This is a genomic window from Sinorhizobium sp. CCBAU 05631, from assembly GCF_002288505.1.
Taxonomy (GTDB): domain Bacteria; phylum Pseudomonadota; class Alphaproteobacteria; order Rhizobiales; family Rhizobiaceae; genus Sinorhizobium; species Sinorhizobium fredii_C.
The window spans coordinates 227442-342039 of the sequence record NZ_CP023065.1; the positions used below are offsets into that span (position 1 = coordinate 227442).

Annotated in this window: 100 protein-coding genes and 14 pseudogenes (2 of these 114 only partly in view); 69 read left to right on the forward strand and 45 right to left on the reverse strand. The window is 59.7% G+C overall.

The window, feature by feature from the left end; genetic code table 11:
- Positions 1–1465: the 3' portion of a nitric oxide reductase activation protein NorD gene (locus SS05631_RS27680; RefSeq protein WP_037425250.1), read on the forward strand. 428 nt of this gene lie to the left of the window's left edge; 1465 of the gene's 1893 nt are visible here — the last part of the coding sequence; the start codon falls outside the window, past its left edge; its stop codon occupies positions 1463–1465.
- Between the two features lie 84 nt (positions 1466–1549).
- Here SS05631_RS27680 and hemN read toward each other — a convergent pair whose 3' ends face one another.
- Positions 1550–2902 (reverse strand): oxygen-independent coproporphyrinogen III oxidase, encoded by a 1353-nt coding sequence (gene hemN / locus SS05631_RS27685; RefSeq protein ID WP_037425253.1) that lies wholly within the window; start codon positions 2900–2902, stop codon positions 1550–1552.
- Positions 2903–3135: 233 nt separating this feature from the next.
- Between hemN and SS05631_RS27690 the strand changes: the two genes are divergently transcribed.
- The 4 genes from SS05631_RS27690 to SS05631_RS27705 are packed head-to-tail and all read left to right on the forward strand — an operon-like array spanning position 3136 to position 5648.
- Positions 3136–3411, forward strand: coding sequence for a DUF2249 domain-containing protein (locus tag SS05631_RS27690; protein WP_050988366.1), 276 nt, complete (start codon positions 3136–3138; stop codon positions 3409–3411).
- Between the two features lie 46 nt (positions 3412–3457).
- Positions 3458–4816 (forward strand): hypothetical protein, encoded by a 1359-nt coding sequence (locus SS05631_RS27695; protein WP_095678119.1) that lies wholly within the window; start codon positions 3458–3460, stop codon positions 4814–4816.
- A gap of 3 nt (positions 4817–4819) precedes the next feature.
- The gene (locus SS05631_RS27700) at positions 4820–5350 is read left to right on the forward strand and encodes a DUF2249 domain-containing protein (RefSeq protein WP_095678120.1); all 531 of its coding nucleotides are present in this window, start codon (positions 4820–4822) and stop codon (positions 5348–5350) included.
- A 4-nt stretch (positions 5351–5354) separates the two neighbouring features.
- Positions 5355–5648, forward strand: a complete 294-nt coding sequence (locus SS05631_RS27705) for a metal-sulfur cluster assembly factor (RefSeq protein WP_037425283.1) — start codon at positions 5355–5357, stop codon at positions 5646–5648.
- Positions 5649–5751: 103 nt separating this feature from the next.
- Here the strand turns inward: SS05631_RS27705 and SS05631_RS27710 are convergent.
- Together SS05631_RS27710 and SS05631_RS27715 are read right to left on the reverse strand one after the other, a co-directional pair.
- Positions 5752–6584, reverse strand: a pseudogene (locus SS05631_RS27710) (alpha/beta hydrolase).
- A 334-nt stretch (positions 6585–6918) separates the two neighbouring features.
- Positions 6919–8130 carry an NnrS family protein gene (locus SS05631_RS27715; protein ID WP_037425285.1) on the reverse strand — a complete coding sequence of 404 codons (1212 nt, stop codon included), beginning with the start codon at positions 8128–8130 and terminating at the stop codon, positions 6919–6921.
- A gap of 248 nt (positions 8131–8378) precedes the next feature.
- Between SS05631_RS27715 and nirK the strand changes: the two genes are divergently transcribed.
- From nirK to SS05631_RS27765, 10 genes are all read left to right on the forward strand, one after another.
- On the forward strand, positions 8379–9509 hold the full coding sequence (gene nirK / locus SS05631_RS27720; RefSeq protein ID WP_037425287.1) for a copper-containing nitrite reductase: 1131 nt from the start codon (positions 8379–8381) through the stop codon (positions 9507–9509).
- A 103-nt stretch (positions 9510–9612) separates the two neighbouring features.
- Complete coding sequence (locus SS05631_RS27725; protein ID WP_037425290.1) at positions 9613–10521, forward strand: formylglycine-generating enzyme family protein; 909 nt, start codon at positions 9613–9615, stop codon at positions 10519–10521.
- A 488-nt stretch (positions 10522–11009) separates the two neighbouring features.
- Positions 11010–11705, forward strand: a complete 696-nt coding sequence (locus tag SS05631_RS27730) for a Crp/Fnr family transcriptional regulator (RefSeq protein ID WP_037425293.1) — start codon at positions 11010–11012, stop codon at positions 11703–11705.
- Between the two features lie 102 nt (positions 11706–11807).
- Positions 11808–12251: a pseudoazurin gene (locus SS05631_RS27735; RefSeq protein ID WP_037425296.1), complete on the forward strand. Its 444-nt coding sequence runs from the start codon at positions 11808–11810 to the stop codon at positions 12249–12251.
- 255 nt (positions 12252–12506) lie between these two features.
- Positions 12507–12692, forward strand: a complete 186-nt coding sequence (gene napE / locus SS05631_RS27740; RefSeq protein ID WP_037425299.1) for a periplasmic nitrate reductase, NapE protein — start codon at positions 12507–12509, stop codon at positions 12690–12692.
- 7 nt (positions 12693–12699) lie between these two features.
- Complete coding sequence (locus SS05631_RS27745) at positions 12700–13200, forward strand: ferredoxin-type protein NapF (protein ID WP_083854290.1); 501 nt, start codon at positions 12700–12702, stop codon at positions 13198–13200.
- Positions 13193–13480 carry a chaperone NapD gene (locus tag SS05631_RS27750; RefSeq protein ID WP_037425304.1) on the forward strand — a complete coding sequence of 96 codons (288 nt, stop codon included), beginning with the start codon at positions 13193–13195 and terminating at the stop codon, positions 13478–13480. The genes SS05631_RS27745 and SS05631_RS27750 overlap by 8 nt, the downstream gene beginning before the upstream one ends.
- Entirely contained in the window at positions 13455–15959 is a 2505-nt protein-coding gene (gene napA / locus SS05631_RS27755) for a periplasmic nitrate reductase subunit alpha (RefSeq protein WP_037425306.1), read from the forward strand. Before SS05631_RS27750 ends, napA begins: the two co-directional genes overlap by 26 nt.
- Before the next feature lie 17 nt (positions 15960–15976).
- Positions 15977–16432, forward strand: coding sequence for a nitrate reductase cytochrome c-type subunit (locus tag SS05631_RS27760; protein WP_037425308.1), 456 nt, complete (start codon positions 15977–15979; stop codon positions 16430–16432).
- A 3-nt stretch (positions 16433–16435) separates the two neighbouring features.
- A complete protein-coding gene (locus tag SS05631_RS27765) occupies positions 16436–17137 on the forward strand; it encodes a cytochrome c3 family protein (protein ID WP_037425310.1) in 702 nt (233 codons plus the stop codon).
- 66 nt (positions 17138–17203) lie between these two features.
- On the opposite strand, the pseudogene SS05631_RS27770 reads toward SS05631_RS27765, so the two are convergent.
- A pseudogene (locus tag SS05631_RS27770) lies at positions 17204–18027 on the reverse strand (universal stress protein).
- Between the two features lie 231 nt (positions 18028–18258).
- On the opposite strand from SS05631_RS27770, the gene fixL reads away from it, so the two are divergent.
- The 19 genes and pseudogenes from fixL to SS05631_RS27870 all read left to right on the forward strand — a co-directional run bounded on the left by fixL (position 18259) and on the right by SS05631_RS27870 (position 37386).
- Positions 18259–19776, forward strand: coding sequence for a PAS domain-containing sensor histidine kinase (gene fixL, locus SS05631_RS27775; RefSeq protein ID WP_037425312.1), 1518 nt, complete (start codon positions 18259–18261; stop codon positions 19774–19776).
- Positions 19769–20383: a response regulator FixJ gene (fixJ, locus tag SS05631_RS27780; protein ID WP_037425314.1), complete on the forward strand. Its 615-nt coding sequence runs from the start codon at positions 19769–19771 to the stop codon at positions 20381–20383. Before fixL ends, fixJ begins: the two co-directional genes overlap by 8 nt.
- Before the next feature lie 100 nt (positions 20384–20483).
- Positions 20484–20828: a transcriptional regulator gene (locus SS05631_RS27785; protein WP_280106979.1), complete on the forward strand. Its 345-nt coding sequence runs from the start codon at positions 20484–20486 to the stop codon at positions 20826–20828.
- Positions 20829–20907: 79 nt separating this feature from the next.
- On the forward strand, positions 20908–21546 hold the full coding sequence (locus SS05631_RS27790; protein WP_037425320.1) for a helix-turn-helix domain-containing protein: 639 nt from the start codon (positions 20908–20910) through the stop codon (positions 21544–21546).
- Positions 21547–21632: 86 nt separating this feature from the next.
- Positions 21633–22088, forward strand: coding sequence for a pyridoxamine 5'-phosphate oxidase family protein (locus tag SS05631_RS27795; protein WP_037425323.1), 456 nt, complete (start codon positions 21633–21635; stop codon positions 22086–22088).
- A 362-nt stretch (positions 22089–22450) separates the two neighbouring features.
- Positions 22451–24070 carry a cytochrome-c oxidase, cbb3-type subunit I gene (gene ccoN, locus SS05631_RS27800; protein ID WP_037425326.1) on the forward strand — a complete coding sequence of 540 codons (1620 nt, stop codon included), beginning with the start codon at positions 22451–22453 and terminating at the stop codon, positions 24068–24070.
- Positions 24071–24081: 11 nt separating this feature from the next.
- The gene (gene ccoO / locus SS05631_RS27805) at positions 24082–24813 is read left to right on the forward strand and encodes a cytochrome-c oxidase, cbb3-type subunit II (protein ID WP_037425329.1); all 732 of its coding nucleotides are present in this window, start codon (positions 24082–24084) and stop codon (positions 24811–24813) included.
- Positions 24814–24824: 11 nt separating this feature from the next.
- Positions 24825–24977: a CcoQ/FixQ family Cbb3-type cytochrome c oxidase assembly chaperone gene (locus SS05631_RS27810; protein ID WP_026617471.1), complete on the forward strand. Its 153-nt coding sequence runs from the start codon at positions 24825–24827 to the stop codon at positions 24975–24977.
- Between the two features lie 3 nt (positions 24978–24980).
- Positions 24981–25850 carry a cytochrome-c oxidase, cbb3-type subunit III gene (ccoP, locus tag SS05631_RS27815; RefSeq protein WP_037425336.1) on the forward strand — a complete coding sequence of 290 codons (870 nt, stop codon included), beginning with the start codon at positions 24981–24983 and terminating at the stop codon, positions 25848–25850.
- Positions 25851–26084: 234 nt separating this feature from the next.
- On the forward strand, positions 26085–27659 hold the full coding sequence (gene ccoG / locus SS05631_RS27820) for a cytochrome c oxidase accessory protein CcoG (RefSeq protein ID WP_095678121.1): 1575 nt from the start codon (positions 26085–26087) through the stop codon (positions 27657–27659).
- A 6-nt stretch (positions 27660–27665) separates the two neighbouring features.
- On the forward strand, positions 27666–28157 hold the full coding sequence (locus SS05631_RS27825) for a FixH family protein (protein ID WP_037425342.1): 492 nt from the start codon (positions 27666–27668) through the stop codon (positions 28155–28157).
- Positions 28154–30439, forward strand: coding sequence for a cation-translocating P-type ATPase (locus tag SS05631_RS27830; protein ID WP_037425345.1), 2286 nt, complete (start codon positions 28154–28156; stop codon positions 30437–30439). Before SS05631_RS27825 ends, SS05631_RS27830 begins: the two co-directional genes overlap by 4 nt.
- Entirely contained in the window at positions 30436–30591 is a 156-nt protein-coding gene (gene ccoS, locus SS05631_RS27835; protein WP_037425348.1) for a cbb3-type cytochrome oxidase assembly protein CcoS, read from the forward strand. The genes SS05631_RS27830 and ccoS overlap by 4 nt, the downstream gene beginning before the upstream one ends.
- Positions 30592–30677: 86 nt before the next feature.
- Complete coding sequence (locus SS05631_RS27840; RefSeq protein ID WP_037425351.1) at positions 30678–31358, forward strand: Crp/Fnr family transcriptional regulator; 681 nt, start codon at positions 30678–30680, stop codon at positions 31356–31358.
- A gap of 231 nt (positions 31359–31589) precedes the next feature.
- Positions 31590–32036 (forward strand): threonine transporter, encoded by a 447-nt coding sequence (locus SS05631_RS27845; protein ID WP_244412352.1) that lies wholly within the window; start codon positions 31590–31592, stop codon positions 32034–32036.
- 1042 nt (positions 32037–33078) lie between these two features.
- Positions 33079–33607: pseudogene (locus SS05631_RS27855) on the forward strand (YcnI family protein).
- A gap of 62 nt (positions 33608–33669) precedes the next feature.
- Positions 33670–35298, forward strand: a complete 1629-nt coding sequence (locus tag SS05631_RS27860; protein ID WP_037425356.1) for a copper resistance CopC/CopD family protein — start codon at positions 33670–33672, stop codon at positions 35296–35298.
- A 222-nt stretch (positions 35299–35520) separates the two neighbouring features.
- Positions 35521–36194: pseudogene (ric, locus tag SS05631_RS27865) on the forward strand (iron-sulfur cluster repair di-iron protein).
- Positions 36195–36208: 14 nt separating this feature from the next.
- Positions 36209–37386: pseudogene (locus tag SS05631_RS27870) on the forward strand (NnrS family protein).
- 143 nt (positions 37387–37529) lie between these two features.
- Here SS05631_RS27870 and betI read toward each other — a convergent pair.
- On the reverse strand, positions 37530–38138 hold the full coding sequence (betI, locus tag SS05631_RS27875; protein WP_037425419.1) for a transcriptional regulator BetI: 609 nt from the start codon (positions 38136–38138) through the stop codon (positions 37530–37532).
- A 101-nt stretch (positions 38139–38239) separates the two neighbouring features.
- Here betI and SS05631_RS27880 point away from each other — a divergent pair, with 101 nt between their 5' ends.
- The 6 genes and pseudogenes from SS05631_RS27880 (at position 38240) to SS05631_RS32250 (ending at position 44530) form a co-directional block, all read left to right on the forward strand.
- Positions 38240–39178, forward strand: a complete 939-nt coding sequence (locus SS05631_RS27880) for a choline ABC transporter substrate-binding protein (protein WP_037425359.1) — start codon at positions 38240–38242, stop codon at positions 39176–39178.
- Positions 39178–39996: an alpha/beta hydrolase gene (locus tag SS05631_RS27885; RefSeq protein ID WP_037425362.1), complete on the forward strand. Its 819-nt coding sequence runs from the start codon at positions 39178–39180 to the stop codon at positions 39994–39996. Before SS05631_RS27880 ends, SS05631_RS27885 begins: the two co-directional genes overlap by 1 nt.
- Positions 39997–40309: 313 nt before the next feature.
- A pseudogene (locus SS05631_RS27890) lies at positions 40310–40843 on the forward strand (SDR family oxidoreductase).
- Positions 40844–41499: 656 nt separating this feature from the next.
- Complete coding sequence (locus SS05631_RS27895) at positions 41500–43293, forward strand: PAS domain-containing methyl-accepting chemotaxis protein (protein ID WP_037425368.1); 1794 nt, start codon at positions 41500–41502, stop codon at positions 43291–43293.
- A 540-nt stretch (positions 43294–43833) separates the two neighbouring features.
- A pseudogene (locus SS05631_RS32245) lies at positions 43834–44082 on the forward strand (PAS domain-containing protein); the annotation flags it as partial.
- Between the two features lie 70 nt (positions 44083–44152).
- Entirely contained in the window at positions 44153–44530 is a 378-nt protein-coding gene (locus tag SS05631_RS32250; RefSeq protein ID WP_245369188.1) for a PAS domain S-box protein, read from the forward strand.
- Positions 44531–44744: 214 nt separating this feature from the next.
- Here the strand turns inward: SS05631_RS32250 and SS05631_RS27905 are convergent, their stop codons facing one another.
- Genes SS05631_RS27905 through SS05631_RS27965 form a run of 13 tightly spaced genes read right to left on the reverse strand, consistent with a single transcriptional unit; the run spans position 44745 to position 57685 of the window.
- Complete coding sequence (locus SS05631_RS27905; protein WP_037425374.1) at positions 44745–46844, reverse strand: type IV secretory system conjugative DNA transfer family protein; 2100 nt, start codon at positions 46842–46844, stop codon at positions 44745–44747.
- Positions 46841–47869: a P-type DNA transfer ATPase VirB11 gene (gene virB11, locus SS05631_RS27910; protein ID WP_037425377.1), complete on the reverse strand. Its 1029-nt coding sequence runs from the start codon at positions 47867–47869 to the stop codon at positions 46841–46843. The genes SS05631_RS27905 and virB11 overlap by 4 nt, the downstream gene beginning before the upstream one ends.
- Positions 47850–49061 carry a type IV secretion system protein VirB10 gene (virB10, locus tag SS05631_RS27915; RefSeq protein WP_037425380.1) on the reverse strand — a complete coding sequence of 404 codons (1212 nt, stop codon included), beginning with the start codon at positions 49059–49061 and terminating at the stop codon, positions 47850–47852. The genes virB11 and virB10 overlap by 20 nt, the downstream gene beginning before the upstream one ends.
- Positions 49061–49870 carry a TrbG/VirB9 family P-type conjugative transfer protein gene (locus SS05631_RS27920; protein WP_037425383.1) on the reverse strand — a complete coding sequence of 270 codons (810 nt, stop codon included), beginning with the start codon at positions 49868–49870 and terminating at the stop codon, positions 49061–49063. Before SS05631_RS27920 ends, virB10 begins: the two co-directional genes overlap by 1 nt.
- Positions 49867–50562 (reverse strand): type IV secretion system protein, encoded by a 696-nt coding sequence (locus SS05631_RS27925; protein ID WP_037425386.1) that lies wholly within the window; start codon positions 50560–50562, stop codon positions 49867–49869. The genes SS05631_RS27920 and SS05631_RS27925 overlap by 4 nt, the downstream gene beginning before the upstream one ends.
- A 37-nt stretch (positions 50563–50599) precedes the next feature.
- Entirely contained in the window at positions 50600–51628 is a 1029-nt protein-coding gene (locus SS05631_RS27930) for a type IV secretion system protein (protein ID WP_037425388.1), read from the reverse strand.
- Positions 51629–51643: 15 nt separating this feature from the next.
- The gene (locus SS05631_RS27935; RefSeq protein WP_037425391.1) at positions 51644–51871 is read right to left on the reverse strand and encodes a hypothetical protein; all 228 of its coding nucleotides are present in this window, start codon (positions 51869–51871) and stop codon (positions 51644–51646) included.
- Complete coding sequence (locus tag SS05631_RS27940; RefSeq protein WP_037425394.1) at positions 51861–52562, reverse strand: type IV secretion system protein; 702 nt, start codon at positions 52560–52562, stop codon at positions 51861–51863. Before SS05631_RS27940 ends, SS05631_RS27935 begins: the two co-directional genes overlap by 11 nt.
- An 11-nt stretch (positions 52563–52573) precedes the next feature.
- Positions 52574–53662, reverse strand: a complete 1089-nt coding sequence (locus tag SS05631_RS27945; RefSeq protein WP_037425396.1) for a lytic transglycosylase domain-containing protein — start codon at positions 53660–53662, stop codon at positions 52574–52576.
- Positions 53659–56118, reverse strand: a complete 2460-nt coding sequence (locus SS05631_RS27950) for a VirB4 family type IV secretion/conjugal transfer ATPase (protein ID WP_037425398.1) — start codon at positions 56116–56118, stop codon at positions 53659–53661. Before SS05631_RS27950 ends, SS05631_RS27945 begins: the two co-directional genes overlap by 4 nt.
- Positions 56119–56120: 2 nt before the next feature.
- A complete protein-coding gene (locus SS05631_RS27955; RefSeq protein WP_080582725.1) occupies positions 56121–56420 on the reverse strand; it encodes a VirB3 family type IV secretion system protein in 300 nt (99 codons plus the stop codon).
- Positions 56421–56423: 3 nt separating this feature from the next.
- Positions 56424–56762 (reverse strand): TrbC/VirB2 family protein, encoded by a 339-nt coding sequence (locus SS05631_RS27960; protein ID WP_011971086.1) that lies wholly within the window; start codon positions 56760–56762, stop codon positions 56424–56426.
- A gap of 11 nt (positions 56763–56773) precedes the next feature.
- The gene (locus SS05631_RS27965; RefSeq protein WP_037425404.1) at positions 56774–57685 is read right to left on the reverse strand and encodes a lytic transglycosylase domain-containing protein; all 912 of its coding nucleotides are present in this window, start codon (positions 57683–57685) and stop codon (positions 56774–56776) included.
- A gap of 222 nt (positions 57686–57907) precedes the next feature.
- Between SS05631_RS27965 and SS05631_RS27970 the strand changes: the two genes are divergently transcribed.
- Genes SS05631_RS27970 through SS05631_RS27990 form a run of 5 tightly spaced genes read left to right on the forward strand, consistent with a single transcriptional unit; the run spans position 57908 to position 60738 of the window.
- Positions 57908–58516: a hypothetical protein gene (locus tag SS05631_RS27970; RefSeq protein WP_037425405.1), complete on the forward strand. Its 609-nt coding sequence runs from the start codon at positions 57908–57910 to the stop codon at positions 58514–58516.
- Positions 58513–59049: a succinoglycan biosynthesis protein exoi gene (locus SS05631_RS27975; RefSeq protein WP_037425406.1), complete on the forward strand. Its 537-nt coding sequence runs from the start codon at positions 58513–58515 to the stop codon at positions 59047–59049. The genes SS05631_RS27970 and SS05631_RS27975 overlap by 4 nt, the downstream gene beginning before the upstream one ends.
- A complete protein-coding gene (locus SS05631_RS27980; RefSeq protein WP_037425407.1) occupies positions 59046–59747 on the forward strand; it encodes a thermonuclease family protein in 702 nt (233 codons plus the stop codon). The genes SS05631_RS27975 and SS05631_RS27980 overlap by 4 nt, the downstream gene beginning before the upstream one ends.
- A gap of 57 nt (positions 59748–59804) precedes the next feature.
- The gene (locus SS05631_RS27985; protein WP_244412358.1) at positions 59805–60143 is read left to right on the forward strand and encodes a hypothetical protein; all 339 of its coding nucleotides are present in this window, start codon (positions 59805–59807) and stop codon (positions 60141–60143) included.
- A gap of 1 nt (position 60144) precedes the next feature.
- Positions 60145–60738, forward strand: a complete 594-nt coding sequence (locus tag SS05631_RS27990) for a hypothetical protein (RefSeq protein ID WP_095678122.1) — start codon at positions 60145–60147, stop codon at positions 60736–60738.
- 499 nt (positions 60739–61237) lie between these two features.
- Here the strand turns inward: SS05631_RS27990 and SS05631_RS28000 are convergent, their stop codons facing one another.
- From SS05631_RS28000 to SS05631_RS28010, 3 genes are all read right to left on the reverse strand, one after another.
- Positions 61238–61519: a hypothetical protein gene (locus tag SS05631_RS28000; protein WP_348225563.1), complete on the reverse strand. Its 282-nt coding sequence runs from the start codon at positions 61517–61519 to the stop codon at positions 61238–61240.
- A 500-nt stretch (positions 61520–62019) separates the two neighbouring features.
- Positions 62020–63045, reverse strand: coding sequence for a dienelactone hydrolase-related enzyme (locus SS05631_RS28005; RefSeq protein ID WP_037425441.1), 1026 nt, complete (start codon positions 63043–63045; stop codon positions 62020–62022).
- A complete protein-coding gene (locus SS05631_RS28010; protein WP_037425444.1) occupies positions 63035–64645 on the reverse strand; it encodes a hypothetical protein in 1611 nt (536 codons plus the stop codon). The genes SS05631_RS28005 and SS05631_RS28010 overlap by 11 nt, the downstream gene beginning before the upstream one ends.
- A gap of 263 nt (positions 64646–64908) precedes the next feature.
- On the opposite strand from SS05631_RS28010, the gene SS05631_RS28015 reads away from it, so the two are divergent.
- Complete coding sequence (locus SS05631_RS28015) at positions 64909–65211, forward strand: hypothetical protein (protein ID WP_037425447.1); 303 nt, start codon at positions 64909–64911, stop codon at positions 65209–65211.
- A gap of 332 nt (positions 65212–65543) precedes the next feature.
- On the opposite strand, the gene SS05631_RS28020 is transcribed toward SS05631_RS28015, so the two are convergent.
- The 4 genes and pseudogenes from SS05631_RS28020 to istA form a co-directional block, all read right to left on the reverse strand.
- Positions 65544–66914, reverse strand: coding sequence for an ISNCY family transposase (locus tag SS05631_RS28020; RefSeq protein WP_095678123.1), 1371 nt, complete (start codon positions 66912–66914; stop codon positions 65544–65546).
- A gap of 214 nt (positions 66915–67128) precedes the next feature.
- Positions 67129–67350, reverse strand: a pseudogene (locus SS05631_RS32255) (GNAT family N-acetyltransferase); the annotation flags it as partial.
- A 160-nt stretch (positions 67351–67510) separates the two neighbouring features.
- A complete protein-coding gene (istB, locus tag SS05631_RS28030; protein ID WP_037427675.1) occupies positions 67511–68272 on the reverse strand; it encodes an IS21-like element helper ATPase IstB in 762 nt (253 codons plus the stop codon).
- 15 nt (positions 68273–68287) lie between these two features.
- Complete coding sequence (gene istA, locus SS05631_RS28035) at positions 68288–69829, reverse strand: IS21 family transposase (RefSeq protein WP_037437027.1); 1542 nt, start codon at positions 69827–69829, stop codon at positions 68288–68290.
- Between the two features lie 202 nt (positions 69830–70031).
- On the opposite strand from istA, the gene SS05631_RS31195 reads away from it, so the two are divergent.
- From SS05631_RS31195 to SS05631_RS28070, 7 genes and pseudogenes are all read left to right on the forward strand, one after another.
- Positions 70032–70424 (forward strand): transposase, encoded by a 393-nt coding sequence (locus SS05631_RS31195; RefSeq protein WP_014330939.1) that lies wholly within the window; start codon positions 70032–70034, stop codon positions 70422–70424.
- Complete coding sequence (gene tnpB / locus SS05631_RS28045; RefSeq protein WP_014330938.1) at positions 70421–70768, forward strand: IS66 family insertion sequence element accessory protein TnpB; 348 nt, start codon at positions 70421–70423, stop codon at positions 70766–70768. Before SS05631_RS31195 ends, tnpB begins: the two co-directional genes overlap by 4 nt.
- A gap of 96 nt (positions 70769–70864) precedes the next feature.
- Positions 70865–72313, forward strand: a pseudogene (locus SS05631_RS28050) (IS66 family transposase); the annotation flags it as partial.
- A gap of 147 nt (positions 72314–72460) precedes the next feature.
- A complete protein-coding gene (locus tag SS05631_RS28055) occupies positions 72461–73342 on the forward strand; it encodes a tyrosine-type recombinase/integrase (RefSeq protein ID WP_095678125.1) in 882 nt (293 codons plus the stop codon).
- A gap of 7 nt (positions 73343–73349) precedes the next feature.
- Positions 73350–74546 carry an IS91 family transposase gene (locus SS05631_RS28060; protein ID WP_037427670.1) on the forward strand — a complete coding sequence of 399 codons (1197 nt, stop codon included), beginning with the start codon at positions 73350–73352 and terminating at the stop codon, positions 74544–74546.
- Positions 74547–75020: 474 nt separating this feature from the next.
- A complete protein-coding gene (locus SS05631_RS28065) occupies positions 75021–75902 on the forward strand; it encodes a tyrosine-type recombinase/integrase (protein WP_095678125.1) in 882 nt (293 codons plus the stop codon).
- Between the two features lie 7 nt (positions 75903–75909).
- Positions 75910–77106 (forward strand): IS91 family transposase, encoded by a 1197-nt coding sequence (locus tag SS05631_RS28070; RefSeq protein ID WP_037427670.1) that lies wholly within the window; start codon positions 75910–75912, stop codon positions 77104–77106.
- Between the two features lie 467 nt (positions 77107–77573).
- Here SS05631_RS28070 and SS05631_RS28075 read toward each other — a convergent pair whose 3' ends face one another.
- The 3 genes from SS05631_RS28075 to SS05631_RS28085 are packed head-to-tail and all read right to left on the reverse strand — an operon-like array spanning position 77574 to position 80733.
- Complete coding sequence (locus SS05631_RS28075) at positions 77574–78575, reverse strand: tyrosine-type recombinase/integrase (RefSeq protein ID WP_095678126.1); 1002 nt, start codon at positions 78573–78575, stop codon at positions 77574–77576.
- Positions 78572–79495 carry a tyrosine-type recombinase/integrase gene (locus tag SS05631_RS28080; RefSeq protein ID WP_095678127.1) on the reverse strand — a complete coding sequence of 308 codons (924 nt, stop codon included), beginning with the start codon at positions 79493–79495 and terminating at the stop codon, positions 78572–78574. The genes SS05631_RS28075 and SS05631_RS28080 overlap by 4 nt, the downstream gene beginning before the upstream one ends.
- Positions 79492–80733: a site-specific integrase gene (locus tag SS05631_RS28085; protein ID WP_037427235.1), complete on the reverse strand. Its 1242-nt coding sequence runs from the start codon at positions 80731–80733 to the stop codon at positions 79492–79494. The genes SS05631_RS28080 and SS05631_RS28085 overlap by 4 nt, the downstream gene beginning before the upstream one ends.
- Before the next feature lie 124 nt (positions 80734–80857).
- Here SS05631_RS28085 and SS05631_RS28090 point away from each other — a divergent pair.
- The 4 genes and pseudogenes from SS05631_RS28090 to SS05631_RS28105 all read left to right on the forward strand — a co-directional run.
- Positions 80858–81001, forward strand: a pseudogene (locus tag SS05631_RS28090) (transposase domain-containing protein); the annotation flags it as partial.
- Positions 80998–81609 carry a plasmid pRiA4b ORF-3 family protein gene (locus SS05631_RS28095; RefSeq protein ID WP_014857805.1) on the forward strand — a complete coding sequence of 204 codons (612 nt, stop codon included), beginning with the start codon at positions 80998–81000 and terminating at the stop codon, positions 81607–81609. The pseudogene SS05631_RS28090 and the gene SS05631_RS28095, both read left to right, overlap by 4 nt.
- Before the next feature lie 29 nt (positions 81610–81638).
- Entirely contained in the window at positions 81639–81929 is a 291-nt protein-coding gene (locus tag SS05631_RS28100; RefSeq protein ID WP_014330935.1) for a hypothetical protein, read from the forward strand.
- Positions 81930–81933: 4 nt separating this feature from the next.
- A pseudogene (locus SS05631_RS28105) lies at positions 81934–82428 on the forward strand (IS66 family transposase zinc-finger binding domain-containing protein); the annotation flags it as partial.
- 528 nt (positions 82429–82956) lie between these two features.
- Here the strand turns inward: SS05631_RS28105 and SS05631_RS28115 are convergent.
- The 6 genes from SS05631_RS28115 to SS05631_RS28155 form a co-directional block, all read right to left on the reverse strand.
- A complete protein-coding gene (locus tag SS05631_RS28115; protein WP_010875074.1) occupies positions 82957–83388 on the reverse strand; it encodes a MucR family transcriptional regulator in 432 nt (143 codons plus the stop codon).
- Positions 83389–83911: 523 nt separating this feature from the next.
- Positions 83912–84481: a hypothetical protein gene (locus SS05631_RS28125; protein WP_064240030.1), complete on the reverse strand. Its 570-nt coding sequence runs from the start codon at positions 84479–84481 to the stop codon at positions 83912–83914.
- Positions 84482–84659: 178 nt separating this feature from the next.
- Positions 84660–85106: a transposase gene (locus SS05631_RS28130; protein ID WP_014857606.1), complete on the reverse strand. Its 447-nt coding sequence runs from the start codon at positions 85104–85106 to the stop codon at positions 84660–84662.
- A gap of 145 nt (positions 85107–85251) precedes the next feature.
- Positions 85252–85683 (reverse strand): helix-turn-helix transcriptional regulator, encoded by a 432-nt coding sequence (locus SS05631_RS28135; RefSeq protein ID WP_015633385.1) that lies wholly within the window; start codon positions 85681–85683, stop codon positions 85252–85254.
- 599 nt (positions 85684–86282) lie between these two features.
- On the reverse strand, positions 86283–87248 hold the full coding sequence (nodD1, locus tag SS05631_RS28140; protein WP_014857603.1) for a transcriptional regulator NodD1: 966 nt from the start codon (positions 87246–87248) through the stop codon (positions 86283–86285).
- A 728-nt stretch (positions 87249–87976) separates the two neighbouring features.
- Entirely contained in the window at positions 87977–89431 is a 1455-nt protein-coding gene (locus SS05631_RS28155; protein ID WP_050988434.1) for a mannose-1-phosphate guanylyltransferase/mannose-6-phosphate isomerase, read from the reverse strand.
- A gap of 146 nt (positions 89432–89577) precedes the next feature.
- On the opposite strand from SS05631_RS28155, the gene SS05631_RS28160 reads away from it, so the two are divergent.
- The 4 genes from SS05631_RS28160 to SS05631_RS28175 all read left to right on the forward strand — a co-directional run bounded on the left by SS05631_RS28160 (position 89578) and on the right by SS05631_RS28175 (position 94529).
- Positions 89578–90993 carry a phosphomannomutase gene (locus SS05631_RS28160; protein WP_034859288.1) on the forward strand — a complete coding sequence of 472 codons (1416 nt, stop codon included), beginning with the start codon at positions 89578–89580 and terminating at the stop codon, positions 90991–90993.
- Between the two features lie 314 nt (positions 90994–91307).
- The gene (gene nodZ, locus SS05631_RS28165; protein WP_037427231.1) at positions 91308–92276 is read left to right on the forward strand and encodes a nodulation protein NodZ; all 969 of its coding nucleotides are present in this window, start codon (positions 91308–91310) and stop codon (positions 92274–92276) included.
- A gap of 244 nt (positions 92277–92520) precedes the next feature.
- Positions 92521–93576, forward strand: a complete 1056-nt coding sequence (gene gmd, locus SS05631_RS28170) for a GDP-mannose 4,6-dehydratase (protein WP_014857595.1) — start codon at positions 92521–92523, stop codon at positions 93574–93576.
- Positions 93577–93590: 14 nt separating this feature from the next.
- A complete protein-coding gene (locus tag SS05631_RS28175) occupies positions 93591–94529 on the forward strand; it encodes a GDP-L-fucose synthase (protein WP_034859283.1) in 939 nt (312 codons plus the stop codon).
- A gap of 566 nt (positions 94530–95095) precedes the next feature.
- On the opposite strand, the gene SS05631_RS28185 is transcribed toward SS05631_RS28175, so the two are convergent.
- Positions 95096–96183 (reverse strand): IS3 family transposase gene (locus SS05631_RS28185; RefSeq protein ID WP_095678167.1). Its coding sequence is split into 2 segments (ribosomal slippage): positions 95096–95922 and positions 95922–96183, totalling 1089 coding nucleotides; the frame shifts between segments, so codons are not numbered across the junction.
- Positions 96184–96913: 730 nt separating this feature from the next.
- On the opposite strand from SS05631_RS28185, the gene SS05631_RS28190 reads away from it, so the two are divergent.
- From SS05631_RS28190 to shc, 5 genes are read left to right on the forward strand one after another with little or no spacing between them, the layout of a single operon-like run.
- Positions 96914–97438, forward strand: coding sequence for a nuclear transport factor 2 family protein (locus tag SS05631_RS28190; RefSeq protein WP_066001778.1), 525 nt, complete (start codon positions 96914–96916; stop codon positions 97436–97438).
- Positions 97435–98313 (forward strand): squalene synthase HpnC, encoded by an 879-nt coding sequence (hpnC, locus tag SS05631_RS28195; RefSeq protein WP_037427452.1) that lies wholly within the window; start codon positions 97435–97437, stop codon positions 98311–98313. The genes SS05631_RS28190 and hpnC overlap by 4 nt, the downstream gene beginning before the upstream one ends.
- Positions 98310–99146, forward strand: a complete 837-nt coding sequence (gene hpnD, locus SS05631_RS28200) for a presqualene diphosphate synthase HpnD (RefSeq protein ID WP_037427455.1) — start codon at positions 98310–98312, stop codon at positions 99144–99146. The genes hpnC and hpnD overlap by 4 nt, the downstream gene beginning before the upstream one ends.
- Positions 99146–100453 carry a hydroxysqualene dehydroxylase HpnE gene (hpnE, locus tag SS05631_RS28205; protein WP_014857589.1) on the forward strand — a complete coding sequence of 436 codons (1308 nt, stop codon included), beginning with the start codon at positions 99146–99148 and terminating at the stop codon, positions 100451–100453. Before hpnD ends, hpnE begins: the two co-directional genes overlap by 1 nt.
- A 43-nt stretch (positions 100454–100496) precedes the next feature.
- The gene (gene shc / locus SS05631_RS28210) at positions 100497–102389 is read left to right on the forward strand and encodes a squalene--hopene cyclase (protein WP_050988448.1); all 1893 of its coding nucleotides are present in this window, start codon (positions 100497–100499) and stop codon (positions 102387–102389) included.
- A gap of 266 nt (positions 102390–102655) precedes the next feature.
- On the opposite strand, the pseudogene SS05631_RS28215 reads toward shc, so the two are convergent.
- From SS05631_RS28215 to SS05631_RS28240, 4 genes and pseudogenes are all read right to left on the reverse strand, one after another.
- A pseudogene (locus tag SS05631_RS28215) lies at positions 102656–102827 on the reverse strand (aminocyclopropane-1-carboxylate deaminase/D-cysteine desulfhydrase family protein); the annotation flags it as partial.
- A 6-nt stretch (positions 102828–102833) separates the two neighbouring features.
- A complete protein-coding gene (locus SS05631_RS28220) occupies positions 102834–103082 on the reverse strand; it encodes a helix-turn-helix domain-containing protein (protein WP_078070602.1) in 249 nt (82 codons plus the stop codon).
- 308 nt (positions 103083–103390) lie between these two features.
- Entirely contained in the window at positions 103391–104410 is a 1020-nt protein-coding gene (locus tag SS05631_RS28230) for a LysR family transcriptional regulator (RefSeq protein WP_037427458.1), read from the reverse strand.
- A gap of 966 nt (positions 104411–105376) precedes the next feature.
- A protein-coding gene (locus SS05631_RS28240; protein ID WP_234894259.1) for an IS5 family transposase occupies positions 105377–106131 on the reverse strand; the annotation gives its coding sequence in 2 pieces (ribosomal slippage) (positions 105377–105795 and positions 105795–106131; 756 coding nt in all).
- 155 nt (positions 106132–106286) lie between these two features.
- Between SS05631_RS28240 and SS05631_RS28245 the strand changes: the two genes are divergently transcribed.
- Both SS05631_RS28245 and SS05631_RS28250 read left to right on the forward strand, forming a co-directional pair.
- A complete protein-coding gene (locus SS05631_RS28245) occupies positions 106287–107120 on the forward strand; it encodes an IS5 family transposase (RefSeq protein ID WP_095678047.1) in 834 nt (277 codons plus the stop codon).
- Positions 107121–107139: 19 nt separating this feature from the next.
- Positions 107140–107277, forward strand: a pseudogene (locus tag SS05631_RS28250) (IS630 family transposase); the annotation flags it as partial.
- 294 nt (positions 107278–107571) lie between these two features.
- Here the strand turns inward: SS05631_RS28250 and SS05631_RS28255 are convergent.
- The 3 genes and pseudogenes from SS05631_RS28255 to SS05631_RS28265 all read right to left on the reverse strand — a co-directional run.
- Positions 107572–108349: pseudogene (locus tag SS05631_RS28255) on the reverse strand (IS110 family transposase); the annotation flags it as partial.
- Positions 108350–108357: 8 nt separating this feature from the next.
- Positions 108358–109227, reverse strand: coding sequence for an IS3 family transposase (locus tag SS05631_RS28260; RefSeq protein WP_015633379.1), 870 nt, complete (start codon positions 109225–109227; stop codon positions 108358–108360).
- Positions 109224–109646, reverse strand: coding sequence for a helix-turn-helix domain-containing protein (locus SS05631_RS28265; protein ID WP_037426177.1), 423 nt, complete (start codon positions 109644–109646; stop codon positions 109224–109226). Before SS05631_RS28265 ends, SS05631_RS28260 begins: the two co-directional genes overlap by 4 nt.
- A 478-nt stretch (positions 109647–110124) precedes the next feature.
- Between SS05631_RS28265 and SS05631_RS31545 the strand changes: the two genes are divergently transcribed.
- Entirely contained in the window at positions 110125–110526 is a 402-nt protein-coding gene (locus SS05631_RS31545) for a hypothetical protein (protein ID WP_041415760.1), read from the forward strand.
- An 874-nt stretch (positions 110527–111400) separates the two neighbouring features.
- Here the strand turns inward: SS05631_RS31545 and SS05631_RS28280 are convergent.
- The 3 genes from SS05631_RS28280 to SS05631_RS28290 all read right to left on the reverse strand — a co-directional run.
- Positions 111401–111949 (reverse strand): tetratricopeptide repeat protein, encoded by a 549-nt coding sequence (locus SS05631_RS28280; RefSeq protein WP_015633401.1) that lies wholly within the window; start codon positions 111947–111949, stop codon positions 111401–111403.
- A 16-nt stretch (positions 111950–111965) separates the two neighbouring features.
- Positions 111966–114059, reverse strand: coding sequence for a type III secretion system export apparatus subunit SctV (sctV, locus tag SS05631_RS28285; protein WP_014857573.1), 2094 nt, complete (start codon positions 114057–114059; stop codon positions 111966–111968).
- 188 nt (positions 114060–114247) lie between these two features.
- Positions 114248–114598 carry the final stretch of a hypothetical protein gene (locus SS05631_RS28290; RefSeq protein ID WP_037426169.1) on the reverse strand. 540 nt of this gene lie beyond the right edge of the window, so 351 of the gene's 891 nt are visible here — the last part of the coding sequence; the start codon falls outside the window, past its right edge; the stop codon is at positions 114248–114250.

Sequence of the window (114598 nt, forward strand, 5' to 3'; positions counted from 1 at the left end):
TGAGACGGTACACTCCGTTCTGGCAACCTATCCCGCGATGCGCCCCCGCTACCGCCGCCTGTGCAGGGCGGTGCTCAACGTTCGGCAGCGACGCCCGCTTCCTTCCGTCGAGCAGCACGTCGAAAAGCGAATCCTGTACACGCTGAGAAACGGCGCGGGGCTGAGCGACGACGTCCTGCCAAGTGTCCTTCCGCAGAAGGCGCCGCCGGGCTATCTCCCCATGCTTCCGGTCCCGCTGTGGCCTGACGTGCTGCTCCGCCAGGAGATGGAGGGCCGCCGCGAGGACGAGCCCGCCCGCGGCGGTGGCAGAACGGAAGGAGCCGAGACGACACGCCACGTCGCAACGCGGGAAGCGCAGCGGCAATCGGAGCGCAGTCCCTTCATCCTCAACCGCTTCGAGAAGATCCTTGCAATGGCCGAGATGGTCAATGTCGACCGTCCGGCGGACGACAGCAACGATCATGATGCCCAGGCGGCCGAGGAGCTCGACGACATGACTCTCGGCGAGCGCCAGGGACGGCCGGCCGCCCGCTTCCGTTTCGACCTTGATCTGCCGCCCGAAGCGCTCGACCGGACGCCGCTGACGGCCGAACTCACCTATCCCGAATGGGACTATCGCAGCGGCAGCTACCTGAAGGACCACTGCCGCGTGCTCGCGTCGCCCGCATCCGCAGAAGGCGCCGCAGGCGAGGCGGATCCGGCGACGAAGAGCCTGATCCGCCGTGTCCGCCGCCAGTTCGAGGTGCTGAGGCCGCGCCAGAAGATGCTGCGGGCGCAGATCGACGGCGCCGATCTCGACCTCGATGCGGTCGTGCGGGCTCGCACCGACCTCGAGGCCGGGGGGCAGGGCAGCGACCGAATCCATATGATGAGCCGTCCGCAGGCGCACGACCTTGCGGTAACGATCCTTGTCGACGTGTCGCTTTCGACGGACGCCTGGTTCGACGATCTCAGGGTCCTTGACGTCGAGAAGCAGGCGCTCCTGGTTCTGGCGCACGGGCTCTCGGCCTGTGGCGACAGCCACGAGATCCTCACCTTCACCTCGCGGCGGCGCGACTGGGTGAGGATAGAGACGGTGAAGGCCTTCGACGAGGCGATGAGCACGACGGTCGAGGCGCGCATCGCCGCGCTGAAACCCGGTTACTACACGCGCATCGGCACGGCGGTCCGGCACGCCGCAGCAGGTCTTGTCGAACGACCGAACCGCCGCAAGCTGCTTATCGTGCTCACCGACGGCAAGCCAAACGACGTCGACCACTATGAAGGACGTTTTGCGCTCGAGGACAGCCGCCGCGCCGTCTGTGAAGCGCGCCGCTCCGGCGTCAACGTGTTCGGCGTAACGGTCGATCGCGAGGCGAAATCCTATGTCCCGGTGATCTTCGGCCAGAACGGCTACGCGGTCGTCAGCAATATCGGCAGGCTGTCTGCAGCCCTGCCGGCGATCTATCGCGGCCTAGTTAGGTAGACGGGGGCAGGTCGCGAGACGGAAGGCCCGGCATGCGCGTACGTGCCGGGCCTCTCTGTTTCTTCGGCTTTGAAGAGCGGACCTTCACGCGGCCTTGCTGTGCGTCCGCCCCGATTGCTCTATATAGGCGTCGAACGCGGCAGCGGCGGCACGGATGAGGAAGCGTCCTGACTCGCGAAGCCGTATGACGCCGTCGGCATTTTCGAGGATGCCGTCGCTTTCGAGCATTGCGAGCTTTGCATTGTCGCGGAGCAATATCTGCGGATCGAAACCGTGTGCATAGGCGAGGGCGGGAACATCGACACCGAAGTCGCACATCAGCCGCTCGATGATGCTTGCCCGCAGCCGATCCTCGGCTGTCATCCGATAGCCTTTCACCGTTGCAAGCCGACCCGAGGCTATGCGCTGAGCGTAGAGCCCCGGCGGCACTTCGTTCTGCACATAACCGTTCTGCATCCGTCCGATCGCCGAAGCGCCGAGCCCGATGAGGGTCTCGCATGTATCCGTCGTGTAGCCCTGGAAATTCCGGTGCAGTTGGCCGCTTGCCTGCGCGATCGTCAGGCTGTCCTCCGGGCGCGCGAAATGATCGAGCCCGATACGACGATAGCCGGCGGCGACGAGTGTTGCGGCAATGGCTTCGGCCTGGGCGACGCGGCCTTCCGCATCGGCAAGCGCCTTCTCGTCGATCAGCTTCTGATGCTTCTTGAACGAGGGGATATGGGCGTAGCCGAAAACGGCGAAGCGCTCGGGCCTCATCCGGATCGCCGCCTCAGCGGTGGCGATGCAGGATTCAACCGTCTGGTGCGGCAGTCCGTAGATGAGATCGAAATTGATGCTGTCGACGCCGGCCTTTCGCAGCCGGGTGACCGCCTCCATCGTCTGCTCCTCGCTCTGGATCCGGTTGATTGCCCTCTGCACGACCGGATCGAAGCTCTGGACGCCGAGGCTCGCCCTGCGAACACCGGCTTCGCCGAGAGTCGTCGCCATTTCCGGCTCGAGGGTTCTCGGGTCGATTTCCACCGCAATTTCAGCGGCGCCCGCGAACTCGAAGTGCTCACGCAGCAGCCCCATCAGGGACAGGAACTCCTCCGGCTGCATGATAGTCGGGGTGCCGCCGCCGAAATGCACGTGATCGATGCTGAGCGGCGCTCGCGTCTTTGCCGAGACGAGGCGGACCTCCTCGCGAAGCATGTCGAGATAGTCGAGGATCGGCTGGTCGCGTTGGGTGATCGTCGTATGACAGCCGCAGTACCAGCACATCGATCGACAGAACGGGATGTGCAGGTAGAGCGACGCCGGCTTCTCCGGCGCGATGGCAGCAAGCCATTCTCCATAGATCCCGGCGTCGATAGCGGCAGAGAAGCGGGGCGCCGTTGGATAGCTCGTGTAACGCGGCAGGCGCGTCTCGCCATATTTCGCGACTAGGGACGGTTGCATGCGAAGTTCCTTCCAGGGGGGAGAGCGAAATTGACCGCCATCCTAGAGGTGCACCGGGCCTTGCTCTTTGACCGACATCAAGTAACGGGACGAAGGCGTTTGCCGCGATTTGTTTGCTCGCCGTCAAAGTAGCAGGGTGGGATGAAGGCTAGGGTCGATCGAATTCCGGTATTGTCGAGCCGCCGCGTACCGGAACGAACGAGGGGCGGCCAACAAAGAGAATTGCCACGACAATGACGGACACAAATCCATCCATCGACGTTCGCACTGTTCCTCCGCGCGAGCGTCACCTCCGAATATTCGGCATGCTCGGCGCACTCCTGCCCGGCGGTTCGATGCAGATCACCAGCGATCACGATCCGCGGCCGCTTCATTACCAGTTGGAGACGAATTTCCCCGGCGAGTTCGGCTGGGATTACCTGGAAGAAGGGCCGGAGGTCTGGCGCGTCGAAATCGCCCGGCTGGAAGAGGGATCCGGCTGCGAATGCTGCTGCGGGTCGGATCATTGATCCAACCCTAGCGAAGGTGATCCGGTCGCGAACATGGTGATTTAAAATGCCAGGAGCCACGCTTTCTCCATGGACGATGTCCTATTTCGCCGCCGCTTGCCTCTTTCTAGTGACCGGACAGGGCGTGATGGTAGCCGGCTATGGTTATCCATTCGCCGCTGTCGGGGCCCCGGCCACCTTGGCGCTGGTGCACGTCATCGCTATTGGCTGGCTGGGCCTCCTGATGACGGGGGCGCTCATGCAGTTCGTGCCGGTGCTGGTTGCGGCGCCGCTTCGCGGGGGGCGGCTCGCACTCCCGGCACTAGTGCTACTCATTCCGGGACTTCTTCTGCTCGTCGGCGGCTTCGCTTCACTTGGTGGCGCGGAAGGAGTATCGCCCGCCATGTTGCCGGCCGGCGCGCTGCTACTGGTAACCGGCTTCGGTCTCGTCATCTTCATGCTCGCGGCGACGCTCTTTACGGTGCGTCCGATGCCGCTTCCCGCGCGCTTCGTCGCTGTGGGTCTCGGGGCGCTTATCGCCGCGATCCTTGTCGGCGGCGCCTTCACGCTCGTCCTATCCGGCACGGTCACGAATCCCGCGGCGATCGCGCTTCTCCTCGAGGGAGTGCCGCTGCACGCGACGCTTGGCCTCGCCGGCTGGCTGACCTTTACCGCGATCGGCGTCAGCTACCGGCTGCTGCCGATGTTCATGCTCGCGCCAGAGGAGGCGCGCGCCGCTAGCAGGGCCGTCTGGTGGACGGGCGCCGCAGCCCTGGCGCTCGTCGCGGCTGGCGTCGCCTCTATTGCAGCGGACAGCAGGGCGGTGAGGTGGCTCGTGAGCGTCGCGGCATTTCTCGCCGTCTTCGCCACTGTTCTCTATTCAGCCGACGTTTTGCGTCTTTTTCGCGAGCGTCGCCGCAAGATCGTGGAGCTCAACATCCGCGCCAGCTACGCGGCCTTCGCTGCGCTTTTTGCCTCCGTGGTGATGTTCGCCCTGCCAGCCACGAGAGCGGCGGCCGGCGAAGGCGCCGCAGCTCTCGTCTACCTCTTCGTCTTTGGCTGGTTGACCGGCCTTGGCCTCGCGCAGCTCTACAAGATTGTTCCGTTCCTGACCTGGCTCCAATGTTATGGCCCCGTTCTCGGGCGGACCGCAGTGCCGCGTGTTCAGGACTTGGTCGAGGAGAGGCGCGCAAGCCTGTGGTTTTACATCTACTACTTCGCCGTGGGTTCGGCGACGCTTTCGCTCTTTGCCGAAAGTCCCGCGGCGTTCCGCATCGCCACGCTCGCGCAACTCTGCGCGACGGTCGGCCTGATTGTGGAACTCGTCCGCGCCCGTTTGCTTTCCTCCGTCGCAGCGCCCCTGCGCCTTCCCGCCGGCGCGCCGAGTCCGCATCTGTTTCTGCCGATCTCTCGACCACAGGAGTAATCGATGACTATCGAGACCAAGAGCCCAGCACCAGGAGAAATCGACGTCCGACCAATATTGAGAAACGGCGGCGAGCCGTTCCAGGCGATCATGGAGGCGGTGAACGGGCTGAGACCGGGCCAAGCGTTGCGTCTGCTTGCTCCCTTTTGCCCGCAGCCGTTGTTCAACGTGATGGAAGGCCGCGGCTTCAGCCACGAGGCACAGGAGATAGAAGGCGGCGACTGGGAAGTGATGTTCACGCCGAAGGCAGCGGGCGCCCTCGTAGAGGTCTCCGCCGATGCCGAGAATCCGGACACGTGGCCGGACCCGGTCGAGCACCTTGACCTCACAGAGCTCGATCCGCCGGAGCCGATGGTCCGCATCCTCGCGGCCGCCGAACGGCTGCAGCCGGGCGAGGTGCTGTTCGCGCTTCTTTCCCGCGAACCAATCTTCCTCTTCCCGGAGCTTTCAAAGCGGGGGCACCAGTGGGCGGGCAATTTCGACGAAACACGGACCACCTTCCGCATCTTCGTTCGCGTTGGAGATAAGGGCTGAGGCCATGAGCGAAACGACGAATGCGACCGTCTGCGATGCGATCCGCGACGCACTGCGCATGATCATCGATCCCGAGCTTGGCCGCAACATAGTCGATCTCGGACTGATCTACGATGTATCCGTCGAGGATGGCGGCATCGCCCATGTGACGATGACCACGACCACGAAGGGCTGCCCGGCCAGCGAATATCTGAAGGAGGCAGTCCGCAATTGTGTCTGGTATGTGCCGGGTGTTGAGTATGCCGAAGTCCGGCTGACCTACGAGCCGGCCTGGACGCCGGACATGATGGCCGGCTGATACTAGGGTCAGGACCTATTAACCGACAGAAGCGTCGGATGACAGCTCTGAGCCCCTTTCAGACATAAGATCTGCGCGGAAAACGCCTTTAGACTTCGGCCTATCACTCGCGCGCGCAAAAGAGTGCCGACAAGGCGGAAGCGAGCTGTTCGGGCGCCTCCTCGGCCATGTGATGCCCGCAGTCGATGCCGTGACCGCGGAGGTCCGGGGCCCACGTCCGCCATACAGCCAAGACGTCGCCATAAAGCATCTCGAGATCGTCCCTGAGCGACCAGAGGACAAGCGTCGGGCAGGCCAGCCTTTTGCCACTGACCCGGTCTGCGCGTCGTGGTCAGCGTCGAGGGTCAAACCGGCCCTGTAGTCGCCGAGCATCCCTCGCACCGTTTCTGGTTTGGTGACGGCAGCCACAAAGTCCCCCATCGATTCTGTGGATCCGCCATACCATGCTATCGGATCGGCAAGTATGGCGCGTTCGGGCTTGTCTGGCTGAGCGAAGAAGAACCTCGGCGAATTGCGCCCGGCAACGCTCCAAGGCCTCCAGGATCGGCACGCCGTCGAGTATTGCCAAGCGTTCAACTCGTAACGGGTGATCCATCGCGCAGCGGAACGCGGTGTAGCTGCCTCGGTCGTGGCCCGCGATCATGAAGCGCTCATGACCGAGCGCCTCCATCAGCAGGACACAGCATTAACCTTTGCCCGCTTGGATGCCTGCGAATGATTCGTCGTGTCGGGCGGCGACGACGACTGCCCAAAGCCGCGCAGGTCGGGGCACACGACGGTGAAACTTGCCGCGAGCAGGGGTGCGACGCGGTGCCATGTCGCGTGCGTACGCGGATGCCCATGCAAGAGGAGAAGGGGCGGGCCTGACCCGCCGTGCCGCACCCGCAGCACGACATCGCCGACATCGATCCAATCCAGTGCAAAGCCCTCGAACATGCTCCCGATGCTATCACTAGGGATTGTAGGGTAAAGCTCCGGTCTGGCCGCGCAGCAGACTTCGGCAAACTAGCATTCCATTTGACGTGACATCGTGACGTAGAGGAAGAGCTCCACGTTAGCTTGGACCTGACCCTTCTCATCAGCAATCAAGGGTTTGTGGTGAACGCGGCGGAATGCAGACGGCTACATTTTTTCGCCATCCCGGCCGCCGCACTTTCGCGAGTTCACCGACGGCTGCTTGGCGTGACATTCGCCTCGAAAAAGTGCCCGCTGTCTAGGCGGGCGAGTTCCTGAGCTCTTCGCTTCCGTATGTTGTAAAAATCCGGGCGCTCTAGTGCAACGCACGGCGTTTGCGCACGAGAATTGGCCCATATTCGATGCAGAACAGCGCGAAGGCCAGGATCCACGCACTTCCGGAGACGGCATAGAGGGTCATTGCGATGACGGGAAGCATCTCCGCAAGCGGGCGCAACAGCGCCGAAACCAAGACCGCGGCATAGGAGACGGCCGTCAATCGCGATGCGGTCAGCGGGTAGCCCGTGTGCCCGCGGCTGGCGCGGGTCATGACCCCAAGCATCATCGCGGCGATGGCGCCCACCGTAAGCACATGCATGACAGAACGTTCTTCGACGAGACCGAGCGCGCTGAAGCTGATCGCGGCGAGGCCCAGGGGAACGAAGGCATAGGCGACGTGTAGAATGACGAGCAGCATTTCCGGCCTGGTGACCCAGCCGCGCCAGCGGGCGAGGCGAACGGTGTGCAGCAGGGCGGCGGCAAAGGCCACTACTGCCGTGACCCGATCGTCGGGAACAAGCGTCCATGCGCCAAGCGCTGCGACGCCCGCGAGAATTGCGACTGTGTCGAAGCGGTTATAGGGAGCCGGAAAGTCAGTCCGGCCGAAGCGGTTCAACCAGTTGCGGGTAAAGCTCGGCAAGATCCGGCCGCCGACGATCATTACAAGCGCCACGTAAGCGGAAATGCCAAGCCGCATCGCTATATGAGCATGCTCTCCCGCGACCACCGCGAAATGAAAGCAGGCATTGGCAAGCGACAGTGCAAGGAGTCCGGCCAGCACCTTCAGGTCCTTCCACTTGCGGCCGGCGATCACCTCGCGGGCGCAGGTCAAGAGCAGGGCTGGTAAGAAGAGGCAGTCTATCGCAGCAGCGGCCGGGATGCCGATCACATCCGGCGAAAGCAGGGCCATGCGCCCCGAGATCCAGAGCGCGAACAGGCCGGCGAGTGGCCAGCCGGAGACCGGCAGGCGGCCAGTCCAGTTCGGTACCGCCGTCAGCAGGAAGCCGGCAAGGACAGCCGGGGCGAAGCCGAACAGCATCTCGTGCGCATGCCAGGCGTGAGCGCCGTAGCTTGCGGCGATTTCGAGTCGGCCGGCGAGGGCCGCCATCCAGAGGGCCATGGCGGCGACCGCCCAGATAGCGGCTCCTAGGAAGAAGGGCCTGAAGCCGTAGGAAAAGAGCACCGGGCCAGTGCGGGCGAGGCCCCGCGGCACGTAGCCCGGCCGCTCGGCCACCTTTGATCCATTCATGATTCAACTCCTGATGTCTGGGTCGCATCTGACTATCGGAGTTGCGCATAGTGTTCTTTGACAATTGGCAAAGACACGGCAGTTGGGTTCCGGCAGCGGCGACCATGCGGAGTTGTCGCGTCCGCCAGTCAAAATGTCGCACCAGGGCAATTTGACTGTTTGTTCCACCTCAAAGATCCGGCCCTCGAACACCCTAGGATGAGAACGACCGGGCGATATTCGCTCCGTCTTCTCAAAGGAGAGGTTCCATGTCTGAGCAATTCCAGATGACACGCCGCAGCATGCTGGCAGGCGCTGCGATCGCGGGCGCGCTGACGCCGCTGGTCGGCGCTGTATCCGCGCATGCGGAAGAGGCGGTGGCAAAGACCGCCGCTGTCGACGTCGCGTCGCTGCCCCGCGTGAAAGTCGACCTGGTGAAGCCGCCCTTCGTCCACGCCCATACGCAGAAGGCAGAAGGCGGACCGAAGGTCATCGAGTTCACCATGACGATCGAGGAAAAGAAGATCGTCATCGACGAGCAGGGCACGGAGCTCCATGCCATGACCTTCAACGGCTCGGTTCCCGGCCCGCTGATGGTCGTGCACCAGGACGACTATGTCGAGCTGACGCTCATCAATCCGAACACCAACACGCTTCAGCACAACATCGACTTCCACTCGGCGACCGGCGCTCTGGGGGGCGGCGCACTGACTGTCGTCAATCCGGGCGAGACCACGGTGCTGCGCTTCAGGGCTACAAAGGCTGGCGTCTTCGTCTACCATTGCGCACCTCCCGGCATGGTTCCGTGGCACGTCACTTCGGGGATGAACGGCGCGATCATGGTGCTGCCGCGCGAAGGACTGAGCGACGGCAAGGGCAAGTCGATCACCTATGACAAGGTCTACTATGTCGGCGAGCAGGACTTCTATGTACCGCGCGACGAAAACGGCAACTTCAAGAAGTATGAAAGCGCCGGCGACGCCTATTCCGACACGCTTGAAGTGATGCGCACGCTTACCCCGTCGCATATCGTCTTCAACGGTGCGGTGGGTGCGCTCACCGGCGACAATGCGCTGAAGGCGGCCGTCGGCGAGAGGGTTCTGATCGTCCATTCGCAAGCGAATCGCGACACCCGCCCGCACCTGATCGGCGGCCATGGCGATTATGTCTGGGCGACTGGCAAGTTCCGCAATCCTCCGGAAGCCGACCAGGAGACCTGGTTCATACCCGGCGGCACGGCGGGCGCTGCCTTTTACACCTTCGAGCAGCCCGGCATCTACGCCTACGTGAACCATAACCTGATCGAGGCGTTCGAACTCGGCGCTGCGGCACATTTTGCCGTCACCGGCGACTGGAACGACGACCTGATGACTTCGGTCCGCGCTCCTTCGGGCACCTGACAGGCACCAGTCGCTCCGACGGCCCGCGTCGGAGCGACTGGTGGAATCGCCGCCAGATCCCTCGGCGAACCAGCATGGAAGGGATTGTCGTCAGGAGGCCGCCATGGCCGCACTCTCCAAAAGCAGAGAATTCGCTCCCGTCTCGCTTGCAATACCCTCCGCGCTCTTTCTGATCCTCGCGGGGCTGCTCGCGCTTGAGACCGGACTGCTTGGGAGGGCTCCTTCTGGCGCCCTCGATGAGCCGGCCGTCGTGACCGTCGCCTCGCGGGATTTCCGATATCGGGTCGCCGGAGAGTTCTTCAAGAACGGCTATGCCGTCGACGGGACGGTGGAGACTGTGCGCATGAGCGCGCCGCTCACGATTATGAAATACCAGGTGACCGCTGCCGACTACGCGCGCTGCGTGGCGGAAGGCGTCTGCCCGCCCGCCGAGCCCGAACACTTGCCTGGCGATCCAGGACAAATGCCTGCAACGGGCGTGAGCTTCGACGATGCGCAAGCCTACGCCGCCTGGTTCAGCCGGAGAACCGGCGCAGTTTGGGTGCTGCCGACGGACGAGCAGCTTGCCTTTGCGGCGGGTAGCCGTTTTCCCGACGACGCGCTAGGCGTCGACGACGGCTCCAATCCGGCCTTGCGCTGGCTCGCCGACTACTACCGCGAGACAGCGCGCAAGGCGTCCCGCGAGCCGGAGCCGCAGCGGCTCGGACATTTCGGCGAGAGCGAGACAGGCCTCTCCGACTTTGCCGGCAATGTCTGGGAATGGACGACGACCTGCATGCGGCGAATCACTCTCGACAGCGCAGGAATGGTTACCAGCGATGCGTCGTCCTGCGGCATCTACATCGCCACCGGCAAGCACCGCGCCGCGCTCAGCTCCTTTGTGCGAAACCCCAAGGGAGGCGGCTGCGCCGTCGGCGCGCCCCCGGACAATGTGGGCTTCCGCCTGGTGAAGGACACGCGGTGGTATGCGCCCTTGCTGCAGACGCTACGCGAGAGGGGCCTCGACATCTGATGCGCGCACCTCGCGATCTGGCAAAGGTTCCAGAAGCCGTTCGACGACGGCACCGCTGTGATTTAAGGGCAGCCAGGAGGTCGACTCATCGGGAGAGCCGCCGCTCGAGATCGAGCGGGTCGGGTCCTCGCGTTCTCAAGAATCCGGTCATTGCCGCTCTTCCAGCGACTGTGCCGTCGAAGTGCAAGGGCGGAACCTAGAGCGGCACGCTAATCTATCCCCTTCGTCTGAGAACCGAGAAGGGCGAAGGATTCGAACACGAGCGACAGCGGCCGGACACGGGCGCTCGGTGGGGCTCGTCAAAAGGCAACAGAGGAGCGCGTTACTCGCCAAGCGAGATGGGAAAATGGGGTCAGCCTCCAGTGCTACTTCAACCCACTTCGAAAACTCTCGCCTGCGAACCTCTGCTTTTTTCCCTGTTTCCACCATGGTAGTAACATCGCAGCCGCTATTGTTCCGATTCAAGACTCCTGCAGTAGGAAAATGGAATGAAGATCGACCGAAGCGTCGTGAGGTCGCTTGCCCTGTTCGACAGGATGAGCGACGTAGATCTGGACAGGCTGCTCGCCCATGCCACGGCAAGGCGCGTGCCGCAGGGCGACGCGGTCTTCGAGCAGGGTCAGAGAGCCACCAGCTTCTTCCTGCTCCTGCACGGGCGGCTCAAGGTGACCCAGGTCACCGAGGACGGGCAGCAGATCATTGTTCGGGTAGTGCATCCGGGCGACCTCTTCGGCTTTGCCAAGGCGCTGCAGCGTTCTGATTACCCCGGTACCGCGACCGCCGCCACGGAAAGCCTCGCTCTTTCCTGGCCTACTGATCTCTGGCCGCGATTCGTAGAGCAGAATCCGCTGCTCGCCGTGAGCACCATGCAGACGATAGGCCAGCGGCTGGAGGAGGCGCATACGCGAATCCGGGAAATGTCCACTCAGGAAGTGGAGCGGCGGGTGGCCCACGCGGTGCTGCGGCTTTCTCGCCAGGCTGGCAAGCAGGAAAAAGGCGGCGTCCGCATCGACTTTCCGATTTCCCGCCAGGACATCGCCGAGATGACCGGAACCACGCTGCACACGGTTTCGCGCATTCTCAGCGCCTGGGAGCAGAAGGGGCTGGTCGAAGGTGGGCGTCAGAAGCTCATCATCTGCGACCTGCCAGGCTTGGCGGCACTCGCCGAAGGCGGGCGGGAGTAGATTTCCGTGGCTGTTTGACAAGCATCAAAGAGCAGTTGCTCTTTCTGTCCTATCTCCTTGCCGCAAGGACCGAACAGGGTCTGAAACCAAGGAGAAATTCAAGTGCGCATAATCGCAAAGGGCATGGCAGTCGCCGCAGTTCTTGCCGCCTTCACCGGAACGGCATTCGCCGCCGATTTCGAGGTCCGCATGCTGAACAAGGGCGCCGAGGGCGCAATGGTCTTCGAGCCGGCATTCGTCAAAGTCAATCCGGGCGACAGCGTCACGTTTGTTCCGACCGACAAGGGACATAACGTCGAGACCATCAAGGACATGATTCCCGAGGGGGCCGCGGCCTTCAAGAGCAAGATGAACGAGACCTATAAGGTGACTTTCGACGTGCCTGGAGTCTACGGCGTCAAGTGCGCGCCGCATGTCGGCATGGGCATGGTCGCGGCGGTCGTCGTCGGTGACGCGCCCGCGAACGTCGAGAAGGTGAAGGCAGTGAAGCTGCCAAAGAAGGCGAGGGAGCGCCTCGACGCCGCTCTCGCGGGAGCCCTCCAGTAAATTCAGCGGAACGCCAAACTAAATAGAAGGGGCTCGGTGCAACACAACCCTGTCTGCGCCGGCCCCACTTAGTGCAGCTACTATAGACATTAGCTGCGTCGAATATTCTGCACCGTTAGCGTGCTTCTTCCAAGTAGTTGACAAAAATCAATTTTTCCAAAGATCGGCCAGGAATTACCTGACGTCTCACTTTATTTTTTCGTTCAAGGCACTAGACTTCGTTTAGGCGGACGCGTTTGGAGAGGAGACGCTTGAATGCCAGATGCCGACCAGCCAGGGGCGAGCCTGCCACGCACGCGGCGGCTAAACGAACTCATCACCTTCCTCGTGTTGGCATTCGGCATCTGGCCGATCGTCGCCGTGGGCGTGGTCGGTGCCTACGGATTTCTCGTCTGGATGTTCCAGATCGTCTTCGGCCCACCCGGTCCGCCAGGGCATTGAGGGCGAGATGGGTGAGTCTGTCGACACATCGAGGCGGAACTTTTTGCGTGGTCGCTACGAGGGGCGAAGCCAACGTGTGCTTCCCCCCGGAGTCACCGTCGCGAGTCTCGAGGCCTGCACTGGGTGCGGGAAGTGCGTTGAGTTCTGTCCGACGCACATCATCCGGCTGATTTCGGATCGTCCCTCGCTGGATTTATCCATCGCGGAGTGCACCTTCTGCGGCCGATGCGCGGAACTCTGTCCCGAGCCGGTCTTTACCGGCCGGCCACAGCACTTCCCACATGTCGCGATGATCGGCGAGTACTGCCTCGCCAAAAACCGAACCGATTGCCAGGCCTGTCGCGACGCCTGTCCGACTGAGGCGATCCGCTTCCGTCCACGCGCTGGCGGTCCTTTCCTGCCGGAGGTGATCGAAGAGGCTTGTACCGGCTGCGGGGCCTGCCTTGCCGTCTGTCCTGTGGCGGCGATAGGCATTCGCGAGGCCTCGAGGGAGCACGCGCATGTCTGATCCTAGAGCAACCGATCACATCTCCAGCGCGGTCATTGTCACGATCCCGCATATGGAGGAGCGCGTCGTCGCTCGGCTAGCCGAGATGCCGAACGTCGAGGTTTACGCGCACGAGGCGGGAAAGATCGTCGTCGTGATCGAGGGAACGAGCACGGGGACGCTCGGCGAAATCCTGTCGCGCATTTCTCTGTTGGAGGGCGTGGTGGCGGCCAACATGGTGTTTGAGCATGTCGAAACTCAAGGAGACGATTGCCATGACCGGCGAACTGACGCGGCGTGATATCTTGAAGGCGCATGCGGCCGGCATCGCCGCCGCCACGGCGGGCATTGCGCTTCCCGCCGCGGCGCAGCCCGTGCCGGGCGGTGTGGAAGCGCTGCAGATCAAATGGGCGAAGGCGCCATGCCGCTTCTGCGGCACCGGCTGCGGCGTCATGGTCGGGGTGAAGGAGGGGCAGGTCGTCGCAACTCACGGCGACATGCAGGCGGAGGTCAACCGTGGCCTGAACTGTATCAAGGGCTACTTCCTGTCAAAGATCATGTACGGCGCCGACCGCCTGAAGACGCCCTTGCTGCGCAAGCGCAACGGCGTCTTTGCCAAGGACGGCGAGTTCGAGCCGGTGAGCTGGGACGAGGCCTTCGACGTCATGGCGGAGCAGGCGAAGAGGGTGCTTAAGGAGAAGGGACCGACCGCCGTCGGCATGTTCGGCTCCGGGCAATGGACGATCTTTGAGGGCTACGCGGCAACCAAGCTGATGCGCGCCGGTTTCCGCTCCAACAATCTCGACCCCAACGCCCGCCACTGCATGGCCTCGGCGGCCTACGCCTTCATGCGCACCTTCGGCATGGACGAGCCGATGGGCTGCTACGACGACTTCGAGCACGCAGACGCGTTCGTGCTCTGGGGCTCGAACATGGCGGAAATGCACCCGATCCTGTGGACGCGTCTTGCCGACCGGCGGCTCGGGCACGAGCATGTGAAGGTGGCGGTGCTTTCGACCTTCACCCATCGCAGCATGGATCTGGCCGATGTCCCGATCGTCTTCAAGCCGGGCACCGATCTGGCGATTCTCAACTACATCGCCAATCACATTATTCAGAGCGGCCGAGTGAACGAGGATTTCGTCAGGAAGCATACGACCTTCATGGTCGGCGCGACCGACATTGGCTACGGTCTGAGGCCGGACAATCCGCTCGAGGTCAAGGCGACGCATGCCAAGGATGCGGCGAAGATGACGCCGAGCGATTTCGAGAGCTTCAAGACCTTCGTGTCGGAGTACACGCTTGACAAGACCGTCGAACTGACCGGGGTCGAAGCTGGGTTCCTCGAACAATTGGCCGATCTTTATGCCGATCCCAACCGCAAGGTGATGTCGCTCTGGACCATGGGCTTCAACCAGCATGTGCGCGGCGTTTGGGTCAACCACATGGTCTACAATCTCCACCTGCTGACGGGTAAGATCTCCGAGCCCGGTAACAGCCCATTCTCGCTGACCGGCCAGCCGTCCGCTTGCGGTACGGCACGCGAGGTCGGCACGTTCGCCCACCGCCTGCCGGCCGATATGACCGTCACCAATCAGGAGCACCGCAAGCACGCCGAAGAGATCTGGCGCATTCCCCATGGGCTCATTCCGGAGAAGCCCGGCTACCACGCAGTCGAACAGGACCGGATGCTGAAAGACGGCAAGCTCAATTTCTATTGGGTTCAGGTCAACAACAATGTCCAGGCGGCTCCCAATACGGAAAACGAGACTTATCAGGGCTACCGCAATCCGGACAATTTCATTGTCGTCTCGGATGTCTATCCGACGATCACCGCGATGAGCGCCGACCTCATCCTTCCGGCCGCCATGTGGGTGGAGAAGGAGGGCGCCTATGGCAATGCGGAGCGCCGTACGCATGTCTGGCACCAACTCGTCGATGCGCCCGGCGAGGCGCGTTCCGATCTCTGGCAGATGGTGGAATTCTCGAAGCGCTTCACCACCGACGAGGCCTGGCCGGCCGACATCCTCGATGCCAATCCCGGCTATCGCGGCAAGACCCTTTACGACGTGCTCTTCAAGAACGGCAATGTCGACCGTTTCCCGGCAAGCGAAATCAACGAGGAATACGCCAACCGGGAGGCCGAGGCCTTCGGCTTCTACATCCAGAAAGGCCTGTTCGAGGAGTATGCCTCTTTCGGGCGCGGACACGGGCATGACCTCGCACCCTATGACCGCTACCACGAGGAACGGGGGCTCCGCTGGCCCGTCGTCGACGGCAAGGAGACGCTGTGGCGATACCGGGAGGGTTATGATCCGTATGTGAAGCCGGGGGAAGGCGTGAAGTTCTATGGTCGCCCTGACGGCAAGGCAGTCATTCTTGCCGTTCCCTACGAACCGCCGGCGGAATCGCCTGACGACGAATACAACGTCTGGCTGGTGACCGGCCGCGTGCTCGAGCACTGGCACTCCGGCTCGATGACGATGCGGGTGCCGGAACTCTACAAGGCCTTCCCCGGTGCGGTCTGCTTCATGAATGCCGGAGACGCCCGCGATCGCGGAATCAACCAGGGCGCCGAGGTGCGGATCGTTTCCCGTCGCGGCGAAATTCGCGCCCGCGTCGAGACGCGCGGCCGCAACCGCATGCCGCCGGGTGTCATTTTCGTACCTTGGTTCGACGCCAGCAGACTGATCAACAAGGTGACACTCGACGCAACCGATCCCATCTCCAAACAGACGGATTTCAAAAAATGCGCGGTCAAAATCGTCTCTGTCGCATGATGAGAAGCCCCGGATCCATGCTGGGGGCGCTGTTGGCGATCCTGTTCGTCGCTACGGGGGCAATCGCCCAGATGGCGGGCGAGAGGGTGCCGGAGCTCTCCGGGCCTCCGCAGGAAATGGGCGAGGTGGAGGCGGAGCCGATCCCCAAGTGGATCGTCGACGACGCCCGCAAGGAGCGGGCCTATCCCGACCAGCCCCCGGTCATCCCCCATTCGATCGAAGGGTATCAGCTTTCGGTCAACACCAACCGGTGCCTCTCCTGCCACAAGCGCGAACTGACCCAGGAGTCCGGCGCGCCGATGATCAGCGTTACCCATTACATGACGCGGGAAGGCCAGATGCTCGCGGACGTTTCGCCGCGGCGCTATTTCTGCACGGCGTGCCATGTCCCCCAGGCCGACGTGCGTCCGCTTGTCGAAAACACCTTCAAAGACATGAGCGAGATGGGCGTCAAGCAGGCGGGGAGCGAGTAGGCCATGGCTCGGATAAAGCGTGTCCTGCTCTGGGTGTGGAAGCTTCTCACCACGCCGGCCGCAACCCTCAGCCTCGCATTCCTGACGCTCGGCGGCTTCGTCGGCGGCGTGATCTTCTGGGGCGCCTTCAACACCGCTTTGGAGCTCACCAACACGGAGGAGTTTTGCGTCTCATGTCATGAGATGCGGGCCAACGTCTATGAGGAGCTGACTCGCACGGTTCATTTCGCCAACCGCTCGGGCGTCCGGGCGTCCTGTCCCGACTGTCACGTGCCGCATGAATGGACGGACAAGATCGCTCGCAAGATGCAGGCTTCGAAGGAAGTCTGGGGCAAGATCTTCGGTACCATCAACACGCGCGAGAAATTCCTCGACCACCGGCTGGAGCTCGCCAAGCACGAATGGGCTCGGCTCAAGGCCAATGACAGCCTTGAATGCCGCAACTGTCACTCGTCGGCGGCGATGGACCTCTCGAAGCAGACACAACGCGCCGCCGAGATCCATACCCGCTACCTGCTGCCCGGAAAGGCCACCTGCATCGATTGCCACAAGGGCATTGCCCACGAACTGCCGAACATGCAGGGCGTCGAGCCCGGCTGGAAGCTGCCGCCCGAACTCGAAGGAGAGAAGCTGCCTTCTGCTTCCGCGATCGATGAGCTGAAGCGGGTCATGGACAAGGCTCACAGCGCGGCGCTCGCGAATTGAGACCGCCGAACGCCCGAGGCTTGCGGCGGGGCTTCTAGAGCCTCCCGGCACGGGGCGAACAAACGATTATCGGACCATCAAGACCGGCATGGTTGGTGCGTCGATCATCGCCTTCGTTACTCCGCCGAATACCCTCTCGCGGATGCGCGAGTGCCCATAGGCGCCGATCACGATCAGGTCGGCCGAAGTGTCGCGTGCGTGCTGGGCGAGTACCTCTTCGACTGCGAGGCCGGCACTCGGAAGCCGGTCGACTGTCACTTTGACGCCGTGGCGTGCAAGATAGGCGGCGACATCGGCGCCCGGTTCTTCGCCGTTCTTGGTGCTTGGATCGACGAGCACCAGGTTCACGCCCTCGGCGTTTCTCATCATGTCCAGCGCCTCGCGGGCGGCCCTTGCGGACTCGATGGTCGAGTTCCACGCCAAGAGGATGTTCTTCGGCTGCAAGGTGGCTGATCGGAGATCCGAAGCGAGCAGGACCGGCCGGGCCGAATAGAAGAGAGCACCTTCTATAACTCCCCGCCGGAGGAGATCATCTACCCCTAGACTTGTGCCGATCAACGTGACATCAGCATACCGGGCACGCTCTCCGATGTCTTGCCCGAGCCGCATCGTCTCTGAGTATCGCCCAACCACATCGAATGAAATCCCGGCACCTCCGAGGATCTCCTGGCTTCTCTGACCGCTTGGCGCAGTAGCTCCATGTCACTGTCGCGGCTGTCGATCCAGGCGGCGGAGATGGCTGCGAGGTCTCCCATCGGAGGGAGAGTGGCTATCTTGCTGGCGAGAACCGAGAGGTGCGCACCCTCCGATGCACAAAGATCTGCCGCTGCCCTCAGGTCGTCTGCGAACTGGCTGACACCAACCACGAGGAGGATCGTCTCGTACGTCATTGGAAGGGTCTCCCGAAACCGATTTGGATGCAGGAGCGATCCTACTCCGCGTCTCAGCGGCTACATTGATCACGGTCAAGTACGTCGCGGCGGGCTCCCCTCCTGGGGCGATTTGCAGCAAGCGGCGGGTTGGCTGTTTCCGCCAGCATGGTCTATGGAAGAGTCGCATGGTGCAAATGCAGTCAAGACGCTGGGCATTGCAGTGTAAATAGTCCTTCGGTGGATAATGGGATGCATTCAGTAAGCGTTGTTGAGAGGACTCGGTTGGGGCGGTTGCTCGTCAGGTGGCAAGGCGACGGGGTCGCACCCTATATTGTCGCCGCGATAGTCACGTCGAGCGTTCTTGCGCTGAGATTGACACTGGCCGAACCAATCGGCGACGGCCTTCTTCTCTTGTTGTTCATCCCTGCCATCCTCGTCGTGGCGCTGGTCGGCGACCGGAATGCGATCCTCTTTGCGGCCGGGCTGTCGCTTTTTGCTGCCGTCTTTCTTCAATGGATCACGAGTGTCGACGCTCCGAGTCTCGTGGAACTGGTGGTCTTCGGGTCGGCAGTGCTTCTGATTGCGGCCCTGGGAGAAGTCCTTCAGGCGGTCAAACGCGACGTCGACCGGACGGAGGACGTCGTCAGGGCTCGCGATGCACATCTGAGATCTATCTTGGATACGGTTCCGGACGCCACGGTGGTCAGTGCCACCGATGGTACAATCGTCTCCTTTAACGCCGCGGCCGTGCGGCAGTTCGGATATGCAGAGGAGGAAGTCATTGGCCAGAACCTGCGCATATTGATGCCGCAGCCCTATCGCCACGAACACGATGGATACATGCAGCGTTACCTAAGAACTGGCGAAAAGCGCATCATCGGCATCGATCGGGTCGTCTCCGGGCAGCGGAAGGATGGATCGACGTTTCCGATGAAACTCGCCGTGGGGGAGATGCAGTCAGGCGGTGAGAGGTTCTTCACAGGCTTCATCAGAGACCTCACGGAGCGGGAGGAGTCCGCCGCGAGGCTCGAGCAAATCCAGGCTGAACTAGCGCGCCTTGCCCGGCTCAACGAGATGGGCGAGATGGCGTCGACGCTTGCCCACGAACTGAACCAGCCGTTGTCGGCGATCGCCAACTATTCGCATGGCTGTACGAAGCTGTTGCGTGACATGGACGACGCCGTCGCTACGCGAATGCGCGAGGCGCTGGAAGAGGTGGCGAGCCAGTCGCTGCGGGCCGGCCAGATCATCAAACATCTCAGGGAATTCGTCACGAAGGGGGAGACGGAAAAGGCGCCGGAAGACATTCGCAAACTGGTGGAGGAGGCGGCCGCGCTGGCTCTGGTCGGCTCCCGCGAGCAGGGGGTCCGGACCGTGTTCGAATATCTGCCCGGTGCCGAAATGGTGATGGTGGACCGGATCCAGGTCCAGCAGGTCCTCATCAATCTGATGCGCAACGCGATCGAGGCGATGCGCCACGTCGACCGCCGAGAGCTGACGATCCGCACGATGCCGGCCGGCGCGGGGGAGGTTGCCGTCGTCGTCGAAGACACGGGCGGAGGCATTCCAGAGGAAATCTCCGGCCAGCTCTTCAAGCCATTCATCACGACCAAAGCAAGCGGAATGGGCATCGGACTGTCCATTTCGAAGCGGATCGTCGAGGCGCATGGCGGTGAGATGACCGTCTCGAAAAATGCGGCGGGTGGGGCTACTTTCCGATTCACGCTGCCCGCCTATGTAGATGAACGGATCGGTGCCAATGACTGACTACACGGTGCACATTGTCGACGACGAAGAGGCGGTCAGAAAGTCGCTGGCCTTCATGCTGACGATGAATGGCTTCGCGGTCAAAATTCATCAATCGGCCGAGGCCTTCCTCGCCTTCGCACCGGACGTTAGAAACGGGGTTCTCGTGACGGATCTGAGAATGCCAGACATGTCCGGCGTCGACCTCCTGCGCAATCTCGGCGATCGGAAGATCAAGATACCTTCAATCGTGATAACCGGGCACGGCGACGTGCCCATGGCGGTGGAGGCCATGAAAGCGGGGGCGGTGGATTTCATCGAGAAGCCTTTCGATGACTCCGTGATCATCGAGGCCATCGAGAGAGCCTCGGCACATCTGGTCGTTCCGGATGCCGATGCGGACGAGGTGAATGACATTCAGGCGAGGCTCGAGACGCTGAGTGAGAGAGAACGCCAGGTGCTCTCGGCCGTCGTGGCGGGCCTTCCCAACAAGTCGATCGCCTATGACCTGGACATCAGCCCACGCACCGTCGAGGTGCACCGCGCCAATGTGATGGCCAAGATGAAGGCGAAGAGCCTTCCCCATCTCGTGCGAATGGCTCTGGCCGCAGGTTTCGGTCCTTCCTGATCTGCCGAGTTGATCTCGCGCAATGCGTCGCATCGCCGCAAGCGCTTTAATGCTGGCTCACGGCGGGCAGACGTACGCCAGATGAGCGGGATTCAAATTGTTGGCTGGAAGAAGCATAGTCGTTGTTGCAGCGGATCAAGGCCTCCGGCGGTCTGTTGCATTCGCGCTGGAAGTCGAAGGATATCCGACCGAGTCCTACGACACCGTGCAGAAGGCTGAAGCCTCTAGCCGGGAAGCGCTCTGCACGATTCTCGACGATGAGATATTGAAGTCGGAGACCTTGGCCGCCACCGAATTGCTTAAGGATATTGGACGCCGGGCGATACTGCTGGTCGATGGCTTGTCGGCCCTTCAGCCACGTGCGGACTACACGATATTGACGAAGCCGTTCACTGGTGCCGACCTGCTCGGCGTGATCAACAGCCAGACCGAAGCGGCTAAGTAGTTTCCCTTAGTGATCTAACCGAATTTCTCCAGGTCACGCGAATTGGCAATCTGTCCCCACACCTACCAGGGGATAAGACATGTACGCCGCTGCACAAGCCAAACAACAGTCTTTCGAGCAGGCCGAACACCTTGCACAGGCCCAAGTTTCCGGGCCCCATCTTGTCGCCACCTACAAGGCGGGTCGTGAGATCTATGCCGAGGGCGATTTCAACGACAAGTGCTATCAGGTTTCTACAGGAGCAGTGCGCGTCTACCGGCTGCTTTCGGACGGACGCCGACAGGTCGTATCCTTTCATCTCCCAGGCGAAATGTTCGGTTTCGAAGCAGGGTCCAACCATTCTTTCTTTGCCGAAGCCATCACCGAAACAACACTGGCCGTCTTCGGGCGCCGGCATATGCAGGAGCGTTCGCGCGACCTTCTCGCGCTGGCGTTGACCGGCATGGCGCGAGCTCAGCAGCATCTTCTGGTGATCGGCAGGCAATGTGCCGTGGAGCGGATTGCCGCATTCCTCGTCGATCTTTGCGAACGTCAGGGAGGAGGCAGGCTGCTACGCTTGCCCATGTCGCGGCAGGATATCGCGGACTATCTCGGCCTGACGATCGAAACCGTGTCGCGCGTGGTCACGAAACTGAAGGAGCGCAGCGTCATCGCGCTCAGGGACGCGAGGACGATCGACATCGTTAAGCCGGACGCTCTTCGCTCGCTCTGCAACTGAGCCCGGCCGGGGCCGCGCAGCAGGCCCCCTCTCTGGTTCTCTGCCCAAACCAACTAGCCGCGGGCTAACGGGAGGAGGGAAGAGCCATGTTCGTGAGGGAAATGTCTCGTGAGGAATGCCAAGGGGTAGTCGCAGCCGGAGATCTCGCGCGGCTGGCATGCTGCAGGGACGACCAGTCCTACATCGTGCCGATCACCTACGCGCACTCGGGCAACAGCCTCTACTGTTTTTCCATGCCCGGCCAGAAGATCGACTGGATGCGCAGCAACCCAAAGGTGTCGCTCCAGATCGACGAGTTTGCCAGCAATCGCCAATGGAAAAGCGTGCTCGTGACAGGCCGCTACCGCGAACTACCGGCGGCGCACGGCCGCCATGACGAGCGCATTCACGCCTGGTCCCTGCTCGAAAAGAAACCCAACTGGTGGGAGCCGGGAGGTCTCAAGCCTGTAGCACAGGCGATTTCAGTGGCGTCTGCCCATATCTTCTTTTGCGTCGAGATAGACGAGATGACGGGCCGGGCAGCCTGCGAGGGCGCGCGATAGTCCCACCATCAGGGCCTTACTTCGCACCAAGATCATTCCAAATTCTGAGAGCTTCCTGCCACGGACCGAAAATGCGGCCGGCTGACTGATCCCGCGATCAGGAGGAGCCTGCCCACGTGTTTCCAACATCGCGGTCACTCACCGCTGCGCAAACTGAGGACGAGCGTCATTGCTATCATGTCTCGGCCTTCGCTGCGCAGGCTCCCTCGGGCGGCCTCCGAGGCATGCCTGTCGAGCGCTCCAACTGTCTTGATCTGAATCAAGGTACCGAAGACCCGGCTCTGGCAATTCTCGGAAGACTTCGGCGGCTTGCGTGCAGGCGTGCGCCAGTCAGCAATTAGAAAAGAGTTGGGGGTCCAACCATGAAACACACAGTCGAGATGGTCGTGCTTGCCGTCGGCGCCTTCTTGGCGCTGGTCGGCGCCGGCTTTGCCCAGGACCGCCTGTTCGGCGCGCATATGTGGGTGCTGTTCTTCGTGCTGCTTGGCGGCACCTTGGTGCTGATGCGCCGCGTTGACTTCCGTCCAGCCGGCGCGGGTCATCCGAGCCGTCGGAGCGAATACTTCGACGAGGTCGTCAAATACGGCGTCATCGCCACTGTGTTCTGGGGCGTGGTCGGCTTTCTCGTCGGCGTCGTCGTCGCCCTACAGCTCGCCTTTCCCGACCTTAATGTAGAGCCCTGGTTCAACTTCGGCCGCATGCGGCCGCTCCACACCTCGGCCGTGATCTTTGCATTCGGCGGCAACGCCCTGATCGCCACGTCCTTCTATGTGGTTCAGCGCACGAGCCGTGCCCGCCTCTTCGGCGGTGATCTCGGCTGGTTCGTTTTCTGGGGCTACCAGCTCTTCATCGTCCTTGCGGCGACCGGATACCTGCTCGGCATCACGCAGTCGCGCGAGTACGCGGAACCGGAATGGTACGTGGACCTCTGGCTGACCGTCGTATGGGTCGCCTATCTCGTCGTCTTCCTCGGCACGATCCTGAAGCGCAAGGAGCCGCACATCTATGTGGCGAACTGGTTCTATCTCGGATTCATCGTCACCATCGCGATGCTGCACGTCGTCAACAACCTGGCAGTGCCGGTCTCGTTCCTCGGCTCCAAGAGCTATTCGGCTTTCTCTGGGGTGCAGGACGCGTTGACGCAGTGGTGGTACGGCCACAACGCCGTCGGCTTCTTCCTGACGGCCGGCTTCCTGGCGATGATGTACTACTTTATCCCCAAGCAGGTGAACCGCCCCGTCTATTCCTACCGCCTGTCGATCATCCACTTCTGGGCGCTGATCTTCATGTATATCTGGGCGGGTCCCCACCATCTGCACTACACGGCGTTGCCGGACTGGGCTCAGACGCTCGGCATGGTCTTCTCCGTTATGCTCTGGATGCCCTCCTGGGGCGGCATGATCAACGGTTTGATGACGCTCTCGGGCGCCTGGGACAAGATCCGCACGGACCCGGTCGTCCGCATGATGGTCATGGCCGTCGCCTTCTACGGCATGGCGACCTTCGAAGGACCGATGATGTCGATCAAGACGGTCAATTCGCTCAGCCACTACACCGACTGGACCATCGGTCACGTCCATTCCGGCGCGCTCGGCTGGAACGGCCTCATCACCTTCGGCGCCATCTACTATCTGGTGCCGAAACTCTGGAACCGCGAGCGGCTCTACAGCCTGCAGATGGTCAACTGGCACTTCTGGCTCGCGACCCTCGGTATCGTCGTCTACGCCGCCACCATGTGGGTTGCCGGCATCCAGCAGGGTCTGATGTGGCGCGAGTACGACGACCAGGGCTTCCTCGTCTATTCCTTCGCGGAATCGGTCGCAGCGATGTTCCCCTACTACGTCATGCGTGCCGCGGGCGGAGCCCTGTTCCTCGCCGGCGCTCTCATCATGGCCTTCAACGTAACAATGACCATCCTTGGCCGCGTCCGCGATGAAGCAGCGACCCTGGATGCCGCGCCGATGCCGGCGCCCGCGGAATAGGAGGGCAGATCATGTCCATTCTCGATAAACACGCGCTACTCGAACGCAACGCCACGCTGCTGCTCGTCGGGTCCCTGCTCGTCGTCTCGATCGGCGGAATCGTGGAAATCGCGCCGCTCTTCTATCTCGAAAACACCATCGAGAAGGTCGAGGGCATGAGGCCCTATTCGCCGCTGGAGCTTGCCGGGCGCGACATCTACATCCGCGAGGGCTGTTACGTCTGCCATAGCCAGATGATCCGCCCGTTCCGCGACGAGGTGGAACGGTACGGCCATTACTCGCTGGCGGCGGAGTCGATGTACGACCATCCGTTCCAGTGGGGCTCGAAGCGTACGGGGCCGGACCTTGCCCGCGTCGGGGACCGCTACTCCAACGAATGGCACGTCCAGCACATGATCGAGCCGCGCTCCGTCGTTCCGGAGTCTGTGATGCCCAGCTACGCCTTCCTCAAGGAGACGCCGCTCGAGGTGAAGAACGTGGCCATGAACCTCAAGGCCAACAGGGCGGTCGGCGTGCCCTATACGGAAGAGATGATCGACAACGCGGCCGCGGACCTGAAGGCTCAGGCCGACCCGAATGCCGACGCTTCCGGCGTCGAGGCCCGCTATCCCAAGGCCAAGCTCGGCGACTTCGACGGCGATCCGCAGAGGCTGACGGAGATGGACGCGCTCATCGCCTACCTCCAGATGCTGGGCACCCTCGTCGACTTCTCCACCTATGACGACACAACCGGATATCGCTGAGGGGAACGCACATGGAAACCTACACGGCCATGCGCCATTTCGCCGATAGCTGGGGACTCCTAGCCATGACCCTCTTCTTTCTCGGCGTCGTCCTTTTCATTTTCCGGCCGGGCGCCAAGAAGGCTGCCGCTCAGGCCTCTGCCATCCCCCTGAAGGAGGACTGATCCATGGCGGACAAGCACAAGCACGTTGACGAGGTCAGCGGCGTAGAGACCACGGGGCACGAATGGGACGGCATCCGGGAACTCAACAATCCGATGCCGCGCTGGTGGGTCTACAGCTTCTATGCGACCATTATCTGGGCGATTGGATATGCAATCGCCTATCCTTCATGGCCGATGCTGACGGAGGCGACCAAGGGCGTGCTGGGCTATTCCAGCCGAGCCGAAGTCACGGCGGAGCTGTCCGACGCCAAGGCAGCGCAGGCCGGCAACGTAGAGCGCATCGCCTCCGACACGATCGAGGACATCATGGCGGATCCGGGACTGAAGCAGTTCGCGATCTCGGCCGGCGCGTCCGCCTTCAAAGTGAACTGTGCGCAATGCCACGGCTCCGGCGCGGCCGGTGGCAAGGGCTTCCCGAACTTGAATGACGACGAGTGGCTCTGGGGCGGCAAGCCCGAGGAGATCTACCAAACGATCGCGCATGGCATCCGCCACGCAGGAGACGGCGAGACCCGCGTTTCGGAAATGCCGGCCTTCGGTGACATGTTGGCGCCCGACGAGATCCATGCGACCGCAGCCTATGTGGCGAGCCTCACCGGAACACCCTCCAGCCCGGCGCTCGTGGAGCCCGGCAAGCAGCTCTTCGCCGATAATTGCGCCTCTTGCCATGGCGCGGATGCGAAGGGCAGCCGCGAATTCGGCGCGCCCAACCTCGCCGACGCGATCTGGCTGAAGGGCGAGGGGGAGCAGGCGATCGTCGATCAGATGCGCTCGCCGAAGCATGGCGTCATGCCCGCCTGGCTGCAGCGCATCGGCGATCCGGTGGTGAAAGAGCTGGCGATCTTCGTCCATTCTCTGGGCGGCGGCGAATAGCAAGCGCGGAATCCTGGCGGCCGCGCGAAAGCAGCGCGGCCGCCGAAGCAAAATGGCGATGCGAAAAGATCGCATCCAAGGATCTATCCATCCAAATGGTCTGACACACCGTCGATGGTCGCCCTCACTCCCGGTGGCGGCGCCCGCCCGCCAACTTGACGCAGATCAAGGCGCGCAACCGCTACATGGCGCAAAACCGCGTCTGAGAATCGAGTTCTAGTCGGGACTGTCCAAATGCTTCACCAGCCCGCGCATAAAGCTGGCTCCGTCGACCGGCTCGAAGCCGAGCCCGTCAATGCCGCGCGTCACCGCAGGCCTCTCTATGAGAAACGGCGGAAGATTTTCCCCAAACGAGCCGAGGGCCGCTTCCGCCGGTTCAAGTGGCTGGTGATGCTCGTGACGCTCGGCATCTACTATCTGACGCCATGGATCCGGTGGGACCGAGGCGAGCATGCGCCCGACCAGGCCGTTCTCATCGATCTAGGGGCGCGGCGGTTCTATTTCTTCTTCATCGAGATCTGGCCACAGGAGTTCTTTTTCGTCGCCGGGCTCCTCGTAATGGCGGGCTTCGGCCTCTTCCTGGTCACCTCGGCCGTCGGGCGCGCGTGGTGCGGCTACGCCTGTCCGCAAACCGTCTGGGTAGATCTCTTTCTGGTGATCGAGCGCTTCATCGAGGGCGACCGCAATGCCCGCATGCGCCTCGATGCCGGACCATGGACGCTCGACAAGATTCGCAAGCGGGTTGCCAAGCATGCGATGTGGCTGGTGATCGGCGTTGCGACGGGTGGCGCCTGGATATTCTATTTCGCCGACGCTCCCGCGCTCCTCAAGAGCTTCGTCGCTCTTCAGGCGCCGCCGGCAGCCTACATGACCGTGGCGACCCTCACCGCCACCACCTACGTGTTTGGCGGTCTCATGCGCGAGCAGGTCTGCACCTATATGTGCCCCTGGCCGCGCATCCAGGCTGCGATGCTCGATGAAAACTCGCTGGTCGTCACCTACAACGACTGGCGCGGCGAGACGCGCTCGCGGCATGCCAAGAAGGCAGCCGCAGCCGGCGAGGTAGTCGGCGACTGCGTCGACTGCAATGCCTGCGTTGCGGTTTGTCCCATGGGGATCGACATTCGTGACGGCCAGCAACTCGAATGCATCACCTGCGCGCTCTGCATCGATGCCTGTGACGGCGTCATGGACAAGCTCGGCCGCGAACGCGGTTTGATCTCCTATGCGACCCTGAGCGACTATGCCGCCAACATGGCTCTCGCCACTGACGGGGGTGCGAATCCGATCGACCCCCGGAGCGTGCGCGGCGCCGACGGCGCCTTCGTCGACGGCATCAGGCACTTCAATTGGCGGACCATCTTCCGCCCGCGCGTTCTTGTCTACTTCGGCGTCTGGGTGCTCGTTGGCCTCGGCATGCTCTACGCGCTCGTCTCACGCGACAGACTAGAGCTGAACGTGCTGCATGACCGCAACCCCCAATATGTCGTCGAGTCCGACGGGTCCGTCCGCAACGGCTACATGATCAAGCTGCTCAACATGATCCCCGAGCAGCGGCGCATTACGCTCACTCTCGAAGGGATGCCGTCGGCGCAGATGCGGATTGCAGGCCAGGCGCAGGGCGACGGCCGCAGCTTTTCAGTTGCCGTCGATCCGGACAAGGTCACGTCGCTCAAGGTGTTCGTCACGGTGCCGAAAGCAAAGCTCCCAGAGACCGAGGAAGGCTTCTCTTTCAGAGCCGAAGACCCTTCCAGCCACGAGCGGGATGTCTACCGCGCGAACTTCAATCAACCGGAAACAGCAAAGTGAGCCGCTATGATCAACCAACGCAGTGAACCGCGTCGTTTTACCGGATGGCATATGGTGGCGGTGATGGCGCTGTTCTTCGGCACCATCATCTCCGTAAACTTTGTCATGGCCTGGAGTGCCAGCCGAAGCTGGAGCGGTCTCGTCGTAGACAACGCCTACGTCGCCAGCCAGCAGTTCAATGGCAAGGTGGCCGAGACACGCGCCTTTGCGGCAAGCGGCATCCAGGGCGAACTTACCGCCGAGAACGGCCTCCGTTACGTGTTGACCCGCAGGGGCGAACCGGAGCGGGCGGTCGAACAGGTTGTCGCAGTGCTCAAACGGCCCGTCGAGGCTCATGAGGATGTTCGCGTCGAGCTCTCTCGCGACGGTGAAGGCGTGTTCGTTTCGACGCAGGCGCTCAAACCGGGGCAGTGGATCGCGGACGTGACGTCCAAGGCGGGCGGAGCGCTCGTCTACCGCCAGGCTATTCGTTTCATCGTAGCGGGAGAGGGCCAATGAGCTGCTGTGCCACGGCCGTCGGCGCCACCCTTATTGCCGAAGCGGCGGGGCAGGGGCTGCCCTCTTCCGAGGAGCTGTGGCTCGCAAGCCGGGCGCTTGGTAACGGGTTGCGCCAGACGGATCTCAGCGTGCCGGGCGTTCACTGCGGCGCATGCATCGCGACGCTCGAGACGGCGCTGCGGGCGCGACCTGAAGTCGAGCGGGCGCGAGTCAATCTCTCCTCCCGACGCGTTTCGATCGTTTGGCAGGAGGAAGTTGACGGGAAGCGCAGCGATCCTCGAGAACTCGTACGCGCCATCGGCGAGCGCGGCTACGAGGCGCATCTCTTCACCCCTGGCGAGGAAGAGGGCGATGCCCTCCTGACGCAGTTAATCCGTGCGGTCGCTGTTTCGGGCTTTGCTGCGGCCAATATCATGCTGCTTTCCGTGTCCGTCTGGTCGGGCGCGGACGCGGCAACACGCGATCTCTTTCATTGGATTTCGGCCATGATCGCAGGGCCGACGCTGATCTATGCCGGCCGCTTCTTCTATCAGTCCGCCTGGAATGCGCTGCGCCACGGGCGGACCAACATGGATGTGCCAATCGCGCTTGCGGTCACACTCTCATATGGCATGTCCCTCTACGAGACGATTGGCCATGGAGAGCATGCCTGGTTCGACGCGTCGGTCACCCTTCTGTTCTTCCTGCTCATCGGCCGCACGCTCGATCACATGATGCGCGGCCGCGCCCGTTCCGCGATCGGCGGCCTCGCGCGCCTGTCGCCCCGTGGCGCGACAGTCCTCAATGCCGACGGTACGCGCGAATATCGCGCCACGAACGAGATCGAGCCTGGCGAGCGCCTGATGATCGCTTCCGGCGAGCGAATCCCGGTCGACGCACGCGTGGTTTCGGGCACCAGTGATCTCGACCGCTCGGTCGTCAACGGGGAGAGCGCACCGATCTCGGTCCGCGCCGGCGACGCCGTCGAGGCCGGCACTCTCAACCTTACAGGCCCGCTGGTGCTCGAGGCGACCGCGAGCGCGCGCAATTCCTTCCTGGCCGAGATCATGGGGCTGATGGAGGCGGCCGAAGGTGGGCGAGCCCGCCATCGCCGAATTGCCGACCGTGCCGCCAGATATTATTCGCCGGTCGTCCATCTGCTTGCCCTTTTGACCTTCATTGGCTGGATGATCATCGAAGGGGATGTCCACCATGCGATGCTGACCGCCGTTGCCGTCCTCATCATCACATGCCCCTGTGCTCTTGGGCTTGCAGTGCCTGTCGTGCAGGTGGTCGCCGCCGGACGTCTCTATCACGGCGGAGTCATGCTCAAGGACGGCTCTGCCATGGAGCGGCTCTCCGAAATCGACACGGTGCTGCTCGACAAGACCGGGACGCTGACGGTCGGCAGGCCGAGGCTGGTGAACGCGGCGGAGATTTCGCCCGATGCTCTCGCCATGGCCGCTGCGCTTGCCGTGCACTCAAGGCACCCGATCGCAACGGCGATCCAGGACGCCGCAGCGCGAGCGTCGCCGCTCGAGGCCGAGATTCGGGAGATTCCCGGCGCGGGGATCGAGGCTAAGACTGCGGGCGGTGTGTACCGGCTCGGCAGCCGGAACTTTGCGACTGGTGGGCCGGGTTCAGGAAGCGAACAATCGGAGGCGGTCCTCTCTCTTGATCGGCGGGAGCTTGCATGCTTTCGCTTCGAGGATCGTCTGCGTCCGGCAACCGCGAGCGCGATTGACCAAATCGGCGAAATGGGACTGGTGGTCGGAATATTGTCCGGCGACCGCAAGCCGGTCGTACAGGCACTGGCGGAGCAACTGGAGATCAAAGACTGGAAGGCCGAACTGTCGCCTCGCGACAAGGTCCAAGTCTGCGCTGACGCCTCTGACAGCGGTGGCAGGGCGCTGATGGTAGGCGACGGCATCAATGACGCGCCAGCCTTGCGTGCGGCTCATGTTTCGATGGCGCCGGCAACTGCGGCCGACGTGGGCCGGCAGGCGGCGGATTTCGTGTTCATGCATCAGCCGCTGACCGCCGTTCCTTTTGCGATCGAGACGTCGCGCCGGGCGGGTCGATTGATCCGCCAGAATTTCGCGCTGGCAATTGCCTACAATCTGATAGCTGTGCCGATTGCCATCCTTGGCTACGCCACACCGCTCGTAGCAGCGGTCGCGATGTCCACTTCATCGCTGATCGTTGTCGCCAACGCACTGCGGCTGGGGGGCACTGCATCGACGAATGCATTCGCTGGAATGGAGCCAGTTGCCGCCGGGCGACCCTTGGGGGTCGGACGATGAACACGCTGGTCTATCTCATCCCGATCGCTTTGGTTCTCGGCGGCCTCGGGCTCGTCGCGTTCCTCTGGGCGGTGAAGAGCGGCCAATATGAAGATCTGGAGGGTGCTTCGTGGCGCGTCCTCGATGACGGCGATGGCAGGCCGCAGACCTGACGGCTCTTCATTTGTTTGACCGGCGTCAACAAGCGTTGTCCTCCGGACGGCTAGACTGATGTAATCTCTCTGTTAGGGCCTATGCAATGAACACGCTGCAATTGACTTCGAGGGAAAGGTTCATCCTCGTCCGCTCCCGCTTCTTCGCACGGCTGCCGCTTTCTACTGTCGAGGAAGTTCTCAAGAGTGCGACGGTATCTGCATACGAAGAGCGTGACGTCCTGTTCCGGCAGGACGAGAATATCGACGATGTTTTCTTCGTGCTTTCCGGGCTGGTTCGGCTTTGTCGGACCGGAAAGGACGGGCGCGAAGCAGATGTTGCTTTATTTCCGGAAGGTGAGATGTTCGCAGAGACGACAATGTTTCTAAGGCAACGCGCGACGGCGAGCGCGGTTGCTGCCGAAAGATCGGTGATTGCGCGCCTGAACGGCGGCAGGCTTCAACAGCTTGCCGCGACGGATCACGACGTTGCGCAGGCGTTGATCGAGCACCTATGCTACCGCGGCAAAATGACGGAGGATCTACTCGCCGAAGACCGCTTGCTCACCGCCACGCAACGCGTCGCGAACTTCATTCTCAGTCATTGTCCCAAGGACTCGACCAGTTTTTCGTTCCGCCTGCCGTTTCAGAAGAATGTCCTCGCGGGGAAGCTCGGCCTCGCTCCGGAAGGTCTCTCGCGCGCCTTTTCGACGCTACGCCAGTCGGGAGTGATGGTAAGAGGTCGATTGATCGAGATCCACGACCGGCACGCTCTCGAACGGTTCTGACTTGGCGGTTGGTGTGGAGCGCTGTAGGAGCGGTAAGAGCGCGATTGACTTGCATCAAAGCTAGAAGACGTCCCAGAGGATAGACATGTCTTCGGCTCTACCCTGAATTTCGTTTCCATGATCACTCTGCCCTTCGTTCTCTCCACTCTCCTGATTCTGCTGACGCCAGGGCCGACGAACACCGTCCTGGCTACATGCGGAGCATCGCTCGGCATTCGTCGGGCGGCGATAATGCCCCTCGCGGAGGCGATGGGATATATCCTGGCTGTATCGTTCTTCGTCGCCGTGGCCGATCGCATCCAGGCAAACGCGATCGCATCCGCCACAATCAAGTTGCTGGCGGCGGGCTGGTTGCTGTATTCGGCCGTCCGGCTTTGGGGCATGCCGTTCCTGACGGATGCGAAGTCGCTCCGGCTTTTGTTCGTTCGCGTACTGCTGACGACCGTGGTAAACCCGAAGGCCATGCTGGTCGGCACGATATTGATACCATCCGGTGCGAGCATCCAGGCTCCCGTTTGGGTGGCGACGTACGCAGCCATGTCGACACTTGCCGGCCTTGGCTGGGTCGTTTTCGGAGGCTGCCTGCCCTTGGGAGTGCGACGTCACTCCTACAGACTGGCTTCCTTGATCCTGGGCGGGTTCTCGATGGCAGCCGTGGCCAACGCGATATCCGGCTAGTGAATCCGGCTCGATGGCGCCCCAATGGCGAACGGATCAACGCCGCCAGCGCGCGCGTGGCGAATTCGATTTGTGTCACGGATGCACAGTCACCCTCCGGCAGGTACTCTCCGACTTACGATAACGAGCGGTAGTGGCGATCAATCGAGCCATTGACTGCCCATGCTTGTGATGGCCGCAACGGGTCGGTTTCGTCCGCTGGACGGAGCGTCAATCTCTGCTTCTGGCTCAACGCCGCGGCAACTTTGGACTGTTCAGACAACAGGTTGCCACCCTTCTGTAACCTGCGAGTGAGGTCAACGATCCAGGGCTCCAGCGAGGCGGCCAAGGGAGACGTTCGGCGGTTGCCGATCCCTCATTTCGCAAAAAAAGAAGCAACTTCTAGGACATTTTCGGACAACCCGGCCGGTAGTTGATCTGGAACAACGACGCCAGTCGCGCTGACTCCTATTGCTGACGGTGGGGAACGACTGGAGCCGCGGACAGGAGACTGGCGCTATGGCGGGACGACTGATTGGACCGGGCAGGGGGGTGGCATTGATCGCCGCCTGTATGTTCGTCCTGCAGTCCGTGGTCGGCGCGCTCGCGGGAGAAGTGCCGGTCCCTCGGCACGTCGACAGCTTTGGCAATCCAATATGCGTCGCCGACACGATCCACAGTGGTACCCAACACGGCAGCAGCGGTCATGACATACTGCCCGTGTGCTGCGTACTCGGATGCGCTGAATCCGCGTGGCTGCCGGATGCGCCCTGCGACAGCGCGCCGATCCGAGTGACACTGCGATCGCGTGGCGGTACCGTCTTGAGGTCTGCCGAAGTGTCCGTCCGCAGAGGCGACCGCGACCCCGGCAGCCCACGAGGCCCTCCGTCCGCCGCCTGACACCCTCTTGCCTACCTGAAATTCACCGCCTCAGTGGTAGCCCGATCGTGCCTTCGTGCGAGGCTGCACAGGCGTGAAAGCGGCCGCAATGCAGCGGGTCAGTGAAGCTGGTCTGCGTGAACACCTGCGCCGGCGAGCCGGCATTGAATAGGAACAAACTTAGATGTCGAAGAAACTGACAATTGCCGCCGTGGTGCTCGTCGTGGGTGCGACGTTCGCGTCGGCCCACACCACGTTTGAAGCCGCAGAGGCCCAGGTAGGCGCGAGCCACAAAGCCGTGCTTCGCGTGCCGCATGGTTGCGAGGGAGCCGACTAATGTGGTGCGCGTCCAGATTCCCGAGGGCGTCATCGCCGTGAAACCGATGCCGAAGCCGGGATGGATTCTTGAAAAGGTCAACGGAACCTACGCGAAATCCTACGACTATCACGGCACCCCGGTGAAGGAAGGCGTGAAGGAAGTGCTGTGGAAGGGCGGCAGCCTAGGTGACGACGAATACGACGAGTTCGTGGTCCGCGTCTACCTGACCCCGGACCTGCCGGTAGGCCAGATGCTCTACTTCCCGACCGTGCAGGAATGCCCCGAAGGTGCAGTCGAACGGTGGATCGAGATTCCCGCCGAAGGTCAGACCGGTGACGATCTCGAATTTCCGGCACCTGGGATAAAGCTGCTCGAGAAAATGGAGGGCCACTGAACCGTCGTGTCTTGGAGGCGCGCTGCCCGGCGCGCGTCCGTTTTTATTGTGGAGGCATTGCCATGATTGTCGCACCAAGGATGCGCGTAAACGAACGACGGTCGCGCCGGACGCGCATCCTGGCAATTCCGATGCTCGCCCTTTCCGCCTGGCTCTGGCTTTCTGTGGTTGCCTTCGCGCATGCATCATTGGTCGAATCCAACCCGGCCGGCGATGTCGTCCTTGCGGAAGCCCCTCCGACGTTCTCCTTGACGTTCAGCGAGCCGGCCGCGCCGCTTTCCCTCAGACTGGTCGAGCCGGACGGTTCGACCACCAGCCTCGAACGTTTCGTGCTGCGCGACCGAACGGTGGAAATCCAGCTTCCGTCAGGTCTGTTCCGGGGAACACACGTGCTGAGCTGGCGCGTGGTCTCCGAAGATGGCCATCCTGTCGGCGGCTCCGTAGTGTTTTCCGTCGGAGCTCCGAGCACGACGCCTGCCGAAACCACGGAAAGTATCGATGGGGAGGTCCGTACAGCCATCTGGTTGGCTAAGATCGCCCTCTATCTCGGCCTCTTTCTCGGAATCGGCGGGTCGTTCGCCGTGACGTGGCTTGGACGAAGCGAGCGCTCCGGATCCTTTACAGTTCTTGTACTTCTCGGAGTCGGGATGGTCGGAACGCCGCTTTGTGCGGGACTCCAAGGCATTGATGCGCTCGACGCTCCATTCCGGGGCCTCTTGGACATGGAGGTCTGGCAAGCTGGAATGAGCACGAGTTTTGGTCGGACCTCTGTGGTTGCCGCTTTTGCCTTGGTGAGCGCGACCGGCGCGCTTGTCGCGAAAGGCGGCGGGCGCCTGCTTTCGTTGACCGCACTTGCGGGAACGGGTTTCGCGCTCGCGCTGAGCGGCCACGCCAGCGCCGCGGACCCGCAATGGCTGACGCGGCCGATGGTCTTCCTGCACGGGGTCGGAATTGCCTCCTGGACAGGTGCGCTTATCCCGCTTGGGCTGGCGCTCGCACGCCGCACGCCAGAGTCCGGCGACATGCTTCGCCGGTTCTCCCGAACGATCCCGCTGATTTTCTCCGTTCTGATCGTGGCTGGCATCGTATTGACCGTGGTCCAAGTGCGAAAACCGGCAGCATTGACAGGGACCGCATATGGAGAGCTCCTCCTTGTAAAATTGGCCGTGATCTTCCTGCTATTCACGTTGGCCGCGGTCAATCGTTTTCGGCTGACGGAGCCGGCAGCACGCCGGGACCCCATGACAACGTGGCGTCTTGCCGGGTCTATCGGCGTCGAAACGATGGCGATCGTCTTGGTATTCGGAGTGGCCGCGGCATGGCGGTTCACGCCGCCGCCGCGCGCGCTTGTGGGCGCCGCTGTCGAGCCAGCGGCCATCCATCTCCACTCCGCTCGAGCCCTCGCGAACGTGCAGCTCTCGCCCGGACGCGCTGGGCAGTTTGCGGGATCAATCGAAGTGTTCGGCAAGGATGGGCAGGTTCTCAGGCCCAAGGAGGTGACGCTCGTTCTTTCAAACCCGACATCCGGAATCCACGCGATGCGGCGATCGGCCCGGCGGACCGGAGAAGCGAGCTGGCGCGTCGATGGCATCGCTGTCCCCTCGCCTGGCACGTGGCATGTGCGGCTCAACATCCTGGTTTCCGACTTCGAGCTCGTGAAGCTCGAAGGCAAGGCCGAAATCCGCCCGTGAGCACCAGCCGAGTGGGTTTTGGCATTCGTCCGGTCACTGAGCGATTTGACGATCGAGCAACAGCTATGGATGACCGTTTGCGCGGACAAAAAGACGGACGGCCGCCACTTCTGCCAAAGAACGAAAGCGAATGTCGCGACCGGCGCCTGAAACCAGGCCGTCCCCAGGCGATGGGGCAGGGCGCCGCCGATCCGGCAAGCAATACCAGTCAAGGAACAGCACATGACCGAAATCAACCTCGACAACACAGTCGCAGCGATCGCAGCGGAGCTGCCCGGAGCCGCGGAACTCTTCCGCCGCCATGACATCAGCTTCTGTTGCGGCGGCAATCTTCCCCTCTCGGAAGCCGCCGTCAAGGCCGGACTCGCGCCGTCAGAACTCCTTCGGAACTGATTGCGCTCAGGGAGGCGGCAAACAGAGACGCACCGAAAGAGACTGCGCACCTCATCGCTCATCTACTTGACCGGTATCATCAGACGCACCGCGCGGAACTCGCCTGGCTCATTCCACTTGCCCAGAAGGTGGAGCGGGTGCACGGAGACCATCCGTCAGCGCCCATCGGACTTTCGCAGGTGCTGGATCGGCTACGGGACGAACTCGAAAGTCACATGTTGAAGGAAGAGCAAGTCCTCTTCCCAATGATGCAGCGGGGCGGGAGCCCGATGATCGCCCATCCCATCGCTCAGATGCGCCATGAGCACGACGACGAGGTGGAGCATCTGCGGACAATCGAGCATGTGACCCATGGGCTTTCATTGCCGCCGGGCGCCTGCGGCTCTTGGACTGCGCTCCATACGGGGCTGCGAAAATTCGTCGACGATCTGGTGATGCACATGCATCTCGAGAACGCAGTGCTGTTTCCGCGCTTCGAAACTCAATCGCAGTCGGCCGGTTGACACAAACCGTTGCGATGCATTGGAGGTCGCTCTGGCAGGCGCCATACCGCCCACTGTTCTTTCTGGCGGGCCTATGGGCGCTTATCGTGCCGATGGTCTGGCTGCTTCCGGAAGAAATCGCGCCGGAGAGGGTCGCGTGGCACAGCCGCGAGTTGCTGTTCGGCATGGGTGGCGCTGCCGCAGGGGGCTATCTCCTTACAGCTCTCCAAGCCTGGACAAAAAAGGGCCCGATACGGCCGGTCCTCACCGTCATCGCCACCTGCCTTTGGTGCGCCGCCCGTCTCACCGCGGCCCTCTCGGGTCATTTGCCGCTTGTCGCTGCCGCGATCGGGGCGTCCGCCTACTTCGCGTTCCTGACAGCGATATTGGCGCACGGCGTGGTATCCTCCCGAGCCTGGCACCGTTTCTGGGCGCCGCTCGCCTCGGCTGCTCTTGGCTTGAGCGCATTTCTCTTCCTCGGAAGCCCGACTCCGAAGGACACGACACCGCTGTTGTATATTGTGCTGATCGTCCTGATAGCCGGGCGCGCGGTACCCGCCTTCACTCGGCACTGGTTGACCCGGACGGGGCAGAGGAGTTCCTTTTGCGACCGCTCAACGCTTTCCTATCTGGCGATCGCGGGCATTCTCGCCGCCACTTGGCTCGGCGCTGCCCGCCAAGACATGTTGTCAGGGCTCCTGCTGATCTTCGCGGGCGCTCTGCTGCTGTGGCAGATGAACGGGTGGCAAAGTCTCAGCACCCGCCGATATCCGGCGCTGTTCATTCTGCACGTCGCGTTCGCATGGACGCCGGCGGCGCTCGTTCTGGGCGGTCTTGCCGGAATCTCCGGGCAGGTCCCGCCCGCTGCCCGACTGCACGCGCTACAATGGGTGCGATGGGTACGATGATCGCCGCGTTCATGATGTGGCCGGCCATGGTTCGCGCCGGAGAGACCCTGATCCTCGGCCGGACCATGGCCATCGGGTTCTCGCTCGTGTCGCTCTCGGCCCTGGTGCGAATTTCCGGCGGCTGGATTAATGACGACTATTTCGATCCCGTGGTCGCTGCCGCAATCTGCTGGATGAAGGGGTGGGCGCTCTTCCTGGTAGCGTATGTCCCGGCCATGAACAGGTCTGTTCCGAGGCCGGTGTTCAGCGCCACTATCGGCAATCCGGTCGAGCACAGCGCTACAGGATCAACTCGCGGGTTATAGCGGAAACGATTTCCGCATTGGGCTTAATCAAGCCAATCACCACTCCCGTCACAAATGGCAACAAGGGTCGATTTTTCACGTTAGCGGCGCTGCAGAAGCGTCGTAGGTGACCCTGAACGTTCATTCCGCCTTCTCGTGCTGGCTTAGAGGTCGGCGCCTGATGCTTGTACGGCGGCGGAGGGCAGCCGATGAGCGAGATAGTCGCGCAACTGGCGAAGCGCATCTTCGCGCGTGAGGCCCGCCGACTGCAGACCGAGGCGCAGCCAAAGCCCGTCGATCAGCGCGGTAACGCCAAGAACAACGGCCTCGCATTCGTCCTCCGGCAGGAGGTGTAGCAGCGCCGACATGAGATTCGATCGCATCCGCGCATGAATTACTTTTTGAATTCGCGCTAGCTGCGGGTCGCGCGGCACCTCGGCACAGAGAGATAGCCAAGCATGGCAGATCGACGGCCGGAAGAAGCGCTCCTCGAAGTTGCCTTCTATGATTGCTTCCAGTCTTTCGAACGGGGTGGTGGCGCGATTCAGGCGGGCCACCACGGCATCCTTCAACGCGGCGTTCGCCTCTCGCATCGCATGCTCGAACAACTCCTGCTTGTTGGAGAAGTAATGGAGGACAATGCCTTTCGATGCGCCTGCTTGAGCGGCTACCTTCTCCAGCGTTGCCCCGGCCAGGCCTTCACGCTGCAGGACTTCGAATGCGGCCCGTCTGAGCTCACGTTTCCGGATATCGCTGATCTTGATCAGTCTCATTTGCATGCCCTCACTTTCGTTCACATTTGACAAACTTTCCGAAAAGATCAATAACTGACCCATGGGTCAATAAAATGACCAGATGGACAAAGGGGGATACGATGAAGCAATCTCTGAAAGCCGGTGCTGCGGCGCTTGCCCTCATGGCCATTGTCGCTCCGGCGTTTGCCGGAGAACCGGAAAGCTGCAAAACCGTGCGCATGGCTGAGCCAGGATGGAACGATCTTGCCTTTACCACCGGGGTGGGTCTGACCTTGCTGAAGACGATGGGCTACGAGGCCAAGAGCCAGCTTCTCGGTATCGACGTCATCTACACCAGCCTGAAGAGCAAGGACCTCGACGTCTTTCTCGGCTATTGGGACCCTGCCATGGTCGCCTACTACAAGCCGTACAAAGACGATGGCTCGGTCGAGACGGTGCGGACCAATCTTGAGGGTGCCAAATACACCTTCGCCGTTCCCACTTACGTCTGGGAAGCTGGTGTCAGGGACTTTTCCGACCTGCAAAAGTTTGCCGATAAATTCGAACGAAAGCTCTACGGCATCGAGCCCGGCTCGAACCAACTGATGCTCGACGCGATCAAGGACCCTGCCCTCGGCCTAGGGGATTGGGAAGTGGTGGAGTCGAGCGAGCAGGGCATGCTCTCGGAAGTGGTCCGCCGGACACGCGACAAGTCGTTCATCGTTTTCCAGGGTTGGGCCCCGCACCCGATGAACACCGTCTTCGACATGAAGTATCTGACCGGCGGTGACAAGTTCTATGGCCCGAATTTCGGTGCGGCAACGGTTTCCACTCAGGTGCGCAAGGGCTACCTGCAGGAGTGTCCCAACGTCGCGAAGCTTTTGAACAATCTCGTCTTTGATGTCGATTACGAGAACCGTGGCATGTCCTACATCATGAACGATGGATTGGAACCGGAAGAAGCCGCTCTGAAATCGATCAAAGACGAGCCAAAGCGGCTGGAAACCTGGCTGGCCGGGGTGTCGACGTTCGACGGTCAACCGGGTCTTAGCGCGGTGAAAGCCGCGCTCGGCCTCTGATGTGCAGCATCGAGGATGAATGGCATCGTCGCAAGCGGCGCGTCGAATTGCCAGGGGGAAGGCCCATCGCTTTCGTCGATAGCGGCGGAAGCGGGCCACCGCTTCTGCTGCTGCATGGCTATTCTGACACCAGCCGCAGCTTTGCCGCGCTTGAGCCCTTTCTCGCCGGCTACCGTCTGATCGTTCCCGATCTTCCCGGACACGGCGCATCGGCTATGGGCGACGGCATGCGCGTCAGTGATTTTGCCGCAAGCATTGACCGGTTTCTGGCAGTCTTGGGCCTCTCGCAGCTTGCTATCGTCGGCCATTCGATGGGCGCCATGACAGCGATCGAGCTTTCCGCTCGGCGTCGGAATGACGTGAGCGCGCTCGTGCTTCTGTCTGCAAGCCTGCGGCCAGATTTCGGCAGCAGGAGCCTGCTTTCGCGCGGGATCCGCGCCCTTCGCGACCCCATCGACCCCGCGGGGCATTTTCTCCGGGACTGGTACTCCTGCAGCCGGCCCGTCGAGCCCGACTTTCTCTCGAAGATGAAAAGGGACGCAGCGGCAATGCCGGCGGCCGTTTGGCACGGCATCTTGGAGGGCTTCGCCGAAACCGATCTCCGGCGCACCGCGATGCGGGTCACCGCGCCGGTGCTCTGTATCGGTGGTTCGGCTGATCCGCTCTTTGGCAGCCCGCATCGCGAGGCACTTGGCCACGCCTTCCCCTCAGTGCGATCGATGACACTTGACGGGTATGGACATAATCCGCACTGGGAAGACCCGCAGAGAGTATCAGCGCTTATCCTGTCGTTTCTTGCGGAAGCAAGAATGGTCTAGCCGCGACCATCCGAGCTCCGGCACAAAGCGCAACGGGTGCAATGCTCAGGTGCTATCGTCGGACGTCTGCAGAGCGGACAAAGCGGCCATTGCCGTTCAACACCGAGAGGCCGCCAGCGGGCTGTCGCGGGCAACCATTGCTTCAGCAGCGCTATCGAAACGAGCCGTCGGCCCCCTTGGATACATGGGCAGGGCCGGCACGACCCATTTCTTGCTGTTTCGCCGCCATTGGTTGTTTGAGGGCACGAAACGGGTGGCTGCGCTGTCTCCCGACCTTAAGATAGCCAGTACGCAACCTTCAGGAGAGCACGTCATGGAACTCAAAAGAAAGTCGATCATCATAACTGGGGCAAGCAGTGGGATTGGCGCAGCGGCGGCTTTGCTGTTCGCAGCCGAAGGGGCAGGCCAATATAGTCCTTGGCGCGCGCCGATCGGCCGAGTTGGAAACCCTTGCTGGACAAATCAATCATAGCAATGGCAGGGCCGTATTCCTTTCCGGCGATGTAAAGGATGAAGATTACGCCAATGCTCTCGTCGATCTCGCCATGAAAGAGTTCGGTCGGCTGGACGGCGCATTCAACAATGCCGGTGTCGTGGGAGAGATGGGGCCGGTCGCCGATATGGGTCTCGGTAATTGGAACGATGTCATTGCGGTCAATCTGACAAGCGCTTTCCTGGCTGCGAAGGCCCAGATACCGGTCATGAAGAAACGAGGGCAGGGCTCGATTGTCTTCACGTCTCAAAGGAGATTGCGCAGGCAGCCCTTTTCCTACTTTCCGACCGGTCGACCTTCATGACGGGAAGCCCGATGATCGTGGATGGCGGCATGTCCGTTCGGCTGACCTAGATGCCGCAGGCACGTCCTCCGAGTGGCTATGGTGGCCGTTCGGGAGGAGGCGCAAATGGGAGCAGCATATCCTTCCTGGCTTGATGCCTCGCCAACCATTTCAACCCGCAAACCGAGGGGCACAAGAAACAGATAACCGTCGAGGCGAACGGCAGCAGACCGCTCGCACCGGAAATCCCGGCCGATATCAACGAGCGGCAGCAAAGGGTTGAGACTTCACCTTCATCAGAGCGTGCGCTAAACGGTCTGGAGAAGCTCGCTCGGACGGCGCAAAACCAGCGCATTCCCGTTCTGTGCTCAAAACATCGTGTGATGCATAGCCTTTGCCGGCGTTTCTTTGTCGAACCGCTTCACATGTCGACCGGTTAGCTGCTGCTAAAAAAATAAATGTATAAATTAGATAATTCTTTCATTGTTTGGAAACTATCGCGTCCCAATTTGGGGACAGCGAGGCGACGCATCATCTCGTCCCACCTGCCATGACGGCGGCGGCTTTCGCTGCGCGAGTTCCTCGCATCATCAATAAAACACCGCTGCCCTGGCCCACATAGACGAGCCGATCTCGCTGCTGCCTGCGGCGGGTGACGAACCGACGTGGGCGAGCGGCATTGACGGGAGCGGTCACAGCTGGCTCCGCCGAGCGAGGAGGAAATAGCATGAAGGCAATAGCATTTGGATTTGGTTCAGACGCCAAGGCCGTCCTGGCTGCGATGAACAAGTCGCAAGCGATCATCGAATTCGACATGACCGGTAAGATATTGGCGGCCAATGCCAATTTCTGTCGCGCCCTGGGCTACGAGGCGTCGGAGATCATCGGCCAACATCACCGCATGTTCGTCGATCCGGCAGAAGCTTCGTCCCAAGAGTATCGCGATTTCTGGGCAAGGCTTGATCGCGGTGAGTTCGATCGGCGCCAGTACAAGCGCATCGGCAAGGGCGGCAAAGAGGTCTGGATCGAAGCCTCCTACAATCCGGTCTTTAGAGGCGGCAAGCCGTACAAGGTCGTCAAATTCGCGATCGACGTCACGGCGCAGAAGCTGAAGAGTGCCGAGGATACCGGCAAGCTCGACGCGCTTTCGCGCGCCCAGGCCATGATCGAGTTCACCCCGAACGGCGAGATCCTGACGGCGAACGAGAACTTCCTCTCGGCGCTCGGCTATCAGCTCACGGAAATCCAGGGCCGCCATCATTCGATGTTCTGCGACAGCACCTATACGAGCAGCGAGGATTATCGCCGCTTCTGGCAGCGCCTGTCGGGCGGCGAATTCGTAGCGGACGAATTCATGCGCATCGGCAAAGGCGGGAAAAAAGTCTATATCCAGGCATCCTACAATCCCATTTTCGACATGAACGGCAAGGTCTTCAAGGTCGTCAAATTCGCGACGGACGTCACCGCTCGGGTGAACAATGTCGACCAGCTCGCAACCGCCCTGAACAAGCTCTCCGACGGCGACCTGACGCAGAACCTGAGCACCCAGTTCATACCCACGCTGGAAAAGCTCCGTGTCGACTTCAATGCCGCGATGGAGAAGCTGCGAACGGCGATGCAGACGGTGGCAGAGAATGCGGATGCAATCTCCGCCGGCTCGCAGCAGGTTCGCTCGGCCTCCGACGATCTCTCCAGACGGACAGAGCAGCAAGCCGCATCGGTGGAAGAGACGGCCGCCGCCCTCGAAGAGATCACCACCACGGTGACTGATACCAGTCGCCGCGCGGAAGAAGCGGGCGCGCTTGTCCTCAAGACGCGTGAAAATGCCGAGCATTCCGGCGCGGTCGTGCGCAGCGCCATTGAGGCCATGGGCAAGATCGAAAACTCGTCGTCGGAGATCTCCAACATCATCGGCGTCATCGACGAGATCGCTTTCCAGACCAATCTCTTGGCCCTCAATGCCGGCGTCGAGGCTGCGCGTGCGGGCGATGCCGGCAAGGGCTTCGCCGTCGTCGCCCAGGAGGTGCGCGAACTTGCCCAACGCTCCGCCAAGGCCGCCAAGGAGATCAAGGAGCTGATCACCGATTCAAACGCGCACGTGAAGAATGGCGTGGCGCTGGTTGGAGAAACGGGCACCGTACTCAACACCATCGTGTCGCAGGTCCAACAGGTGAACGGCAACGTCGAGGCGATCGTTGAAGCCGCCAGGGAGCAGGCAACCGGCATCAAGGAGATCAATCAGGCGGTCAACACCATGGATCAGGGTACGCAGCAGAATGCGGCCATGGTCGAAGAATCGACGGCGGCCGCCCATAATCTTGCCAGAGAGGCCGAGTCGCTTTTCCGGCTGCTGGGCCAATTCAATGTCGGAAGCGGCACGGCCGCGCGTCAGACGCGGATTACCGAGGCAACCGCCGCCTCGAAGCCCGTCACATCCCCGGCGCGGGCCATGGCAACCAAGGTGGCTGCAGCCTTCCACGGCAATGCTGCGGTTGCGGCTGACAATTGGGAGTCGTTTTGATGATTGAACCAATCTCCACGGTCGGGGACACGAGGCGATGCCCTCGAGATCATCGTCTCCTCCCCGACTTTCCACGTTAGGACGCACTGTTGGGGCGAATGACGACTCTAGCGGGAAGATCACCTCTGTAATTACGGCCACGGGCGAGTAACGTGGCTGTCCAGTGGGAGGTCCTGTAATCCTGCGACCTGCGGCATCGGGGTTTCTGGCGGCTCGCAGACGGAATGATCCAGCCGTCGACGCCCTCCCACCCCGGGGCCGTTTGTTCACAGGAGCTATACTCAAGGTAGCGAGTTAAATCCGCATTACTCGCAGATGTATTCCGTTTGTGATCTTCCGGGCGCAAACCTCAGCGGAAGTCAACTGAGCCACACGATTCACTCATTCTTCATTTGGGCATTGCTACTATAAGTGTTGACAACTTGAAGATGCGCGCCATTTCGTGTGAAACTTGCCGCACCAACGATAAGCTCTTGTGTCGCCAAAAGACTTCCTTCCAGAAGAGGGCCTGTTTGAAGCGCCATGAAGAAAACGCAGGCAATGCCATCGACCCATTCCGCGCACTTCGACGATGCGCTCGGTGTCGTTCTCGATGCTTTCACGCAGCCCCTAATCGTCAAGGACGCACATTCTCGCTTTCGCTTCCTGAATGAGGCCGCGTGCGGACTGTTCGGGAGCTCCCTCGGCGAACTGGCCGGGCGGACGGATCACGCCATCTTGCCGCGGGCGGAAGCGGATCGTATCCGCGAACTGGACAAACTGGTCCTGGCCAGCGGCGCGGAAATCTCAACCGAGGGGAAAATCACCGCGGCGGACGGAAAGCGTAAGGCATCTTCAGACGCAGAGGCGTTGTGCCGAATTGGGCAAAGGCGCCGCGAAAGAAAAGATCATCGTGGCAACGATGCTGGATATCGCTGCGCATCGCACCGGCGACGCCATCAACAGCGGGTGCGGCACTCTCCGAGACGATGGCCGAAGGGCGCTGCAAGCCATTCAGGAGAGCGAGGCGCGTTTCCGTGCAATTGCCGACGACGCACCGGTGATGATCTGGGTCACCGATGAAAATGGCGCGGCCACGTACCATAGCCGCCTTTGGCTTGAAACAACCGGACAGTTGCCGGAAGAAGCCCAAGGCGCCGGATGGACCGAGGCCATTCTTTGGCAGCCCGCATCGCGAGGCACTTGCACAGGCATTCCCCTCAGTGCGATCCATCACGCTCGAGGGATATGGACATAATCCGCATTGGGAAGACCCGCAGAGAGTTTCAGTACTTATGCTGTCGTTTCTTGCGGAAGCAAGAGTGGTCTAGCCGCGGCTATCATAGCTCCGGCACAAAGCGCAACGGGTACAATGCTCAGATGCTATCGTCGGGCGTCTGCAGAGCGTACTTTTTTGTCATTCGGTACGTGAATCCCGATGTCTGCAAGGGGTCGGAAGCGGTGTCCGCAAGCTATTCGGCCGGCACACCAACTTCGACGGGATCAGGCACAGTCGCACTGAAGATGTCCATGATGTTGCGGCGCTTGGTCGGAAACTTGTCGCCAAGCTTCTCAGCCTTCATCTCGACAACTTCCTTGAGCTGCGCGGCCTTTGGTTTCAGGCCTTCCTCAATGGCCTTTATCCGGGCTTCCATTGCATCCAGGTTTGCAGACGCTTCCGCACCACCAGTGTTTGCAGCAGTCGCCTTGGGCTTCGGGCGCAGCGCTTTATTATTGATGGTGCGTTTGGCAGGTGTTGCAGCTTTCTCGTCTGCCACAGGTTCTGCCTTGACCGGAGCTGCCTCCGCCGCCGCGGCCGTCAAGGGCTTCTCCTCCTTTGCTGGCGCCGGCGCGGGAATTTCGACGGAAGGATCTCCCCCCTTGGCATATTCTGGAGTTGTCGCCGGCACGGGCTTCGGTGCCAGATAATCGACTTCCGGCACTTGCGGAATGTTGGCCTGAGAAAACGCCTCGGCAGATTTGAACGGCTGCGTTTGGAAGAACCGGAGCTTCTCCCCAAAAATCGGCCGTTGTCCTTCGATGAGCAGGATCATCTTATTCTCCGGCATTTGCCGGACCTCTTGCGGCATCATCAGATCGCGTTCGCGAATCTGCTCCACCTTCGTGCGGCGAGGCAGGCCCATCAGTTCGATGGTGCGGGATTCCGACTGGTAGCGGATGGTGCGTTTTCCGAGCGCGCGGGATGCGTACTCGGCTGTGGCCTGGTCGTTGGCACCGAGGACGAGCTGATAGCCACAATTGCCGAGCAGGGAATGCCGGGAGGTTTCGCCGTAGATCTCGTCGAGGTTTTTCAGATCCTGGATGATGAAGGCGAGCTTGATGTTATAGCCGGCCACATAGGGCAGCTTGGTCATGATCTCGTCCATCCGCTTCAACTGCCGGAATTCGTCGAGCAGGAAGTAGACGGGGAGGGAATTGGGATCGTGCTCGAGCGTGAGGATATCCATCACCTGCTGCACAAACAGGGTGAGGAGAGGGCGCAGCAGGGTGATGTCGGTGATGTTCGGCGCCAGGTAGATCGAGATCGGCCGGCGCTTCATTGCGCGAAGATCCATGTCGGTGACATTGGTCGCGGCAACGATCCGCTCATTTTTGAAAGGCCGCATCGCCTTTTGAATGTCCAAGAGAGCAGACGCGGCGGCGCGTTCCGATAGGGCGATGTAGGAATTGAAGCTCTCGACTGTGAACTTCGAAAGGTAGGGCTCTTTTTCCTTGATGTATTTCATGAGCGCCTGGAGATCGACGCCGCTGTTAAAAAAGGAATTGACCTCGGCGAGGTTGCGCCGGTTTTTGTAGAAGGGGCTTTCCGTGATGTAGCTGATCGCGCCGGCAAGGACCTGTTGCGCGGTCGCTTGCCAGACGGAATTTTCTGATCCCGTGTTCTCGGGCACAAGAATGCTGGCGATGTTTTGAATGTCGGTGGTGCGATTGCCGCGCTCGGGCCGGATAAAGTCCAGCGGGTTATAGCTGTTGGTCTTTTCGGAGCCGGGCGCGAATAGGAAGACTTGGCTGCCATTCTGACGGCGATAGCCCGCCGTCGCCTTGAACACTTCGCCCTTGAGATCGGTGACGATCATCGATCCTTCGTGCATCAGCGCATTGGGGATCACATAGCCAGCGCCCTTACCAGAGCGTGTCGGGCCGATGATCAGATGATGCCGATCGTCCTTGGTGCGGAGAATGTTCCGTCCGATCCGGCCGAAGATATGACCCTGTTTGCGGAACCATTTCCCGCGCCGAAGCGAAGCTATGTCCTGAAACGCGGCATCCCCCAATGGGCTGCTCGTCGGCTTCAGTCCGATGTATGCGACGAGGCACGCCACCAGCAGCGCCGGCAGCATCGAGCCGAGCGCGACCTTCTGCAGGGCAGGACTCGTTTTGTAGTGCCAGAACTGTTGAATCGGAGCGAAGGGATTGCTCGTGATCGTCGTTTCGAGGATCCGACCGTCCTTATAGAAGAGCTGAAGCCCCAGGCCGTACCCGAGCATCCAGACAACGAACGCGATCCCGACGCAAAAGAGCAGGTAGAACGCCTGGAGCTGCTTCGTCATGACTCATCCCGGGCGAAGAAGATCTCAGAGACGCCGCGCTTGCCGCCTTCACGGCGGAGCTGGATGACGATCGGGATGACCATCTGGATATAGGACATCAGATCCTGCTTCGAAAAACCCGCCGACATGCCGGCTTGCTGCATCATCATGGCGAGCTGTTCATAAGCGCCCATCGGCGTATCGGCGTGAACCGTCGACATGCTGCCGGGGTGGCCGGTGTTGATTGCCCGCAGGAAGGAAAAAGCCTCTGCACCCCGAATTTCGCCGACGAACAGGCGATCCGGCCGCATGCGCAGTGATGACTCGAGCAGGCTTTGAATGGTCACGTCCGCCGTGCCCTGGTCACCCTTCGATGCGATCAAGTGAACGGCATTTGCTTGCGGCGGGAAGAGCTCTCGCGTGTCCTCGAGCGTGATAATCCGTTCATGCGGATCGACGCTCTTCAGGCAGGCATTGAGGAAGGTCGTTTTGCCGGAGGAAGTGCCGCCACTGATCAGGATAGAGACCCGTTTGGTGATGGCGGTATGGATGAAATCGTAAATCCGATTGGCGCGCAGATGCCCTATCAGCTCGCGATCGATGTCGCTGAGGCCGCCGACGGCGACAGAGACCTCATCGAGCGATCCGTTGTCGCGATACTCCTCGAGCGTGAAGTTATTGACGACCTGCTTGCGGATCGAGATCGAGCCACCTTCGGGTGCCGCCGGCGGCAAGACGATCTGGATGCGCTCGCCGGTCGGAAGCGCGGCACTGAGGATAGGCTTCGAGCGACTGATGAATTGGTTCGTCGCAGCCGCAACACGCTCGCCGATGTTCTGAATTTCATCGCCCGTCAGGGCGTCGATGAGCTGATGCTTCATATGATCGGCGCCAAACCGTTCCACATAGACATGGCCCGGTTTGTTGACGGCGATTTCCACCACCCTCGGATCGTCAAGAAATTCCCTGATCGGTTCGAGAGCGCGGTTGAGGAAGTAATGGGGATCGGGTCTGATCGTCGTGGTGTTATCTGCGGCGACGTTCACGTTGAATCTCCTTCATCGCTTCGGTGACCGGATCGTCGTACATGGCGCTGAAATCGAGGTCCTGGCGCACGTAGACAAAGATCCGCTCGCCCTGGCTGACGCTGATCGTGGGAGGAATACGAAGGTTCTCACTCAAGGCTTGGTTCGCCATATCCGAGAACGTCTCGGCGATCGTTTCGCGGGCCAGTTCCTCGCCGCGTTGTGCCTCGCTGTTGTTGTCGCCAAACGCCTCGTCGCTTCCGTAGCCGGTCAGGAAGCTGGCACCTGCGCCGACGACCGAAAGCATGATCGCGGAGCCGAACCGCTCGCGCCACTTGTTATCGACATGACCGGTCAAGCCCGAGCGCCCCAAGCTATCCGTGCCGATGGAGTTGAGGCGAACCGACACGCCATCATCGCGAATGAGGCGGGTCCAAATAACAAAGATCCGCTTTTGCCCGCGGGTGACCTCGGACTGGTATTCGCCAATAAGGCGCGTTCCGGTCGGGATGAGGACGCGCCTCCCGTCGAAGGAATAGACGTCCTGCGACGTGATGGCTCGAATCTGGCCGGGGAGATCGCTGTTGATCGCGGTCTCGAGGATACCGGGGATCAACGTTCCTTCCGGTATCATGGCGTCGATGCGTTCGATTTGCCGCGCCTTTGCGCTCCGATCGGCGAGACTCGAGGCCGCGGCCAGGTACTTGCTGTTGCGGTCTTCGCCAGCAACGCTGAGCCCGGAATCGTCCTCGCCTGGAAAACCCCCATTGCCGTTGCCATTCTCCTTCTGATCAAGCGAGATCAGGCCCGACTTATAGCGTTCGGGAAACTCTTCGACGGGCGCAGCCTCAGGCGGTGTCTCGATGATCTCTGGCGGAGGCGGGACATTGAATTGGGTCGTATCGACGGGTGTTTCTTGAATCGGCTCAGGAGGTGGCGGCAGGTTAATTACTGCTGGTTCTATTTCTGGCTTCGGCTCTTCCTGTTCACGGACGAAGGACGGCGGCCGAAAGGTCGTCGTCTGAAACTCTTCGTCGCTATCCGCGACGTCACGCGGCTTTTCTCGTGCCGTGGCAAGCACGAAATAGGCGGCGACGGCGCCCCCCAGAAGTAGGGCAGCCATGCCGATGGTGTGATTCCGTCCAGCGTTTCTGTTGCTGACGGCCGTCTCATCGGCCGCCGTCATGGCCTCAAGTTCAGGGCTGCGCTTCATTAATTGCCGCTCCTCCTACGTTTCGTCGCCTTGGTGTCAGGAGCCGGACCGAGAATGGCAGGATCCGGAGCGCCGAAGTCGGGCTTGCGAAGGTTAAAGATGCAGGTCCACTGATTGCCCTCGCGCAGCGTGTATTGCGTCGCGACACCATCGACGACGATGTATTCGCCCTCCTTCCGGAAATTGCGCAGCGTCTCGGAAAAGTCGGCCTGGACGGCAAAAATCGCCGGGACCCGGCTGCCGAATTTGAAGAAGGTCTTTTTCCCGTCGTCGAAGATCACCAAGGGCTTCAACGCCGGGTCACCGGAAAACGAATAGTCGATGTTGACGTTGGCCTTATCGAGATTCGACATGTTCGGGTTTGCCGCCCTGAACTCGGCCTCCTTGCGGAGCGCGGCATTTAGATCCTTCTCCGGATAGACGAAGCGGATCCCGAACACCTGCTTGCCGTCGGACGGAGCATGGTCGTTGAGCTCGAGGAAATAGATCCTCTTGCTGGTCACGATATTCATGTTGGTGGCGACGTTCTTTGCAATCGGCTTCACGAACAGAATGTTGCCCTTCTCGGAAGGGGCAACCTGCCAACTGTCAGTGTCGCCAAGCGAGATCGTTTCGAACTTTTCGTCCTCATCAAAGATAATCATGGTGGAGATGCCGTAGGTGGCAGAGACCTTCACCACGTTATTGGACTGATAGACGACGCTCGTAACACGCGCGTCGAGCGAGCCCGGGCGAGGAGCCTGCGCAGCATAGGCGTGAGCCATCATCCCGGCCGCGCAGGCCGTGGAAAGCAGGAGGCGTTTGATCATTCCTCACCCCCGGCCGTAACCGATTCTTGATCGCGACGGTAGTTGTAGACCTGGAAGCCCAAGGGGTTCTCAAAGCGCCATTCGTTGGTCGCCGGCGTGTCCGTATAGCGATAGCGAACGACCGAAATGTAGTGACGGACGATCGAATCCGTGTCCGATTTTTCGGTCGTGGAAAAACGGACCAAGGCCGTGCTCGCATTGGAGAAGGTCACGGACTTGATGTCGACCGTGACCTTCTTGTTCTTGCCGAGGACCTTTGCGGGATTGCTGGGATTTGCGGCGCTGTAAAGCTCCTGCAGCTCGCGGGCCGCATCATCAGTGGAGAGCAGGGCGGCGATGCCGAAATTCTGCTCAATCGCGAAGGGGTCGTAGCCTTCGCGAGATCGGATATAGCGCACGACGTTCGCCTGGGTGACCGCCTGTTGGTCGGTCAGCTTGGCGGACCTGGTTAGGCCGGTCTTCACCTCCATATAGCCGGTATTCTTATCAACCTCGACGATGTACGGCTCGAAGCTCTTCAGCGGAACGAGCATCACCAATGCCGTCAGGGACAGCAGGGTAATCGCGCCGAATATCATGGTGACGAACCATGCGATCGAGCGCGATCGCTTGGCTTTTTTGACGATCTCCTGTTCCCAACGATCGCCGTCCTGAAAGTAGCTCCGAAGAGCTGCGTCATTCGTTTCTGCCATTCGTTCTAGCCTTACATCTAGCCCTTAATTTCGCGCCTCAGCGAGGCATGCTGTTGCTGCTAATGCGGTTCTGCATCGCCTCAGCAGCGGCGTTGCGAATGTTGGTTCTCATGCCTTCCTGGGTGCGTGCCCTGGCTTGCATCCCGGCGTTGCCAATTGACCCCGCCAGCCGTTGTCCGCCGGACAGGGCGGACATTGGTCCCGATATGCCTGCAAATCTGCCGACGGCGCGCGCTACATTGCCGATGCCGGCGGCCACGCCACCGGTAATGCCCTGCGCGAGAACCTGAATGTTGAAGAGGACAAATGCGCCTGCGGCGCAGAGGAGCAGGAAAGCCGAAATGTCGCTAAGCTGAAGTTCCCGTTGGTTTGCAGCGCTCGTGACCTTTGTCAGTTCCGGGTCCATGGCTGAGATCAGGAATGCAGCCACGACGTAGACGAATAGCGGGATTAGCGCATACATCAGCACCTGCTGGAACCAGGCGACGCCCATGCCTCTTGTCTGTTGGAAGAGCATGCAGCCGATGAAGATAGGTGCGGTCCCGATCAGCACCCACATCATCACCTTGGCAAGGAGCAGGATCGCCAGAGCCACTGCAATGAAAACCGCCACTGCAAGCATGATCAGAAAACCGATCATGGACGGCAGCACCGCAAAATAACCGGACTGTTCTGCGAAGGCAGAAGCAGCCTCGTTTGCCGTTTTCCAGATCATCGAAAGGCCGTTTGTCGGCTCTGTGATGCCTGTCCCGGTGGCGGTAAGGATCGCCCGGCCGACGTCCTCTGGCGTGTTATTCAGCCAGGAATAGAAAAGAGTATTGAAGTAGTCCCACTCTCTGACCAGCGCCAGAATGATCAACATCCGGGCGACGCGACCAATGATCTCGCTGACGCTGACGCGGGCCGTTCCCATGAAAAGCTGGAGGCCGTAGTAGCCCACATATGCAATGAACATGATGGTGAGCAGCGGCACGATCTCATCGCCGACAATCCCGTAGGCCCGGGAAGAAAAATTCGCGCCGGTCTGTTCAATTCTGTCCAGCAGATCGCCTAGAAAATCGTGCATCGTTGCAAATTGTCCCTATTCAGCCGCCATCGCCTCAATCGCAGCGAAGGCCGCCGCTGCGTCACCGTTGACGCTCATCATCGGGCCGCATTCATGGCGAGGATCCGGCACGTAAGACGTCAGGTTGGCAGGTCTCTTGCAGGGGGCGGTCTTCTCCTTCGCCGCTGTACCGCAGCCTGCCAGGCCGGCTGCGATCAGGACGAGAAACAGAACCTTTGCGGTCGTGGTGTTTTTACTGGTCACTGTAGGTGAGCGCCTTCTTCGAGTTGGAAATGTCCGTCAGGCGCCGCTGGTTATCGGCCTGTAGCGAAGACACGGCGCCGTTCATGACGCCGATCAGTTCGTTGATCGTCAGGCCTGCCTGGACCTGAAGCTGTGTGTTCTGATCGATCGAGCCCTTGATGTCCTTGGCCCGGCCGATGTTTGCACCCGCCTGCTCGAAAGAGGTGCGGCGCGTTTGGACTGCCTGCTGCGACCCGGTAACGAGCGCCGCGACACCCAGAACGGTGTTGACCATCTCTTCATACGACTTGTCGCCCGAAAACGAGCTGCCCGCCTGCCCGGACAGGTTCTTCACCAGTTGCAGGCCGTTGATGAAGGTCGTTGCGACCTTGGCAACATCGCCGCCCATGCTTCCGAAGTTCGGAACACCGCCAGACATCAGGCTATCGAAGGACGGCATTTGAGAGACGCTGAAGCCATTGCCGACGGCAAGGTTCTGCATCTGATTGGCGTCGCTACCGCGATGGCCAGTGACCGCCTCTAGGGTCTCCTGCACCGTTTTCAGGACTTCCTTGTTGGTGCCGAGAATTTCATCGGTCGTTGTCGATGTCCTCTGGGCAATCTCAAGATTGGCAGCGTCGATGACCGGGACTTGCGCGAAAGCTGTGGACGCAAGGGCCACCGAACACGTCGTCAAAATCAAACGTCTCATGGCAGTTCTCCTCATTGAGCGGTCAACATCAGATCTACGTTGGCCTCGCGTTCCCGCTTCTGGACGCAAGCCTTCTCAGTCGGGCTCCATTCAAGCCCTTCGCGAGGATCGCAAATGCCAGTCGTTTCGCGGTCCGTCTCGTCGTCATCCTTTTTGAAGTCGCTCGTACGTGATGCGCCGGATAGATTGCCGACATCGACCGCACTTCGAGAATTCATGAGGTCCGCCATTGTCGTGCCGAGGCGGATGACCTGGTTCATCATTTCGAGGTTGGCGGTTCGCGCGCCCGAATTATGGTCCCAACTGTCCTGGATCGTGCCGCTGGACATGGCGCCCAGCTGCTGCAGCCAGGAGGCAACATTTCCGCTGCTTTCCCCGATCGCCTGGGACGTCGCCATCGAGTTGATGGTGGAATCCCGCATGCCGGTGAAGGCTGTAGACCCGCCACCATAGTTCACAGGGATGTTGGCAACGTCGGAGCCGCCAAAAGCAGGAAGCCACTTTTGGGTGATGTTCGCGACATACCCTTGCGTTTCCTTGAACGGCGGGATCCCGCCATACTTCTGGACGTTGCCCGGTCCCGCGTTATAGGCGGCTAGTGCCAGATTGGTGTTGCCATTGAAGCGCCGGAGCTGTTGTTTCAGATAGCGCGCGCCGCCCCGGAGGTTATCTTCCATGTCATAGGGGTTGACCCCGAGATCCTTTGCCGTACCCGGCATAAGCTGAGAAAGCCCGATGGCGCCGACCGGCGATTTCGCACACGGATTGAACCGGCTTTCCTGATAGACGAGCGCCATAAAGAGGCTTTCGTCGACGCCTTCTTCCTGGGCCACTCGCTTCACGAGGCCGGTGATTTCCGGGTTGGCCGTCGCAGCCGAAGCGGCGTCACCGCTGCGACCTGGACGATACATCGAGCAGGTCACGCTCTTGCTGACTGTATGACGGTCGCTATCCGTCTTCTCGATTTCCGTCGTCGTCTGGTCGCGTTTGGTGTCGGTCTCGAGAACTTTGCCATCAAGCACCGGCACCTGAGAGTGCGCCGATCCGGCGGCACCAAGCCACAGCGCAGAAATCACCCACAAAGCAGGATTCTTCCTCATTCGGCCTTCTCCCATCCGCAAAATTCAGCCAGCCAATTTTCAGGATCGTCGCCATATTTTTCCCGAAGCGCCGCGCACTCCTCGACGGTCTCCTTGCGGCCGGAGAGCACCTTGACGACATCGGGCATGGTGGAGAGATCGAGCCGAGCGATGACCGAGTCATTCCCGTGCTTGATCAGGAAAGTTCTCTTTTCGGGCGGAGTGTTCTTGATGAATTTGAATTCCTTCACCGTCAGGCCAAAGCGCTTGATGTAGCTCTCTTCATCCGCCCGCGGATTTGGAAAGTGAATGTTCGTCGCCGACTGCTCGATCAGCGTATGCGAGGCTTTTGCCTTGGCGATATCCGCCGCGGACTGAGTGCCGAAGCCAACAATGCCGTTGAGCTTGCGGATGGTTTTCATCTTGTCGACGATGAAATCCGAAAACGTCTCTTCCGTAAGGAGTTGCCAGCCCTCATCCATGAAGAACATGACGGGGTTTCCGTCGAGTAGCTCGTCGAGACGATGATAGAGGTACATCAGCGCCGGCGTGCGGAGATCCTCGTTGCCGAGGATGTTCGTCATGTCGAACCCAAACACGCTGCGACCCGAGAAGGTCAGAACGTCATGCGGAGCGTTGAACAGCCATGCCTTTTCGCCCTCTATCCAGGGGCGCAGGCGGGAGTGAAGATCATTGGCATCCGCCCGCGACCGGCCCACAAGGAGGGCGGCCAGATTCGCTAGGTTGCGCTCCGCCGCAGGTTCCTGCATCAGGCGGACGATTGCCCTCTCAAGCGTATCCTCGTCTTCCTGAGTGAAGTCGCTGCGATCACCAGAGCGCAGCATTGCCTTCAAGAGGCGAAGGAGAAATTCGCGGTTCGGGCCGGTATTCTCGAGCTGCAGCGGGTTAAAGCCGGTCGGCGTTCCCGGTGACAGCACCTCATATGAACCGCCAATCGCCTTCACGAAGATTTCCGCGCCACGATCCTTGTCGAAGAACACGGCTTTCGGCGTCGGTGAAACGCGCATCGCCTGTGCTAGCAGGAAAGTCAAAGCGACGGTCTTACCGGAGCCGGTTGGTCCCGTGACGAGGAAGTGCCCGATGTCGCGGCGATGAAAGTTGAACCAGTACGGCGTCTGCGACGTGGTTTCGAGGATCGTGATCGGCAATCCCCAATGAGTGCGATCGGCCTGGCCCGTCGCGAAATTGTGCATCGAGGACAGGCCGGAGAAATTCGCGCTCGACAGCATCGCCTTGCGGGCAATGTAGCTGTGGTTGCCGGGGAGTTGCGCCCAAAAGCCTGCTTCGAGGTTCAGGTCCTCACGAAGCCAATTGATGTTCATATCGGTGAGGCAGGCGCCAAGTTCGGAAACGGTGCGGCTGAGGCTCGCGAGATCGCGGGAGAGGCACAGAAGCGAAAGATGGTGGAAGCCGAAAACGGCTTCCTGGTTCATCAAGCTATTGAGCGCATAATCGATATCCTGTTCGACTGAGCTACCGGACTCGTCCGAGGCTCTGATCTGCCTCTGCAATCGACTAATACGTTCTTGAGCGATCGGCTTGTCGGCGATCGTGAAGGACTGCGTGAGGATGAACTCATGGTTCACCTGAAGCAGACCGTCCAGCATCCCCGGCCCGGTAAAGGGCGGATATTCCTTGATGGACAGCAGCGCTCCAAAGCGGCTGTCCTTATCGACAGCCGCCTGGGCCTGCATAGTCCGCTTGCTGAAATGCAGGCGCGACGTGCCGACATAGTTGCGGATCCCCATGCGGGGCAGGCGCATCTTACGCGGAACGCCGCAGGTCAGGATCGCATTGAAGAACTCGCAGGGTTCGGAATAGGGCTCGCCCTCTTTCTTCTCTTCCTGCCCTTCAATCTTCGCCTGGTCATCACTTCTGCGACGATAGGTAATTCCGAGTGCCCGGGCTCCATACTTGTGCAGATCGCGCACGATGTTGCCGATCAGCTCTTCGAGCTCTGTGACATCTTCGCGTGTTTGCTGGACCCGAGAGTCCTTGTTGGCCTTATCGAAGAGCCTCTTCAGCGAGTCGCCAACGCCAAGGGCGCCCCGCATTCCAGACCGGATGATCGTCAGGTAAATTTCGTTGGTGAACATGCGCTTGTGGCGCAGTTGCTCCATGTACCGCTTGTTCAGCAGGTCGCAGAATGGTTCGTCGAACGCGCCACCGATCTCCGTCTCGACTTCTCGACGGATCACGGTTGACCAAAGAGAATAGCGGCTGGATCCCAACGCCCGGATCATTGTGTTTTGCACGACCGACCGCATGTTGAGCTCAGCCTGGTCCTCCGTCTGGAAGAACAGCCCATCCAATTTGATGACGCTCAACAGCGAGCCGTTTTCCAGCCCGATCACCGTATCGGAGACGTGTCGTAGATACGGTATATGAGTCGACATGGGCCGCTCATTGCTAGCGACCCGGCCGAATCCAAGCTCTTCTTTGACGACTTTCAGCATGGTCACGGTCCGTAAGAATTGGTGCCCCAAAAGCGTTTGTTGGGCGTGCGGGGCGTCTTGCGGGACGTCACCTGCAGCACGTCCAGGATCTTGTTGTCCCAGGTGCAGAGCGAGAACAGGACAAGGTAAGCGACCGGTGCGATGAGCAACGCCAGGAGGTCGTTCGTTGCAAGCCAGCCGATGATGGTGACGCCAACGATCAGGACCACCGCCATGTAAGGCACGCCCCAAAGCGTTGGTGACCGGGTTAAACCGATCACCAGGGGCGTCAGAGCTGGTTTTTCGTCCTGAAACTCACTCATCGGTCACTGGCCGACCGCTGAAATCATCTCGTCGACGATCGCCGGTGCGCCAAACACCAGACCGATTCCCATCACGACCGCGCCGGCAGTGAACCACGACAAGCGTCCGGCGAATGCCAGAAAGCCAAGCCCAATAACGGCGATGATCGCGAGCAGCCGACCGAACGGGCCGGTGATGAAATCGACGATCATCTGCACCGCCGTCTGCAGCGGCCCGAACGCGCCGCCTGCGCTCTGCGCCAGAGCCACATCAGCCCCCGCAATCTGGACTGCAGCCACGATGCCGAGCGTCGCTGCGAGCTTGAGAGCCTGAGACTTCCTCGTTTGCATTTCAAATTGCATGTTTCACTCCTTCAAAAGTGCATGACACCGCCGACAAACTTGCCGGTCTTCTTCACGGCGATGACACCGGCGTCGCCGCTGTCACTCGCATCCGAGACCGCCTGCGGAGCGGCGGCCGGCCTGGCCTTGCCTTTCGCCGACGGTATTGGCAGCCCGAGTTGGTAGTTCACCACCTTGGCGACGTATCCGACTGTTTCCTGGAACGGCGGGATGCCGCCGTGTTGATAGATCCGCTGTTCGCCGCTGTTGTAGGCAGCCGCGACCAGGAGCGGGTTCTGAAACTCATCGAGCAGAAAGCGCAGGTACTTCATTCCGCCCTCAATGTTCTGTGCGGGATCACAGATGTCCTTGACGCCGAACCGCGCAGCCGTAGCAGGCATGAGCTGCATCGGTCCGCGTGCGCCCTTTGGGGAATTGCGGCTTTGGTCAAAGCCGCTCTCCGCCCAGGCGATGGCCGTCGCGAAGACTTCATCGACGCGATATTTGCGCGCCGTCTGCACAACCAGAGACTTAACCTCTTCCTGGCTGAGCGGAGACGGACCGCACTTATACACGTCGTTGGTGTTGTCATCGATCCGCCGAACTGAATCAATTTGCTGTATCGATCCGGTAGGAATTTGCGGTTCATCAACCCTGTTCGGCACATTGTCGGAGGGGGCGAAGTTGCTCAAATCTGCATCAATATGATGCGGACCCCCGAAATCATGGTGGCTTTTGTCGGCTTTGTTCTGAACCGCATCTTGCTGCGTTACTACGCCATCGGCCCCTAGCACGAACTCCTTCACTGAGCCGCGCCAGCGCGCATCGAAGTTCGTTGCAAGTTCCGCCTTGCTATCGATAGGCCAAGTGCCTTTACCTGTTATAATATTTGCAGATTTTTGCCCATCTTGGGCGTAAGAAATCGGACCCCAGCTCGTGCACAAAAGGGCGCTTCCAGTCAAAGCGGCCCAGCCTAAAACGCCTGAAACTCTAGCCCTTTTTTCCATCGCCGCGCGCCTAACTTGCGGTGTTGTGATCGAAACGAAAACCAACTAAGCTGGTGGAAGTGTCGCATCGATTTGGTTCAGCGATACAACTTTTCGAGGCAGACTTAAACCCCCTATTGCAGGGGAACGAGCGGAAGCAATATGGGTAAGGGCTAGAAAATGAAACGGACCATCATCGCCGCACTCGCAAGTTGCGCTATCGCAACACCTGCTTTGTCCCTCTCGGACATCAACAAGGACTACATCAAATCGCTCGCAGCGCCGGGCAAGACGGTTCTCGTGCTCGAATATTACGACGGAAGCGGGAAGATCGCCGATCGGAAGGGCTATGCAACAACGGCCGGATTCAAGGCCGTTTCACCGACCGCCTTTCGCGTGGATGACAAGACAACACTGCACCTTTTTGGCCTGGAGCCATGCAAGGGCGAAATGGTCAATCGCAGTGAAGACTTCGCCGGGAACTGCACCGATTATGCGCAGCAGCAGCTTCAAATCCTTTTGCAAAACCCGAAGGTCGTGTTTTGCCGTGCCTTCGTGAGCGAGCAAGGTTCGCCCGTCCAGAACGCCACCTGCTACGGCTACTATAATTTCCCCGGTAGCCTCGACTCCGTCGATATGTTCGAGGAGCAGCTTTTGTCGCTCGGCGCGCTCCGCCTCGCAAAAAAGCCAGATGGAACTCCCGTTCGTCCGGATCTCTCCAAAGCTGAGGAGATCGGCCAGAAGGGCTCATTCGGAATGTGGGCCGATCCGAGGGTGAAGGGTCAATGAGAAAGGCTCTTTCCCTTCTGTTGGCTCTCTTGCCGACATCCGTATCCGCAGCGCCGGCAGGCTATTTCGATCTTCTTCCTGGCGTCACCCTGGAAACAGGCGACACGTGGGTTTCCAGTGGTGAAAGATTCCGCCTCTACGGCGTCCAGTCCTGTTTGCGCGGCACGGCCTATACGGACAAGCACGGGCAGAAACGCGACTGCGGCGAGGCGTCCCTTGCTGTGCTGGCGGCCTATATCAAAGACACCAAACCCGTTTGCGCCCCGGTGGTGAAGAAAGACGGTATCGCTTACGTCGTCTGCTACGCCACAGTTGGGAAGGAGCGGCTTGATCTGGCAAACGTCCTGATCACGAGCGGATACGCCTTCGCGGCCCTGAACGGTGAGGGCATGCCCTATCACGTCCCCTATGCCGTGGCTGAGAAACTTGCGCGCGATAAGCGTGCCGGCCTCTGGCAGTTCGAAGACGTCCAGCATCCGGCCATTCTCTTGAGCCGCGAGGTAAACGCGCGAACCAAGAAGGCAGATCAATGAAGCGACACCTACTTGCAGCCGCCGCGCTCGCTACGATCCCCCACGCAGCCACAGCCGCGGATCTCATCGAGACTCCGATCGCAGCGGCTCAGCCACCGCAGAGATTGAGCGAGGCTCCGATCTACCAGAATCCGGTCTACAATGGCCGAGTCGCCGTCATGGACGGCCGCACCCTGTGGTATCCGCAATATGCGCAGCGCGTTCGCCTCGTCGAGATCGACGCGTGCGAGCTCCCACAGTGGGCGATTGATCCCAGGTGGGTGGATCGCGAGCGGCAAAAGGCGCCTCCACCCGTTCCGTGCGGCCCACTTGCAAAGGCGTGGCTCAAGAGGACCATTGGCAGGAAACCGGTCGAATGTACCGTCATAGCGTATGGCAGTGACGGTATCCCCCAGGCCCGCTGCACCTCAGCCGGCCGCGATATTGCGGTCGAGATGCTTCGTGTCGGATGGGCGCGTGTCGCGTCGCCCTATTCATACAACAGCCAATACCTCGTCTATCAGCAGCATGCGATGGCGGCCCGCTACGGCATGTGGGCCACTTACGTGCTCGACATGAACGAGTGGCGTCGCAAGGCCGTCGACAAGACGCTAGACCGCCAGCCCATCGCTGATTTCAACCTGCTTGTCGAACGGGAAAGCGAGATATCGCCTCCCTTCATCGACGCGCGGAAAAAGCCGAAGAGGACAGACCGATAGTTGCCCGACTTCGCACATATTGCGAGCTCATTCGCAACCGATCCGCTGGCGAGCTTAATGCTCGCCATTCCCTTATCGTTTGCGCTGATCGTCGTTTCGGAACGAATCTGGTGGGTGCACGGTCCGTTCGCCCTGGTGCTCCTGATCCTTTCGATCCTCTTTCTCGATCGACGTCATCTGGCGCTGGACAGCTTTCTCGTCGGCTTATTCGCCTTTCCACCGCTTTGCCGGGACATTCCCAACCAGCCGATGCTTTTTCGGATCGGGATCCTCTGGTTCTCAGCCTTCGCGCTCGTCGCCGCCGTCCTCTACGCAGCAGGCGGTCGAGTGCACCACGCCGACAAGCTATTCGTCGACCACGCGTCTCCAGCCGCAACCATCATGAGGGCCAACTGACATGAAACACCTGCTTTATGCTGCAGCCGGTCTTGCTGCGCTTACCTTGCCCCCCACAGGAGCAAAGGCAGAAGATGCTTCCTGGGGCTGCCAGGTTCTCCTTTGCGCTGCCTCGCAAAATCCGTCCTGGCAGGGCGTTCCCTATTGCGTGCCCCCGATGAAGAGGCTGATAGCCGCAATGTCGAAGCCGGGATTTGATTGGCCCATTTGCCACGAGGCGAAGGCCGGCGAGCCGGGCCGGCAAGAGTTCGAGGACTGCCCTGCAGGGTCGCGCCCCACCTCTAGCAATGATGGGAACGACAATGGCTTGCGCCGCCGCAACGAGGAGGACCAATGCGTCCGGGTCGTGGACAGATGCGAGAACCGCGGCGAGTACAACCGCCTCTATGGTGACGAGGACGCCAACCAGCTTAACGGCGTGACCGTAAGGTCCATCAGCGGCAACAGCAACCATTTCGGGAATCGCGACAATCGCTACAGCGGCTGCAAGGTGCAGGTAACTTCCCCCCGTCCGCGGCGCGCAAATCCCTGGTTCTTCGACATTCCCAACGACAAGGGCGTCAAAGAGCGCTTCTGGTTCAATCTACGCACCTAGCCTGGCCTAACAGGAAGAACCTATGCACCAGAACGCCATAATCGCGATCGCAGCCACCCTCGGTATAGCGGCTGGCGCCGGCGGCACCTACATTGCAACCTCCGAGCCGAAAGTTGAAGCTCGGGCCATCTCGAAAGCAGAACTGGTGGCGGCTATCTCTGCTGATCCGTCTCTTTGCCCTGCAACTGAGCCGGTGGCTCAGACCGCGACACCCGCGGAACCGGAACTTGCTATCCCACCCGTTGACGACGCTATTGCAGCCTTCCGGAAGGCCAAGCCAAGTTTCCCTTCTGCAACGTTAACCCTGGGCCAGTGTGACAAGAACACTATGGGGCCAGGAGTATCTTGCGCTGTCCAAATCACTTGGAAACCCGGCCGTGAAGCACAGCCAGGCGTAGTAGGGTTTGCTAAATCGCCGGCCGGATGGCAGGCGATGCACTATTACTGATCTACCATTGAACACAAGACAAAGCCCGTGATCCGCGGACTTTGTTTTACCTCACGGGTCGGCCGCGAGCATTACAGCGGCCATCTCTTCGTCCTTTAACGCACCCCGAGTCGCGAACAGGTAAGCTGCCAGGTAGGTTAGCTTCAGCCTTGACTCCCGATCGTCGCGGGGTTGGTGTTCGACGATCCTTAGCCTGGCGGCCTCTTCCTCTTTCGTCACCTCGAGCAGAGCATTTGCGTAGACCACGTTGCTCACACCGCCAGCCGCGCGGCGTTCATCCCATTCGCGCACCGCATCAGAAGTCGCCGATAGCGCCGCTATATGCCGCTCCATCATCGCCTCCAACGACACCGCAGCTTCTATTCCAAAATCCTCTGTCCTCGCACCCTCAATCCCCCAGGCCCCGCGCTAATTCCCGGACCTCCCAAATCGAAGGGAGGGCAGGAGCCCCGCTCCTGCTCCCGAGCTCGTGCGGAACAGCGGAAGAGAGGGGGACAAGCGCTAAACCGGAGGGGGATCACCCACCCGCAGGGCCGTGTCGGCGCAGCCGTCCGGTGCTGCAGGCCATCGGGCCGAAGCATGGGGATACCGGTTTAGTGCTTGTGGGGGAGAGAGGGCAGGGCTCTTTCTTCCCCTCTCAGTGATTTGAAAATATGCGGCCTTCGGCCGTTATTTCGGTGTAATACGGAGAGGTAGTTTTCTCTCTCAACATAGGGCGATCGTACCGAGCTAATGGGCTTGCCTCAATGACAGATGGTTCCCCCAATTTTGCCGCGAGCGACAAAATCGGCTCCCCCATCTGCCCTTCGGGCCGTGACATGACGGCGGCCGAGTCATATTCGCTGGGCCGATTTGTCTGCACACGATAGAAACCGCTTCAAGCTCAAACCGGCCAGTAAAATGTAAGGCGGCATGGCGAGCGAATAGTGACCGCAGTTCAGTTCCAAAACATTCGGTCGGACTCCGGCTTCCTTCAGCTTCTGAATGAGGCGTCTCGATAGGTCGGGCAACACCACCTTGTCCCTCGTAGCCAACACGACGTGAAGTTCGAGATCGGACCGTGCCAGATTATGCGCGTAATTCTCCAAGTTGAGCGGACCCCATGCCCTTCGGAGATCGGTGAGCTCAATTACAGGCTCAAGGCTATCACGTATCGATCGGGTCGCGCGGCCCGTCCAAACCATGTCTGCGAGACTACCCGCCGTCAAAAATAACGAGGCCTTCGATACCGCCGGATCATGCGCAGCGATCAATCCCGCAACCCAGGAGCCAAGGCTCATGCCGAGAACCGAGACCTCTCGATAGCCTTCGCTCTTCAGCCAGCGGATGAGCTTTCGCCCATCCCATACGGCCTGCCTTACGGACTGGATCGTTCGGCCGAGATTCGAACTAAGCATATAATCGGCGTACAGCGAGCCGGGACGGCTGCGTTCGAAGTGATAAGGCATAGCAATCTCGACAACGGTGATCCCACGCTGCGAGAAAAACTTGGCAATCTGACGATTTCGGGCGCTGGCATTCCAGTGATGAAAAATCACCAATGCCTGATCGAGCGAGCCGCTCTCGGTGATTTTTGCCCAAACGACGTTGTTCTCTTCGACGTCAGTAGAAATGTCCGATGGAAATCTGAGCCACCCATTGTGCCTTTCAAAGCCCTGACCGCTCCCGCTCGGCTCATCGTAAAAGCTTGAATCAGACAGGGCCTGGTCCGCAAGGACACAAAACTCGTCGATAGTTTCTATCCTCTTCTCGCCCGGAAAGGCCCTGCCGGCGTCGAGGATGAAATCCGTTACTTTCTTCGCTTCCTCACCGCGCCGCGCCCGCCGCTCGTCCCAACGATCAAGCCAATTATGATACACTCTGGTTGCTTCCTAACGCGCTTGCTCGCCATCGCCCAAACTCTGGATCAAAGAGGCCGTATGTCGCGAGCAGCACTCCAACGCCGAGGAGGATCGAAAAGCCCTCAAAGGCATCGATCAACAAGTAGCTGGCAAAGAGCAACCCTACGACCGCAGACATCCTCCATAGAGGCACGCGAAACCACATTCCGACACCCAAGCGGATGGAACCGTACAGAAAAACGATACAGGTCGAAATGGCGACTAGGAGGCTGCTGTAATGCGTTGGCATTCTATAGCTGAAGCTATTGCCGCCGTCGTGGCGCTCATACAGGATCGAAGACATATCGTGGGCTATCCAGGTCACGATATCTCCTCCGTTCGAGCTCAGGTAAGAGCTTTGGACCTTCATGCATATGGCGACCAGAACACCCAGGACAGTACACCGGAAAATTCCCCGCATTACCCTAAGGCCGATTTCACCGCCCTGGCGCCGATGTTCCACCGGTCGCATCGTTGACGCCTCTTCAATTCTCCAAAGATCATGGACGATCATATGAAGCAGAATGAGGCCCGCGAAAAAAAGATAAAAGCAGAGGCACATGTAGAGATATGCGAGACCTGTGAACACAATGGTCATCGGCACTGATATGACTTCAGGGTGCACAATGGCTAACTTGCCCCAATCTACCGCATAGTTGCCACCGCCGTTGATCAACGGGATCAAGCACACGCCGATCCACTGAAAAAGACCCGCGAACAAGACGCAGATCAAGAAAACCGCCCAGTATGTGTACGAATAAGCTTGAACGTTGCGCGTCCAGGCATCGTCGCTTTCCAACCGGTCGCCTTGCGCTACCAGCCTGAAGCGCGCGTCATGTTTCCAGAAGACCAGCAGCTCTATCACGAACGCGAAAAATAGCGGCAAGAGCACCATGAAGAGGAACGTCCAGTTCGGCGCCCATAGAAAACCGACCTGCTTAACGACACCATCCGCCCGGCTATATGTGGCGCTGTGGATCCCCACGATATACGACAAAAACCCAAGGGCGGAGGCACCCGCGAATATCGACGCCGGTAGATTCAAGGGAGATCCATGGCTAAAAAGCGCCTCCGATTTTCTCGCCAAGCTGAAACCCTGTCTTCGCCGGGTGGCATCAATGCCTTGTGGCAGATCGCCCGCAGGCTGCGTCTGATCATCGACCGCCACAGGCGGCGGCATATCTGGAACCCGCAGCGCCGTGCTGCTACCCGCCTTCTTCGAATCTCGTCTCTTGGCGGTTAGCCGTGATTGTGCCGCGCTGAGCTCCATCTGCCATTCGCTGGTCGCTTCCGGATCGTCGCACCCAAAGATCCGCGCCAGCCAACGAATGTTGGACGGGCTAATCCCCTTCTCGTTCTCTTGAAACCAGAGCTGCACCGTCCGCAAATCGACTCCGATCCGGTTGGAGTCGATCTGTGAAATCGCCTCTGCCAAAAGCTCCGGCGTCCATGGGCCTTGCGGAAACCCGTCACTGCCTAATGGGCGGCCTGCTCCCGCAGCGGCTAACTGCTTGAACAGTTCCTTGAGATCGCTCCCGTCCTTGGGCGGTGCGACAAAAATCTTTCCGTTCTTTTCCAACGGCTTATACGCCCAAATTTCGTTTCGTTTCGTATCCTATCGTGCCTTCAGCCTCAATCAATGGTCTTAACGCCCCCAATGCAACTTGATCGGTGAGGCATTCCACCATGCTATCGTTGTCGTCATCCAGTTCGCGTTCGTCCCGTGGTACCGGCTCCATTTCTCCGCGCCCGAGCGCGGCTTTGAGCGCGTCAGCGCCGGAGCGCAAGGCGGGACAAAAAGAAGAGAGCGGGGCGGAAACTGCGGTTTCCCTTTGCGACTTGATGGAGCGGCATATCGCGGCGCAACTAGCGACCGCGGACGCCGTTCGTGCGTGGGATGAACGCAGGGCGGCCAGCGAGGTTACGAACGTAGCCTATGCAAACCGATTGTTAGATGTTGCGCGGGATGAAGAAGCCGGCCGGCTGGCGATCGTCAATTACCGGCCGCGGGGCGATCGGGAATCGAGGCTGAAGCTGGCCTATATGGCGGCTTACCTGATCGCGACACGTGGCACCCTGAACGCCAATGAGATGAATTCCGTCTTGGAAGCCCCTCGCGATCGGCCAAGCACATCGGTTTCCTGAGTCTCCTTTTATGGCGATTGCACAATAAGTGCTGAGACCACACTGCTGTTTATTATGTCGGCGGCGGTGCCCCGTGTCGACCATTGCGTCGAACACGTCAGCCGCCTCCGTAATGTTATAATCTGTGGCGGCCAGGTTGAAATGTCCGCCGTCGCGCAAAGTTGAAATGTCACTTTGGGCGCGTCTTCAGCCATTTAGAAATACGACACTCGGCATCTCCACTTGCGCTAGGGCAAGCCCCCGACCGGACCGGCTGGGCCGGGCTGCAAGGGAAGGGAGGGGGCGGGTGAGACGCCCCCATCGGCTTTAGCTTGGACAGTTGAAGCAGCCAGTCATTCCGCCGCATCAAGCTTGGAGAGCGCCTGCCGCCGCCGAGCAATGATCGCGGGATAGTTCATGAAATCCGTCCGCCTGCCCGGCTTGCGACCACGCGGCGTGTAGCCATTCTTCTCGCTGTTCGTCTTCACGGCCGGCTTCGTTTGCTGGTCCTGACGTTCCTTGATGTAGGCCAGCACATCGGAAAGCCGCTTGTTCTCGGTGATCGCCGCATGCGTCACCCGCTGGTCCTTGTCGAACGTCCTATAGGGCAGGGAATGCCCCTTCCAGCGCACATCCAGCCGGCCATCCGCATAGGCGTAGGTCTCGACATAGCGGCCGACCAGCCCGCGCGTCACCTCGTTCTCCTCGAGCATGATCCGCTGGCGCTCGTAGGAGAACGTCAGCTGGGCGCCGACATAACGCTGCTCGCGCTTGCACAGGACGTCGCGCAGCCGATCCGGGGCAAGATTCAGCGACCGATGCAGATCATCAGGCCGGGTAGGGGTAATGGCAAACTGCCGGTTATAGCGCTCCATGAACCGAGGCAGGAAAGCGTTGCCGTCGTCCATGCCGCAGATGCCCTCCAGGCGCAGATCCTTGATCAACCGATCCTGTAGCGTCCGGTTCATCCGCTCGACACGGCCCTTCGCCTGGCTCGAGTTTGCGCAAATCTCGATGTTTAGCTCTGAAAGCGCGCGCCCGAACTGCGTCATGCCCTGACCGCCCTTGGCATCCTTCTTCGCCACCCGGAACACCGAATGCTTGTCGGAATAGAAGGCGACTGGAGCACCATGCGCCTGCAGATAGAGCTCCAGCGCCTCGAAATAGCTGAACGCACTTTCCGAGCGCACGAACCGCAACTGCATCAACTTGCCGGTCGCATCATCGACGAACACCAAAAGCGAGCACGGCGGCCCGCGATCCTCGAACCAGCGATGCTCGGAGCCGTCGATCTGCACCAGCTCGCCCAAGGCCTCACGGCGCAGCCGCGGCTGATGGAACGTCCGGCGCTGTTTGCGTGACAGCCACAGGCCGGCCTCCGACATCCATTTGCGCAAGGTCTCGCGCGACACGGTTAGACCATCAAGCTCGGCAAGCTTCTCGGCCGCCAGCGTCGGACCGAAGTCCGCATAACGCTCGCGCACGATCGCCACCGCATAGTCGCGCACGCCGTCGCAAATCCGGTTGTTCGATGGGCGACCGATCGCCTTGTGGCGGATCGATGCCGCACCATCCGTCCGGATCCGCTCCAGGAGCCGGCGAACCTGGCGGGTGCTCAGATCAAGCACATGTCCAGCCGACACCATCGTCATCCGGCCGTCGACCACCTTCGACAAAACCTCGATCCGCTGCAGGTCGCGCTCGCTCATCGCAATCAATCCCATCCGCAATCTCCCACGTCATCAAAACGCGGGGAGAGTGACATTCTTACTTTGCAGGATCAGGACACTTTAACTTTGCGGCTACAAGCAAAAATCGCGTAATCTATCTTATGGAACAGCAGAGCGGTTTTGTTCCTGTTGCTTTTTGCACTTAAACCGCCGTCATGCAGGTGTGGCACATTTCGTTTAAATGCGTGCATCGCGCACCGAATGCGCGTTAGCCCATTAGGCTCCTGATCGTCGCGATCGGCAGGAACATCCGAAGCGGCATTGACGGCAAAGGTTGAAAGCCATATTCGCTGTAAAGCGCGACACGCCGGCTCGTCTTTTCTTCGTCACCGCAAACAAGGACATCGAGAAGAACGACGGCGATCCCAATCTGGTCAGCAATTCCGGCGATCCTTTGCAGGCAATCGGTAAGCAGATCGCCGCCGTAACCGCCGTCTTGTGATGTGATGCCGAACATTGGAAGTCCTGGTTGCGCATTTCGCTGATTGTGAGCAGCCATTTCACGCGATGGTGAGCGCTCATTTCATTTGATCGTGAGCAGGTATTTCAGGCGATCATGAGCGGCCGCTTCGACCGACGTGTTCATTGATTCAGGTGTTTGAGTCTGCGTCAAGAGCTGAGCGTTGAGCGTTCTGTTTTCGCATGCTTTCTCCGGTGAGTTGAAGACGGTGAGCATTGTGAACGAGGCGGTCAAGAATCGCGTCGCCGAGGGTGGGATCGCCGATAACGTCGTGCCAGTGTTCCACGGGGATTTGGCTCGTGACGATGGTCGATGCGCGACCATGGCGATCGTCGAGGATCTCCAGGAGGTCGCGGCGCTCGGCCGCGGTGAGAACCGACAGGCCCCAGTCGTCGAGGATGAGGATCTGCACGCGCCCAAGCGTCTTGAGCAGGCGCCCGTAGCGTCCGTCGCCCCGCGCGAGGGCGAGCGCCTCGAAGAGCCGCGGGACGCGATGGTAAAGGACCGAACGATTGTCGCGGCAGGCTTTGTGGCCGAGAGCGCAGGCCAGCCAACTCTTGCCAAGGCCGGTTGCGCCGGTGATGAGCAAGTTCTCGTGGCGGTCGATCCAGTCGCCGGCGACGAGCCGGGCGAAGACGGCGCGGTCGATGCCGCGCGGCGTGCGCAGATCGACATCTTCCACGCAGGCGCTTTGGCGCAGCGCGGCGAACTTCAGCCGCGTCGTGAGCCGTTTGGTGTCGCGCTCGGCGGCTTCGCGATCGACAAGAAGCCCGATGCGCTCCTCGAACGACAGGGCATCGAGATCCGGCGATCGTCGCTGCTCCTCGAAGGCTTTGGCCATTCCGGTCAGGCCGAGTGCGATCAGCTGTTCATGAGTGGGGTGGGTGAGCATTGAGACCTCCATGGTTCAGTGGAAATAGCCCTGACCGCGGATGTTGCCGTGGCGCAGAGGTTGGTGATCGGGCGCCTCGTCGAGGAAAGCGCGATCGAGGCCGTTCTTGAGGATCGAACGGATCGAGGCGACGGAGCGCGCCTTGATGAGGATGCCGCGTTGGCAGGCCGCATCGACACGTGCATTGCCGTAGCTCTTGGTCAGCGACAGAATGCCGAGACAGGTGCGAAAGCCCTGTTCGGGATGCGGCCGGTCCGCGATGACAGCCTGGAAGAAGGCGGCGGTGGAAGGACCAATCTTCTCGCCGGCGGCGATCAATCCTCCCGGCGTCCACTTGCCGTAGCGGCGATGCGCGCTCGGCATGTGATCGGCGACTGTCGTATGGCCGCGCCGGTTGGGTGCACGGGCGTGGCTGGCGATCCGCTGGCCCTTGTGGAAGATCTCGACCGTCTTGTCGGCGATCCGCACATCGACGAGCTCGCGAATGAGGCGGTAGGGCGTGGAATACCAATGCCCGTCGATCTCGACGTGATAGTCGGGTGCCACGCGGCAACGCTTCCAGCGTGCAAAGACGTATGGCTGGTCCGGCAGTTCTCCCAGCTTCGGCCTGTCGATCTCGGCGAAGAGTTCGGCTCGGCTGGAGCCGAAACCGCGCATCTGGCGGGCGTTGAGTTCGGCGACGAGCACGCGGATGGCAGCGTTCAGCTCTGCCAGGGAGAAGAAGCGCTGATTGCGCAGACGCGCCAGGACCCAGCGCTGGGCAATTTGCACCGCAACTTCAACTTTTGCCTTATCCTTCGGGCGTCTCGGCCTCGCCGCGAGTACCGCGGTGCCGTAGTGGCTCGCCATCTCGGCATAGGTCCGGTTGAGACCGGGGTCGTAGCGATCGGGGTTGGTGACGGCGGCCTTGAGATTATCGCAGATCACGAACTTCGGGACGCCGCCCAGAAAGGTGAAAAGGTTGGTGTGAACGCCAATCCAATCGGGCAGGCTCTCGCTCGGGCACGCCTCGGCGTAGGTATAGTTCGAGGCGCCCATCGCTGCGACGAACAGCTTCATGGCGTGCGCTTCGCCGGTGATGGGGTCGAAGATGTCGATGGTGTCGCCAGCGAAATCGACAAACACTTTCTCGCCGCCCAGGTGCGTCTGGCGCATCGTCGGGCGCGTCCGCCCTTTCCAGGCCTCGAAGGTCGTGCAGAACCAGGTATAGCCAAAGCCGTCGGGATTGGCGGCGCGATACTCTTCCCACAGCAGCACCCGCGTCACGCCGCGGCGGCGCAATTCCTTCTCCACATAGCTCCAATCGGGTATCGGTCGCCGGGGGCTTTGCGATGCCGCCTTCGGCGCCGGGAAGAGGAGCAGCTCAAGGCCTTCGTCATCCATCCCTTCGGGCAGCGGCCAGCTCAGCCCGGCAAGACGGGCGCGCCGTAGATAACCATGCACGACGCCATTGCTCACCCCGAGCGTGCGCGCGATGACACGCTCGGTCAGGCCTTGGACATGTCTTAGACGTAAAACTTCTCTGATCCGGCGCATCGACAATCTCTGGGTTGGCATCAGGCTTCCTCGTTGCATTGACGAGGCATCCTGTAGCCTGGTTGAGATGTCGGCCGAAGCGTCCACAACCTTCGAGAAGGCTGCTCATGATCGTCTGAAATCGCTGCTCACGATCCCGCGAAATCCGTGCTCACGATGCGGTGAAATCCGTGCTCACGATCGCCTGAAATACGCACCTGGTGGTAGCACTGGGAGTAGTCCTATGACGAAGCAGCATATTGAGGTGATCACGTCGGTCGAGCGTCGCCGGCATTGGTCTCGCGAAGAGAAAGAACGGCTGGTAGCGGCGGCGTTAGAGCCTGGAACCGTTGTTTCGGATGTGGCGCGCTCGGCCGGGATTCATGTCAGTCAGCTATTCCGGTGGCGCAAAGAGCTCTGCCAAATGTCAGCGCCGTCCGTGCCTCCATTCATTCCGATTGAGGTCGTCGCGGCGTTGCCAGCGCCTGATCCTTTGGAGACGACACCGGCACCACGGGCGCGCAAGAAGCCAAGTATCGTGACGATCGAGCTTGGCCGCGGCCGGCGCATTCGAGTGGAGAGTGATGTTGACACCGAAGCTCTGGGCCGCATCCTCGATGTCGTGGAACGGCGATGATCCCGGTTCCGAGCGGCGTAAAGGTCTGGCTGGCGACGGGCTATACGGACATGCGGAGGGGATTTCCTGGCCTGTCGCTGATGGTGCAGGAGACACTGAAGCGTGATCCGCATAGCGGCCATTTGTTCTGCTTCCGCGGCAGGAAGGGCGGCCTAATCAAGGTGATCTGGCACGACGGCCAGGGTGCCTGCCTGTTCACGAAGAAGCTTGAGCGCGGCCGCTTTATCTGGCCGTCAGCGGCCGACGGCACGGTGGTGATCACGCCGGCGCAGCTCGGCTATCTGCTCGAAGGAATCGACTGGCGAATGCCGCAAAAAACCTGGCGTCCGAGCTCTGCTGGATAGTGGAAATGGCTGGAAAGGTCGGAGCGAATATGATTCCATCTCGCCATGACCGATGCGGCCGATCAGCTTCCCGACGACCTTGCCAGCGCGCATGCGATGATCCTCGCCGAGCGCGCGGCACGCCGTGAAGCCGAGGCCGTTGCTGCCCGAGCCCAGGCAGTGAACTCGCATTCGGATGCGCTGATTGCCAGGTTGAGGCTGGAGATCGAGAAGCTCAAGCGCGACATTCATGGCAGCCGCTCGGAGCGCAAGGCGCGGCTTCTTGAGCAGATGGAATTGCAGCTCGAAGAGTTGGAGGCGGACGCCAGCCAGGACGAATTGGCCGCTGAACTGGCGGCACGATCCTCGACGGTTCGGGCCTTCGAGCGCAAGCGTCCATCGCGCAAGCCGTTTCCGGAGCACCTGCCGCGCGAACGCGTCGTCATTGCTCCGCCAACAAGCTGCCCATGCTGCGGCTCGGCCAAGCTGGCGAAACTGGGCGAGGACATTACCGAGACGCTGGAAGTGATCCCGCGCCAGTGGAAGGTCATCCAGACGGTGCGCGAGAAGTTCTCCTGCCGCGAATGCGAGAAGATCGCCCAGCCACCGGCCCCTTTCCATGTGACGCCGCGCGGTTTTGCAGGGCCAAACCTGCTGGCGATGATCCTGTTTGAGAAGTTCGGCCAGCATCAACCGCTGAACCGGCAAAGTGAACGCTATGCCCGCGAGGGTGTCGACCTCAGCCTCTAGACGCTTGCCGACCAGGTGGGGGCTTGCGCCGCGGTCTTGAAGCCCTTGCACGGATTGATCGAGGCGCATGTGCTGACCGCCGAGCGTCTACATGGCGATGACACGACCGTGCCGATCCTGGCGAAGGGCAAGACCGATACCGGGCGGATTTGGACCTATGTCAGGGACGATCGGCCGTTCAGCGGAACGTCGCCGCCAGCCGCCCTCTACTATGCCTCCCGCGATCGGCGGCAGGAACATCCCGAGCGCCATCTAAAGACCTTCACCGGCATTCTGCAGGCCGACGCCTATGGCGGCTACAACCCGCTCTTCAAAATGGACCGCGATTCTGGTCCGCTGACCCAGGCATTGTGCTGGTCGCATTCGCGTCGCAAGTTCTTCGTGCTTGCCGACATCGCCACCAACGCCAAACGGGGAAAGAACGCCACGCCGATCTCGCCGGTGGCGCTCGAGGCCGTGAAACGGATCGATGCCCTGTTCGATATCGAGCGTGACATCAATCGTCTCGCTGCAAGTGAAAGACTGGCGCGACGCCAGCGGGACAGCCGTCGTCTTGTCGAAGAGCTTGAGGCCTGGATGCGGGCCGAGCGGACAAAGCTGTCGCGCAGCTCTCCGGTCGCCGAGCCGATCGACTACATGCTAAAGCGCTGGGAGGGCTTTACGTCCTTCCTGGGCGACGGTCGGATTTGCCTGACCAACAATGCCGCCGAACGCGCTCTGCGCGGCTTCGCTCTCGGCAGGAAGTCGTGGCTGTTTGCGGGTTCTGATCGTGGTGCTGATCGCGCCGCCTTCATGGCGACGATGATCATGACAGCGTTATGCCGCACGCGGCATAACGCTGTTTGGACTAACCCGCTCCGCTACGCCGGAGCGGCAAGGAGGTCACGTATTCAGTAGGAGCCCCAACTGCGCGAGGATGGGACGGCTGTTTGCAGCCCATTCCATCGGACAGAGGAGCTCATCATGACCCAACTTCGCCAGCGCATGAACGAGGACATGCAGGTGCGCAATTTCTCGCTCAATACCCAACTCTCGTATCTGCAACAGGTGTCGCTGTTCGCACGACACTTCGGCAAGTCGCCGGACTTGCTCGGCCGCGAAGACGTCCGGATCTATCAGGTCTATCTGGCCAACGAGAAGAAGCTGGCGCCGGGCTCGATCCACACCGCCATTTCGGCGCTGCGTTTTCTCTATAAGGTGACGCTCGAAAGAGATTGGGTGCCTGAAGAAGTCCTCCCGCTTCCCAAGAAGCCACAGAAGCTGCCGATCATCCTCAGTCCGGATGAAGTGCAGCGGTTTCTCGGCTGCGTGCTTGACGTCAAACATCACGCCATCCTGACCACCTGCTATGCCGCCGGCTTGCGCATTTCGGAAGCGGTGCAGCTGAAGCCCACTGACATCGATAGCCAGAGGATGGTCGTCCGTGTCGAGCAGGGCAAAGGCCAGAAGGACCGCTATGTGATGCTGTCGCCCAAGCTTCTGGAGATCCTGCGCGACTATTGGAAGATGCGGCGGCCGAAGGCGTGGCTCTTCCCCGGCGATCGTGCCGGCCAGCCGATCACCAGGGATGCGGTGGGGCAGGCCTGCGCGAAAGCGCACGACCTCTCGCGCTTGTCCAAACCGGTGACGCCGCACAGCTTGCGGCACGCCTTCGCCGTCCATCTCCTGGAGGCCGGTGCTGACGTGCGCACCATTCAGTTGCTGCTCGGTCACCGCAGCCTCGCGACCACCGCCCATTATCTACGGATCGCCACCAACAAGGTCTGCGCCACCTCGAGCCCCTTCGAGCTATTGCCGCGTCCGGCGCCCACCCCGCCGCCGCCCGCCAAGCCGGAGTATTTCTGATCTCCCGATGGCCCGTTCGGGGCCGGAAGTGGCGGACATATTCCGGCGCTACGGCGAGGCCTATCGTGCCCAGCACACATCGCTGTCGACTGGTCAGCGCCGCGTCATGACGGCGATCGAATTGTGCCGGACCGCCGCGCTCGGTGGGCACGTCGAAGCGTGCGATCAATGCGGCCACCGGCGCATCGCCTTTAACAGCTGCCGCGACAGGCATTGTCCCCGCTGCCAATCGCTGGCCCGTGCGCAATGGCTGGAGGATCGTCGCGCCGAGCTTCTCGACACGCAGTACTTCCACGTCGTCTTCACGCTGCCGGAGCCCATTGCCGCCATCGCCTATCAGAACAAGGCGCTCGTCTACGGTCTGCTCTTCCGCGCCACCGCCGAGACGATGCGCACGATCGCCGCCGACCCCAAGCATCTCGGCGCCGAGATCGGTTTCTTCGCCGTGCTGCACACCTGGGGGCAAAATTTGCTGCACCATCCCCACCTGCACTGCGTCGTCCCGGGTGGCGGGTTCTCGCCAGACGGCATGCGATGGATCGCTTGCAAGCCCGGCTTCTTCCTGCCGGTTCGCGTGCTCTCACGCCTGTTCCGACGATTGTTTCTGGAGCACATGGAGAATGCCTTCGACGCAGGCCAACTGCAGTTCTTCTCCGACTTGCGGGCCCTGAGCGAACGCAACGCCTTCCGGCGCTATCTGGCGCCGCTGCGAAAGGCCGACTGGGTGGTCTACGCCAAGCCACCCTTCGCGGGACCCGAAAAGGTCCTGGATTACGTCGGCCGATATACGCACCGCGTCGCCATCTCCAACAACCGCCTCATCGACATAGAGGATGGCAAAGTCGCCTTTCGCTGGAAGGACTATCGGCACGGCGATCGGCAAAAGGTCATGACCGTGTCGGCCGACGAGTTCATCCGCCGCTTTCTGCTGCACGTCTTGCCCGAGGGCTTCCATCGAATCCGTTATTACGGTTTTCTCGGCAATCGCTACCGCGCACAAAAGCTCGCCTGCTGTCGTGACCTGCTCGGCATGCCGGTTCCCGAGCCGTCGGACAGCCGACCTCCAAAGGACTATCGCGACCGCTACGAGGAGCTCACCGGGCGTTCCCTCAGGCAATGCCCGGCCTGTCATCAAGGGCAGATGATCATCATCGAAATCTTCGACGGCGTCACCGGACCTCCGCGATACTGGGATACGTCATGAACGAACCACACTGCTTGCATCGTCGCCGCATCACCCCGTTCGGCCGGCAAACCGCGCCGATCCCGCCAAGGTGTGTGCCGTCGTGCCCACCAGCCCCTCACGGCAAGGATACAGCGTCAATCGTCACGTTTATCGAGACCGGAATCCGTGCTGCTTTGGTCACCCGCGCTCCCGCTACCCCTGCATCCACACCACCATGCGATGCCCTTTCCTTGGCGGACACCATTCAATACCCATAGAACGCCGCTTGCGCCCGCGGCTTAGCCCAACACGTTTTTAGCTCACCGTCGCTGTCGGCCTCAATGCGTTCGGCAACGTCGATATCGGCGACGCCAAGCTAAAAACGCTCTGCATTGGACTAACCCGCTCCGCTACGCCGGAGCGGCAAGGAGGTCACGTATTCAGTAGGAGCCCCAACTGCGCGAGGATGGGACGGCTGTTTGCAGCCCATTCCATCGGACAGAGGAGCTCATCATGACCCAACTTCGCCAGCGCATGAACGAGGACATGCAGGTGCGCAATTTCTCGCTCAATACCCAACTCTCGTATCTGCAACAGGTGTCGCTGTTCGCACGACACTTCGGCAAGTCGCCGGACTTGCTCGGCCGCGAAGACGTCCGGATCTATCAGGTCTATCTGGCCAACGAGAAGAAGCTGGCGCCGGGCTCGATCCACACCGCCATTTCGGCGCTGCGTTTTCTCTATAAGGTGACGCTCGAAAGAGATTGGGTGCCTGAAGAAGTCCTCCCGCTTCCCAAGAAGCCACAGAAGCTGCCGATCATCCTCAGTCCGGATGAAGTGCAGCGGTTTCTCGGCTGCGTGCTTGACGTCAAACATCACGCCATCCTGACCACCTGCTATGCCGCCGGCTTGCGCATTTCGGAAGCGGTGCAGCTGAAGCCCACTGACATCGATAGCCAGAGGATGGTCGTCCGTGTCGAGCAGGGCAAAGGCCAGAAGGACCGCTATGTGATGCTGTCGCCCAAGCTTCTGGAGATCCTGCGCGACTATTGGAAGATGCGGCGGCCGAAGGCGTGGCTCTTCCCCGGCGATCGTGCCGGCCAGCCGATCACCAGGGATGCGGTGGGGCAGGCCTGCGCGAAAGCGCACGACCTCTCGCGCTTGTCCAAACCGGTGACGCCGCACAGCTTGCGGCACGCCTTCGCCGTCCATCTCCTGGAGGCCGGTGCTGACGTGCGCACCATTCAGTTGCTGCTCGGTCACCGCAGCCTCGCGACCACCGCCCATTATCTACGGATCGCCACCAACAAGGTCTGCGCCACCTCGAGCCCCTTCGAGCTATTGCCGCGTCCGGCGCCCACCCCGCCGCCGCCCGCCAAGCCGGAGTATTTCTGATCTCCCGATGGCCCGTTCGGGGCCGGAAGTGGCGGACATATTCCGGCGCTACGGCGAGGCCTATCGTGCCCAGCACACATCGCTGTCGACTGGTCAGCGCCGCGTCATGACGGCGATCGAATTGTGCCGGACCGCCGCGCTCGGTGGGCACGTCGAAGCGTGCGATCAATGCGGCCACCGGCGCATCGCCTTTAACAGCTGCCGCGACAGGCATTGTCCCCGCTGCCAATCGCTGGCCCGTGCGCAATGGCTGGAGGATCGTCGCGCCGAGCTTCTCGACACGCAGTACTTCCACGTCGTCTTCACGCTGCCGGAGCCCATTGCCGCCATCGCCTATCAGAACAAGGCGCTCGTCTACGGTCTGCTCTTCCGCGCCACCGCCGAGACGATGCGCACGATCGCCGCCGACCCCAAGCATCTCGGCGCCGAGATCGGTTTCTTCGCCGTGCTGCACACCTGGGGGCAAAATTTGCTGCACCATCCCCACCTGCACTGCGTCGTCCCGGGTGGCGGGTTCTCGCCAGACGGCATGCGATGGATCGCTTGCAAGCCCGGCTTCTTCCTGCCGGTTCGCGTGCTCTCACGCCTGTTCCGACGATTGTTTCTGGAGCACATGGAGAATGCCTTCGACGCAGGCCAACTGCAGTTCTTCTCCGACTTGCGGGCCCTGAGCGAACGCAACGCCTTCCGGCGCTATCTGGCGCCGCTGCGAAAGGCCGACTGGGTGGTCTACGCCAAGCCACCCTTCGCGGGACCCGAAAAGGTCCTGGATTACGTCGGCCGATATACGCACCGCGTCGCCATCTCCAACAACCGCCTCATCGACATAGAGGATGGCAAAGTCGCCTTTCGCTGGAAGGACTATCGGCACGGCGATCGGCAAAAGGTCATGACCGTGTCGGCCGACGAGTTCATCCGCCGCTTTCTGCTGCACGTCTTGCCCGAGGGCTTCCATCGAATCCGTTATTACGGTTTTCTCGGCAATCGCTACCGCGCACAAAAGCTCGCCTGCTGTCGTGACCTGCTCGGCATGCCGGTTCCCGAGCCGTCGGACAGCCGACCTCCAAAGGACTATCGCGACCGCTACGAGGAGCTCACCGGGCGTTCCCTCAGGCAATGCCCGGCCTGTCATCAAGGGCAGATGATCATCATCGAAATCTTCGACGGCGTCACCGGACCTCCGCGATACTGGGATACGTCATGAACGAACCACACTGCTTGCATCGTCGCCGCATCACCCCGTTCGGCCGGCAAACCGCGCCGATCCCGCCAAGGTGTGTGCCGTCGTGCCCACCAGCCCCTCACGGCAAGGATACAGCGTCAATCGTCACGTTTATCGAGACCGGAATCCGTGCTGCTTTGGTCACCCGCGCTCCCGCTACCCCTGCATCCACACCACCATGCGATGCCCTTTCCTTGGCGGACACCATTCAATACCCATAGAACGCCGCTTGCGCCCGCGGCTTAGCCCAACACGTTTTTAGCTCACCGTCGCTGTCGGCCTCAATGCGTTCGGCAACGTCGATATCGGCGACGCCAAGCTAAAAACGCTCTGCATTATGCCGACCGGCGAACTATGCCGAATGTCTCTTCTGATGTTTGCGGCAAACCGTGCGTTCCCGGCCAGTTCGGCGGGTCGCCGTTGGTTGGCACTCGGCATAGTTCTCATGCTCAGAGGGCGTTCAGGAATTCCAGAAGCCGGTCGCTTGGTCGAAATCGCTCGGCCTTGGCGCCTTCGTACGGCTTCAGCTTTGCGAGTGCAGATTCCTTCAGTTCGAGATGCGCATGAAGATAGGTCAGCGTCGTTTCCATCGCTTCGTGGCCCAACCACAGGGCAATGACCGAGCAGTCGACGCCCGCCTGCAGCAACTCCATGGCAGCGGAGTGCCGCAATACGTGGGGCGATACCCGCTTCGAGCGAAGGGAGGGGCAGTGCCCGCGCGCTTTGGCGACATATTTGTTCAGCAGCGCCTGCACGCCGTCGGCGCTAAGCCTGCCACCGTGCATGTTCGGAAAGAGAGCCGTTGCGCCTCGCTTCCCTGGTTCCTTGAGCCAACGCCGGAGGGCTTGCTGTGCAACCTTCGTGAGCGGCGTACTTCGCTCTTTGCGGCCCTTGCCGACGCATTGCACATGCGCACCGCGGCCGAGCATTACCGAGTCTCGGTCAAGGTTGATGATCTCCGAGACCCGCAGCCCCGTTTGCGCGGCCAGCAATAGCAGAGTGTAATCGCGGCGACCCAGCCACGTGCTTGGATCCGTGCAGTCCAGGATCGATTCAATCTCAGGTCTTGTTAGGAACTGAAGCTGCCGCTTGTCGCATCGCTTGCTGGGGATCGCGAGCACACGCTGAATATGGGCGCTATGTGCCGGCTCCTCGAACGAAGCATATCGGAAGAATGATCGAATGGCTGTGAGGCGGAGATTCCGGGTCCTCACCGAGGCGGCTCTCTTCGTCTCAAGATCCTCCAGGAATGCGCCGATGAAAGGAGCGTCCAAATCCCGCAGTGTCAACTGAGATGGGGCTCTCCCAAGGCGCGTCTGTGCGAACGCAAACAGGAGCCTGAAGGTGTCGCGATAGGAGGCAATGGTATTGGAACTTACACCTCGATGCTTCATGAGCCGATCTGTGAACCACCGCTCGATCAGCACGGCCAGGTCGTTCGTGCGTCTCATGACCGAATCTCCCAGCGCTTATCCAATCGCCGTACGGCATGGTTCATCAGTTCCGGCGCGGCGGACAGGTACCAGTAGGTGTCGCGAACATTCGCATGGCCGAGGAAGGTCGAGAGAACCGGCAGCTCGCGTTCCACATCTTCGCCAGCGCGATGCCAGTTGATCAGGGTCTGGACGGCGAAACGGTGACGAAGATCATGAATCCGTGGGCCATCGCGATTCCCCTCCTGCCGTAATCCGATTTGCCGGGAAAGTCGCCAGAACACGCGGTGCACGTATTGATGCAGCAATCTGCCGCCCTGTTCGGCGACGAAGAAATAGGGACTGCGCGGCGTACCAAGGTGTGCATCGCGTCGGACGGCATAGTCTGAAAGGACAGCGATTGTCGTGGCGTGCAGCGGGACCAGCCGTGACTTGCCGAACTTTGTCTCTCGGATAGTAATGACGCCCTGGTCGAGATCGACGTCGGCCCGGAGCAGGCCGAGCGCTTCAGAATGGCGCAGTCCGGCGACCGCTATCAGTCCGAACAGGCAATGATACGTCCAGCGTCGAAGGGCATTGGCCGGCGGCAGCAACAGTGCTGCCGCCAGAAGCGCTCGAATCTCGGTGTCGCTATAGATGTAGGGCTTTGTCCGCCGTGCCGGCGGCACTGCGTCGCTCGGTGGTACTTCCGTCAGAGGATCGAAATGGCTGAGGTGCTGGGCAAAGCAGCGCACATCAGCCAGGCGGATGGACCAACTCGGCTGTCGGCCCATCGACGTCACCCACTCCATTGCCAGGTCAGACGTGATGGTCTCGGCGCCGCGGGCTTCCATGAAGGTGACGAATGCCGACAACCGTCGTGCCGGTCCGTCATATTTGTATCCTAGCCCTTGGCGCATGCCGACGTAGCGGTTGAGGGAAGCGCGAAGCCGGCTCATTGGACACCTCCCGGCCAAGGCAGGCTCAGTTCACGCAGCTTCTCCACATCGAGCTTGGCATAGATCCTTGTGCTGTCGATGCTTCGATGGCGGAGCAGTTGGCCGATCTCGGCAAAGCTGGCGCCGGACCGCAAAAGGTCGGTTGCAAGGCTGTGGCGGAAAAGATGGGCACCGTGATGGGCATAGCCGTCAATGCCTGCCCGATCGAGCGCTTGCTTCGCAATCATAGTGATGGCGCAGCCGGAGGCAAAACCCACGTGCGGCGCCAGAGTCCGCAGGAAAACTCGCCGACACGCTGAAGCTGGCCGCCCATGCCGGATATAAGCCACGATAGCTGTTCCAACGTCGTGACGTAGCGGCATGATCGCCTGCCGCCGCCCCTTACCGTTCACAAGGATCGTGCCCGACTGCCAGTCGATATCTTCAAGATTAAGCGTAGCAACTTCGCTGGCGCGCAAACCGAGCTTGGCCAGGATCATCAGAACCGCATAGTCCCGATGGCCCATCGCCGTCGTCCGATCACACGCATCGAGAACCTTCTGGACCTTCTCGGGCGGCAGGAATGTTGGAAGGCCGGCAAGTCGCCAGCGGCGGATGGACGGCACACAGTCGGCCAGCGCCGTCGAGATTAAGCCCTTCAGATGCAAATAGCGCAGGAAGGCACGCACAACCCCGCACATGGCTTTGCCACTGTCGGCGGAACCGTCAAGCGCATGTCGCTCGACATAACCGATAACGATCTCCGGGGTGAGCGCTGCAAACCCGTCTGCGCCGGCAGGACACACCTCCCGGAGAAATCGAAGCGACAGAAGCTTGTGGCTCCCTACTGTCGCGGCGGCGAGCCCTCTCTCAGTCGAGAGATATTGCCCGAATACATCGACGATCTTCTCGTGCTCACTGCGCTGAACCGGAAGCGCGGCTGGTATTAAGCCTCCCTCCCGTAACGCCGAAAGCAAGCGGCGGAGCGCCGATCGATCGCCCGAGTCGGGCTTCCAGTGTTTGAAACGATGCTCAAGAAAGCGGTCGACGTGAACCTCGCTTAAATCCTGCGGAGCATGTCCATTGCCAACATGCCAGTCCATCAGATCCCGAAACAGGCTCAGTGAGCGCCACGTGCATTGCCGACCCAAACCTTCGTTCGACATTTTGGCGGCGTAAACGCCCGCAAACTCCCGATACGGACCGTAGACCAGCTTCCGGTATAGGGCGCTGCGATTCAAATAGTCAGTTGCGTTCATGTGTCCTCTCCTTCGCGTCAATTGCGACGGAGAGACCCTAAACTATGCCGACTAGGCGACCGCTATGGTACCGGAAACGTTGGCAAAAAGTTGATTAATCGGCATAGTTCGCCGGTCGGCATAAACCTGCCGTCTCAACGACGTCGACCCAAAGGCGTGGCTCGCCGACGTTCTCGCGCGTATCGCTGACACGCCGACAACAAAGCTTGCAGAGCTGCTGCCGTGGAATTGGACAGGTCCGCGGCCTATGATGGCTTTGGCATCATGACCGTCGATCGCATCGCCAGGCTACATATCCAACTCGACGATATCGAGCCTTTGATCTGGCGCAGGGTCGAGGTTCCACTCACGATGAGCTTGAAGGGGCTCCACGATGTCATTCAGGCCGTGATGCTGTTCGAGGATTATCATCTGTTCGAGTTCGAGGCTGGTGGGCGATGTTACGATGTGCCGGATCCAGAAGACCTCTACGAACGCAAAACCTTTGCTGCTCGCAACGTCCGCATAGCGGCACTCATCGAGCGTGGGATCGCGACCTTTAGCTACACCTATGACTTTGGTGATAACTGGCGGCACACTATCACGGTCGAGGCAGTGGAGGATGGAAACCCCAGCATCGAATATCCGCGCTTCATCGATGGTGAGCGCAGAGCGCCGCCGGAAGATGTTGGCAGCACCTCGGGGTTCGAGGAATTCCTGAACGTCATGGCGAAGCCACGGCATGCGCAGCATCGAGAGTTCGTGCGTTGGTATGGTGGCCGCTTCGACCCAGAAGATTTAAGCGTTGATATCATTCAAGACCGTGTCGCTAAAATTGCCCGCCGTCGGACACTTGGAAAAGCTGGATTTGCGAAGAGCCAAAACCAGCAGCACTGACCAAATCTGAAAACACAGAACGAGGCATCATGGGCTACCGCAACTCTGCCCTCTACACCCTGAAATATGTCGCCGCGATGCTTGATGAGGACGAAGACTTCTTGCGAGAATGTTCGATTGAGATGTTCTCTGAAGATGGCTGCTTGTGGGCATATGATGACTATCCGGCCTCGGAGCTCAGCGAGCACATCATCTTGTTCACCCAAGTGGGGATCGAAAACCTTCAACAGATTATCCGCAATCTTCGCGGAATTGGCGACCCGCCATCGAAACCAGTGGCAGAAAGAAATCGCAAAAAGCCTCGGCTACTGCGGTCCTGACCGGATGGTTACCTCTTTACCTCAGGATGCCGCGCAATTGAGCCGGATCATTCTCTCGCTCGATGCAGAGAATGCCGACCTCAAGGCGCGCGTTGCCTTCCTGGAGCAGCAGCTCTTTGGGCCGAAATCGAAGAAGATGACGGCGATCGACCCGACGCAGGCGACGCTTGACCTTGGCGATCTCAGCGACATTCCCGAGGCGGCCAATGACGATGTTGCACCCGTGGCTGAAGGGCCAAAACAGGAGCGACGGTCACCGTCGCGCAACATCGGCCGTTTACCCAGGCACCTCCCACGGTATGAAGAGCTTATCGAGCCGGAGAGCAAGATTTGCCCGTGCTGCTCGTTCGAGCTTCATTGCGTCGGCACGGACGTCAGTGAGGCACTCGACATCGTGCCGGCGGTTGTCCGGGTAAAGCAGACGATCCGGCCGCGCTATGCATGCCGGGCCTGCGAAAGCGTCATTGTGCAAGCGCCCGCGTCGGCGCGCGTGATGGACGAGAGCAATGTCGCCCCCATGCGGCTTGCGTTCTGCCTTGCTCACGCGCGACGCAAGTTCGTCGATGTCGTCAAGCTGACCAGCTCTTCGGAGGCGGGCCGATGACGCCGCCACCGAGGAAGGCCGCAGGCGCGCTGCGCATGAGTGTCGTGTTGGCAGGCCCGGCCATGGTCGACCCTGATGCCGCATGCTCCGCGGTAACCATTCGTCAAGCCTGTTGATCGGATGGCCGGCGATGCGCGTGAGGATATCTCGAAGATGGACCTCCGGATCGAGACGGTTGAACTTGGCGGATTCGCCAACGACAAGATTAATGAAAACCTTGAAGCGGCGCACCGTCTCGTCATCGCTGGATTTAAGCGTAAGCTGTGAAATCTACATATGTCCAAGCTTTCGTTCGGGCTCAACATTCGTCAATCACGCCGTGCATCTGGAAGATGCGGCCGAAACACCGCATTCTGCATAGCATTTCGCGCAAATTAAAGGCGTGGCGCGTAGCTGGCAGCGATCGCCGCCGGCGATAACGTTCTACTTACCACGACGCTTGCGGCGCTCGCCGAGGCCTATCTCCTTGGCCAAACGCGAGCGGGCTTCCGCATAAGCGGGCGCGACCATCGGGTAGTCCGCGGGTAGGTCCCACTTTTCGCGATAATCTTCCGGCGACAGATTGTGGTGGGTCATCAAGTGGCGCTTCAGCGACTTGAAGGCGCCGCCGCATTCGAGGCAGGTGATCTGATCGTCCTGCACAGACTTGCGGATCGAGACCGCTGGCTTCGGCTTCTCAATGGGAGCAATCACCGGCGCGGGAGCAGTGGCATTGTTGAGCGCTGAATGAACGTCAGCGATAAGCGTCGGAAGCTCGGCACCCGGAACCACGTGGGTGCTGACATAGGCGGCTACGATTTCTGCCGTCAGTTCTGCCAAGAGTTCGTTGCTCGCACCGAGCGTGGTTTCTGTCATCTTCTTCTCCTATCGGATCTTAGCAACATATCCCAAAACGACGTTTCAGGAGGAAACATGCGAGAAAATGCCGCTGAACTCACTTGCCTCTTGAAACTGGACGGTCATTGCACAGGAGCCAGGCTCCGCCGCAACATCAAGGCTCAAGTCGTGATGGGAAGTCGCCGCCAAGGCGCCGAGCTGGCTGACGGCTCAAAGCAACAGGGAAGAATCACAACCCAAGCTGGAATTTCGTCAAAGTATTTATCTGCGACGACACTTTTCATTTAGTGAATTAACACCGATCGAGGATATGTCAAAACATAATTTTAATCCGCAGCTACCAAGTCTATTAAAAAACCATTAATTCTGCCGTAGGCTCAGGTTTGTTTGAATCGGTCGGCGTGCTATGGCTAGATACATGGAGGAAGGTCCTGAACTGTGTCATTGAGGTGGGATTGAAGAGCTATCAGCGATTGCTGAAACGCGAGACTCCGTCCGGCCCCCAAGAGATTCCTAAGACTTTCGCGCGGATGCGACATCGTCAATTGAGGTTAAACCGATCAAGCATCTTCTTGAGTTGCAAGTTTTGGGTAAGGATCCGTTCAGCGAGCAGCCTTTTGAGGCGCTTGTTTTCTGCTTCGAGAGTGGCCAATTCATCGCGAGAAATCGGGCGTTCTACATTCTCACGCCCGTCCAATGACAACCGCTCGGGTAGCTTTCGCGAAATGCGCTGTTTGGAGTTTGTTCGGGTGTGGGAGACCGGTGGCGTCTCCTGCAACTTGTCAGTAGCGTCGACTGCGGAATGACTTGAATTATGCAGCCCCGAGAACGCGTTTTCCGAACCTTGGGCCGGTGTCACGGCTTCTGGCCCAAGCCCGATATTCTCTTTGTCTGCAATGAGAAACTCTGCATTCGGGCTGGCCGGCGGACCGTAGGCTACGTTAGGGGATACTGGCTCTTCCGTTAAGTTGAACAAATGCGGAGCCATCTCTTCCACTTCGCGGGTCAAAGCCTTAAGGTCCGTGTTTCCCCAGACTGAATTCGTTCGTTCCTTTGATCGCCGCCGTACTTGCTTGAATTCGACAATAAACCTCCGTGGTGGTGTTTTCATATGTATCTCGCAAGCAATCCACGACTCATCAGCGCCAAAACGCGCCACGACATTCCTTTACCATTCGGCCAAATACCGCCATTTCGGACTCGACGCAAGTGGCCGTAAGGCTAGGCACGCCGTCCCTTTCGGAAGCCGGCAGGGCGCCTTACCACAGCCTTGAGAGGCTACTCTTGAGCTAATCCAGCCCAAGTCTCTTGCGCAGTTCGGCGTTTTCCGCACGCAGTTTGTCCGACAAAAGGTTGCGAAGCCTCAAGTTTTCCTTTTCGAGTTGAATGAGATCGGCAAGGTCATCGCCGGCCACCACAGACGCCTCAGGTTTTCGATCGGCAGGCTTAGCAGATTTCTTCCACACGTAGTAGGTTTGCTCCGATATGCCGGCGCTCTTGATCGCGTCCTTTAGGGTGCTATTGCCTTGAGCCACTTCGGCCTCGATCAGATTGAGCTTGTCAGCTCTTTCTGTCTCGCTATATCTCTTAGGCTTAGCAGTCGTCTTTGATTCCGCAACTTGTCCGGCAGCCGTTCTTTGACGCCGCGACGAACTCTTCCTTTTGCCAGCTGGTGCTTTCGTTTCGGCAACCGCCTCAGCCGCGGCCACTGGTCCTGTGTTACTCTCGTCAGCCACTGTGATTTCCTCCCCTAGCTCACTTGTATGATTTGAACTTAACGAGCTACAGAGTCAATGCAAGCGTCCCATGGCGATGTCACTTACGGTTGATTTCATTCCGAGAGCGTAGCCGCGTTCGACTCAGAAATGGGCGAATTCATGCTTACCAGTCGTGTTCGCCGAGAGACTTGAGCAGCTTCACGATTCGACAGCGCACATTGGGATTGCCGACACGGGAGAACGCCCGGATGAGCTCGACCCCTTCGTCGCTTGCAGCGAACTCAATCACTTCGGGCGGGATATAGGCCTGATTAGGGGCGCCCTGCCCTATCGACTGAGTGTCGTCAGGCATGTCCTCAAAAAAATAAGAAGGGTGCACTTCCAGTGCATCAGATATCTGCTGAAGTCGGCCCGCACCCACGCGGTTCGAGCCCTTTTCATATTTTTGCACCTGCTGAAACGTCACCCCGATAGCTTCTCCGAGGGCCGCTTGGGGCATATTCTGCCATCGTCGCCTCTGGCGAATTCGACGGCCGACGTAAATATCCACAGCGTTCGCTTTGGCTCTTTTCTTCTCAGGGGCAATACTCAGCACACTTACTCCTGGTGAAGGATCGTTTCACCTAATGATTTACTGGGATCTGCTATATCGAATATGGCCTTTGTCGAGGGCACCCGTTTGATACAGCTCAACTCCAAAGTGAGCAACTCAATTGAGGCATCTCCGTGTCCGCAGTCTCGGGTTCTTTTCTTAGAATCAGGAGGCAATGGAAGAGCACTGAGTCACGATCTTCAGAGCCGAGTATCGAAGATGGCTGGGAACGGGCTGTCGGCGGAGGCTGCTGCGAGGCGGTTGGATTGGCGTTCCGACCGCAATTGGCTGGATTGGGAGCGTCCGGAAGGGCAACTTGCGAGTGACTTGTAGCATGGCGGACAGTAGAACCTCGCCTTAATGCCCATGCGCGGTTTGATCGAGGTATCGAAGGATATCACGCTGAATGAGATGGTCTCCCGGCTGCTAAAGCTGAAGAGCTAATGCTGCGCATAGGCCGAAAATGGTTGGAGCGTGGCATGCGGGGCGTACGCTCGGGCCGTGCGAGCCCTTCTGGTCGGCCGCAACCCGCAGCCAAACTGCTCGACCCTGAGCCGACCGTGCAGTTGCGGGCTCAAGGGTGGCGAGTTGCGCCGTCGGCTTTAGAGGCATGTAGGCAATTGAGATGATGATAGAGCATGCGCCGAAGTTTCGGATTGAAATTCAACGCGAGACGCCTCCTGTAGAAATATCTCGCGCATCCAGAGACTGGCCGGATCACTGCTGTGAGGCGCGGGCCACTGGACAGCCTCGGTGAACGCGGGAAAAATGGGTTGCGGAAGTTCGGTGATCCGCAGGGGAATGGCTTTTGCGAAGTGCATCGCCAGTCGTAACGGGAGGGTCGCTATGCGGTCAGTGCCCGACAAAAAAGGCGGGATCATGGTAAAACCCGGCACGGCGACTTCGACCCGTCTTCGCAGTCCGTGCTCGCGCAATAGCCATTCCTCCACGGAAGGCCGCTGCTTCCCGAATTGGGCCGCAACATGCCCCATTGATACATAGTTGTCGATGGAGAGCTGCGGCGGTAGCTTCTGGTTCGTTGGGCAACTCACGCACACGAATCTCTCATCGAACAGCTTCGCTCTGGGATGCGTGTGCGACATGAACATTTCTGGTAGGATCAGGAAATCGACATCACCACGCCGGAGAAGCTCATCTGGCTCATCGGAAAACGGCAGCAACTCGAAACTGACGGCGGGCGCTTCCCGCGCCACTCTCACCACAACCCTTTCGAAAAACATTAGCGTCATGAAGTCGGAAAGAATGATCCTGAAACTGCGATCTGACTGCGCTGGGTTGAACGGATCCCATGAAATGATGGAGAGATGGATGTGCAGCAGGGCTTCGCGGACTGCGGGTGCGAGCGCTTCTGCTCGCGGAGTTGGTACAAGTTCGCGACCATTCATGGTAAATAGCTCGTCGCGGAAATAGGTCCGAAGCCGGGTGATGGCTGCGCTCATCGCCGGCTGGCTCAGGTTGATGCTGCGTGCAGCGGCCGTGAGTTTGCGTTCGGTCATCAGTGCGTCGAGCGCAACGAGGAGATTGAGATCAAGGCCCTTAAAACGCATGTTCTGGCGAATCCACAGTGCGGATGGTTGTCATCCGAACGATCAATTATGCAAATCGTTAGAGAGCGCTTAATTAATCTGAAGTCAAGTGCATTCACGGCTCATGCCGTCGCCCGCCCTCTTACATGCGCCTCCTGAAGATCAGGCTTTGTGGCAAGACGGCCGACCGCTCCTGCCATTTCGTCTTTTCGACCGTAGGGTCGAGCCGGAGCGAAACCGTCAACGCCCACCGCAACAGCCTTGCCACTAACAATGCAGGGGCTTCGGCGCCGCCTTTTCGCCGTTCCTCGCGGGCCCGCCGCCAGACGGGACGGCAAGCAGCGCTTCAAGCGCAAAGCTGATCTGTCGGTAAAAAAGCCGGAATGGAGCCGCGTGCAAGCGGCTGGGGCTGCGAGAAACCGCTCAAAGAAAAAGAAGCCGGACGGGTCGCAGACGCCGGGCGAGCTGCCCGTCGAGAAAGGTCGTCTCGAAATGCGCGCGCGAAGAAAGGCGGATTTTTCGGCCTACCTCGTCGCGAGGTATGCGTTGCGCAGGAGAACGATCGTGCCGGGCCCACGGAGGAGAACACGCATCTACGATTGGGTCGACGCAGAGGGCGGTATCCATCGCATGTCGTCAGACTCGTCCGCGGCCGCCGGTGCAACGCTTGCCGATGGTGCCACCACGTCCTCTCTCCAGATACCGTAATGCGTGCGAAGGTGCCGGACTGCGCAAAGGACACGCTATCCCTATAGGCCCGTACGCCTCGAATCTGGCATTTCATTTCTCGATTCGTCTGCGACGCGGATGATATCGTCCTCGCCCAGGTAGGCACCAGTTTGAATCTCGACCAACTCCAGCATGATCTTGCCAGGGTTCCCCAAGCGATGTATCGCCCCCTCGGGGATGTAGATTGACTGGTTCTCGTGCAGGATCGTTACTCGATCCTCGATTGCCACTTCTGCGGTGCCCTTCACGCAGATCCAGTGCTCTGATCGATGAAAATGCTTGTGGAGAGAAAGCATCTTCCCAGGGCGTACGAACAACCGCCTTACTTGGAAGCGATCGCCGTTAAGCATAGTGGTGTAGCCGCCCCATGGCCGTATCAAAGTTGGGTGCAATTCCGTAAGACGTGCCGTATTTTCGTCCGCGGCGAGGCGCTTCACCAAGTTTCCGATCTCATGGGCCTCCTCCAGTCGCCCGACGAAGACTGCGTCCTCGCTAGCGATGACTGCAACTCCATCCATCCCCTGTACAGCGAGATGCGCGGTATGCGACAACACAAGCGAATTCTTCGTGTTGCAGGCCGTAACATTGCCCTTGAGCACGTTACCATCAGCATTCTGCTCCTCATTCTTCCACACAGCATCCCAACTACCGAGATCCGACCAAGCAAAATCCGAGCAGACCACGGCGGCGTTTGCGGTTTTCTCCATCAGTGCATAGTCGATCGAGATGGATGGCGCTTGGCTGAAACTCTCCGGGGCAAGTCGTATAAAATCGGCGTCGACCGTTGAGCCCCTGACCGCGGCGTGCACCGCCGACAACACGTCGGGTGCATGCTCCTCAAGTTCGGCGATAATGCTGGCCGCCTGGAAAAGGAACATCCCAGAGTTCCAATAGTAATTGCCGGTCTCCAAAAGAGCCGCCGCCTTTTCGAGACTTGGTTTCTCGACAAAACATTGAACCGCATGGACGTCCTTGCCAAGGTAAGTGCCACGTTCGATGTATCCGTATCCCGTTGCTGGCCAAGTGGGTTGAATACCGAACGTCACGAGCTTGCCCTCCGCTGCGGCGATGCAGGCGGAGCGCACGCATTTCTTGTAAGTATCGTCTACCGTAATCGCGTGGTCCGACGGCAGCACAAGCAATAGCGCGTCCTCACCAAACCGATCAGCCACGATCCGGGCGGCGACGGCTACTGCGGCTGCCGTGTTGCGCGGCACCGGCTCAAGTACTATGCTGGAAAGCGTGACCCCAAGCTCGCGCGCCTGTTCGGCAACCAGGAAGCGAAATTCCTCATTGGTGATGACGAGTGGTGCTCCATAAACTTTGGCATCGGAAACGCGCTTAAGCGTGTCTTGAAAGAGCGTTTCCTCGCCGATTAGCTTTAGAAACTGTTTTGCGGCAGTTGCGCGTGACAGAGGCCAGAGCCTTGTGCCCCTACCCCCTGCCATGATAGCTGGGATAATCTTTGGAAGCATGGTGTCATTTTTGATTGCGTTTGATGGAAGCTTCATAACAGTGTGGCGAGAGCGAAGCAATCTCATTAGTGGATGCGAATTCATTCGGCTTGCCCCGGTGGCGTCGACTACCTGCTGAACGCTGCCCGGCAAAAAAAGGCTAGTTAATGGGTCCCAAATTCGGCACAAGTGGTCTCCGCGGGTTGGCAACAGAACTCGTGGGTAGTGTGTCGGCGCTCTATGCTACAGCCTTTTCGAGGATGCTCTTCGACAGAGGACGGGTCGCGCGAGGGGCGACCGTATTGGTCGGTCGCGACTTCCGCGATTCAAGTTCGGAAATCGCCGCTATCTGCATGGCAGCGCTCGCCCGGGCGGGAATGGTGCCGGTCGACTGCGGAGGGCTGCCGACACCAGCGCTTGCATTGTACGGCCGAAAACTCGGTGCAGCATCACTCATGATCACAGGCTCGCATATTCCGGCCGACCGAAACGGCATTAAGTTCTATCTGCCTGACGGTGAGATCAACAAGGCCGACGAGCAGGCGATTACGGCGTTGGCGGAGCAGCTTTCAGCCGATGCAGATGCAACCAGGGTTGAGTGTGGCCGCGGCGCCGACCACTCCAGCGAAGCAACTGACTTCTATATCCAACGTTACGAAACGCTGCTTCCCAAATCGGGCCTTCAGGGGCTAAAGATCGGCTTATATCAGCACAGCAGCGTTGCCCGCGATATTTTGACCACCATCTTGGAAGGTCATGGCGCAAATGTCGTACCGGTAGGCCGATCTGAGGTCTTCATCCCTGTTGACACGGAAGCTATTTCGGCGGCGACATGTAAGATGCTCGCTGCCTGGGCGAAGGAGTTCGCCTTTGACGCCATTGTATCGTCGGACGCAGATGCCGATCGGCCCCTGCTAACGGATGAAACGGGAACTCCATTGCGCGGTGATCTGCTCGGTCTAATTTGCGCAAGGCTGCTGGAGGCCAAGCTTATTGCTACGCCAATAACCAGCAACTCCGGGATCGAGGCGGCGAGTGGCGTCGAGGTGGTGCGTACCCGCGTTGGCTCACCTTACGTCATTGCAGCCATGACTGAGGCGGTTGCGCGTGGCAAGCAGCGGGTGATGGGCTTCGAGGCCAACGGTGGCGTCATGCTAGGTTCGAACTTCTCGTTCGGAGGCGCGTCGCTTCCCGCCTTGCCGACCCGGGACTGCGTCCTTCCCATCATTGCAGCGCTCCACATGGCAGTAGAGGCCAAAACTCCCCTCTCGGGGATCGTCGCGATGCATCGTTTGCCAGTCGCTTTGTCCGGCCGGATCGAGAACTATCCATTCGATAGGAGCGACGCCCTAGTGGCATTCTTGAAAGCGTCAAAAGCTAATGTTTCCCATTTATTCAGCCGGATCGGTCGCGTGACGGGCACGGACGACGTGGATGGCCTGCGCCTGACATTTGAAGGCGGCCGTATCCTGCACATCCGCCCTTCAGGAAACGCGCCTGAACTGCGTTGCTACGTCGAGGCAGACGACCCAGATGCTGCCGAACACTTGCTGGCTCAGGGACTGGCGGTCCTTAACAGTTGAATGGGTGTAAGTTAGGCTTTGCTGATATGCAGATCTGTTACCGCTAGCGTCGCCGATGAGCGAGCTGTTCTATGCTGTGTCGGCAGTCCAGGAATTGGCATCAGCTCTTCTCTTCCTGGTGTGAACCGATGGTTCGCCACCTAACGTGAAGATAAGCCCTGAAAGACACGTCCCCTTTATATCCAATATGTGGATGGTTGCCATTCAAAATATGAATTTTACTGATGTTGCCGAACTCCATTAGGAAGCTCTGAATTGATCGGAAATCCGTAGAAGACACTAAGTCAGAGCGGCGGCACTAAGGACGGGCAGCATTGTACAATCGATATGTCCTCTCTCGGAGACGTACTGGTTTCGGTGACTGTCTGTGGTCGCTGGCGGCCGCTTGGCGCTACGCCCAACGGACGGCGCGAACGTTAGCCGTTGACTGGCGCGGGTCCTGCTACCTTGATCAGCCCTTCACAAACGCCTTTCCGGTGTTTTTTGAACCAATCAAGGATATCGCAGGTGTCCCTTTTATTTGCGATAACCAGATCAACGAGTTTTCCTTCCCAGGACCATTCTTCCCAAATTGGTGGAATAAACCTGCGATTGAATGTGTTTACCGCCCAGATGCTCAGGTTTTTCGAGAGCGAGACGAACTCGATGAACTTTTCCAGGCCCAAGATGATGTCGAGGCCAACACGGTAGTGTGTGATGCGTGTTTGATGTGGCGCTGCGACGAGGAGGCAGAGCGGCAGATTTTCTGCAGTGTCAAGCCTCGGGCTGAAATTCAGGCTCGCATAGACGCTATCTATCAGGAGCACTTCTATGGGTACAGTGCGATCGGGGTTCATGTTCGGCATGGTAACGGCGAAGACGTTATGGACCATGCACCCTACTGGGCCGATCCGGACCTTGCCGTGCATCAAGTGTGCACTGCCATTAATGCTGCCAAAGCGTTGCCCCACCCGAAGCCTGTGCGGGTGATTTTGTGCACCGATAGCGCGCGGGTATTGGACCAGGTGTCGAGTAGGTTCCCCGATCTTCTCACGATCCCGAAAAGTTTCCGAGCGGATCAGTCTGGCCCATTACACAGCGCAGATCTCGGGGTTGAGGGCGGAATTTCCGCCCTCGTCGAGATGTATCTTCTTGGGCTTTGCGACACCGTCATTCGGTTTCCTCCGACAAGCGCCTTTACACGTTACGCACGCCTTTCTGTCCCAAGGGTTATTGAGTTTGATCTGAACGATCCTAGTCGCCTGGTCGTGATCGAAAGATCTTCAACAAATACCGCCTCTTGAATGAAAATCGTCACCTCAATTCTAGGCGTGGAGAAGAGCAGTCATGGAGAAACTTGGGCGCGCTCCAAGGGACACGAGCGCCTCATGCCCAGTTGTCCCGGCCCGCACGTCTCCGGCAATACTGCTTTGAAAACCGCAATGCCTCCATGGGCCCGCTCTGTCGCCGAAGCACGACGATTTCCTTCACACCAGCCGCCCTAGCGCACGCCCTCTCCCGCAGGAATATCACTGGAGATTCGACAAAGTGACAGACCGGAAAGTAGCTTTAATATCTGGTGTAACGGGTCAGGATGGGGCTTATCTTGCTGAACTACTGTTGGACGAAGGCTATATTGTTCACGGCATAAAGCGTCGTTCGTCATCATTCAACACTCAACGGATAGAGCACATTTATCAAGAACGTCACGATCCTGAAGCGAGATTTTTTCTCCACTATGGGGATATGACGGATTCGACCAATTTGCTGCGCATTGTTCAGCAAACCCAGCCGCATGAGATCTACAACCTTGCAGCGCAAAGCCATGTTCAGGTAAGCTTCGAAACCCCCGAGTACACTGCAAACGCCGATGCAATTGGTACATTGCGCATGCTGGAAGCTATTCGGATTCTTGGGCTGATCCATCGGACTCGCTTTTATCAGGCATCGACTTCAGAGCTATATGGGCTGGCTCAAGAGATCCCCCAAAACGAAAAGACGCCATTCTACCCGCGTTCACCCTACGCGGCCGCAAAGCTGTACGCGTACTGGATTGTCGTAAATTATAGAGAGGCTTACGGCATGCATGCCTCCAACGGTATTCTTTTCAACCACGAAAGTCCGCTTCGTGGGGAGACGTTCGTGACTCGGAAGATCACCCGGGCTGCGGCGGCAATCAGTCTAGGTAAACAAGAGGTCCTTTATCTTGGAAATCTAGATGCTCAACGTGACTGGGGACATGCCCGTGAGTATGTGCGGGGCATGTGGATGATGTGTCAGCAGGATAGACCAGGCGACTATGTCCTGGCTACCGGGGTGACAACATCGGTTCGCACGTTCGTCGAATGGGCCTTCGAGGAAACCGGAATGACGATTGAATGGGTGGGAGAAGGCATTGAAGAAAGGGGCATAGACGCCGCGACAGGCAAATGCGTCGTTGCGGTGGATCCGCGCTATTTCAGGCCCACCGAAGTAGATTTACTTTTAGGCGATGCCACCAAGGCCCGCCAGGTTTTGGGCTGGAGGCACGAGACAAGTGTGAGAGATCTTGCTTGCGAAATGGTAAGGGAAGATCTCTCTTATTTGAGGGGCACCCGACAGTAAGAGGCGAGATGCCGATGTATTTGCTAGACGGAAAGCGTATTTGGGTCGCAGGACACAAAGGTATGGTCGGCAGCGCCATAATTCGATCGCTTGCCTCCGAGGATTGCGAAGTCATCGTTGCAGATAGGCAAAAGCTGGATCTGACGCGGCAAGAGGAAGTTGAGAAATTTCTATCAAAGGAAAAGCCGCATGCGGTCATAATGGCGGCAGCGAAGGTGGGTGGGATCCTGGCAAATGATACTATGCCCGCTGACTTCATCTATCAAAACCTTATCATGGAGGCTAATGTCATTGAGGCCTCCTTCCGCAGTGGCGTTGAAAAGCTTCTTTTCCTTGGATCGAGTTGCATATATCCGAAGTATGCGGCGCAGCCCATAAGGGAAGAGGCTCTATTGACCGGACCACTTGAGCCGACCAACGAGTGGTATGCGATCGCCAAAATCGCCGGCATTAAGTTGTGTCAAGCGTATCGTAAGCAATACGGCGCAAACTTCATATCAGTCATGCCGACAAATCTCTATGGCCCACGCGATAAGTTCGATCTTACCTCCAGCCACGTCGTCCCTGCCTTAATACGCAAAGCACATGAGGCAAAGATTAGAGACCTTGGGTGCTTGTCTATATGGGGAAGCGGCACACCTACTCGAGACTTTTTGTACAGTGAAGACTGTGCCGACGCCCTGGTCTTCCTACTTAAGCATTATTCCGAAACGGAACACATTAACATAGGCTCCGGGGGGGAAATAACTATCATTGAACTAGCCCACATCGTCTGCCGTGTTGTTGGTTTTAAAGGCGATATAGTCTTCGACACATCCAAGCCGGACGGAACGCCACGAAAGCTTTTATCTAGCGAAAGACTCGTGTCGATGGGTTGGCGCCCGAAGACCTCGCTCGAGTTGGGACTGGCCAAATCCTATGAATGGTTTGTCAGCAATGTGGCTGATAATTAAGGCGGGTCGCGACTCTGGCATTGACACTGGTTTGCAAAGACGCCCCACGGCGCCGCTCCCTCCCACACCACCGGCCTGCGGGTCACGGGCGAGTCGCTTGTGCGTTCCGCAAACGTCTGGCCGCCCGGTCTCTTCCGCGATCACCCCTACCCGCTCATCAACGGCGTCGACGAGTTCGCGGTTCGTCGGCGCAAGATTTGTGCCGCCTGAAGATGCAGCATCGTAATCGACGGCGGACGGGCGGCCGTGACAATATTCCGCCTGCCTGAACGCCTGCACCGATGCACTCGGAGCCGACTACAGCGCCGGTACGGGTGATCAGGCTCGCATTGGCAGGTAGAAACAGGGCCTGCTCGACCGCCGGTGTTCCCAGTGGATAGGCGCCGCCGGCCCCAGGACAAGTGCCGGTCTTCGCCGTGAAATTGACCGGAGCAGCGATGACCTACACTGTCTGCCAGTGGCGCACCGGTATCGCGCGATACCGCACTCGAAAAAACGCTCATCCATTCCTTCACGATCGCAGCCTCGGTAATCCTCCCCGTTTTAACGGGGTTTGACTGTAGAATTCACGCGGCCATTTTCAGTTTCTGGGCGGGTGTGACGCCGCCAATGCCCATGTTGGGGCGTTCATGATTGTAAGTCCAAAGCCACTCTGTGGCGATCTCCTGCACCTCCGTTATGCTGTCAAAAATATAGAGATCAAGCCATTCATGCCGAACGGTTCGATTGTAGCGTTCGACATAGGCGTTCTGTTGCGGCTTGCCTGGCTGAATGTAATTCAGGGCTATTCCCCGTGTTTCGGCCCATTCCATGAGCGTGCCGCTGACGTATTCCGGGCCGTTATCAACCCTGATCGCCAGCGGCTTGCCCCGCCATTCGATGATCTGGTTGAGACTGCGCACAACCCGTTCGGCGGGTAGCGAGAAGTCGACCTCAATGCCCAAGCCCTCGCGGTTGAAGTCGTCCAACACGTTCAGCAGCCTGAATTGCCGACCGTCTGCGAGACGGTCGGCCATGAAATCCATCGACCAGACCATGTTCGGCGCATCCGGCACCGCCAGTTCATCCGGCTTCTCGCGCTTCAGCCGCCGACGAGGCTTGATCCGCAGATTCAGCTCAAGCTCCCGGTAGATGCGGTAGACCCGCTTGTGGTTCCAGCGATGCCCCTGAACATTGCGCAGGTGGAGGAAGCAGAGGCCAAAACCCCACGTCTTCTTTACCTTCACAAGCCCAAGCAACAGGTCGGCGATCTGCTCGTTGTCGGCATTGCGTTGCGGGCTATACCGGTAACAGCTTTCGCTGACGCCAAACGTCCGGCATGCCAGCGCGACACTCACACCGCGTTGCGCCACTGCTTTCTCGGCCAGCTCCCGGCGCTGAGATGGCCGCGTCATTTTTTTCCAAGAGCCTCCTTTAGCAGATCGGCTTGCATGCTCAAATCGGCATACATCCGTTTCAGGCGGCGGTTCTCTTCTTCCAGCGCCTTCATCTGGCTCATCATGGAAGCGTCCATCCCGCCATACTTCGCACGCCACTTGTAAAACGAGGCGGTGCTGATGCCATGTTCGCGGCACAGGTCGGGAACAGGCATCCCGCCCTCCGCCTGGCGCAATACCGCCATGATCTGGGCTTCGCTAAATCGGCTCTTCTTCATCAAAATCTCCTCGAGCATCTTGCCGAGAAAATTCTACTTTTGAAGCCCCTTATTCGCGGGGAGGATTACCCCTCGTTCTGTCTTAAACATCACTGATAACTCCTCAAATTGAGAACCGCGACGTTCTGACTGCAGAACCGCCTGTGGCTGAATCATACTCGGCTGTGAATCGACCGTATAGATTTATGTCATTGAAAAAATGGATTTCAATAAAGCGAGACTATGTGAAACTCTGGTGAAAATACATCTGATTTAGCTCTTCCGGTGGACCGCTTTTCCGCTCGGATCACGGTTGTATTTGTATCCAGCAGCAACACTTGCGTGGGCCGGTGCCGTCCCTGAAAAGGGCGTCGCGCGCGCAACTGAGAGGGCGAGTTCGAGCTTTGCCAATAGTCGCGGTTTCTTACAAAAAACACGGCCACGACCCGTCCAGTGACCCATACGCGAGTTTCTCCACGCTGCGTGGGGCTCCGCGACTTTCGTTGAAGGTGCACCGATCGCTTTTAGAAGCGGCATCGAGTGATCACCGTGGACATCACCTGCAATGACTGAACGAACGAAACGCGGCGCTTATGCTCGCACAGCAATCGCTGTGTGCCGCCTTGTGCCTCACTATGTTTGGGGGTCGAGTCGGGCGATATCACCTCAGGCTTACCTCGAATCAACAGCTGGAAAATACCGGATCCTGACGGACCGATGGTAGCAAAGGTCTTGAGAAAGGAGCATTTCAATGAGCGCGCGCAGGACGGTCGAAGAGTGGATTCGACGATTCAATAAGGGTGATGCGATCGCTTTGGCTGAGCTGTACCACGAAAATGCAATGAGCCTCTGGCCGATGCAGCGCCCCGTGATAGGACGCGCGGCAATCCAAAAGATTTTTCGACCAAATCGCGCTATTGCGGAGAGGATATGCGCTCCGGAGTTCATCTACGAAGAAGATGACCGCGTAATAATTGAGTGGTGGGATATGTTTGCATGGCAGGGATGTGGTGTATTCATAATGCGCGGTAGTCGAATCGCCTTTAGCTACTGGGATATAGTCTCATCCGACGCTTTCAGCAAAGAATTCGGCAGGACGAATCAGTATACTCGAAAAACAGATTCGCATCGGATAATTCTCGGGGATAAAAACGCGCGCCGGTCGATAACGTCTTTGGCCGCCGCCGTACCTTCGTGGATTGTACGTTTTATTCGGGGGCCCGACTGCATTTCAGCAGCATCCAACGCCCGCAAAACCGACGATGGTGCTAAATGACGAGCGGCAGCGGCCCCGGGTCGGACGCAATGCACCGCGAGAAAAATTTCCCCGTTGCGTCGTGGATTATCCATCCGCGGCACCGAGCGCTGATTCTTGCCTTCTACCGATTCGTCCGCATGGCCGATGACATTGCCGATCACGCCACGCTCGCGGCAGACGAGAAGCTTCTGTACCTCGACATCCTGGAGGCCGAGCTGCTCGGCAAGGGCGAAACGCGAGCAGAAGCTGTACACCTACGCACTGCGCTTGACCGGCGCGGCATGCCGCCGCGTCATGCACTCGATCTGCTCACCGCCTTCCGAACGGACGTGACTAAGCAGCGTTACGAGAACTGGGACGAGGTGATCGATTATTGCCAATACTCGGCGATGCCGGTCGGCCGATTTGTGCTCGACGTCCACGGCGAAAGTGCCGCGACTTGGCCGGCATCGGATGTGTTGTGCGCGGGACTGCAGGTCTGTAACCACCTGCAGGATTGCGGCAAGGATTTCCGCAATCTCAATCGCGTCTATATTCCGCGCGATGCGCTTTTAGCCAGCGGCGCCTCCATCGAAGAGCTGGGCGCCGCAAAATCCTCGTTGCAGATGCTACAATGCCTGCGCTCTCTCGCAGCGAAGGCCGAGGTGCTGCTCAACGGGGGCGGAGCGCTGGTGTCGCAGGTGAAGGACTTTCGCCTCGGGTTCGAGGTCTCCGTCATACTGTCTTTTGCCGATAAGATCGTGTCGATGCTGAAGATGCGCGATCCTCTAAGGGAGCGCGTGCATCTGTCGCCGCTTGAGCTGCTGCTCCATGGCGTCGGCGCAATGGCAAACGAAGCCGCGCGCCGTGCGTTCGGCCGCGGTACGCGATTCAAGACGACTGTCGACGTATGAGGGCGGAGGCGGCGGCCCACGCGAACCACCGCTCTACGGCCCTTGGCAGCTCGTTCTATCTGGGAATGCGTACCCTCCCGCCGGTGCAGCGCGAGGCGATATTCCAGATCTACAGCTTCTGCCGCCAGGTCGACGACATCACCGACTCCGACGAACCGCGCGAGCACCGCCTTGCTGCGCTTCAGCAATGGCGCGATCACATTGACGCGCTCTACCAAGGTGTACCGCCGCCGCGGCTAAAGGACTATCTCGCCTCGGTAACGACCTTCGGGCTGAAGCGAGAGGATTTCCTAGCCGTTGTCGCCGGCATGGAAATGGACGTGCTACAAGACATCCGCGCGCCCAAAATGGCAACCCTGGATCTCTATTGCGACCGTGTCGCCAGCGCCGTGGGAAGGATGTCGGTGCGTGTGTTCGGCTTGAGCGAGGAGGATGGCATTGCACTTGCGCATCACCTCGGTCGTGCGCTGCAACTCACCAACATCCTGCGCGACATCGACGAGGATGCTGGGCTGGGTCGGCTCTATATACCACGCGAAAGCCTCGATCACGCCGGTATCACCAGCAGCGACCCACATAAAGTCATCGCCGACAAGGCGCTGCCCAAGGCGTGCGCACCGCTGGCCCAACGCGCGATGATGCATTTTGCCGAATCCGACGAGATCATGAATTGCAACCCGCGCAGAATAGTACGCGCCCCCACCATCATGTCCAAATGTTACCGCGCGATCTTGGACCTGCTGCTGATAAGGGGTTTTGCGGCTCCCCGGGAACCGGTGCGTGTAACCAATCTCACAAAGCTCGCCATTCTCTTCCGTTACGCCTTGATGTGATGCCAAAAAATGTTCACATTATCGGCGCCGGGATCTCCGGCCTTTCCGCGGCCGTGCAGTTGAGCAATGCAGGTTTGCCGGTGCATGTCTATGAAGCGACGCAACAGGCCGGCGGTCGATGCCGCTCCTTTTTCGATTCCGCAACCAATCTCACCATCGACAACGGCAACCATCTGGTTCTATCGGGCAACCAATATGTGCGCAACTACGCCCGTGCGATCGGAACGGAATCCGGTCTTGTCGGTCCGACGAGTGCCAAGTTTCCCTTCGTCGACATCTCCACCGTACAGCGCTGGCAGGTCGATCTCGGCGGCGGCAGGCTTCCGACCTGGGTGTTCGACAAGGCGCGTCGCGTCCCCGACACCAGGCTGTGGGACTACCTGAAGCTCGCGCCAATCCTATGGGCCGGCGCGGATGAACTGGTCGGAAACACTATACCCTGCAATGGTACGCTGTACCGGCGTCTGGTGCGGCCGCTGCTGCTCGCCGCCCTGAATTGCGATCCGCCGGAGGGCTCGGCAGGGCTTGCCGGTGCCATCGTACGGGAAACGCTGCTCGCGGGCGGCGAGGCTTGCCGTCCGCTAGTCGCGCGCGACGGACTGAGCGCCGTTCTGGTCGAGCCGGCGGTCAAGCTCCTGGAGAGGCGGGGCGCCACCGTCCGCCTCAGCCATAAACTGCGCAAGCTTGCCAAATCGGGCGAGATCATCAGCGAACTTGATTTCGGTGACGACAAGATAGCGGTCGGCCCCGACGACGCCGTGATCCTCGCCGTGCCGCCACGGGCGGCCGCGACGCTCCTGCCCGGCCTGAAAACCCCGACCGAATTCCGCGCCGTCGTTAATGCCCATTTTCGCTTCGATCCGCCAGCCGGTGCGGATCCGATCCTGGGTGTGGTCGGCGGGCTCGTGGAGTGGCTGTTCGCCTATCCGCAGCGGTTTTCAGTCACCATTAGCAATGGCGACCGCCTGCTTGACATTCCGCGTGAGGAGCTCGTGCGAGCGATCTGGCGCGACGTGTGCGAGGCCGGTGGGATCTCAGGCGAGCTGCCGCCGTGGCAGATCGTGTGTGAGCGCCGGGCCACATTCGAGGCCACCCCGGAGCAGAACGCGCTACGTCCAGGGCCCGTGACCGGTTGCAAAAACCTGTTCCTTGCTGGCGACTGGACCGCTACCGGTTTGCCGGCAACCATCGAGGGATCGGTGCGGTCGGGTAACCGTGCCGCCGATCTGGCTCTTTCAGACAAACACTCGATTGGTAAATCCACACGGTTTTGCACGCTGCCGAACACGCAGGAAGTCAGTGAATAAGCATTCCGGAAATCGCACTGCCATCGATCCCGCCGCGCTGGAAATGAGCATCGCCTCAGCCACTGAGGCGCTGCTCGCTTATCGTCATGCCGACGGCCACTGGGTGTTCGAGCTGGAAGCGGATTCCACCATCCCTTCCGAATACATCCTGCTACGTCATTACCTGGCCGAGCCCATTGACGTCGTGCTCGAAGCCAAAATCGGAAATTATCTGCGCCGCACTCAAGGCGCGCACGGCGGCTGGCCGCTGGTGCATGACGGGCCCTTCGATATGAGCGCAAGCGTGAAGTCTTACTTCGCGCTCAAGATGATCGGGGATTCCGTCGACGCGGCTCATATGGTGAAGGCGCGCGAGGCGATCCGCGCGCGCGGCGGCGCCGCCAACAGCAATGTACTCACGCGCTTCCTGCTCGCGCTCTATGGCGTAGTTAGCTGGCGCGCGGTGCCGGTTCTGCCAATCGAGATCGTGCTACTGCCAATCTGGTCGCCGTTCCACCTCTACAAGATCTCCTACTGGGCGCGCACCACTATTGTGCCGCTGATGGTTCTTGCAGTGCTGAAGCCGCGTGCGAAGAATCCTAAGGGCGTCGGCATCGAAGAACTGTTCCTTCAGGATACCAAGAGCGTAGGCATGAACCCGAAGGCGCCGCACCAGAGCTGGGGCTGGTTCTTGCTGTTCCGCGGCATCGACGGCATCCTGCGGGTTATTGAGCCGCATCTTCCGAAGAAACTTCGTGAGCGCGCGATCGCGAGTGCGCTCGCCTTCACTGAAGAGCGGCTCAACGGTGAAGATGGCATGGGCGCGATCTATCCGTCGATGGCCAATATCGTGATGATGTATGACGCGCTCGGTAAAGACGATCATTTTCCGCCGCGCGCGATAGCACGTCGCGCTATTGACAAGCTCTTGGTGATCGGCGAGGAAGAGGCCTATTGCCAGCCCTGCCTGTCGCCGGTCTGGGACACCGCGCTGACGTGCCACGCACTTCAGGAGGTGGGCGGCGCTAACGCCCTAGCGAAAGCGAAGCAGGGCCTAGACTGGCTGAAGCCGCGGCAGGTACTGGACGTGAAGGGCGACTGGGCAGTGAAGGCGCCCAACATCAGGCCCGGCGGCTGGCCGTTTCAATACAACAACGCGCACTATCCCGATCTCGATGACACTGCAGTGGTGGTCATGGCCATGGACCGCGCGCAGCGGCACGCCGGCAGCAAGGAATACGCCACCGCGATCGCACGTGGCCGGGAATGGATCGAAGGCATGCAAAGCCGGGATGGCGGCTGGGCCGCCTTCGACGTCAACAATCTCGAATACTACCTGAATAACCTCCCATTCGCGGACCATGGCGCGCTGCTCGACCCGCCGACCGAAGACGTTACCGCGCGGTGCGTCTCGATGTTGGCCCAGGTCGGCGAATTCACCCAAAGCAGCAAGGCAGTCGCCGAGGGGATTGCATATTTGCGCCGCACCCAACACGCGGAAGGATCATGGTACGGCCGCTGGGGCCTGAACTACATCTACGGTACCTGGTCGGTGTTGTGCGCGCTGAATGCCGCAGGGATCGATCACCAGGACCCCATGATAAGGAAGGCGGTGGAATGGCTAGTATCCATCCAGAGTTGGGACGGCGGTTGGGGCGAGGATGCAATCAGCTACCGACTCGACTATAGCGGATATGAGCAGGCGCCTTCCACGTCCTCCCAAACGGCGTGGGCCTTGCTTGGACTGATGGCGGCCGGCGAGGTGGAGCATCCGGCCGTCGCACGCGGGGTGAACTACCTAAAAAACACACAAACCGAGAACGGTCTGTGGGATGAGCAGCGCTACACCGCCACGGGTTTTCCGCGCGTGTTTTATTTGCGATATCACGGCTACTCCAAGTTCTTTCCGCTCTGGGCATTAGCACGGTACCGGAACTTGAGGAGCACGAACGTTTGATGAGAAGAGTTTGGCCGTTGGGAGAACTCGTGAGGGTGAATGTCGACTCGATTGCATTAAAGTTTTCACCTGCGCCCATTTGCCTGACTTTATGGAGGTGACGAAGCTCTTTGTTGTTGACGAAGAAGTTCCAGGCCTGACTGATTTATCGATGATTTCGCCGCCGACGCAGATGGTGAAGTCGTTCTCGCACAGATACCCAGATGTTCTCGGCTGGATTGATGTGCATAGGAATGCAGAAGCGCCGGGTCGTGTATCACGGCCGATGGCACCCAACTCTCCTGAACCAGGAGGCATTTCATGCCGGTCTTCGCTGCAACCGCAGCGACCCTCCGCGTGTGGTTCGACTGCACACCAGCTATTGAAATGAGGGTGTCGGCATAGGTGGCAATCGCGTCGGGGACTATACTCGAGCTTGCAGAGCTTGTTTCCACTAAATGTTGTTCATGAATGCTTCAATGCGAAGGTGGTGGCTGGCACTCGAAGGGCAGCGACTACACGCCTGAGCCGTTCAGGGTCGACATCAGCACCTAATTCGATCCTTGAAATCTCGGCGCATGTCAGACCGCATGTTAATGCGAGGTCGTCGACGCTATATCCGACCGCTTCGCGAGATCGCCGAACCGCATCACCTATATCGACGTGGTCCCTACGGGCGTCGTTTGGGCCCACGTTGTGGATTAAATTTTTCATGAGATGGACTCCTTCTATCGTGCGCAGCGAGCGCGCGTTCCCGCTTGAAGGGAACCTGTGACCATAATGGTGGATCAGGCAAGCCTACCATTGTTGCAGTGCAATATAGGTCAAATGTTGACGATGCAAAGTGGCACTTAGCAGAGTGGCGCCAGCGTCCACGGCGAGTGCGATGACATGGCAGCGAGAACCCCGAGATGAACTGATGCCTTGAGGAAGCTAAAGCGTCAAACACCCGGCGCTTGATGGGATCAATCGCACGCGGTGTCGGGCTGTCCTTCGCTGCACCCTTCCGTTCAGCGGTGAGTTCAACTATCGTTCTGCCGCCTCGCCATTTGGTCTTGTGACACGTCTAGCCGGCCCATCCGCGCTGCGGCGGCGATTTCGCGACGCAGCACGCGATGCTCCAAGTCATGATGGCAGCGCTGGTGCCAGATCAACGCGACTTCGTATGGCTTCAGCTCCACGGGTGGATCTACAATAGCGAGCGGCAGCATAGTCGCCACCCGAGTTGCAACTCGGTTCGGTATCATCAGCACTAGGTCAGTCATCGCCACTACAACTGCCGCAGTCAGCACGTTGGAGACCACTATCGGACCGGGTAGTCCGAACCTGACCAGCCCATCATAGACTTGACCCAGGCCCTCGTTGGAATCCGAGGCAATAGAGGCGTGACGCAGCGCCGCGAAGGTTCCGACGCTCCACTCCTGCTCTAATGCAGGGTGGTCGTGGCGAAGCAGGCAAGTGAAGCGGTCCGCATAGAGACCGCGCCGCAAGTAGCCTGGAGGAGCGGCACCGATCTGCCCGATCGCAAAGTCAATCTCACCTTGCTCGAGACGCCGTAGAGCGCCGTCCAAAAGTGGCTCGGTGACGATGTCAACATGAGGCACACGCTCACCTAAACGCGGCAATAGATATGGCAGCAGAACTAGCGATTGGTGATCGGGCATTGCCATAGTTACCTTCGACCGCAAATCCCTTAAGCCGGAACTGCAGCTCACCAGTTCGCGGATAGCATTCAATACCGACGGCAGCATTTGCGCCAAGTGTTCGGCCTGCGGTGTTGGGACTAGGCCACTCGAGCCGCGTACCAAGAGATCGTCATTGAACATGTCACGCAGCCTTGATAGGGCTCTACTCATTGCCGGTTGGCTCCTACCGACATGTTGAGCAGCATGCGTGATGTTTCGATACTGCAACAAGGCCTCGAGCTCCACTAGCAGGTTTAGGTCGACCGACGCCAGATTCGGTATACGCCGTTGACGTGCAGCGTCACTGCCATCGACGATCAGGGCCGTACGCGGATTCTTCCAAGCGGGCTGATCCATGGATGTATTCTCCTCGTAAGTGGTGTTTGTGGGCCACAAGATGGCGCCCGCGATAAACTGAGCTTCAACGGAGCCGATGAGATGCCTTACCTGACGATGCAGTGTCTCGAGAAGTGTCTTCCGAACTCAAGCCGGAGCAGGTCTCCTCAAAAAACGCTTGGCGGGTTCGGCGTTGCGCTGCCGTTGTAAAGCAAAGAACAGCTATGTTGCCCCGCTCGTCGCCGAAGCGGCCAATGGATCGACCGAGCTTTGCTTTCAAAAAAGTGCCTCATGAATCTGCCAGTTGCGCCAATTCAGCACCCTCGGCGGCGGCGCCTGTCGATTTCCGTCGCACCGAGCTAAACCAAGCGAGGGCTTGTGATGTACTGGAGAGCACGCACGTGCGGGTGAGCACCCGAGATTGCGCTGCCTGCGGCTATAGCTGGGGTGCCGTTGCACAAGCCGAGAATTCAGATCGCCGCGAATGTGACCCCACTTGAATTCGCTCATGAGCCTGCCTCAATGCATCCGCGGACGGATTGCCAATCATATCTGCGTGGCCGGTGTCTGACTGTCCACTCTGCCTCCAACCTGTACGAGTTTCTTAATCGAATTTCGCGAGAATGGAAAAATCGAGTTTTTGCATAGCTATCATCCATACCGTGGATGAACATGTAACATGCTCAATCAGTCGGGCTTGGGCATAAGGTGTTCGTCTATAGCCCCCGTCGCGAGTCGAACGTGAACGCCTGGAAGGAAGCCTCCCGCGAGCTTACGAACGTGTGCTTGTTGCTGGTCGCTATCACCAAAGGCGATACCTCCCCTTCTCCACCATTCCCTCAAGACCGGGCTTGATCTGCAGCAGCCGGTGTCAGCGACTTTCCGGTCTATAGTCCCGATCGCATCTTCATCGGCGTCATTGGCAGCCTGCAGGGGCCAAAAAATCGCGGCGAGGAACAGTCACAGCGCCTTAACGTCCGGACTCAATTAGACCCACCAAATGATTGTTGCGGCGAGCTCGACAGCCGCCATGAAGTTTCGCGCGAGCTTGTCGTAGCGTGTTGCGATGCGCCGCCAATCCTTGAGCCTGCAGAACATGCGTTCCACCAGGTTTCGCCGTTTGTAGACGCTTCTGTCGAAGGGATGGATGCGTCTGCGCGTGGGGTTGTTCGGAATAACCGGGACGGTTCCGCGCGCGAGGAGGAATTGGCGCAACCCGTCTGCGTCATAGGCGGTGTCGGCCGCACAGGACTGCGATGGCGGTAACGCCGTCAGCAAGGGGATTGCGACACGCACATCGCCCCGCTGGCCTGGCGTCACGTCGAGCGCGATGGCTCGTCCGAGGCTGTCGCAGACCGCGTGGATTTTCGTGCTTCTGCCCCCACGGGACCGCCCGATCGCCTGCGTCTCCGCCCCCCTTTTCCACCGGCCGCCGCGCGATGGGCCTTGGCGGTGGTCGAATCGATGGCGTGAAAGTCGTCGTCCGGGGAGATCGACCGCAGAGCCTCGAACAGATTGCGCCAGACCTTGCGCCGCGACCAGCGGTTCCAGCGATTGTAGACGGTGGTGTAGGGACCGTAGAGCGCCGGGCAATCCCGCCAGCGGCAGCCGGATTTCAGGACATGAATGATGCCGCTGAGAACGCGCCGGTCGTCCACCCGGCGCGCGCCGGGTTGGTTCTTCGGCAAGCAAGGCTCAATCACTGCCCACTGTTCGTCACTGAGCCAGAACTCGTTCGCCATGATTCACTCCTCCGCGTCTCGAAGAGAGAATCACGTTTCGGCGCAGATTCATAGCTCTGATTGAGTACAGACCTTAGAGGCTGCCTCAAAAAGAAGTGGGTGATTTCAATGGGTTGTGATTCCTTCGGATTTGCAAAGATTCGATGGAGCTCACGATGTCCTGGACCGAAATCACCCGTCGGCAATATGCCCGGCGCACGCCTCGTTATGCAAGTGATATGACGGATCGAGAATGGGGGCTGGTCCAGCCTTTTCTGCCAGCGCCCCGGCGGCTGGGTCGTCCTCGGACCACAGATTGCCGAGAGGTATTGAACGCTCTGCTTTACATCGCCTCGACGGGTTGCCAGTGGCGGATGCTGCCGAAGGATTTCCCACCCTGTTCAACCGTTCAGCGTTATTTTTACGAATGGAGGGCGATAGGGTTGTGGACGCGGATCAATCATCATCTCGTGATGGAAGCGCGCCAACTGGAGGGTAAGGAGGCCAGCCCAACGGCAGGCGTCGTTGACAGTCAGAGCGTGAAAACCACCGAAAGCGGCGGTATCCGGGGTTATGATGCCGGCAAGAAGATCAAGGGGCGCAAGCGCCACATCATTGTCGACACGCTGGGGCTGATGGTCGGTCTCATGGTCCACTGCGCCGACATTCAAGACCGGGACGGTGCTCCAGACCTCTTGAAATCCATCCGCCATAGATGGCCGTGGTTGCTGCATGTTTTTGCCGATGGCGGTTATGCTGGCGACAAACTGAAGAGGCGGCTGAAGAAAATCGGGCGCTGGACTCTGGAGATCATCAAGCGCACCGACAAGGCAAAGGGCTTTGAGGTTCTGCCGCGCCGATGGGTCGTGGAACGCACTTTCGCGTGGCTTGGCAGATGCCGTAGACTGGCGAAGGACTTTGAGAAATCAGTCGCTTCAGCCGAGGCGTGGATCATGATCGCCCACATTCGCCTCGTCACCCGACGCCTTGCAAGGTATTGCTACCATTGAGTTCTTTTCGAGTCCGACTCTTACAGAGCACAACCAACAACCCAAGCCCTTCACCTGGACCGCCGATCCCGACAAAATCATTGCCGCCGTCAAACGTGGGCACCAAGTGTTAGATTCCATCCACTCTCATGTTCGCTTTTTCAAGCAGCAGGCATAGAAATTCTCCCGCCCGATTTTCTCGGACGTCGTGTTTCGCATGAGTGCGTCCTGGGGAAAGCAGGAGGCACGGTCAATGAACGACGGTTGATCATGCTCTGATACGCGGGTTGAGTACCGCCGGACCTGATGCGTCGCGGAGCTTCCTCAGTCTAGTTGGCAGCGTCGGAATTAAACCGGCTGATAGTGGAAACGAGGGTTCTCCTGCCGTGACCGTGCCCCCAGCCTTGCCCAGGTGCACATGGCTTCTGATGGGTTCGTTCCTCCTCTTTGCTTTCCTAAGATTTGGCGATGTTCAACGCGGTGAGACCTGGCATGCAATCGCCCAGACGAAGCCCGATAATTCGCGCGCGATCGCCGTGGTTACCGTCGTGGCCGGCTTTCCGGCCTTGGTGAGCTTGCGATAGCGGCCGCAGAGCCGCTCCTGCGCTTTCCACGCCGTATCGCGGATCGTTTTTGGAAGCTGCTCCTGGCGCAGCAATTGCTCGCGGCTCACCCTTGCGGGAAACCGGTAGCTCCAGGCCGCCTCGATCAACATGCGGCGTGCGGTTCCGTTCCCCGCTTTTGCCGCCCTGGCGTCGGGTTGCGCCGCTCGAATGCTCCGATGGGACGAGCCCCAGATAGGCCATCAGTTGACGCGGATTGGTAAAGCGACTGATATCGCCCAATTCGGCAATCATCGTTGCTGCGGTCACCAGAGCCATGCCGCGCAGCGATTGCAGCGCCTGGACGACCGGGGCCAATGACCAATCGCTCAACATGATCTCGATTTGCTTCGTCAGCCGATCGCGCCGGTCCGTCGCAGCCTCGATCGTCGCGATATGATCCTCAAGCACAATGTGGTGGGCTGGTTGCGTGAAGCGAAGACCGGCCAGCCAGCGGCGGTGCATCTGCGTCCAGGCTGGACGGCCATAATGGCAGCCATGGCGCAGCAGGAATCCACTGAGTTGCTGGCGCGCCTGTCGCAGGCTGCGCACGGCAGCCAGGCGTGCCCGCACCAGATCGCGCATTGCCTCATGGGCGGGTGGAGTGCACCCCCAGACTGAGACAAGGAAAATCGCGGACAGTTTCCCGTGTTCAGCTATGCCGCCTTTTCCATCCGTCGTCCACCTGAATGCTTCTGTTCGTATTCCTCCGGCGTGAGATAGTCGAGCGCCGAGTGCAGGCGCTGCGTGTTGTAAACGGTATCGATGAAAGCGCCGATGCGCCGGCGAGCATCGTCTGCATCCCTATAGGCGAGACCTTGCACCTCTTCCTGCTTCAGGGTCTTCATGAAGCTCTCCGCTTTCGCGTTGTCATAAGGATTTCCGACACGGCTCATGCTCGCCTGGATGCCGTGAAGATGCAGAAGTTCGGAGTAGGCTCCGCACGCGTATTGAACGCCGCGATCGGAATGATGCACGAGGCTCCCGGCCACGGGCTGGCGATCGGTGATAGCCATCTCGAGAGCTTCGATCGCAAGGCTTGCTCGGAGATGCGTATCCAATGCCCATCCGACCACCCGGCGGCTAAACGCGTCAAGCACAACGGCAAGGAATGCAAACTCCTCAGCGAGATGAAGGAAGGTGATATCGGCAACCCATAGCTGGTTGACCCCATTGAGGATCATGCCCCTGGCGAGGTTCGGCACGACTTGCCAACCATGCCTCGAGTTGGTCGTTGTAGGAACAAAGGGTCTTGCGCGCAGGCACAACAGATTGTCTTCACGCATGATGCGTAGAATGCACTTGTGGTTGACTTGCCACCCCTCCCGACGCAACAGGGCTCCGATCCGGCGGTAACCGTAGTGCGCGTTGCCGAGAGCCATCTTTTGAATGAGGTCTCGCAAACCTGTTTCGGCCCGACGAGGGGCCGAATCCAGCCAGTGACGGTAATAACTCGCGCGGCTGACGCCCGCGAGCCAGCACATTCGGTCGATGTTGAATTCGCCTTGCGACAGGCCGGTTGTCATCTTTTCGATGACTTTGAAGATCCCGTTTCGCCAGGAGCGCTGCTCCGACGCTGATCTTCCTCGAAGTGCCGCAAGGCTTCGCGAAAAAAATCGAGATCGAGCTGCTGTTGCCCGACTTTCTGCTCCAATTCCCTGATCCGGCGCCTGGCCTTGGTCAGTGCCTTTTCCTGAGGCGCTGGCTGTTCGACGGCGCTCTGCAGCTGCAAGTCCCCGTCAACTCCTGCTGTCGATCTGGCCGGCCGCCCGCGCCGACGTGACTTCAGATTACCATGAAGCCTCAGCTGATCACGCCACTCGTAAAGACGTTGGCGACTGATGCCAACCTCATCTGCCAACTTGCTGACGGTTTCACCCGCCTCCATGCGCTGGAGAAGCTCCAGTTTTTGGTCCTCATCAATAACTCTTTGCCGTCCGGCCATGCCCCAGTTTCCTCTCCTTGCGGGGAAACTGTCCGCGATTTTCCTTGTCTCAGTCTGGGGGTGCACTCCAATGCTGTCCCGGATTTAGTGAAATCGCTGTCCGGGATTTAATGGAATCCATGTCCGCGAATTACCGAAACCCGCACTCCTATGCATGAGGCTCTACGAGAGGATCGCTCTCGCAACCCTCGATACCTGCATATTGTGAGACGGGTCACCCAGCCCCAGGCGAACATTTAGTCTAGTATAGTGGTGAAAACCTGACGGTTGATACCCGTCGTGGAAGACCGCTCTGGGTAGGATTTTCCGTTCGCGTTCGCCATTAGAACGAGCAACCAGCGTACTATGCTGACTTCGATGACTGCGAGGAAACGGCCTGTCGATGGTATGGGGTGCCTGCTACATTGGTCCCGTGCCGACCTGGGGAGTGCTGGGGCGGGTTATGCAAAGAGATGCTGTTTCGGACCGAGGTTCAATCATGATCGACAACCGCCTCACCGTCCTGAATCTATACGAGCTGAAGAAGACGCCGGAAGACTTCGAGATTGCGGTAGGCGCGCTGGCAAGGCGGGTCGAAGCCGAAGGTCATCCGGGAGTCCTGTCCTACAGGTTCTTCGTGAACGCATCGGAGAGGACAGCGCGCGGCGTCATCGACTACAAAAATCCTGACGCTTGGATCGGGCACCACGACATCGCCATGAGCTGGCCCGAAATGACCGCGTTGCATGCGGCGGCGACATTGGCGGAAGTCATCTTTCTCGGCCCGCTGACAACCGAAATCCAGGCCTGGATTGAAAGCTCGGCGCTGACCGCACGAGTTCGTAACGGGAACATATTTGCAGGCGGATTCCAGAGGCTGAGTGACTGGTCGAACGAATGACTGGATGGGTCACGACTTCCCCTTCGGACTCTTCGGCGGGAAGGGTAGAAAAGGGGGCGTGAGTTGTATTCGCCTCGGGTACCAAGCGTTGGATTTTCACCACTAGGTCACAGACCTCGGTCGCATAGTGTGAGCCGACATATGGATCACCCAAGTTATTTAGAAATTTGTGGAATTGAGAGATTGGTCTGGGGTCAAAGTCGAGGTTGTACGGGTATCCTAGGTGCTTATCACGCCTACCAGAAAACCTCTTACCAAGTTTGTTCAAGGTCGTGTCGACATCCTTCTGCTTATTTGAGAGAATATTGTCGTTTCGTCCGCGTATAGGCATCACGCACTTGACTCATTGTTAAATACGGCTGCGCAGAAGCTACACTATGCTGCAATATTAATGCTATCATTATTCTGTAGGGTGACACTTTTGATGCAGAATGCTGCTTAATCGCCTAGGGAACCAAATTGGCTCCATTTGATGAGCCCCCATTTACGCACTACTATTATAATGACCCTGGCCTGCGTGTTGCACCCGTGAGCTCGGCTGGGATTTATCCTGGAGCGCAGCGAACCGATGATGATCGTCAGGACAACGGCAGTTCAGCGGTAACGCGACCCTGAGATAGGCGGATGGGGGCAAGGTCAATAACCGGACCGACAAAACGCTGTACGCCGCGCGCCGGCCGCGCCCTCGGTGTCGAGCGCCACGGACACAGCGCCAATTCAAACCAGAGCCGCTGTCAGAAAATAGGATTAGCCGCTCAGTTCCGTCCCTTTAGTGTCGTGTTCAGCGCTCAATTGCTATAGGGCCTGCCTCGTCCCCAGGCACGCACGACGTGCTGCGTCTGCTTCTCAAAGGTGAATGGTCATCACAGCAACGTTATCGCGATTGTGGCAAAGTACTCTGTTCGGACTTCCCTTCAAACGCAAGAGACAGATTGAGGTTATGGTGCAACATCTGATTCTCTGGGTTCGTTTCGAGAGCTTGCCGGTACAGCTCTTGTGCCGCGTCATGCCGCCCCTCAATGTCCAAGATGACTGCCTTCGCATTCAATGCACGCAAATTGTCTGGGGTCACGACCAAGACGTTGTCTAAAACCTGAAGCGCCTCATGCGGGCGTTTCTGCGCCACCAATGCTTTTGTAAGACGGATTGCCGCATCGACATTGCCTGGATGCTGCTTCAGATCATCCCGCAAAGCCCGCTCTTGAGCATCCTCACCGACGGCGCGCAAAATGCGTTGGCGCGTAGCCGCATTGATTTGGTTGGCGCCGAGCAATTGTGGGGCTGACGTCTCCTTCACTGAAAGAACGGGGTTATCCCACCTAGCACAACCGCCGAGAGGCAGAACGGAGAGTACTGCGAAGAGAACTAAGTTCAAACGAAATGAAAGCAACGGCGCGGCGACTCTATTCTCATGTGAATTCATGTTTGGTTCTCACCTATCATCCAGTAGTGGCAGAAGGGCGGAAACTGCGAGGTTCCCCTGACGTTCCATTACTGGGCGGGAGCCTGATGGATCCGGCGGGTTGAATTTTAAAATCGGAGGCGAGGTCCTGATAAGACAGTACGGCAAGCTCGATACCGTTTCGGGTAAGAAAACCGCGGACGAAGCGTCGGACATCCATTGAAGTTAAGACGATCGGGCGCGTCTGGCCCGGTGCCGTGCTCGAAAAGACCTGCCGCATTTGTGACAGCAGCGCCTCGCTTTGCCGATCCTCTAGTGCGAGGTAGGGGCCTGCAGCCGTTTCCCGAACCGCGCAGCGCACCACATCCTCAGTCTCACGTTCCATGACGAAGGCAGGTAGGACACCGTGTCTGCCATAGCGGTGACAGATCTGCCGCTTCATTCCAGAACGAACGTGTTCCGTGAGCAGGGCGACGTTTTGCTCACGTTCGCTCCATTCGGCCAATGCCTCCAAGACGAGCCGGGTATTTCGGATTGGTATACCTTCGCCCAAGAGGCGGCGCAGCACATCTGCAATCCGGGGGATCGGCGTGGTACGCAGCACCTCCTTCACCAGATCAGAGTATTCCTGCTCCATCCGGCCCAGTAGTTGGCGGGTCTCTTGGATACCCACCAAGCGCGGCGCATGGCAAGTCAACGTCGCATGGACACGCATCGCAAGGAGTTCGCTGGGACTATGATGCCGGATACCGGCGGCTTTGAGCGCCGGCTCGTGGCTTTGTTCAACCCAAATTCTGTGGGTTTCAGGATCATGCCGAAAAGGGATGCCGCTTGACTCAATCTTCTTCAGATCGTCTGCGAGGGAAAGCTGCGCCGGATTAATCAAATCCTGTTCGACTGGCACGCCTTCGACATCTATCCTGAATTGCGACTCGGGCAGCTGCTGGTCGACATCGACTGGGATCGGAGGAACGATAATGCCGAGATCGGCCGAGACTAGTTGGGAAATACGCGCAATGTGCTGCCGCAATTCGACCTGGTCGATCGCATTCGTAAGGCTCGGCGCGAGGAAGACGCCAATGGGATTTGGCTGCGCAGCCACGTTTCGCGTTTGAGACTCCGCCGGAGTTACAGTTGTAGCATCGACTTTGTCGGCATCTAGGACGTCACCTTTGACGAAGCTTGCCGCCGCGAAGACTGCGGCCAACATAAAAAAGACAGGCAGAGGGAAACCAGGAACGAAGCCCATGGCCACCAAGACGCAGGCCGTCAACCGCAATGCTCGTGTACTGGCGGTGAGTTGATTGGCTATGTCCTCACCGAGGTTGAGTTTCGAAGCCCCAGTTACACGAGTAACCATGGTTGCCGCTGTAATTGAGAGCAGCAGGGCGGGAATCTGCGAGATTAACGCATCACCTATCGTCAGCAGAGTGTAGTGATGCAGCACCTGGGCGAACGACATGCCCTTCGAGAGCAGGCCGATGGAAATTCCGCCCAGCATGTTGATGCAGATAACCACTAGCCCGGCGATGGAATCACCCTTCACAAACTTCATCGCGCCGTCCATCGCCCCATAAAGTTTGCTTTCTTTTTCTAATGCGGCGCGCCGCCTGCGGGATTCGTCGGCATCGATGTGACCGTTCCGCAACTCTGCGTCGATCGCCATTTGCTTGCCTGGCAAAGCATCGAGGGTGAAGCGCGCCGCCACTTCTGCCACGCGTTCGGCGCCTTTCGCGAGAACCATGAACTGCACCATGGTCACTACCAGAAATATAACGAAACCCACGACAATATTGCCTGAGATCACAAAACTGCCGAACGTGTGGATGATGCTGCCTGCCTCGCCCTCGGCCAGGATTAGTCGCGTCGTCGCGACGGTGAGCGCCAGACGGAATACCGTGGAAATCAAAATGACGCCGGGCAAAGAGGAAAAATCAAGTGGCGTGCTGACATACAGGGCCGCCATCAGCAGCAGTACAGCCAAACCCATGTTGAAGCCTATCAGCGCATCGACCGCCACGACCGGTATTGGCATGACCATCATACTGACGGCCAGAAGCAGCATCAACGCGACCATCAAGTCCGGGTTGGCCGGCGCATACTCGGTGAATTTACGCAGGGCGTTGGCCATGAGGTCCCTTCACGATCGTTTCTGAACACTCTGCTGCTACACAGGTGCAACGTAGCTCCAAGACCGCAGGCGCGTCGTCCGTGAGGCCGACCCCTGCAGCGGATGGCTGCGCATAAGATTCAAAGGCAAGTGCGAAGTTGACCGGTCATCAAGTCTGTCCAAGATCGTCAGCCCTGCGCTGGAATACTTTAATACGGGAGAGCAGCAAGGCGGCCATTTCGGCTTAGCATTACGCTACCGTCCTCGATCCGTTCGACCATCCAACCATCGTCCAAAAGAGCGCCGACGAAATATTTCTCTCCTTTGATGACAAGATACGGAAGCGACCCACGCCAGACAGCTTCGACTGCGATTGCGGATGGCGCCTTCTCATCGTCGATAATCACTCCATTCAACAGCGCTAGAGCGCCCCTCGTGCGATGATCGAACCACTGCTGCACTTTATGCCAACTGATGGCCGAAGCAGACGTGACCGTGCCCTCGACTGTCACAACACCCTCAGCGGCGCTGATCTTAATGTTGGACAGACCGGCTCTGTC

Excerpts from the sequence above, each read along its gene's own strand:
- hemN (WP_037425253.1), bottom strand. The coding sequence starts at position 2,902 with ATGCAACCGTCCCTAGTCGCGAAATATGGCGAGACGCGCCTGCCGCGT.
- hpnD (WP_037427455.1), top strand. The coding sequence starts at position 98,310 with ATGAGGGCGGAGGCGGCGGCCCACGCGAACCACCGCTCTACGGCCCTT.
- SS05631_RS27985 (WP_244412358.1), top strand. The coding sequence starts at position 59,805 with ATGCTCGCCATTCCCTTATCGTTTGCGCTGATCGTCGTTTCGGAACGA.
- istB (WP_037427675.1), bottom strand. The coding sequence starts at position 68,272 with ATGCTCACCCACCCCACTCATGAACAGCTGATCGCACTCGGCCTGACC.
- SS05631_RS27750 (WP_037425304.1), top strand. The coding sequence starts at position 13,193 with ATGTCTGATCCTAGAGCAACCGATCACATCTCCAGCGCGGTCATTGTC.
- SS05631_RS27690 (WP_050988366.1), top strand. The coding sequence starts at position 3,136 with ATGACGGACACAAATCCATCCATCGACGTTCGCACTGTTCCTCCGCGC.
- SS05631_RS27920 (WP_037425383.1), bottom strand. The coding sequence starts at position 49,870 with ATGATCAAACGCCTCCTGCTTTCCACGGCCTGCGCGGCCGGGATGATG.
- SS05631_RS28065 (WP_095678125.1), top strand. The coding sequence starts at position 75,021 with ATGACCCAACTTCGCCAGCGCATGAACGAGGACATGCAGGTGCGCAAT.
- nirK (WP_037425287.1), top strand. The coding sequence starts at position 8,379 with ATGTCTGAGCAATTCCAGATGACACGCCGCAGCATGCTGGCAGGCGCT.
- SS05631_RS27970 (WP_037425405.1), top strand. The coding sequence starts at position 57,908 with ATGAAACGGACCATCATCGCCGCACTCGCAAGTTGCGCTATCGCAACA.
- SS05631_RS27695 (WP_095678119.1), top strand. The coding sequence starts at position 3,458 with ATGCCAGGAGCCACGCTTTCTCCATGGACGATGTCCTATTTCGCCGCC.
- SS05631_RS27745 (WP_083854290.1), top strand. The coding sequence starts at position 12,700 with ATGGGTGAGTCTGTCGACACATCGAGGCGGAACTTTTTGCGTGGTCGC.
- SS05631_RS28245 (WP_095678047.1), top strand. The coding sequence starts at position 106,287 with ATGTCCTGGACCGAAATCACCCGTCGGCAATATGCCCGGCGCACGCCT.
- SS05631_RS31545 (WP_041415760.1), top strand. The coding sequence starts at position 110,125 with ATGATCGACAACCGCCTCACCGTCCTGAATCTATACGAGCTGAAGAAG.
- SS05631_RS27885 (WP_037425362.1), top strand. The coding sequence starts at position 39,178 with ATGTGCAGCATCGAGGATGAATGGCATCGTCGCAAGCGGCGCGTCGAA.
- SS05631_RS27705 (WP_037425283.1), top strand. The coding sequence starts at position 5,355 with ATGAGCGAAACGACGAATGCGACCGTCTGCGATGCGATCCGCGACGCA.
- SS05631_RS27940 (WP_037425394.1), bottom strand. The coding sequence starts at position 52,562 with ATGAGACGTTTGATTTTGACGACGTGTTCGGTGGCCCTTGCGTCCACA.
- SS05631_RS28265 (WP_037426177.1), bottom strand. The coding sequence starts at position 109,646 with ATGGCCGGACGGCAAAGAGTTATTGATGAGGACCAAAAACTGGAGCTT.
- SS05631_RS28155 (WP_050988434.1), bottom strand. The coding sequence starts at position 89,431 with ATGCTTCCAAAGATTATCCCAGCTATCATGGCAGGGGGTAGGGGCACA.
- hpnC (WP_037427452.1), top strand. The coding sequence starts at position 97,435 with ATGACGAGCGGCAGCGGCCCCGGGTCGGACGCAATGCACCGCGAGAAA.
- SS05631_RS28125 (WP_064240030.1), bottom strand. The coding sequence starts at position 84,481 with ATGAAAACACCACCACGGAGGTTTATTGTCGAATTCAAGCAAGTACGG.
- SS05631_RS28000 (WP_348225563.1), bottom strand. The coding sequence starts at position 61,519 with ATGGAGCGGCATATAGCGGCGCTATCGGCGACTTCTGATGCGGTGCGC.
- hpnE (WP_014857589.1), top strand. The coding sequence starts at position 99,146 with ATGCCAAAAAATGTTCACATTATCGGCGCCGGGATCTCCGGCCTTTCC.
- SS05631_RS27950 (WP_037425398.1), bottom strand. The coding sequence starts at position 56,118 with ATGCTGAAAGTCGTCAAAGAAGAGCTTGGATTCGGCCGGGTCGCTAGC.
- SS05631_RS28280 (WP_015633401.1), bottom strand. The coding sequence starts at position 111,949 with ATGAATTCACATGAGAATAGAGTCGCCGCGCCGTTGCTTTCATTTCGT.
- ccoN (WP_037425326.1), top strand. The coding sequence starts at position 22,451 with ATGAAACACACAGTCGAGATGGTCGTGCTTGCCGTCGGCGCCTTCTTG.
- sctV (WP_014857573.1), bottom strand. The coding sequence starts at position 114,059 with ATGGCCAACGCCCTGCGTAAATTCACCGAGTATGCGCCGGCCAACCCG.
- napE (WP_037425299.1), top strand. The coding sequence starts at position 12,507 with ATGCCAGATGCCGACCAGCCAGGGGCGAGCCTGCCACGCACGCGGCGG.
- SS05631_RS27905 (WP_037425374.1), bottom strand. The coding sequence starts at position 46,844 with ATGACGAAGCAGCTCCAGGCGTTCTACCTGCTCTTTTGCGTCGGGATC.
- SS05631_RS27860 (WP_037425356.1), top strand. The coding sequence starts at position 33,670 with ATGATTGTCGCACCAAGGATGCGCGTAAACGAACGACGGTCGCGCCGG.
- SS05631_RS27725 (WP_037425290.1), top strand. The coding sequence starts at position 9,613 with ATGGCCGCACTCTCCAAAAGCAGAGAATTCGCTCCCGTCTCGCTTGCA.
- fixJ (WP_037425314.1), top strand. The coding sequence starts at position 19,769 with ATGACTGACTACACGGTGCACATTGTCGACGACGAAGAGGCGGTCAGA.
- SS05631_RS28220 (WP_078070602.1), bottom strand. The coding sequence starts at position 103,082 with ATGAAAAATTTAATCCACAACGTGGGCCCAAACGACGCCCGTAGGGAC.
- SS05631_RS27765 (WP_037425310.1), top strand. The coding sequence starts at position 16,436 with ATGGCTCGGATAAAGCGTGTCCTGCTCTGGGTGTGGAAGCTTCTCACC.
- shc (WP_050988448.1), top strand. The coding sequence starts at position 100,497 with ATGAGCATCGCCTCAGCCACTGAGGCGCTGCTCGCTTATCGTCATGCC.
- SS05631_RS28060 (WP_037427670.1), top strand. The coding sequence starts at position 73,350 with ATGGCCCGTTCGGGGCCGGAAGTGGCGGACATATTCCGGCGCTACGGC.
- SS05631_RS27840 (WP_037425351.1), top strand. The coding sequence starts at position 30,678 with ATGAACACGCTGCAATTGACTTCGAGGGAAAGGTTCATCCTCGTCCGC.
- SS05631_RS28085 (WP_037427235.1), bottom strand. The coding sequence starts at position 80,733 with ATGAACGCAACTGACTATTTGAATCGCAGCGCCCTATACCGGAAGCTG.
- SS05631_RS27760 (WP_037425308.1), top strand. The coding sequence starts at position 15,977 with ATGCTGGGGGCGCTGTTGGCGATCCTGTTCGTCGCTACGGGGGCAATC.
- SS05631_RS28260 (WP_015633379.1), bottom strand. The coding sequence starts at position 109,227 with ATGACAACCGGCCTGTCGCAAGGCGAATTCAACATCGACCGAATGTGC.
- SS05631_RS27925 (WP_037425386.1), bottom strand. The coding sequence starts at position 50,562 with ATGGCAGAAACGAATGACGCAGCTCTTCGGAGCTACTTTCAGGACGGC.
- SS05631_RS27845 (WP_244412352.1), top strand. The coding sequence starts at position 31,590 with ATGCCCCTCGCGGAGGCGATGGGATATATCCTGGCTGTATCGTTCTTC.
- betI (WP_037425419.1), bottom strand. The coding sequence starts at position 38,138 with ATGAGACTGATCAAGATCAGCGATATCCGGAAACGTGAGCTCAGACGG.
- SS05631_RS28115 (WP_010875074.1), bottom strand. The coding sequence starts at position 83,388 with ATGACAGAAACCACGCTCGGTGCGAGCAACGAACTCTTGGCAGAACTG.
- SS05631_RS28175 (WP_034859283.1), top strand. The coding sequence starts at position 93,591 with ATGTATTTGCTAGACGGAAAGCGTATTTGGGTCGCAGGACACAAAGGT.
- SS05631_RS28055 (WP_095678125.1), top strand. The coding sequence starts at position 72,461 with ATGACCCAACTTCGCCAGCGCATGAACGAGGACATGCAGGTGCGCAAT.
- SS05631_RS27715 (WP_037425285.1), bottom strand. The coding sequence starts at position 8,130 with ATGAATGGATCAAAGGTGGCCGAGCGGCCGGGCTACGTGCCGCGGGGC.
- SS05631_RS27955 (WP_080582725.1), bottom strand. The coding sequence starts at position 56,420 with ATGAGTGAGTTTCAGGACGAAAAACCAGCTCTGACGCCCCTGGTGATC.
- fixL (WP_037425312.1), top strand. The coding sequence starts at position 18,259 with ATGCATTCAGTAAGCGTTGTTGAGAGGACTCGGTTGGGGCGGTTGCTC.
- SS05631_RS28080 (WP_095678127.1), bottom strand. The coding sequence starts at position 79,495 with ATGAGCCGGCTTCGCGCTTCCCTCAACCGCTACGTCGGCATGCGCCAA.
- SS05631_RS28020 (WP_095678123.1), bottom strand. The coding sequence starts at position 66,914 with ATGGGATTGATTGCGATGAGCGAGCGCGACCTGCAGCGGATCGAGGTT.
- nodD1 (WP_014857603.1), bottom strand. The coding sequence starts at position 87,248 with ATGCGTTTTAAGGGCCTTGATCTCAATCTCCTCGTTGCGCTCGACGCA.
- SS05631_RS27825 (WP_037425342.1), top strand. The coding sequence starts at position 27,666 with ATGATCAACCAACGCAGTGAACCGCGTCGTTTTACCGGATGGCATATG.
- SS05631_RS27730 (WP_037425293.1), top strand. The coding sequence starts at position 11,010 with ATGAAGATCGACCGAAGCGTCGTGAGGTCGCTTGCCCTGTTCGACAGG.
- SS05631_RS27880 (WP_037425359.1), top strand. The coding sequence starts at position 38,240 with ATGAAGCAATCTCTGAAAGCCGGTGCTGCGGCGCTTGCCCTCATGGCC.
- SS05631_RS27980 (WP_037425407.1), top strand. The coding sequence starts at position 59,046 with ATGAAGCGACACCTACTTGCAGCCGCCGCGCTCGCTACGATCCCCCAC.
- SS05631_RS28160 (WP_034859288.1), top strand. The coding sequence starts at position 89,578 with ATGGGTCCCAAATTCGGCACAAGTGGTCTCCGCGGGTTGGCAACAGAA.
- istA (WP_037437027.1), bottom strand. The coding sequence starts at position 69,829 with ATGCCAACCCAGAGATTGTCGATGCGCCGGATCAGAGAAGTTTTACGT.
- SS05631_RS27810 (WP_026617471.1), top strand. The coding sequence starts at position 24,825 with ATGGAAACCTACACGGCCATGCGCCATTTCGCCGATAGCTGGGGACTC.
- SS05631_RS28015 (WP_037425447.1), top strand. The coding sequence starts at position 64,909 with ATGGAGCGGCATATCGCGGCGCAACTAGCGACCGCGGACGCCGTTCGT.
- SS05631_RS27930 (WP_037425388.1), bottom strand. The coding sequence starts at position 51,628 with ATGCACGATTTTCTAGGCGATCTGCTGGACAGAATTGAACAGACCGGC.
- SS05631_RS31195 (WP_014330939.1), top strand. The coding sequence starts at position 70,032 with ATGACGAAGCAGCATATTGAGGTGATCACGTCGGTCGAGCGTCGCCGG.
- SS05631_RS28095 (WP_014857805.1), top strand. The coding sequence starts at position 80,998 with ATGACCGTCGATCGCATCGCCAGGCTACATATCCAACTCGACGATATC.
- ccoO (WP_037425329.1), top strand. The coding sequence starts at position 24,082 with ATGTCCATTCTCGATAAACACGCGCTACTCGAACGCAACGCCACGCTG.
- SS05631_RS27945 (WP_037425396.1), bottom strand. The coding sequence starts at position 53,662 with ATGAGGAAGAATCCTGCTTTGTGGGTGATTTCTGCGCTGTGGCTTGGT.
- SS05631_RS28230 (WP_037427458.1), bottom strand. The coding sequence starts at position 104,410 with ATGGATCAGCCCGCTTGGAAGAATCCGCGTACGGCCCTGATCGTCGAT.
- SS05631_RS27790 (WP_037425320.1), top strand. The coding sequence starts at position 20,908 with ATGTACGCCGCTGCACAAGCCAAACAACAGTCTTTCGAGCAGGCCGAA.
- ccoS (WP_037425348.1), top strand. The coding sequence starts at position 30,436 with ATGAACACGCTGGTCTATCTCATCCCGATCGCTTTGGTTCTCGGCGGC.
- SS05631_RS27700 (WP_095678120.1), top strand. The coding sequence starts at position 4,820 with ATGACTATCGAGACCAAGAGCCCAGCACCAGGAGAAATCGACGTCCGA.
- SS05631_RS27975 (WP_037425406.1), top strand. The coding sequence starts at position 58,513 with ATGAGAAAGGCTCTTTCCCTTCTGTTGGCTCTCTTGCCGACATCCGTA.
- SS05631_RS27895 (WP_037425368.1), top strand. The coding sequence starts at position 41,500 with ATGAAGGCAATAGCATTTGGATTTGGTTCAGACGCCAAGGCCGTCCTG.
- napA (WP_037425306.1), top strand. The coding sequence starts at position 13,455 with ATGACCGGCGAACTGACGCGGCGTGATATCTTGAAGGCGCATGCGGCC.
- SS05631_RS27830 (WP_037425345.1), top strand. The coding sequence starts at position 28,154 with ATGAGCTGCTGTGCCACGGCCGTCGGCGCCACCCTTATTGCCGAAGCG.
- SS05631_RS27990 (WP_095678122.1), top strand. The coding sequence starts at position 60,145 with ATGAAACACCTGCTTTATGCTGCAGCCGGTCTTGCTGCGCTTACCTTG.
- ccoP (WP_037425336.1), top strand. The coding sequence starts at position 24,981 with ATGGCGGACAAGCACAAGCACGTTGACGAGGTCAGCGGCGTAGAGACC.
- SS05631_RS28190 (WP_066001778.1), top strand. The coding sequence starts at position 96,914 with ATGAGCGCGCGCAGGACGGTCGAAGAGTGGATTCGACGATTCAATAAG.
- virB10 (WP_037425380.1), bottom strand. The coding sequence starts at position 49,061 with ATGAAGCGCAGCCCTGAACTTGAGGCCATGACGGCGGCCGATGAGACG.
- SS05631_RS27960 (WP_011971086.1), bottom strand. The coding sequence starts at position 56,762 with ATGCAATTTGAAATGCAAACGAGGAAGTCTCAGGCTCTCAAGCTCGCA.
- ccoG (WP_095678121.1), top strand. The coding sequence starts at position 26,085 with ATGCTTCACCAGCCCGCGCATAAAGCTGGCTCCGTCGACCGGCTCGAA.
- SS05631_RS28070 (WP_037427670.1), top strand. The coding sequence starts at position 75,910 with ATGGCCCGTTCGGGGCCGGAAGTGGCGGACATATTCCGGCGCTACGGC.
- SS05631_RS28075 (WP_095678126.1), bottom strand. The coding sequence starts at position 78,575 with ATGAGACGCACGAACGACCTGGCCGTGCTGATCGAGCGGTGGTTCACA.
- SS05631_RS27795 (WP_037425323.1), top strand. The coding sequence starts at position 21,633 with ATGTTCGTGAGGGAAATGTCTCGTGAGGAATGCCAAGGGGTAGTCGCA.
- SS05631_RS28100 (WP_014330935.1), top strand. The coding sequence starts at position 81,639 with ATGGGCTACCGCAACTCTGCCCTCTACACCCTGAAATATGTCGCCGCG.
- tnpB (WP_014330938.1), top strand. The coding sequence starts at position 70,421 with ATGATCCCGGTTCCGAGCGGCGTAAAGGTCTGGCTGGCGACGGGCTAT.